Origin of the sequence: Bacillus sp. FSL K6-1284 (assembly GCF_038002625.1) — a bacterium.
In the GTDB taxonomy this organism is placed as follows: Bacteria; Bacillota; Bacilli; order Bacillales; family Bacillaceae; genus Bacillus; species Bacillus paralicheniformis.
On the sequence record NZ_JBBOCW010000001.1, the window covers coordinates 3,788,276 to 3,903,618 of the forward strand.

General features: G+C 43.8%; 108 protein-coding genes and 1 pseudogene (2 of these 109 running past the window's edge). 37 read left to right on the forward strand and 72 right to left on the reverse strand.

What is annotated here, in order from left to right; translation table 11 throughout:
- The 14 genes and pseudogenes from MHB72_RS19455 to MHB72_RS19515 all read right to left on the reverse strand — a co-directional run.
- On the reverse strand, positions 1 to 600 hold the 5' portion of the coding sequence (locus tag MHB72_RS19455) for a glycosyltransferase family 4 protein (RefSeq protein WP_025810697.1). Its footprint begins 465 nt before the window's first position; the window shows 600 of its 1,065 coding nt (coding positions 1–600); its start codon is at positions 598 to 600; the stop codon falls past the left edge of the window.
- A 130-nt stretch (positions 601 to 730) separates the two neighbouring features.
- A complete protein-coding gene (gene tuaH / locus MHB72_RS19460; RefSeq protein WP_224066736.1) occupies positions 731 to 1,918 on the reverse strand; it encodes a teichuronic acid biosynthesis protein TuaH in 1,188 nt (395 codons plus the stop codon).
- A gap of 21 nt (positions 1,919 to 1,939) precedes the next feature.
- On the reverse strand, positions 1,940 to 2,698 hold the full coding sequence (gene tuaG / locus MHB72_RS19465) for a teichuronic acid biosynthesis protein TuaG (protein WP_106071066.1): 759 nt from the start codon (positions 2,696 to 2,698) through the stop codon (positions 1,940 to 1,942).
- A gap of 29 nt (positions 2,699 to 2,727) precedes the next feature.
- Complete coding sequence (tuaF, locus tag MHB72_RS19470) at positions 2,728 to 3,402, reverse strand: teichuronic acid biosynthesis protein TuaF (RefSeq protein ID WP_128822153.1); 675 nt, start codon at positions 3,400 to 3,402, stop codon at positions 2,728 to 2,730.
- A gap of 41 nt (positions 3,403 to 3,443) precedes the next feature.
- A complete protein-coding gene (tuaE, locus tag MHB72_RS19475) occupies positions 3,444 to 4,898 on the reverse strand; it encodes a teichuronic acid biosynthesis protein TuaE (protein ID WP_216919422.1) in 1,455 nt (484 codons plus the stop codon).
- A gap of 63 nt (positions 4,899 to 4,961) precedes the next feature.
- Complete coding sequence (locus tag MHB72_RS19480) at positions 4,962 to 5,891, reverse strand: NAD-dependent epimerase/dehydratase family protein (protein WP_023856402.1); 930 nt, start codon at positions 5,889 to 5,891, stop codon at positions 4,962 to 4,964.
- Between the two features lie 17 nt (positions 5,892 to 5,908).
- Entirely contained in the window at positions 5,909 to 7,240 is a 1,332-nt protein-coding gene (gene tuaD, locus MHB72_RS19485; RefSeq protein ID WP_023856403.1) for a UDP-glucose 6-dehydrogenase TuaD, read from the reverse strand.
- Between the two features lie 182 nt (positions 7,241 to 7,422).
- Positions 7,423 to 8,604, reverse strand: a complete 1,182-nt coding sequence (gene tuaC / locus MHB72_RS19490; RefSeq protein ID WP_023856404.1) for a teichuronic acid biosynthesis protein TuaC — start codon at positions 8,602 to 8,604, stop codon at positions 7,423 to 7,425.
- A gap of 22 nt (positions 8,605 to 8,626) precedes the next feature.
- A complete protein-coding gene (gene tuaB, locus MHB72_RS19495) occupies positions 8,627 to 10,066 on the reverse strand; it encodes a teichuronic acid biosynthesis protein TuaB (protein WP_216919420.1) in 1,440 nt (479 codons plus the stop codon).
- A 23-nt stretch (positions 10,067 to 10,089) separates the two neighbouring features.
- The gene (locus MHB72_RS19500; protein ID WP_206761246.1) at positions 10,090 to 10,725 is read right to left on the reverse strand and encodes a sugar transferase; all 636 of its coding nucleotides are present in this window, start codon (positions 10,723 to 10,725) and stop codon (positions 10,090 to 10,092) included.
- A gap of 289 nt (positions 10,726 to 11,014) precedes the next feature.
- Positions 11,015 to 12,502, reverse strand: a complete 1,488-nt coding sequence (locus MHB72_RS19505) for a cell wall-binding repeat-containing protein (RefSeq protein WP_216919417.1) — start codon at positions 12,500 to 12,502, stop codon at positions 11,015 to 11,017.
- 90 nt (positions 12,503 to 12,592) lie between these two features.
- Positions 12,593 to 12,673: pseudogene (locus MHB72_RS22930) on the reverse strand (hypothetical protein); the annotation flags it as partial.
- 101 nt (positions 12,674 to 12,774) lie between these two features.
- The gene (locus tag MHB72_RS19510; RefSeq protein WP_216919415.1) at positions 12,775 to 12,933 is read right to left on the reverse strand and encodes a hypothetical protein; all 159 of its coding nucleotides are present in this window, start codon (positions 12,931 to 12,933) and stop codon (positions 12,775 to 12,777) included.
- Positions 12,934 to 13,129: 196 nt separating this feature from the next.
- Positions 13,130 to 13,444 carry a hypothetical protein gene (locus MHB72_RS19515; RefSeq protein ID WP_214485290.1) on the reverse strand — a complete coding sequence of 105 codons (315 nt, stop codon included), beginning with the start codon at positions 13,442 to 13,444 and terminating at the stop codon, positions 13,130 to 13,132.
- 195 nt (positions 13,445 to 13,639) lie between these two features.
- Here MHB72_RS19515 and tagU point away from each other — a divergent pair, with 195 nt between their 5' ends.
- A complete protein-coding gene (tagU, locus tag MHB72_RS19520; protein ID WP_023857188.1) occupies positions 13,640 to 14,566 on the forward strand; it encodes a polyisoprenyl-teichoic acid--peptidoglycan teichoic acid transferase TagU in 927 nt (308 codons plus the stop codon).
- 42 nt (positions 14,567 to 14,608) lie between these two features.
- Here tagU and MHB72_RS19525 read toward each other — a convergent pair whose 3' ends face one another.
- On the reverse strand, positions 14,609 to 14,854 hold the full coding sequence (locus MHB72_RS19525) for a hypothetical protein (protein WP_126430466.1): 246 nt from the start codon (positions 14,852 to 14,854) through the stop codon (positions 14,609 to 14,611).
- Between the two features lie 209 nt (positions 14,855 to 15,063).
- Here MHB72_RS19525 and galU point away from each other — a divergent pair, with 209 nt between their 5' ends.
- Positions 15,064 to 15,942: a UTP--glucose-1-phosphate uridylyltransferase GalU gene (gene galU, locus MHB72_RS19530; protein ID WP_023857186.1), complete on the forward strand. Its 879-nt coding sequence runs from the start codon at positions 15,064 to 15,066 to the stop codon at positions 15,940 to 15,942.
- 69 nt (positions 15,943 to 16,011) lie between these two features.
- Here galU and MHB72_RS19535 read toward each other — a convergent pair whose 3' ends face one another.
- Together MHB72_RS19535 and MHB72_RS19540 are read right to left on the reverse strand one after the other, a co-directional pair.
- A complete protein-coding gene (locus MHB72_RS19535) occupies positions 16,012 to 17,148 on the reverse strand; it encodes a CDP-glycerol--glycerophosphate glycerophosphotransferase (RefSeq protein ID WP_023857185.1) in 1,137 nt (378 codons plus the stop codon).
- Between the two features lie 19 nt (positions 17,149 to 17,167).
- On the reverse strand, positions 17,168 to 17,947 hold the full coding sequence (locus MHB72_RS19540) for a WecB/TagA/CpsF family glycosyltransferase (RefSeq protein WP_025810693.1): 780 nt from the start codon (positions 17,945 to 17,947) through the stop codon (positions 17,168 to 17,170).
- A 399-nt stretch (positions 17,948 to 18,346) separates the two neighbouring features.
- Here MHB72_RS19540 and tagD point away from each other — a divergent pair, with 399 nt between their 5' ends.
- The 6 genes from tagD (at position 18,347) to tagH (ending at position 29,928) form a co-directional block, all read left to right on the forward strand.
- On the forward strand, positions 18,347 to 18,736 hold the full coding sequence (gene tagD, locus MHB72_RS19545; protein ID WP_023857183.1) for a glycerol-3-phosphate cytidylyltransferase: 390 nt from the start codon (positions 18,347 to 18,349) through the stop codon (positions 18,734 to 18,736).
- A 133-nt stretch (positions 18,737 to 18,869) separates the two neighbouring features.
- A complete protein-coding gene (locus MHB72_RS19550) occupies positions 18,870 to 20,912 on the forward strand; it encodes an alpha-glucosyltransferase N-terminal domain-containing protein (protein WP_302052706.1) in 2,043 nt (680 codons plus the stop codon).
- Positions 20,913 to 21,023: 111 nt separating this feature from the next.
- Positions 21,024 to 23,144: a CDP-glycerol--glycerophosphate glycerophosphotransferase gene (locus tag MHB72_RS19555; protein ID WP_023857181.1), complete on the forward strand. Its 2,121-nt coding sequence runs from the start codon at positions 21,024 to 21,026 to the stop codon at positions 23,142 to 23,144.
- A gap of 465 nt (positions 23,145 to 23,609) precedes the next feature.
- Positions 23,610 to 27,236, forward strand: coding sequence for a CDP-glycerol glycerophosphotransferase family protein (locus tag MHB72_RS19560; RefSeq protein ID WP_023857180.1), 3,627 nt, complete (start codon positions 23,610 to 23,612; stop codon positions 27,234 to 27,236).
- Between the two features lie 257 nt (positions 27,237 to 27,493).
- A complete protein-coding gene (locus MHB72_RS19565) occupies positions 27,494 to 28,309 on the forward strand; it encodes an ABC transporter permease (protein WP_023857179.1) in 816 nt (271 codons plus the stop codon).
- Positions 28,310 to 28,329: 20 nt separating this feature from the next.
- On the forward strand, positions 28,330 to 29,928 hold the full coding sequence (gene tagH / locus MHB72_RS19570) for a teichoic acids export ABC transporter ATP-binding subunit TagH (protein ID WP_023857178.1): 1,599 nt from the start codon (positions 28,330 to 28,332) through the stop codon (positions 29,926 to 29,928).
- An 89-nt stretch (positions 29,929 to 30,017) separates the two neighbouring features.
- Here tagH and MHB72_RS19575 read toward each other — a convergent pair whose 3' ends face one another.
- Positions 30,018 to 32,651: an N-acetylglucosaminidase gene (locus MHB72_RS19575; RefSeq protein ID WP_216919411.1), complete on the reverse strand. Its 2,634-nt coding sequence runs from the start codon at positions 32,649 to 32,651 to the stop codon at positions 30,018 to 30,020.
- A gap of 269 nt (positions 32,652 to 32,920) precedes the next feature.
- Here MHB72_RS19575 and MHB72_RS19580 point away from each other — a divergent pair, with 269 nt between their 5' ends.
- On the forward strand, positions 32,921 to 33,745 hold the full coding sequence (locus tag MHB72_RS19580) for a glycosyl transferase family 2 (protein ID WP_216919409.1): 825 nt from the start codon (positions 32,921 to 32,923) through the stop codon (positions 33,743 to 33,745).
- A 28-nt stretch (positions 33,746 to 33,773) separates the two neighbouring features.
- Here MHB72_RS19580 and MHB72_RS19585 read toward each other — a convergent pair whose 3' ends face one another.
- The 14 genes from MHB72_RS19585 to MHB72_RS19650 form a co-directional block, all read right to left on the reverse strand.
- A complete protein-coding gene (locus MHB72_RS19585) occupies positions 33,774 to 36,473 on the reverse strand; it encodes a glycosyltransferase (protein ID WP_216919407.1) in 2,700 nt (899 codons plus the stop codon).
- Positions 36,473 to 37,243 (reverse strand): hypothetical protein, encoded by a 771-nt coding sequence (locus MHB72_RS19590; RefSeq protein ID WP_254121899.1) that lies wholly within the window; start codon positions 37,241 to 37,243, stop codon positions 36,473 to 36,475. The genes MHB72_RS19585 and MHB72_RS19590 overlap by 1 nt, the downstream gene beginning before the upstream one ends.
- 95 nt (positions 37,244 to 37,338) lie before the next feature.
- On the reverse strand, positions 37,339 to 38,448 hold the full coding sequence (gene wecB / locus MHB72_RS19595; protein ID WP_023857173.1) for a non-hydrolyzing UDP-N-acetylglucosamine 2-epimerase: 1,110 nt from the start codon (positions 38,446 to 38,448) through the stop codon (positions 37,339 to 37,341).
- A 65-nt stretch (positions 38,449 to 38,513) separates the two neighbouring features.
- Entirely contained in the window at positions 38,514 to 39,791 is a 1,278-nt protein-coding gene (locus tag MHB72_RS19600) for a nucleotide sugar dehydrogenase (protein WP_216919679.1), read from the reverse strand.
- A gap of 54 nt (positions 39,792 to 39,845) precedes the next feature.
- Complete coding sequence (locus MHB72_RS19605; protein ID WP_023857171.1) at positions 39,846 to 41,153, reverse strand: glycosyltransferase; 1,308 nt, start codon at positions 41,151 to 41,153, stop codon at positions 39,846 to 39,848.
- 2 nt (positions 41,154 to 41,155) lie between these two features.
- Positions 41,156 to 42,361 (reverse strand): glycosyltransferase family 4 protein, encoded by a 1,206-nt coding sequence (locus tag MHB72_RS19610; RefSeq protein ID WP_025810688.1) that lies wholly within the window; start codon positions 42,359 to 42,361, stop codon positions 41,156 to 41,158.
- 255 nt (positions 42,362 to 42,616) lie between these two features.
- Positions 42,617 to 45,247 (reverse strand): N-acetylglucosaminidase, encoded by a 2,631-nt coding sequence (locus tag MHB72_RS19615; protein WP_216919405.1) that lies wholly within the window; start codon positions 45,245 to 45,247, stop codon positions 42,617 to 42,619.
- A 128-nt stretch (positions 45,248 to 45,375) separates the two neighbouring features.
- Positions 45,376 to 46,326: a mannose-6-phosphate isomerase, class I gene (manA, locus tag MHB72_RS19620; protein ID WP_023857168.1), complete on the reverse strand. Its 951-nt coding sequence runs from the start codon at positions 46,324 to 46,326 to the stop codon at positions 45,376 to 45,378.
- Positions 46,327 to 46,497: 171 nt separating this feature from the next.
- Positions 46,498 to 46,944: an anaerobic ribonucleoside-triphosphate reductase activating protein gene (gene nrdG / locus MHB72_RS19625; RefSeq protein ID WP_216919403.1), complete on the reverse strand. Its 447-nt coding sequence runs from the start codon at positions 46,942 to 46,944 to the stop codon at positions 46,498 to 46,500.
- A complete protein-coding gene (locus MHB72_RS19630) occupies positions 46,941 to 48,809 on the reverse strand; it encodes an anaerobic ribonucleoside triphosphate reductase (protein ID WP_103749400.1) in 1,869 nt (622 codons plus the stop codon). The genes nrdG and MHB72_RS19630 overlap by 4 nt, the downstream gene beginning before the upstream one ends.
- Positions 48,810 to 48,967: 158 nt before the next feature.
- The gene (kdgT, locus tag MHB72_RS19635) at positions 48,968 to 49,963 is read right to left on the reverse strand and encodes a 2-keto-3-deoxygluconate transporter (RefSeq protein WP_095291504.1); all 996 of its coding nucleotides are present in this window, start codon (positions 49,961 to 49,963) and stop codon (positions 48,968 to 48,970) included.
- A gap of 85 nt (positions 49,964 to 50,048) precedes the next feature.
- Positions 50,049 to 50,663 (reverse strand): bifunctional 4-hydroxy-2-oxoglutarate aldolase/2-dehydro-3-deoxy-phosphogluconate aldolase, encoded by a 615-nt coding sequence (locus tag MHB72_RS19640; protein WP_020453160.1) that lies wholly within the window; start codon positions 50,661 to 50,663, stop codon positions 50,049 to 50,051.
- 5 nt (positions 50,664 to 50,668) lie between these two features.
- A complete protein-coding gene (locus MHB72_RS19645; RefSeq protein ID WP_216919401.1) occupies positions 50,669 to 51,634 on the reverse strand; it encodes a sugar kinase in 966 nt (321 codons plus the stop codon).
- A gap of 102 nt (positions 51,635 to 51,736) precedes the next feature.
- Positions 51,737 to 52,753 (reverse strand): LacI family DNA-binding transcriptional regulator, encoded by a 1,017-nt coding sequence (locus MHB72_RS19650; RefSeq protein WP_023857164.1) that lies wholly within the window; start codon positions 52,751 to 52,753, stop codon positions 51,737 to 51,739.
- A 255-nt stretch (positions 52,754 to 53,008) separates the two neighbouring features.
- Here MHB72_RS19650 and kduI point away from each other — a divergent pair, with 255 nt between their 5' ends.
- Both kduI and kduD read left to right on the forward strand, forming a co-directional pair.
- Positions 53,009 to 53,836, forward strand: a complete 828-nt coding sequence (kduI, locus tag MHB72_RS19655; RefSeq protein WP_020453163.1) for a 5-dehydro-4-deoxy-D-glucuronate isomerase — start codon at positions 53,009 to 53,011, stop codon at positions 53,834 to 53,836.
- Between the two features lie 15 nt (positions 53,837 to 53,851).
- Complete coding sequence (kduD, locus tag MHB72_RS19660) at positions 53,852 to 54,616, forward strand: 2-dehydro-3-deoxy-D-gluconate 5-dehydrogenase KduD (protein WP_216919398.1); 765 nt, start codon at positions 53,852 to 53,854, stop codon at positions 54,614 to 54,616.
- A 42-nt stretch (positions 54,617 to 54,658) separates the two neighbouring features.
- Here kduD and MHB72_RS19665 read toward each other — a convergent pair whose 3' ends face one another.
- Positions 54,659 to 55,792: a zinc-dependent alcohol dehydrogenase gene (locus MHB72_RS19665; protein ID WP_023857162.1), complete on the reverse strand. Its 1,134-nt coding sequence runs from the start codon at positions 55,790 to 55,792 to the stop codon at positions 54,659 to 54,661.
- A 141-nt stretch (positions 55,793 to 55,933) separates the two neighbouring features.
- On the opposite strand from MHB72_RS19665, the gene MHB72_RS19670 reads away from it, so the two are divergent.
- Positions 55,934 to 56,071, forward strand: a complete 138-nt coding sequence (locus MHB72_RS19670; RefSeq protein WP_023857161.1) for a hypothetical protein — start codon at positions 55,934 to 55,936, stop codon at positions 56,069 to 56,071.
- A gap of 56 nt (positions 56,072 to 56,127) precedes the next feature.
- Here the strand turns inward: MHB72_RS19670 and MHB72_RS19675 are convergent, their stop codons facing one another.
- Complete coding sequence (locus MHB72_RS19675) at positions 56,128 to 57,501, reverse strand: sugar porter family MFS transporter (protein WP_035337833.1); 1,374 nt, start codon at positions 57,499 to 57,501, stop codon at positions 56,128 to 56,130.
- Positions 57,502 to 57,799: 298 nt separating this feature from the next.
- Between MHB72_RS19675 and MHB72_RS19680 the strand changes: the two genes are divergently transcribed.
- Positions 57,800 to 58,756 (forward strand): LCP family protein, encoded by a 957-nt coding sequence (locus MHB72_RS19680; protein WP_020453167.1) that lies wholly within the window; start codon positions 57,800 to 57,802, stop codon positions 58,754 to 58,756.
- Positions 58,757 to 58,944: 188 nt separating this feature from the next.
- Positions 58,945 to 59,805 (forward strand): Cof-type HAD-IIB family hydrolase, encoded by an 861-nt coding sequence (locus tag MHB72_RS19685; RefSeq protein ID WP_065644241.1) that lies wholly within the window; start codon positions 58,945 to 58,947, stop codon positions 59,803 to 59,805.
- Between the two features lie 38 nt (positions 59,806 to 59,843).
- On the opposite strand, the gene MHB72_RS19690 is transcribed toward MHB72_RS19685, so the two are convergent.
- The 5 genes from MHB72_RS19690 to pgsB form a co-directional block, all read right to left on the reverse strand.
- Complete coding sequence (locus MHB72_RS19690; RefSeq protein ID WP_075212727.1) at positions 59,844 to 61,088, reverse strand: C40 family peptidase; 1,245 nt, start codon at positions 61,086 to 61,088, stop codon at positions 59,844 to 59,846.
- Between the two features lie 444 nt (positions 61,089 to 61,532).
- Positions 61,533 to 61,700, reverse strand: a complete 168-nt coding sequence (locus MHB72_RS19695; RefSeq protein ID WP_096748356.1) for a hypothetical protein — start codon at positions 61,698 to 61,700, stop codon at positions 61,533 to 61,535.
- Positions 61,697 to 62,866: a CapA family protein gene (locus tag MHB72_RS19700; RefSeq protein WP_216919396.1), complete on the reverse strand. Its 1,170-nt coding sequence runs from the start codon at positions 62,864 to 62,866 to the stop codon at positions 61,697 to 61,699. The genes MHB72_RS19695 and MHB72_RS19700 overlap by 4 nt, the downstream gene beginning before the upstream one ends.
- Positions 62,867 to 62,885: 19 nt before the next feature.
- A complete protein-coding gene (pgsC, locus tag MHB72_RS19705) occupies positions 62,886 to 63,335 on the reverse strand; it encodes a poly-gamma-glutamate biosynthesis protein PgsC (protein WP_003185831.1) in 450 nt (149 codons plus the stop codon).
- Positions 63,336 to 63,350: 15 nt separating this feature from the next.
- Positions 63,351 to 64,532 (reverse strand): poly-gamma-glutamate synthase PgsB, encoded by a 1,182-nt coding sequence (gene pgsB, locus MHB72_RS19710; RefSeq protein WP_023857157.1) that lies wholly within the window; start codon positions 64,530 to 64,532, stop codon positions 63,351 to 63,353.
- An 819-nt stretch (positions 64,533 to 65,351) separates the two neighbouring features.
- Between pgsB and MHB72_RS19715 the strand changes: the two genes are divergently transcribed.
- The 6 genes from MHB72_RS19715 to rbsB are packed head-to-tail and all read left to right on the forward strand — an operon-like array spanning position 65,352 to position 71,020.
- On the forward strand, positions 65,352 to 66,332 hold the full coding sequence (locus tag MHB72_RS19715) for a LacI family DNA-binding transcriptional regulator (RefSeq protein ID WP_095291496.1): 981 nt from the start codon (positions 65,352 to 65,354) through the stop codon (positions 66,330 to 66,332).
- A gap of 2 nt (positions 66,333 to 66,334) precedes the next feature.
- Positions 66,335 to 67,216, forward strand: a complete 882-nt coding sequence (gene rbsK, locus MHB72_RS19720) for a ribokinase (protein WP_216919394.1) — start codon at positions 66,335 to 66,337, stop codon at positions 67,214 to 67,216.
- The gene (gene rbsD / locus MHB72_RS19725; RefSeq protein ID WP_023857154.1) at positions 67,213 to 67,608 is read left to right on the forward strand and encodes a D-ribose pyranase; all 396 of its coding nucleotides are present in this window, start codon (positions 67,213 to 67,215) and stop codon (positions 67,606 to 67,608) included. The genes rbsK and rbsD overlap by 4 nt, the downstream gene beginning before the upstream one ends.
- Before the next feature lie 37 nt (positions 67,609 to 67,645).
- Positions 67,646 to 69,127, forward strand: a complete 1,482-nt coding sequence (locus MHB72_RS19730; RefSeq protein ID WP_216919392.1) for a sugar ABC transporter ATP-binding protein — start codon at positions 67,646 to 67,648, stop codon at positions 69,125 to 69,127.
- Position 69,128: 1 nt separating this feature from the next.
- Positions 69,129 to 70,091 (forward strand): ribose ABC transporter permease RbsC, encoded by a 963-nt coding sequence (gene rbsC / locus MHB72_RS19735; protein ID WP_020453175.1) that lies wholly within the window; start codon positions 69,129 to 69,131, stop codon positions 70,089 to 70,091.
- Positions 70,092 to 70,105: 14 nt separating this feature from the next.
- Positions 70,106 to 71,020, forward strand: coding sequence for a ribose ABC transporter substrate-binding protein RbsB (rbsB, locus tag MHB72_RS19740; RefSeq protein WP_216919390.1), 915 nt, complete (start codon positions 70,106 to 70,108; stop codon positions 71,018 to 71,020).
- Between the two features lie 8 nt (positions 71,021 to 71,028).
- Here the strand turns inward: rbsB and MHB72_RS19745 are convergent, their stop codons facing one another.
- Positions 71,029 to 71,970: a LysR family transcriptional regulator gene (locus MHB72_RS19745; protein ID WP_195536939.1), complete on the reverse strand. Its 942-nt coding sequence runs from the start codon at positions 71,968 to 71,970 to the stop codon at positions 71,029 to 71,031.
- 110 nt (positions 71,971 to 72,080) lie between these two features.
- On the opposite strand from MHB72_RS19745, the gene MHB72_RS19750 reads away from it, so the two are divergent.
- Entirely contained in the window at positions 72,081 to 72,848 is a 768-nt protein-coding gene (locus tag MHB72_RS19750; protein ID WP_033155066.1) for a class I SAM-dependent methyltransferase, read from the forward strand.
- 88 nt (positions 72,849 to 72,936) lie between these two features.
- On the opposite strand, the gene budA is transcribed toward MHB72_RS19750, so the two are convergent.
- The gene (gene budA / locus MHB72_RS19755) at positions 72,937 to 73,698 is read right to left on the reverse strand and encodes an acetolactate decarboxylase (protein ID WP_023857150.1); all 762 of its coding nucleotides are present in this window, start codon (positions 73,696 to 73,698) and stop codon (positions 72,937 to 72,939) included.
- A 52-nt stretch (positions 73,699 to 73,750) separates the two neighbouring features.
- A complete protein-coding gene (gene alsS, locus MHB72_RS19760; protein ID WP_020453180.1) occupies positions 73,751 to 75,469 on the reverse strand; it encodes an acetolactate synthase AlsS in 1,719 nt (572 codons plus the stop codon).
- A gap of 160 nt (positions 75,470 to 75,629) precedes the next feature.
- On the opposite strand from alsS, the gene alsR reads away from it, so the two are divergent.
- A complete protein-coding gene (gene alsR / locus MHB72_RS19765; RefSeq protein WP_023857148.1) occupies positions 75,630 to 76,508 on the forward strand; it encodes an acetoin biosynthesis transcriptional regulator AlsR in 879 nt (292 codons plus the stop codon).
- An 85-nt stretch (positions 76,509 to 76,593) separates the two neighbouring features.
- Here alsR and ggt read toward each other — a convergent pair whose 3' ends face one another.
- Positions 76,594 to 78,171 (reverse strand): gamma-glutamyltransferase, encoded by a 1,578-nt coding sequence (gene ggt / locus MHB72_RS19770; protein WP_075212731.1) that lies wholly within the window; start codon positions 78,169 to 78,171, stop codon positions 76,594 to 76,596.
- A gap of 254 nt (positions 78,172 to 78,425) precedes the next feature.
- Here ggt and MHB72_RS19775 point away from each other — a divergent pair, with 254 nt between their 5' ends.
- From MHB72_RS19775 to MHB72_RS19785, 3 genes are read left to right on the forward strand one after another with little or no spacing between them, the layout of a single operon-like run.
- Positions 78,426 to 78,884, forward strand: a complete 459-nt coding sequence (locus tag MHB72_RS19775; RefSeq protein WP_206761243.1) for an Lrp/AsnC family transcriptional regulator — start codon at positions 78,426 to 78,428, stop codon at positions 78,882 to 78,884.
- Positions 78,885 to 78,905: 21 nt separating this feature from the next.
- Entirely contained in the window at positions 78,906 to 79,490 is a 585-nt protein-coding gene (locus tag MHB72_RS19780; protein WP_023857146.1) for a chromate transporter, read from the forward strand.
- Positions 79,487 to 80,023 (forward strand): chromate transporter, encoded by a 537-nt coding sequence (locus tag MHB72_RS19785; RefSeq protein ID WP_020453185.1) that lies wholly within the window; start codon positions 79,487 to 79,489, stop codon positions 80,021 to 80,023. The genes MHB72_RS19780 and MHB72_RS19785 overlap by 4 nt, the downstream gene beginning before the upstream one ends.
- A 98-nt stretch (positions 80,024 to 80,121) precedes the next feature.
- Here MHB72_RS19785 and MHB72_RS19790 read toward each other — a convergent pair whose 3' ends face one another.
- From MHB72_RS19790 to MHB72_RS19800, 3 genes are all read right to left on the reverse strand, one after another.
- Positions 80,122 to 80,874 carry a tyrosine-protein phosphatase gene (locus MHB72_RS19790; protein WP_216919388.1) on the reverse strand — a complete coding sequence of 251 codons (753 nt, stop codon included), beginning with the start codon at positions 80,872 to 80,874 and terminating at the stop codon, positions 80,122 to 80,124.
- A 26-nt stretch (positions 80,875 to 80,900) separates the two neighbouring features.
- Positions 80,901 to 81,623 carry a YveK family protein gene (locus MHB72_RS19795; protein ID WP_025810672.1) on the reverse strand — a complete coding sequence of 241 codons (723 nt, stop codon included), beginning with the start codon at positions 81,621 to 81,623 and terminating at the stop codon, positions 80,901 to 80,903.
- A gap of 225 nt (positions 81,624 to 81,848) precedes the next feature.
- Positions 81,849 to 81,992, reverse strand: coding sequence for a hypothetical protein (locus tag MHB72_RS19800; RefSeq protein WP_020453188.1), 144 nt, complete (start codon positions 81,990 to 81,992; stop codon positions 81,849 to 81,851).
- Positions 81,993 to 82,207: 215 nt separating this feature from the next.
- Here MHB72_RS19800 and MHB72_RS19805 point away from each other — a divergent pair, with 215 nt between their 5' ends.
- Together MHB72_RS19805 and MHB72_RS19810 are read left to right on the forward strand one after the other, a co-directional pair.
- Positions 82,208 to 83,806 carry an SWIM zinc finger family protein gene (locus MHB72_RS19805; protein ID WP_145645350.1) on the forward strand — a complete coding sequence of 533 codons (1,599 nt, stop codon included), beginning with the start codon at positions 82,208 to 82,210 and terminating at the stop codon, positions 83,804 to 83,806.
- Positions 83,793 to 86,558 (forward strand): DEAD/DEAH box helicase, encoded by a 2,766-nt coding sequence (locus MHB72_RS19810; RefSeq protein ID WP_023857143.1) that lies wholly within the window; start codon positions 83,793 to 83,795, stop codon positions 86,556 to 86,558. Before MHB72_RS19805 ends, MHB72_RS19810 begins: the two co-directional genes overlap by 14 nt.
- Positions 86,559 to 86,596: 38 nt before the next feature.
- On the opposite strand, the gene MHB72_RS19815 is transcribed toward MHB72_RS19810, so the two are convergent.
- From MHB72_RS19815 to MHB72_RS19885, 15 genes are all read right to left on the reverse strand, one after another.
- Entirely contained in the window at positions 86,597 to 87,400 is an 804-nt protein-coding gene (locus tag MHB72_RS19815; protein ID WP_096748362.1) for a YwqG family protein, read from the reverse strand.
- A 50-nt stretch (positions 87,401 to 87,450) separates the two neighbouring features.
- Complete coding sequence (locus MHB72_RS19820; protein WP_025810669.1) at positions 87,451 to 88,398, reverse strand: ATP-binding protein; 948 nt, start codon at positions 88,396 to 88,398, stop codon at positions 87,451 to 87,453.
- 11 nt (positions 88,399 to 88,409) lie between these two features.
- Positions 88,410 to 89,075 (reverse strand): hypothetical protein, encoded by a 666-nt coding sequence (locus MHB72_RS19825; RefSeq protein ID WP_023857140.1) that lies wholly within the window; start codon positions 89,073 to 89,075, stop codon positions 88,410 to 88,412.
- A 21-nt stretch (positions 89,076 to 89,096) separates the two neighbouring features.
- Complete coding sequence (locus tag MHB72_RS19830; RefSeq protein ID WP_126430470.1) at positions 89,097 to 90,086, reverse strand: tetratricopeptide repeat protein; 990 nt, start codon at positions 90,084 to 90,086, stop codon at positions 89,097 to 89,099.
- 320 nt (positions 90,087 to 90,406) lie between these two features.
- Entirely contained in the window at positions 90,407 to 91,285 is an 879-nt protein-coding gene (locus MHB72_RS19835) for a Cof-type HAD-IIB family hydrolase (protein ID WP_216919387.1), read from the reverse strand.
- A gap of 15 nt (positions 91,286 to 91,300) precedes the next feature.
- Positions 91,301 to 92,071 (reverse strand): DeoR/GlpR family DNA-binding transcription regulator, encoded by a 771-nt coding sequence (locus MHB72_RS19840; RefSeq protein WP_023857137.1) that lies wholly within the window; start codon positions 92,069 to 92,071, stop codon positions 91,301 to 91,303.
- A gap of 142 nt (positions 92,072 to 92,213) precedes the next feature.
- Positions 92,214 to 92,879, reverse strand: coding sequence for a transaldolase family protein (locus MHB72_RS19845; RefSeq protein WP_216919384.1), 666 nt, complete (start codon positions 92,877 to 92,879; stop codon positions 92,214 to 92,216).
- 20 nt (positions 92,880 to 92,899) lie between these two features.
- Positions 92,900 to 93,685, reverse strand: coding sequence for a sorbitol-6-phosphate dehydrogenase (gene srlD, locus MHB72_RS19850; protein WP_020453198.1), 786 nt, complete (start codon positions 93,683 to 93,685; stop codon positions 92,900 to 92,902).
- Positions 93,686 to 93,699: 14 nt separating this feature from the next.
- Complete coding sequence (locus tag MHB72_RS19855) at positions 93,700 to 94,071, reverse strand: PTS glucitol/sorbitol transporter subunit IIA (RefSeq protein WP_020453199.1); 372 nt, start codon at positions 94,069 to 94,071, stop codon at positions 93,700 to 93,702.
- Positions 94,072 to 94,094: 23 nt separating this feature from the next.
- A complete protein-coding gene (gene srlE / locus MHB72_RS19860) occupies positions 94,095 to 95,102 on the reverse strand; it encodes a PTS glucitol/sorbitol transporter subunit IIB (protein WP_020453200.1) in 1,008 nt (335 codons plus the stop codon).
- Between the two features lie 16 nt (positions 95,103 to 95,118).
- On the reverse strand, positions 95,119 to 95,667 hold the full coding sequence (gene srlA / locus MHB72_RS19865; RefSeq protein WP_020453201.1) for a PTS glucitol/sorbitol transporter subunit IIC: 549 nt from the start codon (positions 95,665 to 95,667) through the stop codon (positions 95,119 to 95,121).
- Positions 95,664 to 96,107: a transcriptional regulator GutM gene (locus MHB72_RS19870; RefSeq protein ID WP_020453202.1), complete on the reverse strand. Its 444-nt coding sequence runs from the start codon at positions 96,105 to 96,107 to the stop codon at positions 95,664 to 95,666. Before MHB72_RS19870 ends, srlA begins: the two co-directional genes overlap by 4 nt.
- Positions 96,104 to 97,066: a sugar-binding transcriptional regulator gene (locus tag MHB72_RS19875; protein WP_020453203.1), complete on the reverse strand. Its 963-nt coding sequence runs from the start codon at positions 97,064 to 97,066 to the stop codon at positions 96,104 to 96,106. The genes MHB72_RS19870 and MHB72_RS19875 overlap by 4 nt, the downstream gene beginning before the upstream one ends.
- 219 nt (positions 97,067 to 97,285) lie before the next feature.
- Positions 97,286 to 97,633 (reverse strand): single-stranded DNA-binding protein, encoded by a 348-nt coding sequence (gene ssb / locus MHB72_RS19880; protein WP_216919382.1) that lies wholly within the window; start codon positions 97,631 to 97,633, stop codon positions 97,286 to 97,288.
- A 104-nt stretch (positions 97,634 to 97,737) separates the two neighbouring features.
- A complete protein-coding gene (locus MHB72_RS19885; RefSeq protein WP_023857133.1) occupies positions 97,738 to 98,109 on the reverse strand; it encodes a hypothetical protein in 372 nt (123 codons plus the stop codon).
- Positions 98,110 to 98,290: 181 nt separating this feature from the next.
- Between MHB72_RS19885 and MHB72_RS19890 the strand changes: the two genes are divergently transcribed.
- Positions 98,291 to 98,704 (forward strand): YwpF-like family protein, encoded by a 414-nt coding sequence (locus tag MHB72_RS19890; RefSeq protein ID WP_020453206.1) that lies wholly within the window; start codon positions 98,291 to 98,293, stop codon positions 98,702 to 98,704.
- Positions 98,705 to 98,743: 39 nt separating this feature from the next.
- Here MHB72_RS19890 and mscL read toward each other — a convergent pair whose 3' ends face one another.
- From mscL to spoIIID, 6 genes are all read right to left on the reverse strand, one after another.
- Complete coding sequence (mscL, locus tag MHB72_RS19895) at positions 98,744 to 99,124, reverse strand: large conductance mechanosensitive channel protein MscL (protein WP_023857132.1); 381 nt, start codon at positions 99,122 to 99,124, stop codon at positions 98,744 to 98,746.
- 70 nt (positions 99,125 to 99,194) lie between these two features.
- Positions 99,195 to 99,629, reverse strand: coding sequence for a 3-hydroxyacyl-ACP dehydratase FabZ (gene fabZ / locus MHB72_RS19900; RefSeq protein WP_003185902.1), 435 nt, complete (start codon positions 99,627 to 99,629; stop codon positions 99,195 to 99,197).
- A 181-nt stretch (positions 99,630 to 99,810) separates the two neighbouring features.
- The gene (locus tag MHB72_RS19905; RefSeq protein ID WP_216919379.1) at positions 99,811 to 100,638 is read right to left on the reverse strand and encodes a flagellar hook-basal body protein; all 828 of its coding nucleotides are present in this window, start codon (positions 100,636 to 100,638) and stop codon (positions 99,811 to 99,813) included.
- A 43-nt stretch (positions 100,639 to 100,681) separates the two neighbouring features.
- Positions 100,682 to 101,521 carry a flagellar hook-basal body protein gene (locus tag MHB72_RS19910; protein ID WP_095291470.1) on the reverse strand — a complete coding sequence of 280 codons (840 nt, stop codon included), beginning with the start codon at positions 101,519 to 101,521 and terminating at the stop codon, positions 100,682 to 100,684.
- Between the two features lie 206 nt (positions 101,522 to 101,727).
- Entirely contained in the window at positions 101,728 to 102,729 is a 1,002-nt protein-coding gene (gene mbl, locus MHB72_RS19915; RefSeq protein WP_003185909.1) for a cell shape-determining protein Mbl, read from the reverse strand.
- Positions 102,730 to 102,914: 185 nt separating this feature from the next.
- Positions 102,915 to 103,190: a sporulation transcriptional regulator SpoIIID gene (spoIIID, locus tag MHB72_RS19920; protein WP_003185911.1), complete on the reverse strand. Its 276-nt coding sequence runs from the start codon at positions 103,188 to 103,190 to the stop codon at positions 102,915 to 102,917.
- A 336-nt stretch (positions 103,191 to 103,526) separates the two neighbouring features.
- On the opposite strand from spoIIID, the gene MHB72_RS19925 reads away from it, so the two are divergent.
- From MHB72_RS19925 to MHB72_RS19935, 3 genes are all read left to right on the forward strand, one after another.
- Positions 103,527 to 103,955: a MarR family winged helix-turn-helix transcriptional regulator gene (locus tag MHB72_RS19925; RefSeq protein WP_216919377.1), complete on the forward strand. Its 429-nt coding sequence runs from the start codon at positions 103,527 to 103,529 to the stop codon at positions 103,953 to 103,955.
- A gap of 3 nt (positions 103,956 to 103,958) precedes the next feature.
- Positions 103,959 to 105,152, forward strand: a complete 1,194-nt coding sequence (locus MHB72_RS19930; protein ID WP_216919375.1) for an MFS transporter — start codon at positions 103,959 to 103,961, stop codon at positions 105,150 to 105,152.
- Positions 105,153 to 105,301: 149 nt separating this feature from the next.
- A complete protein-coding gene (locus tag MHB72_RS19935) occupies positions 105,302 to 105,880 on the forward strand; it encodes an undecaprenyl-diphosphatase (RefSeq protein WP_216919373.1) in 579 nt (192 codons plus the stop codon).
- Positions 105,881 to 105,926: 46 nt separating this feature from the next.
- Here MHB72_RS19935 and MHB72_RS19940 read toward each other — a convergent pair whose 3' ends face one another.
- Positions 105,927 to 106,856, reverse strand: a complete 930-nt coding sequence (locus MHB72_RS19940) for a manganese-dependent inorganic pyrophosphatase (RefSeq protein ID WP_216919371.1) — start codon at positions 106,854 to 106,856, stop codon at positions 105,927 to 105,929.
- A 130-nt stretch (positions 106,857 to 106,986) separates the two neighbouring features.
- Entirely contained in the window at positions 106,987 to 107,808 is an 822-nt protein-coding gene (locus MHB72_RS19945; RefSeq protein WP_216919369.1) for a manganese catalase family protein, read from the reverse strand.
- 129 nt (positions 107,809 to 107,937) lie between these two features.
- On the opposite strand from MHB72_RS19945, the gene MHB72_RS19950 reads away from it, so the two are divergent.
- The 3 genes from MHB72_RS19950 (at position 107,938) to MHB72_RS19960 (ending at position 110,326) form a co-directional block, all read left to right on the forward strand.
- Positions 107,938 to 108,666, forward strand: a complete 729-nt coding sequence (locus MHB72_RS19950; protein WP_216919367.1) for a YqjF family protein — start codon at positions 107,938 to 107,940, stop codon at positions 108,664 to 108,666.
- Between the two features lie 118 nt (positions 108,667 to 108,784).
- Entirely contained in the window at positions 108,785 to 109,300 is a 516-nt protein-coding gene (locus MHB72_RS19955; RefSeq protein WP_035400336.1) for a TetR/AcrR family transcriptional regulator, read from the forward strand.
- A gap of 78 nt (positions 109,301 to 109,378) precedes the next feature.
- The gene (locus tag MHB72_RS19960) at positions 109,379 to 110,326 is read left to right on the forward strand and encodes an NAD(P)H-binding protein (protein WP_075212906.1); all 948 of its coding nucleotides are present in this window, start codon (positions 109,379 to 109,381) and stop codon (positions 110,324 to 110,326) included.
- Between the two features lie 81 nt (positions 110,327 to 110,407).
- Here MHB72_RS19960 and MHB72_RS19965 read toward each other — a convergent pair whose 3' ends face one another.
- A complete protein-coding gene (locus MHB72_RS19965; RefSeq protein ID WP_216919365.1) occupies positions 110,408 to 110,815 on the reverse strand; it encodes a CBS domain-containing protein in 408 nt (135 codons plus the stop codon).
- Positions 110,816 to 110,877: 62 nt separating this feature from the next.
- On the reverse strand, positions 110,878 to 111,834 hold the full coding sequence (locus tag MHB72_RS19970; RefSeq protein ID WP_145645363.1) for a magnesium transporter CorA family protein: 957 nt from the start codon (positions 111,832 to 111,834) through the stop codon (positions 110,878 to 110,880).
- Positions 111,835 to 111,994: 160 nt separating this feature from the next.
- Here MHB72_RS19970 and MHB72_RS19975 point away from each other — a divergent pair, with 160 nt between their 5' ends.
- The 3 genes from MHB72_RS19975 (at position 111,995) to MHB72_RS19985 (ending at position 115,022) form a co-directional block, all read left to right on the forward strand.
- A complete protein-coding gene (locus MHB72_RS19975) occupies positions 111,995 to 113,293 on the forward strand; it encodes a hemolysin family protein (RefSeq protein ID WP_023857118.1) in 1,299 nt (432 codons plus the stop codon).
- A 148-nt stretch (positions 113,294 to 113,441) separates the two neighbouring features.
- The gene (locus MHB72_RS19980; RefSeq protein WP_023857117.1) at positions 113,442 to 114,653 is read left to right on the forward strand and encodes an ammonium transporter; all 1,212 of its coding nucleotides are present in this window, start codon (positions 113,442 to 113,444) and stop codon (positions 114,651 to 114,653) included.
- Positions 114,654 to 114,671: 18 nt separating this feature from the next.
- Positions 114,672 to 115,022, forward strand: a complete 351-nt coding sequence (locus MHB72_RS19985) for a P-II family nitrogen regulator (RefSeq protein WP_003185936.1) — start codon at positions 114,672 to 114,674, stop codon at positions 115,020 to 115,022.
- A gap of 47 nt (positions 115,023 to 115,069) precedes the next feature.
- Here MHB72_RS19985 and MHB72_RS19990 read toward each other — a convergent pair whose 3' ends face one another.
- Positions 115,070 to 115,343 carry the 3' end of an ATP-dependent Clp protease proteolytic subunit gene (locus tag MHB72_RS19990; RefSeq protein ID WP_216919363.1) on the reverse strand. It continues 299 nt past the right edge of the window, so 274 of the gene's 573 nt are visible here — the last part of the coding sequence; its start codon lies beyond the right edge, outside the window; the stop codon is at positions 115,070 to 115,072.

Sequence of the window (115,343 nt, forward strand, 5' to 3'; positions counted from 1 at the left end):
GAACAGAAAGCCGATCGTGCTTCCGATGACAACCAGCGACAGAGAGAAGATCAAGATTTTATCGGCAGAAAAAGCCATGACGGCAATCGTCGAAAGGCCGATGACGGATATACCCGCAGCCAGTCCGTCCAATCCGTCGATTAAGTTGATAGCATTGGTGATCCCGACGATCCATAAAATCGTCAGAGGGTATGCGAGCCACCCCAAATCAAAGCGAAGATCCCAAAATGGAATCGATAAAAATTCCATTTTTAAGCCTGTACTGACGATGATGCAGGCTACTAATATTTGAACGATAAATTTAATTCTCGCGCTTAAATTGTGTTTGTCATCTACAATGCCCAAAATGACAATCATAAAAGCACCGAGTGTAATTGCTGTTATTCTGTTTTCATAAAGGCCTCCGGCAAGCGAACCGGTCAATACTCCTATAAAAATGGCTAAACCGCCCATTCTCGGCATTACTTTATCATGTATCTTTCGTTTATCCGGCTGATCCACGACCCCGGATTTGATTGCTAGACGTTTGACAAGCGGAGTAATAATTAAAACAGTAATGAGAGAGACAAAAAACGCAAGTATAGTGCGTTCATAAGACATAAGGAAGTCTCCTTTTTAAATGAAGTCTGGTCGTATTAAAGATCATACCTTTTCATTATACAATTTCATTATTTATTATAACAAGCTCCAGCCAAAAGAAACATCACGAATTAATATCCCCCGCCGCAAATTATGCATCTTTATTCAAGTTCAATTTATCAAGCATCGATAAAAATAAATGATGCCAGTCTCTTTCATGTGCGATCTTTCTGCGCAGTTCCACATGGGAGACATCTTCATGCGCAAGCTCCAGCTCTTCACACAGCGCTGTAAATTCAACGGGGTCGTTTCCTGTTAGATGACGGTAAACGTGTTCCTGTTCAACCTTTTTTGTTGAAGGAAGGTTCATACCGGCGACAGGCTTTCCGGCAGCTAAAAATTCAAACAGCTTTAAAGGGAATACCGCATTATTATATGGCGACGGTTTATACGGCATGATCCCGATATCCACTACATTCATATAAGCCGGTACTTCCGACGGCGCAGCGGGCCCCGTCCAAATGACATTTTCTTCTTCAAGAAGCGCTTTAAAATCTTCGTCTCCGTTTGTCCCGTCAGGACCGACAAATAAAAACGTCCACTCTTTTTTGGTTTTGGCAGCTTCTTTGATGAGCTTAAAATCGAGCTTTGGCTTAATTCCGCCGATAAAGCCGAGGACGGTGCCTTCCCTTCCGTTCAATACATCGGCTTTTTGCTTATTTTCCGCAAACAAGCTGTATTCGACACCATTTTCGATTGTAAAAACCGGCTTTGTTTCTCCTTGAAGCCGGTCAGCTATGTTTTGGTTCAAATATTCGGAAGTGCAAAAAATCATATCGGCTGCATTGATGATTCTGCCTTCGGCTTCAGAAATGACCTTTTGCCTGAATCCTGAGACAAGGCTTTTTTTTCCGCTGATCGGTGCCGCCCACAGGTCACTGCAGTCATAGAAGACCTGATCCCATTGATAAAGTGAGGACAGCATCGGAAAACCGGGGAATGTGTACCATAAGCACACCTTTTCCCCCTGAACGTCTTCTTTCAGCCGGTCAAGCAGCGGCTCCAGCTTGCTTTGATAGAAAACATCCTTGTAGCGGGCAAACCTGAATATTTTCTTTTTCAAGAAATCTTTGACTGCAAATTGCTTGATTCCGTTGTCAAGCAATGTAAATGTCTCTCGGGAAGGATTTTCAGACGGACAGACCCAAATGACTTCCTTCGTCTCCTTGCGGCCGGCCAAAAACTCAGCAAGGCGGTGCCTTCTGTATCTTAGCTGATCCTGCCCCCATTCACCTGTTGCTACTATGACGTGTATGATTTGATCTGCTTTCACTTTCAATCACCTTTTCTGTCAATGCCGTTATAATCTTTTCTTTACTGCGTTCTTAGCGTAATGGAAAAAGCACCATGTCGCTTTCATCAAGTGAAGGCGTTCGATTTCCCTGTACACATACCAGGTTTTTCGCGCTGCCTTCCATTTATTACTGGAGATCGATGTTTCAACGATGCGGTATTCGGCGAGTGGTTCGTTCAGTCCGTATGCCTTGAACCCCCGCTTTAATACGGACAGCCATGTCGCCAAATCCTGACGGGTTCTGATATTCGGCATCCGGATATCACCCGTTTGCTCTCTGTCAATCATTACCGTCAAACAGCCGATAATCGTATTTTTTAATACATCATCATATGTAAGGCTGACGGGTGCATGAATGGTTTTATGAAGCGGTTCGCCGTCTTGGCTGATCAGCTCGTATGCCGTAAATGTGAAAGCGTGCTGATGCTTCCTCATAAAGGCAAGCTGCTTATCCAGCTTTTCTGCTTTCCACACATCATCGCTGTCCAAAAAGGCGACATAGCGCCCTTCGGCTTTGCTGAGCGCTGCATTTCGAGCCGCTGCAGCGCCTTGATTTTCTTTCAGAAAAATGGCATGGATCCGTTCATCATCTTCTTCATAGCGCTTCAAAATGTCTCTTGTCCCATCTGTTGAGCAATCATCGGCAATGATCATTTCCCAGTCGGAAAACGTCTGATTTAAGACGGACTGAATGGTTTTTTCGATAAATTCCTCCGCGTTATAGGAAGGCGTAATGACAGAGATTAAAGGTTTTTGCCTCGTCATGGTCCTGATCCACATCCCCAATTAAAAATTTAACGTTCTCTGAATACTTCCGGAACGACAATGATAAAAAACGACAGCGCTAAACCGATCAGTACGCCTAATACCGCTCTTTTTTTAGGCGACATGCCGGCAGCCTGGTTATCCAGCACGATCAAGGGCTCAATTTCTTCAGCAGCCTTCATATCAAGCTTGCTTGTTTCAAGTTCATACAAAAACCGCTGTTTATCAACTTTGGAATCAGCGCTGACTGTTTCGCCTTCAAGCGCCTTTATATTCTTTTCGATGACTTCTTCCCTTTTTGAAAACAGCGCCTTATCGCCTTTCATATAGGCATCTTTAACTTTTCCTAAAGTATCCAATGTTTTCTGTTTGTCAGGCCCTGTATAACTTAAGTTAAAAAGTGAATCCGTTCTGATTTCAATCGCCAGATCGTCTTTCAACTGCGCCAGATCCTCTTCCGGCATATCCGGGAAAATGTCCTTTAAAAAGGCTTCGTTTTTCAACAGCAGCGGCACCTGCTTTGCATTGTTGTACTTCGCTTCTCCATAGTTCCCGGTTGATATCGTTACAGTAGCCGTGTAATCGGACGGAGCAACGCTCCCCTTCGGCATAAAATAGCCGACAAGACCAAGAATAAGAGGAAGCGCAATAATCGCCACAATAAACTTTTTCACTCTACCAGCAATACGTTTGATTAAATTCATCACATGAATTTCTCCCTGTTTTTAAATTCGATTTTCAAAAATCACCTATACTGTTCGGTTTCATCCGTTCCGCTGACTCTAAAGGTATTAACCGTCGCAATCACAAGGGCGAGAAACACCCAATGGAAATATAGATTCGAGACGGAACTCGGACTGATGCTTGATACAAGGAAGGCGACGAGCGCGGCTGTCAAACCTTCAATGAGAAGCTTGTACCGCTTTCCAAGCGATCTTTTATAATACCGGTAAAGCACGGTTATTAAATAAATGTACATCGTTAAATAACCGAGCATCATCACAACTCCAAAATTCGTCATGATCTCTACGAGCCAGTTATGAACCTCCACGACCCGGTCTGTATCGAACAATGCGTGATGTTCCAAATAATAAGGTACATTGCCGGCGCCAACGCCGAATCCGTAGGTATCCAGCACATAATGCCCGGCGTTTTTCAACAAGTTTGCCCTGGCGACATTGGATGGCAGCGGCTCGCTGAAATCGTGTGTAGTTTGCGGAGCCAAAAAGTATGTATAAAAAGCTCCGGTGATCTTTCCTGCAAACAGTGTGACAAAAGCGATACATCCTGCAGCTGCGGCGATGAGCGCCCATTTTTTAAGCACCTTCGGCAGCAAAATAAACGCATAAACGGCAAGTCCGGCTATAATTCCCAGGATGCTGGCTCTTGATCCTGTCAGGAAAATCAAGTAGGCCGAACAGAACGCAAGGAGCAGCCCCGCTATTTTTAAGTAGCTGTTTTTAATGTTTTTGAAAAAAGATAAATAAAAGAAAAAGCTGATGGATAGAAATGTCGCAAAGTCATTCTGATTGAAAAAGACGGATGTCGGATAGTGCTGTTTATAGTGCGGCCCGTTATAAAGGGTCGAGCTCGGCAGGTGGTTTAATGTAAAGTGGTTGTAAAACCCGATGACCATTAAAAATACGGTCATGACCAACCATATGTAATAAAACGCGAGAATTCGATCCATTTTTTGAAAAAACATAACAATCAGAAAAACAAAAAACATTCCCATTGCCAATAGGAACAGATATTTTACGCCCTCAGTAGCAGACTTGACCCAAAGCAGCGAAATCATTCCATAGCAGAACCAAAACGTGAAAAACATCAGAATGCCTTTAACATGCACCTGCTTCCACTTTTCAAGGTGCTGGCTGCCTTTCAACATTTCCGCTATGAATAAGAATCCTGCCAGAATCAGAAGAATTCGATATGGAAACAGGCTGAAAAAGCCTAATTTAATCGTAAAAAAAGCATTGTTGGCAAAAGTTGCAGCGATGAGCAGATATAATACGGGCATCAGCAATTGCTCGGAAGACAAATACTTCCGGAGCACAATGATCAAAGTCAGCGCAATCAAAATCAGACATGCTAACAAGACTTTTTTTGCATTGGACTGGGCCAATACAACGAATGCTAACCCTGCGGTCAATGCGGCGAGCCAAACCAAAACATTGACCGCGAAACGTTTGAGACTCATTTTGCCCCCTCCTTCCGCTTCTTTCTGGAAAAGGGCTGCCGACATCAGCCAGCAGCCAGTGATTTACGTATTCATTTCTTTTTTATAATATGAAATGGTCTTTTCCAGTCCTTCAGCGAGCGGCATTTTTGGTTCCCAGTTTAAAATTTTCTTTGTTTCTTCATTACTCAGTGTGCTGTGGCGGATATCCCCCGGCCTTTCATCTTGATAAATCGGAGACAGCGCCGAGTTCGTCGCTTTTTTCATCTCTGCAAACAGCTCATTGACCGTGATCGAAAAGCCGTTCGAAACGTTTAAACAAACGTTTGATTGAGCTCTGAGCGCCTTGACGTTGGCGGAAGCCACATCACCGACATATATAAAATCGCGCGATTGTTCTCCGTCTCCAAAAATCACCGGAGCCTTGCCGCTTGTCAGCAAATCGGAGAAAATCGATACGACGCCGCCCTCTCCTTTTGCGTCCTGGCGCGGCCCGTATACATTGCTGTACCGCAAAATGCAATACTCGGTTCCATACAAATCATAGGCCAGCTTTAAATAGTTCTCTACCGTAAGCTTCGTCAGCCCGTAGGGTGAGCCTGGATTTGTTTTATGACGGGTGTCGACAGGCAGATATTCAGGATCTCCATAAACAGCTGCTGATGATGCAAAGACGATCTTTTTCACGCTGCATTCACCCGCTGCCTTAATGATATGGAGCGATCCCCTGATATTGATGTTTTCATCATTTAAAAAATCGCTGACAGACTCCGCCACGCTTACTTGTGCAGCTAAATGAATAATATAATCGGGATCAATGCTTTTGATGACGTCGATGACTTCCGGCTTTGTTATATCCTGCTCATAAAAGTCAACCGCGAGACCTTCGATGTTGGAGCGGTGTCCCGTAGTTAAATTGTCAAGAATTGAAACCCGGTAATTTTCTTTCAGAAGCTGTTCAGCGATATGCGAGCCGATGAATCCGCATCCACCTGTCACTAGTACTTTTTCCATTGATAACACCCCGCGTTTTATACTTTTGTTAAGCTTTTCTCTCCCTGTACTCCAGGGCGGCCAATTGAATGATAAATAAATCCTTCTCTTCTCATATCTTCAAGTTTAAACAAGTTACGTCCATCAATTAGAACAGGACGATTTAAATATGTTTTCAATTTCTTAAAATCCATTTCTTTAACCTGAGGCCAATCTGTCAAAATGAGGCAAGCATCAGTATCTTTTACAGTATCATACAAATCGTTGCTGTATATGGCCTGATCTCCCAGTAAGCGTTCTGCCTCCGGAATTGCAATGGGATCGTATGCTTTAATATGAGCACCAAGGCTTCTCAGCATCGGAATGACATCCAGAGACGGCGCCGAGCGCATATCGTTTGTATTCGGCTTGAATGCCAGCCCAAGAACCGAAATGGTCATGCCGTTTAAATCGCCAAACACATCAAGGAGCTTTTGCACAATGTGGGCGCGCTGCTTTTGATTCGTCTCAATAACGGCTTCAATCATTTTAAAAGGATAGCCGACTGACTTCGCAATGTGCAATAAAGCCATTGTATCTTTAGGGAAGCAAGAGCCGCCAAAGCCGATTCCGGCTTTCAAAAATTTATTGCCGATTCTGCTGTCCAATCCGACACCTTCAGACACCTTTGATACATCAGCTCCGACCCTTTCGCAAATATTCGCGATATCATTAATGAACGAGATCTTTGTAGCCAAAAATGCATTTGCAGCGTATTTAATCATTTCTGCACTTTCAAGGTTAGACTTGACGATTTTCGTTTGAAAAGGCTTATGGAGCTCTTCAATAATCGCAGCAGCCTTTTCGCTTGTCGCACCGATGACGGCTCTTTCCATATTCATCGTATCGTAAATAGCTGTTCCTTCACGAAGAAACTCAGGGTTTGAAACGACATCAAACGGATGTTTGCCATTGGTATGCTGCTCGATAATGGATTGGACAAGCTTTCCTGTCCCAACAGGAACTGTACTTTTGTTAACAATGACTTTATATCCGTTTAAATATTTTCCAATCGTTTCAGCAACTTCTTTTACGTATTTCAGGTCTGCCTCTCCATTTTCTGACATCGGTGTCCCGACTGCTATATAGATAATTTCCGAATCTTTTATCGCCTTGGGAATGTCAGTTGAAAAGAACAAACGGTTATCATTCACATTTTTATCCACAAGCTCTTGCAGGCCGCGCTCATAAATTGGCATAATACCTGCAGAGAGACTCCTAATTTTTTCGGCATCTATATCACAACAGACAACCGAATTTCCAATCTCAGCAAAGCAAGTTCCAGATACCAGCCCAACATATCCTGTTCCAATAACAGCGATTCTTTTCAATATCATCATTCCCCTTCCTTAAGCTAACCCTTCAATCCAATAGCTTTATTAGGCGATGATTTTTATTTCTATCTTAATAAAAACCAGGCGTCTCTCTTCTCTTATATTTTTCATCATGGACGCAATGTTGCTGCTTTAAACAAAGCCTTTATTAGATTTTATTCTAGATTTCTCGTACAGATTTAATTTTTTTCCCGACGCCATAAATCTTCATACTTCTCTTTTAATGCTTTAGCATTTTTACTTGCATCATAATCCTTGCACACAGTTTGATACAGCTCCTCAGCAATGTTTTTCCTCCATTCTCCCTCCTCCATATATACCTTAACCGCTTTTATTATATTGGAGACAGAGCGCGGCTTGATCAACAGATGTTCGTGTTTTCCGAATAAAGACGGAACCCCTCCGACCGCCGTACAAAGCACCGGAACCTTGAGGGCGAGCGCTTCAATGACGACAGTCGGCATCCCCTCAGAATACGAAGGAAGCACAAACAGATCTGATGCAGCCAGATATTCTGATATCTCATGGTTTGCGACCTGCCCCGTCAATATCGCTTTTTCACCGGCGGTTTGACGAATGTGCTGCTTCTCCGGTCCGTCGCCGATAAACACAGCTCTGTAGCTGTCATCAAGCTGCCTGACCGCTTCCGCCAGCTCGGCTACTCCTTTTCCTTTCACCAAGCGGCCGACGAACGTCAGCAATTTTTTGTCTTTCGGCAGGCCGAATTTCTCCCTCAATTCAAATGTTGAAGCGGAGGGTTTTTGAAACCGGTCCAGGTTGACGCCGATAGGAAGAACCGAGCATTCAGCACCGGTCATTTCTTTTGTTTTGGCTTTCAGCTCATCGCTGACAGCCAGAACTTTTGCCGCGGAATGCACAGCTGTTTCAAATGCTCGAAATGCACCTTTGCTGTATTGGGGATAAATATTGACATCGCTTCCGTGCAAAGTCAGAACATAAGGAACTTTCAGCCTCTGTGAAACAACGGCAGCGGCACCCCCGGATGGCATCGCGAAATGGGCATGGATAAGATCCGGCGCAAGCCCGTGCTTCTCGATCGTCCTCAATACGGACTTTGCAATCCGGCGATGCGGCTGAGCCCATTTTAGCTGTCCAGGCAGAGCCGTATACGGCGGTCTGTAGACCGGGATGCCTTTTCTTTCTTCATATTCCGGGACTGTTCGTGCTTGACGGTATTTTTTTTTCAGCAGCCTGAGGGGAGCAGGGTTCACAGGTGATGGACATATGACCGCCACATCAACGCCCTGCATCTGCAGCGCCTGAACCTGTGTTTCATGAAAAACGCCTTCTCCCGGTTTTTGACTGCTTGGATAAACACTGGTAATCCAAAGAACCTTCAATGATGAAACGCCCTTTCTGCTGTCATCTTCTTAATTGGATCTTCATAGCCCGCCGATAAAATTTACTGACCAGAAAACCGTAAAAAATTCCGCTGATTCCGACGGAAACTGCCAGCTGAAGCATGGCGCCGTGAAGCAGATGTCTGCTGCCGACGCTCAAGACAAGAGCCAGCAATGCCATGAGCAGTGTCAAGGCCAGCGGTTTTCCAACGGTTCTAAAATATTCGCCCATCTTCAGCTGGATGACATATTTGAGCAGCCATCTGCCGATAAAGAAATTGATCAAGCTGATCGCTGCATAGGTCCAGGCGGTGATCGTCAAATCCTTCGTTAATACCGCCGCATAAAGAGACAGCCCGTAAAGGAGCATGATCCCGCTGTCCCAATAAAATGCCAGGTCTGCTCTCCCCTTCGCCAGCAAAACCGATCCGTTCGGATTCATCAAAACCCTGAGCAGCCCGACAATCGCGAGGATATTCAGAACCGGTACGGCCTGCAGCCATTTTTCTCCGAAGACGACTTCAATAAATAAATCTGAAACAGTCATCAGTCCGATCAGAAGCGGGAATGAAATCAGCGAGAGAAGCTTTGTCATATTTAAAAAGCCTTCGCGCAGCGTTTGATTGTTCCCTTGATTCTTTGAGAAGACGGGAAACGCTACCCGTGTCACGATCGGATTGATTTTTAATACGGGAATCGTAATAATTTGATACGCCAGGTTATAGATTCCCAATGCTTCCGCACCGAGAAACCGTCCGATCAAAATCATGTCGATATTGGCGCCAAGCCTGTTTACAAGCCTTGAAGCGAGCTGAAACGCGCCGAACGAGAAAAATTCTTTCACTTCCCCCAACGCAAAGACGAGAGATGGACGCCATTTTTTTAAATATACAGCAAAAAACATGATGCCTTTAACCGAATTAAGAAAAACTTGTGACAATGCATAGGCCACAATCGGATCCATCAGAAAAACCAAAACGAGCAGGAGCACAAATGACAAAACGGTGACACCCGCTTCTATTTTGCTCAGCACATTAAACTTCAGATCTTTTTGCAGCATATATTGATACTGCTGGCCGACCGGGGCGATCAAAAACATGACGGCCAAAATCCGCACAAGAAAAACCAGTTCGTCCCGCTGATAAAAGTCTGCGATGAACGGACTCAGGAAAAAGAGGCCGATAAACAAAAGGATGCCCGTTAGGATATTCAGCCAATATAAGGTCGATAATTGGCGTTCACTGATGTTCTCCTTTTGAATTAAAGCGGCCCCGAATCCCATATCGAGTACAATTTGTGTAAAAATCGTTACGGTGGTCAGCATTCCGACCAAACCGAATTCGGCAATTGTCATGATATTGCCGAGCAGTGCAAACTGTATAATTTGAATGACCGTGACGATCAAAGTTGAAACACTTGTCCATTTTGCACCGCTTAATATTTGTTTCGTAATGGTAGACATAGCATATTCCTAACTTCCTCGTATTATCTGGCTCCTTCGCCGGTTAATACTACTTTAATCGTTTTCAGCATAACCTTCAAATCGAGAAGAAACGTTAAATTCCGAATGTAATACAGATCGTGCACCAATTTTTCTCTCGGACCGATATCATAGCCTCCGTTTACCTGTGCAAGTCCCGTTAACCCAGGCTTAACAATTAAGCGGTTTTTAAATCCCGGAATTTCATGGTGAAACTGAGCGGTAAACATCGGTCTTTCAGGCCTTGGTCCCACAAGGCTCATATCTCCGGCCAGAACATTGATCAGCTGCGGAAGTTCATCGATTCTTGTTCTTCTTATAAAAGACCCGACTGCAGTGATGCGCGGATCATCCTTCTGCGCCCATTTCGCACCGGATTTTTCGGCATCGATTCTCATAGAGCGCAATTTAATCAGCTTAAAGTGCTTCCCGTCTTTTCCAACGCGTTCCTGGCGGTAAAAAGGCGATCCAGGAGTCTCTATAGAAATCAAAATACAGAATAACAGAATCACCGGCAGTGTAATGGCGAGACCGATGAGTGATAGGACGATATCCATTGCCCGTTTGATATTCAAATATCGCACTGCTTTTTCAGATAGAGCACAAGAATAGATATGCTGGCTTGAGTATTCATTATACATTCTTAAGCTTTTGTCCATACTCACTGACATACACCTCACGATTGGTTTGGTTCTTCTTTGTGATCTCTGCGTCAGTGTAGCATATGAACGTAAACCCATTGTAAAGGGCTTGTTAAAGAGTATTAATTGTGTGATTTTTCGGTAAGTTTGTTTATTTTTCTTTAAACATTAATCACTGTCCGCTCCTTTTTGTTGAATTAATGGAATAATCATACTATATTTCAATATATAAAAAAAGAAGCCGAAGTTCGGCTCCTTTTTTCACATAAAGGACTCACAAGCCCTCCTTTTATCTATAGTATGCTGAAACAGCATCATTGATTCCTTTTGCTGCTTTATCCTTTAGCGTAGCGCTTTTTAATTTGCTTGCGTCAGACGAATTCGTGATAAAAGCGGTTTCTATTAAAACGCTCGGCATTTTCGAATACTTAATCACATAGAACCCTGCTGTTTTCACGCCTCTGTCTCTTGTTCCAAACGCGCTGACGACCCTCGGTTGAACTAATTCAGCAAGCCGCTGGCTGTTGGCGCTTTGATATGTTTTGTCATAATACGTCTCAGTGCCTTGTGATGAAGATGTATATGAATTGGCATGAATGCTGATGAACAGATCGACATTCGCATTGGCGCCTTTTTTCACCCGTTCTTCAAGCGAATAGAACGTATCGTTTGACCGTGACATTACCGGAATAGCTCCTGCGCTGTTCAGTTTGCTGTTTAGCCGTTTAGCAATATCCAGGTTGACGTCCTTTTCCTGCAGACCGTTGCCGATTGCACCAGGATCCTGATCCCCGTGCCCCGGATCGATGAAAATCGTTTTACCGACTGCCGGATTTTTAAGCTGGGTCATAACCTTTGAGGTGACAGAAGAAGTTCCCCCAACAACAGAGAAGTTTTTGATATTTTTATTGCCGATAAAAGCTCTCGGCTCTTTCGATAAATTTTCCCCGTTTGTCAGGATGATCGCTTTATTTTGTTTCGCAGCAAGAGCTGCTCCGGCGATAGAGTCAGCATAAGAATACCCATTGCTGACGTAAGTATTACTTGTATTTAGAGTAAGCTTTTTTGCAATATTCACAGAAATGTCGTAGCGGTTTACTCCTCCGATTCTGATCGGCGATGGGAGTCTTTTATATAATGTGCTGTTTATACTGCCATTTCCTCCGATAACATATGTCTGTTTAATCCCTTTGCTTTTGAGCGCATCAGCTGTATAACTATTGAGTGTACTGTTATTTGTAAACAAGATTGGATAGCCATTTTTAGCCGCATAAGGTATGATGGCTATCGGTTCGGCATACAAAAAGCCATTTGCGACAATCGCTTTTGAAGTGCTCGGCATGGATTTTGCCACTTTTGCTGCCGTATCATACCGGTTTTTCCCGACAATTCTTTTGACAGTGATTCCAAGACTTTTAATTTGATTTTCTACTGTATAGGATACGGTTGATGTCCCGCCAATGATATAAACGGTTTTTGTCTTTAATTCTTTTAAACGAGATTTTGTCTCGCTTGACAGATTATTTGCATTTGTTAATAAAAGCGGCGCATTTTTTTGATAGGCAAACGGCGCCGCAGAAATAGCATCCGCATAAGCTCCTCCGCCTACAATGACTGCGGTGCTGGCGGTTGACCAGCCTTTTTTTGATGCTTGCACCGCTGTATCATATCGATTTTTTCCTGCAATTCTGTTTGCTGTGTTGTCTGCAAGAGCAGAAGGTATAAAAAGGATGAGTCCTAAAAAACTAAATGTTAGGACTTTTAATAAAGATCGCAATATCTTCCCCTCCAAATATTTCAAATCATTCGGCAATAAAAAGGAAAACAAGAGACGAGGCTGCCTCCTGTTTCCGATTTGAGTTTTAATTTAATAGTTCGTTAAAGTCGTTCTCGGATAATAGAATTTTAAAATAGAACTATATGAAGTACCCGATCCGGCTCTCGTTTTGCAGGTCCACTTTTTTGTAATGAGATAACGGATTTAAAGCCCCATTACCTCATTGCTCGCCTCAGTGTACCCCCCATAACTTGAAGAATATACCGCTATGATCAGGATTCCAGTACTTTCATTTCGTTTAATTCACGACCTTGCAAGAGTTTGAATACAACTGTATCTGCCGTAAACTTGATATACGTTGTATTCGCCCCTTTTTCCAATTTTCTTGACCGAATATGTACAAGCCGATACAGCCGTTTGGTATCCTCCACATTGCTGCCTCTCACTTTGTGATTTCCGGCAGTTGTAATATCCCGGCTTGACATAGTTGGTCAGCTTAACGGATATGAATTCGTAGCGAAAGAAACGGGAGACGTGATCAACAAGATCATGAAAAAGTGTAAACAGCATCGCTTGCTTCGTTTTCTTCAAGGCCCCAAAAAGTCTCTCTTCATTGACAAACTTAATTTATTTCTCGCTTTCGATTTTCTTTAATTCAAGCTGTCCATTTTCGGTCTTTTTGTAAGTCACTCTTACTTTTTGTCCGTCTGTAAATTTGTCAATATCCCCTACATAGTCACCGGCAATATTTAAGCTGACAGGCTCGTTGTTTATTTTCACCTCAATCGTATGAGTGTCTGCCTGTCCCACGAACGTACCGTCCTCCGTTTGAACCTGATCCGTTTGAACCTGGTCGGTTTGCTCGCCTTGTTTCGCCTGTTCGGCAGTACCGCATCCGGCCAGAAGAAGCATAAAGAACATAAATGCCGCAAATTTCTTCATTTTTCATCACCTCTTGTTTTTTATCGACAAACATTTATAATTTTATAGAAGGAAGCGCCTCTTTGTAACATTCTTAAGTGCTATTTAATCTACTTGTAATATTAAAACTAGAGATATGAAAAAAATTAGTTGTTTCTATTATTTTTAAAATTTATAATCAAATCAGATGATAAAAACTTTAAAGCGAGGAAAATGATGAGAGCTGAAAAAAGAAAAAAGAAAAGAAAAATCCTTTTCATTATTTTAACGATTATTGGCTTATTCGTTTTATGTACCGGCGGCTATGCCTACTACCTATGGAACAAAGCAGCTTCAACCATCGCCAGCATTCATGAGGATATCGGAAAATCTGATAAACGGGACAAGCAGGTGGATGTTAACAGCAAAGATCCAATCGCAGTCTTAATCATGGGAGTTGATGAAAGGGAAGGCGATAAAGGACGGGCTGATTCCCTCATCTACATGACGGTGAATCCAAAAACGAATACAACAGAAATGGTAAGCATACCGCGTGATACGTACACCGAAATCATCGGCAAAGGAAAGATGGACAAAATTAACCACTCCTACGCCTTCGGTGGAACCCAAATGACCGTCGATACGGTTGAAAACTTTTTGGACGTGCCTGTAGATTACTTTGTGAAAGTGAATATGGAAAGCTTCAGGAATATTGTTGATACGCTCGGTGGAATTACGGTGAACAGCACATTTGCTTTCAATTATGACGGGCATTCATTCAGCAAAGGCGAAATCACGTTGAACGGGGAAGAAGCGCTTGCTTACACCCGGATGAGAAAAAAGGATCCAAGAGGAGACTTCGGAAGGCAGGAACGTCAGCGTCAGGTCATTGAAGGCATCATCAAAAAAGGGGCCAATATCTCTTCCGTAACGAAATTCAGCGATATGTTCCAGGTCATCGAAGACAACGTGAAAACAAACCTTACGTTTGACAATATGTGGGATATTCAGTCAAACTACAAATCGGCTCGAAACAAGGTCGTGCAACATCAACTTAAAGGCCAGGGAACCAAAATTGACGGAATCTATTACTATAAGGTCGACGAAAGCGACCGTGAATCGATTTCAAAAAAATTAAAAGAAAGCCTTGCGCTTAAGAATTAACAAAACGAGCTCCGCTCATAACATGCGGAGCTCGTTTTATGTTCATGAAATGGAAGAAGCTTGTCCGGCCGATAGCCCAAAACGATAAAGAATCTCGCCAACGATGAGTTTCAGCGCGTTTCCATCACTGTATGGAGTTGAAGCTTTTGACATTCTTTGATACTCGTCATAATTATTCAGCAGCTTTGTCAGTTCGCAAACATCTTCTTCATTCGTTCCGACCAGCTTTAACGTTCCGGGTTTTACCCCTTTTCGGCCAATATCACCTGTTCTTTCAATGATATTCAAAACAAAATCAGGTCCAGTTTGAAACTCATCAAGCACCTTATCAAGCAATTACCTGTGCCGGGACCTTATAACAACATAAACCATTTAATCAACGTTTTTTTCCTAAACAAACATAATAACTGCTTTGTTCTATGATACGTGTGAAAATGCTCGAATTGTGGTAAAGTTTATTGTATGATCACATCCACTTTAAGGAAGGTGCTTTATTAATGAAAAAAGTAAGAAAAGCCATTATACCTGCGGCAGGTCTTGGAACCCGCTTTTTACCAGCGACAAAAGCAATGCCAAAAGAGATACTCCCCATTGTCGACAAACCGACGATCCAGTACATAGTTGAGGAAGCAATCGACTCCGGTATTGAAGATATCATTATCGTAACCGGTAAAGGAAAGCGCGCCATCGAAGACCATTTTGATCACGCGCCTGAACTGGAACGTAATCTTGAGGAAAAAGGAAAAAAAGAGCTACTTGAAAAGGTTCAAAAAGCCTCCAATATGGCGGACATTCATTACATTAGACAAAAAGAACCAAAAGGACTCGGACATGCCGTATGGTGTGCTCGCAACTTCATCGGCAATGAGCCTTTCGCCGTTTTGCTCGGAGACGACATCGTTCAGGCCGAAACGCCGGGGCTTCGCCAGCTCATGGATGAATATGAGAAAACCCTTTCTTCCATCATCGGTGTTCAGCAGGTACCTGAAGACGAAACACACCGATACGGAATCATCGATCCTCTCACAAAAGAAGGACGCCGGTACCAAGTGAAGAACTTTGTTGAAAAACCAACATCGGGAACTGCCCCTTCCAACTTGGCAATCCTGGGCCGCTATATCTTCACTCCTGAAATCTTCATGTATCTAGAAAAGCAGGAAGTTGGAGCAGGTGGAGAAATCCAATTGACGGACGCGATTCAAAAATTAAATGAAATTCAGCGCGTTTTTGCATATGACTTTGAGGGCAGGCGGTATGACGTCGGTGAAAAGCTTGGTTTTATTCAAACGACCCTTGAATTCGCCATGCAGGATCCTGAACTTAAAACTAAACTTGTTCCTTTTATAGAAAATCTTTTAAATAAAGAAGAAATATAATAAACGCAAAAAAACTGGCACACTCTTATGCCAGTTTTTTAATGCATTCTAAACACTTCGGTTTAATTCTTATCTGCACAATTCATTAATAAAATTCAACAACTTCCTGCTGGAATCACCACTTGAATACTCATTCCACTCATTTGAAAACCGTTTAACCTCTTCATACGTATGGTGAATGTTCTTTAATTCGTTAAGAAGCATGTCGCGGTTGCGGCAGGCCTTTCCCGGAATTACCGCTTCATAGTCGTCGATCAAACCGCGTTTTTTATCGTACTCTTCAAGATCATAGGTGTAAAACAGCATCGGTTTATCGAGCAGGGCGTACTCGAAAGGGATCGAGGAATAGTCCGATATCAGCACGTCGCTTACATGTAGCAGATCCTTTAACGGAAGGTCTGAAACGTCTTTTATCATACCTTCATATTCTTCAAGTCTGATATTCTCACGGACAGCAGGATGCAGCTTAACCAAAAGCAAAAATTCTCCCTTTAAATCTTCAGAGAGCTGCTCTTTTGAAAAAGGGAGTTTCACTCTTGTCATATTATAGTCTCTATATGTCGGGGCATAAAGGATGGCTTTTTGGTCCAAAGATTCATAAGGACGTGCCTCATCTTTAAAATATTGATCTGTCAAGGGAACTCCCGTCCGCAATATGTGCTCATCCTTAACGCCGAATGAACGCTTGAAAATGTCCGCCATCTTTTCCGATCCGACAGTGATATAGTCAAATGAGGCGTATACTTTTTTAAACCTCTTGATATCTGCGGATGTTCTGCGGTAATTTCCGATATCCTCCAGCCCGAACTTCTTCAGCGCGCCGTTCGCATGCCAAACCTGGATGCACTTTGTCTGCGGCCGTTTACGAAGCACACTTGTCAGCAAAAAATAATTATCCGTAATTACACATTTGCTTTTGAACATGCTATAAACGGCCCGCATCAAATGAAAAGGATTTTTTTCATTGATGAAACATGATGACACAGACGGATATTCATTTGCAAGGGAAACCGCATGCCGTGTATAAAGCATTTCCAGTTCAAACGGACAGGCCGTTTCCTCATATTCATTTAGGAGCGCTCTTGCGTTATCAGGGAAGGAAACGAGAAGAACAACTCTGTTTTGGGGCCTTACCCATGTCAGCATAAAGCTGACCATCGAAAGAACACCCGAATAAAACATGACAAACAAAGAACGTATCTTCATGATTCAACCTAATCTCTTTCTATGCATCGATTTGTTTTGACTGCTCTTTTACCTGTTCAGGATAGTAGCTCTGTTTTTGAACCCTTTCTTCTTTCAGAACCGTAAAAGCATATTTCGGTATATTCAGCATCCGCTTCCATCTTGAGGGATTTGTCACGAGTCGGTACAGCCATTCAAGGTTCAGACGGATCAGCAAGTTCGGCGCACGTTTTACCGTGCCGCTGAAAACATCGAAGCTTCCGCCAAGCCCGATTGCAATGGCCTTTGGAAACAGATGCTTATATTTACAAATAAACCTTTCCTGATGCGGGTAACCAAGGGCTACGAACACCATATCAGGTTTAGCTTTCGCAATGCGTTTAGCTATCGCTTCTTTGTCCTTTGCATAGCCGTCTGAACAACCGGCAATAGTGATGTCCGGGTATTCAGATGAAATACGGTCCACGACGGCTTGATTGACCTCTTTCTTCGCGCCGTACAAAAAGATACTTTTCTTTTTGTCGTTGGCGATCTTCAGCAGGTTGATAAACACATCATAGCCTGCAATTCTTGATTTTAATCGCTTATTCGTCAGCTTTGACATCATCACGACGCCAATTCCGTCGGGCAGAATAAAATCCGCTGCTGACAACACGTCGCAGTAGCTGCTGTCTTTTGCTGCTGCATATCCGATTTCAGGATTGACGGTGGCGATATAAGCTCCAACCCGTCGATTAATGTATGACTTCTCAAGATGATGCAAAAAGCCGGATAAATCGGCGTTTACATATGACAGGTTATAAATACGTTCCGTTTGCAACATCAACTCCTCCTCCCGATTTAAAAGTTCAAATTTATGTTTAAACGAAATGAAAATGTCTTAGGAAAGTGGTTCAGCCCAAAAATCCCATCGGTCTAACGTATATTTTAACATAGATGATTCATAAAAGCTTAACAATAACTTTACAACAGATTAAGATTTTTTACGCTGTCTTCAGAAATCAGATGAAAAGAGATAAATTTTAAAACAAAATTTGGAATTTCATTTGCTTTTTACAATGCTTAACGTTTAATAGGCAATGTGCTATAATAAGTGATCAGTGAAGACATGAGGAAAAATTTTTTAGTGAAGAGTATACGTGTTTTTCGGATAGAGCAATTTTGAAAGTTAATCATAGTGGTTTGTGGAGTTATAGATTAGGAAGGAGAGTAATTTAACATGAAGAAAGTCATCACATACGGAACGTTTGATTTATTGCATTGGGGACATATCAAATTATTGGAGCGCGCCAAACAGTTAGGCGATTATCTTGTCGTAGCGATTTCAACGGACGAATTCAACCTTCAAAAACAGAAAAAAGCTTACCATAGCTATGAGCACCGCAAACTTATCCTGGAAACCATCCGTTACGTCGATGAAGTCATCCCGGAAAAAAGCTGGGATCAGAAAGTCCAGGATGTCATCGACCATGATATTGACGTTTTTGTCATGGGGGATGACTGGGAAGGAAAATTTGATTTCTTAAAAGAACACTGTGAAGTCGTCTACCTGCCAAGAACTGAAGGAATTTCGACAACGAAAATCAAAGAGGAAATCGCCGGCCTATAAATTCTGGCATTTTGCCACTGTAAGTTATATAATTCTTTCGAAAAGTACTTCTTATCTTTTTTTAAGAAGTACTTTTTGTTGAATTAAAATGAGAAGTTCGAATTGCCAGCTTACAGTGAAAGGGAGAAAAAAATTGGGCGAAAAACAAAGTGATCCCTTGAAGAATGAGGGAATAGCTATTCCTAATATGACCTATTATTTTATTTCAGGAAACCTTCCTCACGATTATGGAGGATTGACAAAGTCGCTACTGCTACGTTCCAAGTTGTTCGGAAAATTATCTCAGACGCCTACAACCTTTTTAACATTTGGATTTGACAAAGATTTTTCAACTAAAAAAAAACAGCTTTATGAAAATGAGAAAGTCCACCCGAAATTCACTCGAATTTTAAATATGTATAATGACTTTCTTAGCAAAAATACTAATGGCCGCTTATTTTCTGAAAAAACCAGTTTAAACGAAATAAAAAATCACAATAAAAATCGTTTTTTTGCTAAATTCAACAAAATTTTCCGAAGACAAAAAAGCAACCTTAACTATAACTTTTACGAAGATGGAAAATCAATTTGTAGTATAGATTACTTGAATAATGAAAAAAAACGATTTAAAAGAGAAGAGTATACGAGACAAGGGTTATTGTGCCGTGTATCTTATTTTAATACAGAGACCGGCCGATTGTACTGCCAGGAATTTATTAATGATAATCATAATGTTTATCTGGATAAACATTATGATTTTATCGAAGGTCAAAACGAGCTTCAACTGAAAAGTATTAACTGGTATTCAGAAAATGGAGTATTGAAGTTTTCCGATGAATCAGAATTGCGGCGGCATTGGATTGAAGTTCTTGAATTAGAGACAGATCACCCAAAGCTTTTCCTGGTTGATAGCAGACGGCAAGATAAACATGTATTTAGAGTCAAGAAAGCAGATTCCTCTTATTACGCTGCAATTATACACAGCAAACATTATGGAGATAATCCACTTCATGTAAAGCCGCGTTACCGAGAATTATTTAGTCATTTATATAATCTTGATGCCGTGTTTTTTATCACTGAAGAGCAGAAAGAAGATTTCCAGAGGATAGTCGGAGAGCATAAAACATTCTTCTATACTCCACATACAATGGACAAATCGCTTGATAAAAAGGTTTTAAAAACCCAAAGTGAAAAGAATAAAGCGGTTATCATTTCAAGATTAGTTGAATCGAAAAATCTGACTCATGCTATTAAAGCTTTTAAGCTTGTTGTAGATGAAATTCCTGAAGCCAGATTGGAAATTTTCGGTTCAGGCGGAGCGGAAAATAAAATAAAAGCGGAAATTGAAAGTTGCAATTTGCAGAAAAACGTCTTTTTGAAAGGTTATACCAATAACCCAGATAACGAGTTTCAAAAGGCGTGGCTTACAATTTCAACATCTCATTTTGAAGGGTTCGGCCTTTCTAATATGGAAGCTCTAGGTAACGGTTGCCCTGTTATTACTTACGACTATGACTACGGTGCAAGAAGCCTTGTTAAGGATAATGAAAACGGCTTCGTCGTCGAGAAATATAATATTGAACAGCTTGCGGAAAAAATAGTTTTGCTTATGAAAAACGAAAAACTTCATGAAAAATTTTCGAAGTGTGCATTTGAGACAGCAGATAAGTATACGACAAAACATTATATGAAGCGTTGGTCTGACGCGCTTCAAAAAATGATTGAGGTCAAAAAAGAAAAACAAGAATTAAAAGGGATTTTTCCAGGCAAACAAGCGTTCTCTGTGAGAGAGCATAAAATAGATGAATCAAATTTGATCATTGAATTCAAGGCTCAGGTTCAGGTTGATGAAGGCTACAATTTAAAGCTTGTCGGGCTTGACAGAAGAAACAATGCGGTTGTTATATGCGCTTCTTCTCCTGAGAAACCCGTTTCAAGGTCAGATGTCTACCGATTTAATATTGATCTTGATCAACATTTTCATGTTAAAACAGTCAGAGCAAATAACACTAAAACAATTGATTTTTATTTGGCTATCAGCAACCGTGAACAAGTTACAATATTAAAACGGCTGTCTGTTGACCAAACAGAGATGCCCTCTCCTTTCTTAGTGGCAAAATATAAAGTTGAACCTTATATTACCGTAAAAGGCAACTATTCATGGACTTTGCAAACAGATCCGGAGATGCCCTCCTAAGGTAATCCCTGACAACTGTTTGCTACGGGATGAATATTCAGTTCATCTTATGTATAATAATCAGAAGATTATCTGTCGATGATTTTGAAAAAAGAGGAGTAGACTTATTTTATGGTTAAGGAAGTTCCAATAGAATTCAAATTAGTAAACCTGAAAATTGAGGGTTGGCAGCTTCTCCTCGATTTCTCTTTAGATTATTCAGTATCCGCCGATAATATCAGTCTGTTGGCAGTGAACCGCAAAACAAAAGCGGAGCTGCCGGCTTTTTGTGAAAGGATAGACAAAGAAAAAGCAATATATCGTGCGGAACTTCGTTTAGATGCTCTTTCTAAACACGTCGAAGACAAAGGATGCATCGACTTCTACGTAGGAATCCGTGAAGCGGAAGCTGACCTTTTAAAGAAAAGAATACAGACGAAGTTTCAGCCAATTGAACTATCTTGGAAATGGGATGAGCAAAAGCAGGTATTTTTTCTTCCTTATACAACCAAGAAAGGAAATCTCTCGTTAAAAGTTCTGCCCAAAAAAACAGTTGCTGAAATAACTGATATCGATTTAAACACTGATGGAGAACTCACCCTTGAAGGATACGCTTTTTTGCTAAATGAGGATGGAAAGGCAACTGCCAAGCAAAGATGCCTTATTCTAAAAGAGGTCGGTGACGCCGAAGAGAAAAAGGTTTTCGAATACCCATTAGAGGATAATGAAACAGCAAACTTTAAGGTGCACATTAATCTCAAAAAGCTTTATGAAGAAAACGCTATGCCTGTCATGTTCCAGTTTCACATCGAATTTATCGGTGAAGACCCTGAAACGGGCGAAAAAGCTATCAAGAGAACAAAACCGCTAATGCTGAAAAACAAAGCGAACCCGCAAAATAGCCAGTTTACAGTCATTGAAACGGAAAAAGGTCCGGCGCGTTTTCATGTCTACCCGCAAAAGAAAAAGAGATGTATGCGCTTAAGAATGAATGATTATACATTTAAAACAAGGGCTGTTTATTTCGTTGTTGGGAAAAAGAACCGGACTGTTTCCTTTTTCCGCAGAAGAAAAAACAAGCTAAAGAAAAAGATAGGCAACGGCTTGAAAAAAGCGTATTATTTCACCTTTGGACTGGCTGGAAAATTGCCAGTGAAAAAGAAGACCGTTATCTTTGAAAGTTTCGCCGGAAAGCAGTACAGCTGTAATCCGCGCGCAATTTACGAATATATGACAGAGAACAAACCGGATTACGAAATGTATTGGAGCGTAAATCGGGATTACACGGATATCTTTGAGGAAAAAGGCATTCCTTACATCAAAAGGTTTACCCTGAAGTGGCTGTTTGCCATGGCAAGAGCCGAATATTGGGTTGTAAACAGCCGAATGCCTTTATGGATTCCAAAGCCGAAGCACACCACATATCTTCAAACATGGCACGGCACACCGCTGAAACGTCTTGCTGTCGATATGGATGAAGTGCATATGCCTGGCACCAACACGGAAAATTACAAAAAGAATTTCACTATGGAAGCAGCAAAATGGGATTATTTGATCTCACCGAACGCATATTCTACAGAAATCTTTGCCCGTGCATTCCAATTCAATAAAACGATGATTGAATCAGGCTATCCGAGAAACGATTTTCTCCACACGGACAACAATGCCGAAACGGTTCGTTCATTAAAAGAGAAAATGAAGCTGCCGGCTGACAAAAAAGTGATCATTTATGCGCCGACATGGCGTGATGATCAGTTTTATAAAAAAGGAAAATACAAATTTGACCTTGATTTGGATTTGGCGAAAATGAGACAGGAAATTGGCGATGACTATGTAATCGTCCTCAGGATGCACTACTTAGTTGCCGAAAACTTCGACCTTGAGCCATACCAAGGTTTTGCATACGATTTCTCATCCTATGAGGACATCCGCGAGCTTTACATGGTGTCTGATTTGCTGATCACGGACTATTCTTCCGTCTTCTTTGATTTTGCGAATTTGAAGCGTCCGATGATTTTCTTTGTTCCCGACATTGAAACGTATCGCGACAAGCTGCGCGGCTTTTACTTTGACTTTGAAAAAGAAGCTCCAGGCCCGCTCGTCAAAACGACGGATGCCGTCCTTGAAAAGATCAAGGAAACGGAAGCGCCCGGCTATCACCTGCCTGATGTATTTGAGCCTTTTTATCAGAAGTTTTGCTACTTGGAAGAGGGCAGATCGTCTGAAAAAGTAGTAGAGAAGATTTTTAAGTAGTAAAAAAAGCCACTGTATAATACAGTGGCTTTCAACCTGAATGTTAATAAAAAAATAATGGAACATTCATAAACTGATCAGTTAGCCTTTGAATAACTGTCGGGAAAATAAATAGTCTTAACTTTTAAACAATCTTATGCTATTATAAGTTCTACCATAAAGATCTTCAATAGTCAAAAAATCCGGCTTCAAAATAGCGAAATACTAACTATGTGCTTTACATTGAATTTAAAAGTTGCAGTTTTTTATTAGAAGTGATGTTTGTTACTTCTTTTTTTCTTGCCAATCATCATCATATGCAAATTTCACTCTATACTGAGATGTTTTTATAGATCAATATAAGGGTTGGAGGGCACATAAATGCTTAAGGTGTGAAAAATTACAGCAAATGCTTAATTTAATGACATGAAGATTATATAAAGAATACCTCTGTAATTTTGAAGAAGCAAGGAGATACGAGAACGAATGAATAAAAAAATTTTGAAAAGAAAAGTCAAATTTATTAAAGATCCTCTCGAAAACTATATGAAGAAAACAAATCATAGAAGAAATAATCAGTATGCTAAATTTTACGAAAAGCTGAATGTTATTGATAACACAATATTATACGAAAGCCGTGATGGAAAGAGCATTACTGACAGCCCTTTTGCAATTTTTAAATACTTAACAAAAAATCCGGAATTTAAGCATTACAAGCATATTTGGTCAGTAGAAGACTTTCATGCACTTGAACCTGTTATTTCGAAGTATAAAGATATGCCGAATGTTGAATTTGTTAAAAGAAATTCAACACAATATTTAAAGTACTTAGCCTCAGTAAAATATTTGATTAACAACTCAACTTTTCAGTCATTTTTCACATGTAAAAAAGAACAAGTATATATCAATACATGGCATGGAACACCGCTCAAAAGCATGGGTTTTGATATTCCGGGGAATCCCGCGCATTCGCAAAATGTTGTAAGGAATTTTATCAGTACAGATTATTTATTAAGTCCCAATAAACATACTACAAATATGTTTGTCAACAGTTATAAACTAAAAGGGTTGTACACAGGCGAGATTATTGAAGAAGGCTATCCAAGAATTGATTTGACACTTAATACAGTTCCTGAAAACTTCAAAAAGTTTCTGAAGGAATTGGATTTACAGATTGAGACTGAAAAGAAAACAATTTTATACGCACCTACCTGGAAAGGGACAAGTGTTTCAAAAGTAAAAAATGATGTATTTCAAATCGTAGCAGACATGAATTATCTGGAAGACAAAATTGGTGCTGAATACAATATTCTTATAAAAGTTCATCCTTTCTTATATAGTACGGCTGTCAAATCAGAAGAACTTAAAGGAAAACTTGTTCCAGATTTTGTGGATACAAATCAGCTGTTAAGTACTATTGATATACTGATAACAGATTATTCCAGCATATTTTTTGATTTTCTCGTTACCAACCGACCAATTTTGTTTTACATGTGGGATGCAGATGATTACAACGAACAAAGAGGAAAGTATATAAAAAATGAAGACCTTCCGGGTCCGGTTTTATATAACGTTAGGGAACTAACAGAGGCAATCGAAGATATAAATAAAGTGAGTTCGGAATTTGAAAAAAAATATCAGGAAAGTAAAGCCAAATTTACAAATTATGACGACGGAAATGTTACAAAAAGAGTTGTTGATAAGATTTTCAAAAATAGCGGGCAAGTAAATGTGATAAAAGATCTGAATAAAGGAAAAGAAAAGATTCTCATATACCCCGGCGGAATGAAGAATAACGGTATTACGACTTCTTTCATTAACTTAATGAGTAACATCGATTTTGAAAAATATGATGTGAGCTGTTTTATGGCAACACCCCATCAGAAAGAAGTGCTCAATAATATCGACAAGGTGAATAAAAATGTCAGATTCATATTTAAACCTGGTTTGCCTGTCTATACATTATCAGAGGTATACAAAGACAAACTGATTCATAATAGGGGTGCAAAGGGAAGACTTAAAGAGCTGTATCCAAATGATGCTTATGTAAGAGAGCACCAAAGACTGTTTGGAAAATCTAAATTTGATTATGTCATCGATTTTAGTGGTTACAGTTTATATTGGGCCAAATTCTTAGTTTGCGCAGATGCAAAAAAGAAAATTTGCTATATGCACAATGATCTTCTATCGGATAGTGAGAGATTAGTTAACGGGCGTCGACCGCATAGAATCAATTTAAGAGGGCTATTCTCGATCTATAACAAATTTGACAAATTGGTAAGTGTTTCAAAAGGAACAATGGAACTAAATAAAAAAAATCTGTCCATTTATGCTGATGAGGATCATTTTGATTATATTATGAACTCTATTAATCCCGAAAGAATTCTAGGGATTGAGCATACTGAATCAGATTCTGTGACGTCGGTGAACCCCCATGAGAATGGATCTAAGAATCATGTTGACATCGTGGATAATAAAAGGTTTAAAGCAAGAGCAAAGATTGTAAACGCCGATGGCTTCTTTGTTGTAAATACCTTAATTGATAAGGCAAATACCAGACTTACTCCAGCTAAGGAATTTGAAAATGAGGAAGTCTTGATATTAAGAGAAGCCCATACAAATGACGGAAGAATACTATATAAATTGAGTATCAACGGCAGTACCATCGGGTGGCTGGAAGAAGGTGCTCTTGAAATATTGCCGGACAGTATATTGACTGAAAAAGAAGTGAATAGACTGGCGATTATTCAGCACCCCAAAGGAAACGACATCTGGAATAAGCCATACAAAGTTTTGGATGTTGAAAAAGTAAGTTCGAGCAAAGAATATAAAGGAATTATTGTTGAGGTAGACAAAGAGGTTAGAACACAGCACTCTTTCTATAGCAGAATATACATTAATGATGTTTTGATAGGATGGATTGACAGTTCAGCATTGAAAATTGTAAAAGAGTATGAATTGGATAGTGAATGTGCGGATGAACAGCAGTCCATTATAAATAAGGAAAAGAATAAGATTAAACAAAAAAACTACAAAAAACATTCTGATATCATCCAAGGGCTGGACAACAGAACATTAGAGGAAAAAGCGTTGAACTTGTTAGCAAAGATAACAAGTGGAGAAGACTACATGATTTGGTCTAAGGCGTATCCCAATAATGGCTGCCAAAAAATATCGACTGCTGAAGAGTTCAACGGTTTAATTGCAAAAGTCATCAAGAGTCATAAAACAAAAGAAGGCACGTACTATCTTTTCTCAATAGATGAAAAAGTCATCGGGTGGCTGGACTGTAATGCCTTTAAAACTATAGACGAGACAGTCATTATAGAGGAGAAGCCAGTAGAATATGAGGCACAAATCAATTTAGGTGACACGGAATATATTTTTAACAAGCCATATGATGTAAAAGGTTGCAGTATAATAGATGATTATAAAAAATTCAATCATGAAGAAGTAAAAGTCGTTGAAGAGGCAACAACGCAGCACGGTACCTATTGCAAAGTTATTTACCATGATAGAGAGCTAGGGTGGATAGAGCGCAATGCTTTAGAGAAAATTGAACCTCTCGGCTTAAAGGTTGGAAAAACTTTAATTCCTTATCCATCAGAAAGCGACTTTAATTTTGTCAATATGGGGAGACTCTCTCCAGAAAAGGCTCAGGATAACCTTATCAAGGCTTTCCATACACATGTTCAAACTTATCCAAACAGTAAGTTATATATTTTAGGCGAAGGCCCTTTAAAAAAAGATCTTCAACAATTAATAACCGATTTGGATCTGGAAGAGCATGCATATCTAGTTGGCCAGCTAGACAACCCATTCGGCTTTTTGAAGATGTGCGATTGCTTTGTTCTGTCTTCCCATTATGAAGGACAGCCGATGGTATTACTAGAAGCGATGACGCTAGGAATGAAAATTTTGGCGACTGATATTGTTGCAAATAGAACGGTATTAGAAAACGGAAAATACGGAACTTTAGTTGAAGACAGCGTTACCGGACTTGAACAAGGGTTAGTTAAAGTACGAACCGAACCTGTTGATAGCTCGCAGTCTTTTGATTACATTGAATATAATAAAACAGCTATGAATTCCTTCTATAAAGTTTTGAGTTAATGAATGTTGAGGCGAACGCCTCAACATTTTAATTATTATAGTAGATATTGTGAAACAGCAATTGCTAAAAAGAATTAGCAAATTGTATAGAAAGATGATAATGGTTGACAAAAAATTTTTTCGAATCGGTTTAATCTGGATATACTGGAAAATGCGATTTTGAGTCGATGTCAAAAGTGAAAAAAGGCGCGTGATCTGTTACAATAATGAGCGGTGCTATAAAAAAAGACAAAACTTTAACTCTAAGGAAGATTAGAATGAATGCTATGGTAAAAGTTCTTAAAGAAGTATTTTCTTCGCTTCCGCTGATTATGCGGCTGGCGGTTTATGAAACAAAGTCAAAGTATCAAATGAATTATTTAGGGGTTGTTTGGCAGTTTTTAAATCCGTTAATACAGATTTTAGCTTATTGGTTTGTTTTTGGAACTGGAATAAAAGGCACCAGGGCAGATATCGACCACTATCCATTTATTATTTGGATGCTTGCCGGCATCATCCCATGGTTTTTTATCAGCCCGACAATTCTTGATGGATCAAACAGTGTTTTTAGAAGAATCAATCTTGTGTCTAAGATGAATTTCCCAGTCAGCTCACTACCAGCGGTTGTGATTACTTCCAATTTATTCAGCTATTTTGGAATGACGTTAATCTATGTTTTGATTCTTATTGGAACTGGACATTTTCCGACACTTCATTGGTTGCAATATTTTTATTATTTGTTCTGTATGATTGCGTTTATGTTTTCATTCAGTTTGTTCAATTCTACAATCAGTGTGTTAGTAAGAGATTATCAATTTCTGCTTCAAGCTGGTACAAGGCTGCTGTTTTTCTTGATGCCAATCTTTTGGGATGTGGCGCACAGCTTGGCCAACAGGCCGCATATTTTGGCCGTTTTGAAATTAAATCCGCTTTTTTATATTATAGACGGCTTCAGAAACAGCTTTTTAAACGGCAATTGGTTTTTTAGCGATATAAAATACACCTTGTATTTCTGGATATTCACACTGCTGTTATTGTTAGTGGGGTCAATCCTCCATATGAAATTCAGGGACAAGTTTGTTGACTTTCTTTAATAAAGTAAGGAGATAATACGATGAAACTAAAAGTTTCGTTTCGAAATGTTTCAAAACAGTATCAACTGTACGAGAGACAGTCTGAAAAGATAAAAGCATTGTTCTTGCCGAACAAAACTGATAAAGGCTTCTATGCCGTTCGAAACGTCTCCTTTGATGTTTATGAAGGAGAGACTATCGGTTTTGTAGGAATCAATGGTTCCGGAAAATCGACGATGTCGAATCTGCTGGCAAAGGTGATTCCTCCGACAACCGGGGAAATTGAAATGAATGGTCAGCCTTCTCTGATTGCGATTTCCGCGGGATTGAACAACCAGCTGAGCGGGAAGGATAACATCAGGCTTAAATGCTTGATGATGGGGCTGACCAACAAGGAGATTGATGAGCTTTACGATAAAATCGTCGAGTTTGCCGATATTGGGGATTTCATCAATCAGCCAGTCAAAAGCTATTCAAGTGGAATGAAATCGCGCCTTGGTTTTGCGATATCAGCTCATATTGATCCCGATATTTTAATTATTGATGAAGCCTTGTCTGTAGGTGACCAAACCTTCTACAAAAAATGTATTGATCGAATTACTGAGTTTAAAAAGCGTGGGAAAACGATTTTCTTTGTCAGTCATTCCATCACCCAAATAGAAAAGCTCTGCGACCGCGTTGCTTGGATGCATTACGGCGAAATGCGGATGTTTGGTGAAACCGAGCAGGTTGTTGAGGAATATAAAGAGTTTGTTGACTGGTTTAATAAGTTGTCCAAAAAAGAAAAGAAAAAATATCAACAGGAACAAATTGAGCTTCGTAAAAAAGATCAGGCAGAAGAGCGAACAAGCCGTTATTTACAACATAATAAAAACCCGCAAACGATAGCGAATGCGGTGCAAATCACTTTTCTGTCAATTTTGCTGATTGCGTTAGCAGCAACAATGTTTGTGAGTACACCACTGCGAACAATCGCTTCCTTTGGGGCTATTCCGGGAAACGATGTTAAAAAATCGGAGGATCGCCAAACTGTATCAGAAACAGAACATTTAACAAAGGTGAATCAACCGGCATATGTCAAATCAACGCAGCTTTCAACATACAGTGATCAAGCATTAAAACAAAAAACAGCCACTTCTTTGCCATTTGGAACTGAAGTTACGCTTTCATCACAAAATGCCAAAGTGGCGCAAATTCATTTTAGCGGAAAAAGCTATTTTGTGAAAAAAAGCAGTCTTTCCTTAGCTAAAGACCAGAAAAATGTTTCATTGAGTGCCAATGCTTTTTCGCCTTACTTTCCCGAGAAAGCAAAGTCTTCTTACCAATACTTTCTTTCTTTTTTAGGGGAGAGTGAACAAACGCTAGAACAGACTTTGCAGGGAATCAAACAAGTAAAACACGATGACGGGAGTACAGGCCTTCGTCTCGATTATGAAAAAGTCGACTATGTAATTGAAAAACAAAAAGCATCAGCAATCGTTTTCCATGACATTCAAGTCGTCGAACCGGCTACAATATCTCTGCCTGAGGAGAAAGCTGTATTTGACAAAGATCATAAACGATACTTTTTCAAAACAAAAAAGCAGTTGTTTGTAGTGGATAACGAGAAGCATACTTTAATGATAAGAAATGAAAATTAAAGAAAAAAGCCATTGTGTATGATGAAACATCACAATGGCTTTTCCAATTTAAAAAAGATCTGACGCAACAATGCGTCAGATCTTTTAGCCTATTTATATTTTGGAACGTCATAATACAACGTATAATTGTCCAGCAGTGTGTATAAGCTGTACATCCGATTTACTTGTTTATAAGCCCAGCCGATATCTGTTGCATATTGGTGACTGGCCGTTGGGGCCCACCTCATTTTAAACAGTGTATCTTGCTGAAAGCCGCTTCTGTGAATATAGTTTTTGCCGATCAGTTCGGCTCCGCCGATGATGGCCTTTTCAGGAGTATCCCACCCCTGCTCATAGGCAGTTCTTGATCCGCATTCCAACGGACAAGAATCATATGCACCATATCCGTACACATTGTAAACCGTTTTTCCGTTATATTTGACACCTTTGGCTAATTGGGAAGTTCCATTTCCGGTTTCCAAAAGAGCATGAGAGATCAAATACAATTCATTAATGCTGTATTTTTTGGATGCCTCAACAAAAGCTGCTCCTTTTCCTTCAAGAATTCCCTTACCTTTTAATATTTTGCTGTTAATTTCACTGGCTGATAGACCTGCATATTGAGACAGTTTCAAAAACTGGAAGTAATACTTGCTGTCCATTGAAAAGTTATTCGGATTAATATAATACGCGGTCTCAACTTCACTTGCATTTCTCCAGCCCATGTTAATTTTTGCCCAATTCCCTTCAGTGCCGACAATACTGACTCTATCACCTTTATTTAGCATACCTATAATGTTGTTGCTAGCCACTTGCGGAGAAGATCTAACATTTAGGTAGTCTGCCGTTACGGTACTGTTGCCCGTATTGATATAAGAAAGCGATACATAGCCCGGAGAGTCTGTCTGCGGGTTAACACTCATTTGCTTTTTCAACATTTCACCAAGGGTGAGGCCGTAATCTGTATACATGATTTGGGGACCGTCTTTTGTTTTGACAATGTTGACAGTCCACCCATAATTACTTTTTATTTGGTTGGCTGTTGCAGATGCATTGTTGTATCCCTGGATATTATCAATGACAATTTTATAAAGGTATTGTCGCTCGCTTGTATAACTATTCCACCAGCCTTTTTCCTTAAAGAAGGCTTGAGCTTTCAGCAAGTCATCATACAGCAAAGTCATTCCGGTTTCAATTCTATAGCTGGAATATCCGGTTTCTCCAGTGTTAACAATTGTAGCCCACCAATTATTAGCCTTGAAGAATTCCAGTCCTTTTTGGGCTTGCTCCTTGCCGAAAACCTGATCAGATACTACCCGATATGATGAATACCCGGTTTCACCGGTCTTCTGGTAGCCCGCATACCATGAGTTCTTTTTGAAAAAGTCCAATCCTTTATTAACCTGACCCGTTCCCAACACCGGATTGGAATATATTTTAAAGCGAGTATATCCTGTTTTCCCGGTATCCTGATAGCCCGCATACCAATTGTTTGATTTAAAGAAATCTAATCCTTTGGCAAGCAGAGTATCACCAAGAATCGGTTCAGAATAGATTTTGAATTTTGTATATGCCTGTTCTCCTGTTTCTTTATAAGACACATACCATGAATTCTTTTGAAAGAACTCCACACCCTTATTTACTGCACCCTTTCCGAGCACGGGATCGGAAACGATTTTATAGCGGTCATACGTTTGTTTATCACTTTTCTGTGTTGAAAACCACCAGTTTTTCTTCGTCAAATACTGTTCTGCTTTTTCCCGATCTGAAGAATTGAGATCATGAAATAAAATTCTAAATGATGTTGAATTTGGCAGCTGCTCATATTCAGCAGTTAAGTTGATAGCCTCTTTGATCTCTTGAATATGTTTTTTAACAAGAGACTCACTTCCAAATCCGCCGGTTCTGATGTTGAAGTACTCGACAGGATCTCCCACTGGCTGTACGCGGCCTTTAATACCTGTCTCAGTTTCAAATTTTTCAAGATTGGCTGTTGCAGCAGACTCACTGTTAAATCCGCCACTGGTCAGAATATAATACTTTTCGGGATCACCAACAGGCTTATATGTCCCCTTGATTCCGGTTTTCTGTTCAAAATCACTCAAAATATTCTTCACTTTTGATTCGCCGCTAAATCCGCCGCTTATCAAAGTGTAATACTTTTCAGGATCGCCGATCGGTTTATATGTACCATCGATGCCTGTTTCCTTCTTGAAAGCACTTAAAATATCTTTCACTTTAGATTCCCCGACAAACCCGCCGCTGACTATCTGATAATAATAATCCTTGGTCGTACTTATCGGTTCAACTGATGCGGAAATCCCGGTTTTCTTTGTAAAAGACTGAGCGACTGATTCCGTTTTAGATTTCCCTGAAAAGCCGCCGCTTGATACATAGTAATAATAATCTTTCGATCCGATCCCCACGTAATTGGCATTTATACCAGTGCTTTCTTCAAACTCTTGCAGGTTTAATTTGACTCGCGACTCTGTAGGAAATCCACCGGAATATAGATTATAAACATTTTTATAATCATTTGTTTTTTGATACACTGCATTCCAGCCAGTATTTGCTTTCAGTTTTTGCAAATTCTTTTCAGCGTCTTCCTGTCCGAGAAACGCAGCAGACGTCTCTACTTTATATGTAGAAGTATCCGTATATCCTGAAGATTTATTGACGAGGATTGAACTCAACATTCCGATAAAAAGTACAGAAACTGCAAATTTTAAAGATATTTTTCTCATTAGACTCCCCCCTTCTATTGTTCTATTTATCTCTCAGTTTTCTGTATCGGCTTACAAAGAGATATGTTTAACCGACATTTATGAGTATATCAAAATTTCAAGCAAAGACTATTATTTTTTTGGAACAATACAAAAAATGTGAAAAAAACCATGACTCTTGTCATAAAAAACACTTTTCATCATGTCATTTCATATATAAATTAGACTATCTTGACAAAAATAAAGAAATACGGATATCTTTAATTAAAAACTAATCACAAGGGGACTTTATGGACATTAAAAAAACAATTACTTCATTGGAAAATTTATCACAGGAGTCTCTTGCCTTTGGTGAGAAATTCATATTAATTGTAGAACATAAACAAATTAATTTTGAATTTTTTCTGAATTTAAAATCGACCTCTGACGCTTTGTTGGTCCTTGGATCCGGAGCGATCGATCCGAAAAAACACTCACTTCCTGTTTTCCACAGACATTCGTGGGCAGATGAAATCGCTTGCTCCAGCATATTTTATAATGACCCGACCCTTTATTTAGGAAATATAAATATTGGATGGGGACAGGGGGATGAAGAACATTTTTATTTAGAAACCATTTCAAACATCGTTATCAAAATCGCTGACATATTGAAAATAAAGCCGGAGAAAACAACTTTCTATGGAAGCTCAGCCGGGGGATACACCTCTCTATTCCTCAGCGGACTGTTCAAAGGCTCGACCGCCCTGGTCAACAATCCACAAACTATCGTGTACAACTATTATCAAAGCCATGTCTTGAAAATGTTTGAGGTATCATATAAAAAAAAGGGATTAGAAGATTTTCCACAACATTTAAGGTACAGGATGAATATTCCGGAATTATATAAAAAAATAAATTATATTCCCAATATCATTTATTACCAAAATCTAGCCTGCGAACATGATATTAACCGTCATTTTAATCCTTTTATTAAAGATATTTTTGAACTCACAAAACAAAAACCGTATGTAAAAAAAGTTGAATGTCACTTCTATTATGATGAGGAAAAAGGGCATAATCCTATGAGTAAAGAAGAGACTTTGGCTATTCTAAATGAAAGAACCGGAAAATATTAAGGGGAAGGGGGATGTCCCCCCTCCTTACCTAAACTTCTGATTTTAATAAATTTAAAATATCTTGATCTTTCCACTTCATTCCTTCATATAACCTCAATATTTGCACTAAAAGATTTCTTGCTTCATCTTTCTCCTCTTCATTTACCATGGTCAATTTAACCATATACCAATTCTTCACATAGTTCTCAAGGCGAATATCCTGATAATCTTCCAACAGTCCTTCTTTTTTCAACCAAGCAATTCGCCCTTTTTCAAGCATCACATATCGCTCAAAAAATCTTTTGTTTATATTGTTGACTGAAGAGTTTTCAACCATTGCATAGTAAATATGAATAGGTAAATCAATGACTTTAAAAGCCCTTGATGAGAGGATCATTTCATGAAAGACGAGAGTATCCTCCCCTATTGCACCTTCAACCATCTTAATGCCGGAATTCATTAGCCATTTTCTGTTAGCAACAAGAGCCTGGATACTCATTGCCTTAAAATAAGTTTTCTTAAGAAATTCCCCATGTGGTCCCTTCCGAGATGCTCTGCCATTATTGAACCCCATCATGGTTTTATAATAGGAAAACAGCTGCACTTGATCCGATAATCTAACCATATCGCCGATTACCATATCATATGAAGATCCTTTAGCCTCCTCTAAAAGAGCGGCATAACCATCATTAATCGCTTCATTATCCGGGTCAAGATATGTTACCCATTCTGAAGTTGACAGATCCAATCCTTTATTTCTCGGCCTTGACGCACTTCCGCTCCCCCCTTGAGGATAGAAATGCGTTTTTACATTGGGGTATTTTTCCTGCAGCCTTTTAACGATATAAGGTGTATACCCATCTGTAGATCCGTCGTCAACGATTATAATCTCCATATCCTCAAAAATACTGCTTCTGGAAAGACTCTGAAAACATTTATACCTTAAATGCTCGCCATTGTTATATGTCGGTATAATCACCGAGAGTTTATAAGTTTTGATTTCATTCTCCTGTTTATTCTCCAGGGCAGTCAAAATCTCTAAAGGATCAATACTATATCCTTTCAAAAGCTCGCCAGGCTGTATATCTTTCAACGATTTCCAATCAAATGACTCTCTCCAGAACAATGTCCGGTATCGATCCTTCATTTCATTTACATACTGATGTTCGACCCCAGGCACATATTCTTGCGGCGACCGGTAGTAAGCATCTTTTGTAATATAGTCTGAATCTGTATATTTAAAACCGTTGATCATATCCTCGAGATAATATTCTCCATAACAGTAGTCCTCACCGAAAAATGCAACCATATCATGCTCGGCATAAACTTGTTCAGTCACATCTTTTTCTTCCATAAATGTTTTGTATGGATAAGATTGACGGTTAAATTGTTCTCTCATTTCAGGTGTATCTTTTTTGGTGACTACAAGCACTTTTTTATTGAATTTATGCTTTTTAAGCCCTGTGATTTCCGCAATTTTATTGACTCTGTCAAATGCGGTTTCACCATTCAATACCTTTCTGACACCTTGCATCTGCAGCTCGTATATTTCTTTTGCAGATAATGAGTTTAAGTAATCAGTCAATTCTCCTTTAGAGGGAGCCAAAAATACGTTTGGATATTTGCTATTTATTCCGATGCTGTAGTTGGACAACACCACCGTACCCATTGCCTGTAATTCATACACCCTGTTGGCAAACATTGTGTTGCTGTCTTTTACAGAGTTTAAATTCAATGTAAAATCATACATTTTATGAATTTTTTGCAAAGTTTCATGATCTGTTGACGGCACCACATAAGGAACATATTCCTTTGGATAAAAATGAGCAGGAAGCTGTAATGAAAAATTGCGGTCAATGATGGTTAATTCACGGCCTGCATTTAATACTCCATCAAAGAGAATTCGGCTGTCATGCTGTCTGTTTGGATATTTATGATACCATGAGCCTGCAAATAGTATATCCTGCCTTCTGAACATTCTCGTCCCAATCGGGTTATGATAAATTGGGTTAACGCCAAACTCCAATACGTCAAACGTTTTTGCTGAAGGACAGTCCCTTCGATAATCGTCAAGAACTTCTTGGCACGTCGTAAAAATATGGTCCGCTTGCTGAGCTAAGTCGATATAAAACTCATAATTAACCGGATCTTCTTTTGAATAAAAGACAATAGGAATATCCTTGCTTCTGTAAAATTCAATAATGCTGCTGATTCGATCCCTTATTTTCTTTATTTTCGGATTACCAAGGCCTTTCCATGATCCATCAAGCCCTCTCCAAGCAGTAGCAAGAACAAAAACATCAATTTTGTCACCAAAATTTCTATAGTTTTCATAATTAATATAATGAAAACCCGCAGCGTCTTCCAAGCTTTTAAATAAGAATTCATCTGCAATAATTCCAACTTCTAAATCAAGTTTCTTATAATACTTTGAACCATTGCTGTCGGGAAGTTGTTTGATTTGCTCCTGAATTTCCTCATAGTATCCTTTTTTGTGATTTTTCTTTAAAAACTGCAAGTATGCTTCTTTTTCAGCCGGTGTCATAATATTGTTTTGACGAGATGCTGGTGAACTTTTAGCGGTTTGACTATTTCTTAAGTCCGCAAGCTTCTTTTTCCTGTTATTTAAAACCGATAGACTCTTATTTTGATTAAACTCACTTATAGTGGCTTTATCAACGGCAATTTCCTTTGTCAACCTAGCTATTTTTTGTTTAATAGTCGTTAGACGCTGATCAATATTCGACATCAACGATTACCTCTTCTTTTTCTAAATTTCCAATAAAAAAGGGTCAAACGTCCTAATTTTGATGAAGAGAGTGCTTGATAACGCCTCTCCAGATACTTCATTTGCTTGTCCATTTTCTTTTGTTGCTGTAATAATTTTTCTTCTTTCTTATATGCATCAACCAGATCTTTTTTTAGCACAGTCACTTCATTCAGCAACGAAGATATCTGCTTCTCATACGGCTGAACTTCTTTCCTGTCATGAAGATTAAGGGTATCGATCATACTGCAGATTATCTCTGATAAGCTGTTAACAGCTGTGTCATTAGTTCGTTGCAATTTTAACCCGATCCATTTGTTGCCGCTGTAAACTTTAACATTAAATCCGAGTTGAAAAGATGCTATGACTAAATTCAGGAGATTATTGAGATTCAGATCTTTTATAAATGTCCAAAGAACAAAGCTTCCTTTCGATGATAGATATGGAGCTAACCGTTCAATATACCTTTCAGAATCAAATACGGTCTTTAGAATATCTCCCAAAAGGATGGTGTCAAACGTCTCAATATTCATGTCTGCCTCTTCTTCAAGGTCATGCCTTAAATACACAACTTTTTTTCCGACAGCAGTCAAATATGCGTCACCAAGATTACTTGATTTAACAGCGACTAAAATATGATCCCCCACAGCCGAGGTATATTCCCATTTTATTGGATTATTATCGTCTAAACCCAAAAATTCGTTGTTTTTTTCGTTTACGTTTGGAGCTGTTTCTGAGAAAACAGGTTTCAAATGTATCTTCCTCCTTCTCTGAATAAGTGAGGGAATAAAAACTAAGTCTAATCAATGAGGATAGTCTGCCAAATGGCAGACTATCCGTGTGTTGGTCATGAAAAATAGCTGAGAAGAGCTTCCACAATACGTTTGGATGCATGTCCATCTCCATATGGATTGGAAGCCCTTGACATTTTTTTGTATTCTTCCTCATCTGTTAGTAACTGTTTCGTCAGCGTGTAAATCACATTTTCTTTTATACCAGCTAGCTTTAATGTCCCTGCTTCGATTCCTTCAGGTCTTTCCGTTGTATCCCGCAAAACAAGAACAGGCTTCCCTAGTGAAGGAGCCTCTTCCTGTACACCCCCTGAATCGGTTAAAATCAAATATGATTTTGACGCGAAATTGTGGAAGTCAATCACTTCTAAAGGCTCAATTAAATGAACACGGTCCAAGCTTCCCAATATTTTTTCAGCTGTTTCCCTTACAACGGGATTTAAGTGGACAGGATAAACAACTTGAACATCATTGTGCTCCTCAACGATTCTTTTGATCGCGCGAAACATGTTTTCCATAGGTTCGCCTATGTTCTCTCTTCGATGAGCAGTCAAAAGAATCATCCGGTCATTCCCTAATTGATCAAGAACTTCATGATGATAATCATCCCGGACAGTCGTTTTTAGAGCATCTATTGCCGTGTTTCCTGTAACATAGATTTGTGCAGGATCTTTGTTTTCCTCTAATAGGTTTTGTTTAGATTTTTCTGTAGGGGCAAAGTGCAAATCAGCAATTACACCCGTAATCTGACGGTTAATTTCCTCTGGAAAGGGAGAATATTTGTTTCTCGTTCTCAATCCTGCTTCTACATGCCCGACAGAAATTTGATTATAAAATGCAGCTAGGCTGCCGACAAAAGTCGTTGTTGTATCACCATGTACAAGCACAATATCGGGTTTTTGTTCTATTAACAATTCATTTAATTTCGACAATGCGCGTGTGGTAATATCAGCAAGTGTCTGCCGGTCTTTCATGATATTCAAATCAAAATCAGGTTGAATGTCAAAAGCACTTAGAACTTGGTCAAGCATCTGCCTATGCTGAGCAGTAACAGTTACCAAAGATTCGATGTGATCAGGATATTTTTTAAGTTCAAGGACAAGCGGAGCCATTTTGATTGCCTCCGGCCGGGTCCCGAATATGGTCATGACTTTTATTTTTTTCAACGCTTTGCCTCCTAGTTGTTGCAATTCACTTTATTTCTATCGATTCGGAACAATGCTTTGATGACCTATACCAGTATCTTCTCTTTATTTGTTGACTCATGAAGGTTCCCAAAATTGATATATTTAAAATCAATTGAACGATTTTTTACGATGTTTTTCGTATCAAAAATCTGCTTAGTTGACATTTTAGTCAAGTGAGACCAATCCAATTCTTTAAATTCATCGTGATCGGATAAAATTAATATTAAATCTGAATGATCTACAGCTTCCTCGATGTCAGCGAAAACAAAGTCCTTTTTAACATGCGGATCATAAGCTCTGACTTCATATTCCCCTTGTTCCTTTAAGATTTCTAAAATTTCCATAGCCGGGCTTTCCCTGATATCATCTACATTTCCTTTATAAGTGAGGCCAAAAACGGTAATTATTTTCCCTTTCGCCTTTTCCATCAATGTATTAACGCTTTCTACTACATAGTAAGGCATTGAAGTATTAATGGAACGTGAAAGGTCAATTAATCTAGCAGTTTCCGGAGCCTTGGCGACAATAAAGTAAGGATCAACAGCCAGACAATGGCCTCCCACACCCGGTCCCGGTGTGTGTAAATTGACTCTTGGATGTTTATTTGCCATTTCAATAACATCAAGCGTGTCTATCTCAAGTTCGTTACATACTTTTGTAAGTTCATTTGCTAAAGCGATATTTACATCCCTGAACGTATTCTCCATTAGCTTGGACATTTCTGCTGTTTTAGCATTTGTTTTGATAATCTCGCCTTTTACGAAAGTGCTGTATACTTTTGCTCCGGCTTCTGTACAAGCTCGTGTAATTCCGCCTACAATACGATTATTATATACTAATTCGTGAAGAATCTGCCCAGGAAGCACCCTTTCAGGACAGTGAACCAAATATACATCTTCACCAATGACAAAACCGGCTTCCTCCACAAGAGGTTTTACATAATCATCCATGCTTCTTGGTCCAATCGTTGATTCAACAATAATAACGTTGCCCTTTTTGACGAATGGAAGGACCGTCTTAACTGCATCCAGAACATAAGTTAAATCGCAGGACCTATGTTCATCATTACGGTTAGGGGTTGGAACTGAAATAATAAACGCATCAGATTCCTCCGGCATCAGTGAAGCTTTAAAGGTTCCATTTCGAATGACCTCATTTAAGGCTTCTTGCAGCCCCGGCTCCTCGATATGAATGAGCCCCGCATTTAAAGAGTTTATAACTTCCTGTTTAATATCAACCCCTACGACTTCAACGTTGTGTTTAGCAAACATAATAGATGTCGGTAGACCAATATAACCAAGTCCCATTGTGCAAATTTTCATCATTTTTACGCCCCTTTTCAAAAATAAATCATTAATAATAGTAAATAGTACCTATTAAAGAGCCAAATCATTGACCTCTAGGTTTTTATAAACTCTTAAAAAAGCAACCTTTTCATGTTCCCAGTTGTATAAATCCCTGGCTCTGAGACTATTTCGACTTAAAACCTCTCTGAAATCCGGAGCGCTCAACAGTTTATTAACGCCCTCAGCAATAGAATCTGGGTCATGAGAATCAACGATTATTCCTGTCTTCTCTCCTTCTATCACTCTCCTGATTTCCGGAAAATCGCAAGCAACCACCGGAACCCCGGCCATCATATATTCGAACAATTTGTTTGAAGAAGCTGAATAGTGATTGAAGCACACATTATTTAATACTTGAAAACCTAAATATGCATTTCTTGTATATTTAGGGAGTTCAGCTAACGGAACCTTCGGCAAAAATCTAACCTTGTCTTCGATTCCCATTTCATCAACCATTTTTTCCAAATCGGGTTTTATACGGCCATCTCCAATAAACACTATTGTTCCTTCGATAAATTTCGGAGCCGCTTTAACGAGATTTTCAAGTCCCCTTCCCGTTTGTATACCCCCTTGATACAAAAGAATTTTTTCCTTTTCCGGAAGGTTCAACAGGCTGTGGAGATCGATTTTTTCACTGTTTTCTTCTATTTGCTTAAATGGATAGTTGTGTACTACATGCGGATAAAAACCGTAAAGATCCTCATTATACTTCGCTCTCGTATGGTTTTCGACAATCATTGCATCAATTTTTTCAATCAAAAAAGCTTCCATTTTTCCGTAAAAGCTGCTGTCGTAGCCCGTTCTGCTTGTTTGTACTTCATGAGAATCATAGATTAGCTTTTTTTTCTTCAAGCGGAACTTTGAACATATATAACCTTGCGGAAGGGTGTTTAAATCATTTGAATGATAGATGTCATACTTCCGCTTCGCCCCTTTTAAAATCATTCTTAAAATGATGCTTCCTCTAACAATCGCTGTCTTCAGTTTCGTTTTGAGAACAATTAAAGCAAAAAGAGTACAGATGATGACAGGAATTGGCATCATATATACGAAAAACAGCCATAAGAGAGCAGCCAGCAGCAACAAAAATTTATTCTGCCTTAACTTCTTCATGATCATTTGGAAAAACTGAAGACTTACCGGATATCTCTTTACACGATGCACCCTAAAATGTTCATTGTATTCTTCAAAAGTTTTAAGATTAGGATCTTTTGGATCGTGGATACAAATTAAATCAACATCATAGGTATCTTCAGACAGTGCTGTACATTCCCTCATAACCCTTGCGTCATTTGTAAAATGGTTCCAAACAAACATACAAACTTTTGTTCTCATCATAATCAACCTTTAGCCATTTGATCTAACAAATTCGTTAATTTGTTAATATTGTTTTCCCACAAGAATTTTTTTTCGATAAATTCTCTGCAATTTGACTGCATCTCCTCTAATAGTTCTGGATCATTGTAAAGCTTTAAAATATAACTTACCATTTCATCAACTGATTGCCGGCTTGTCACAAAGCCGATTTTTTCACTTTCAATCAGCTGTTTGGAATATCCAGACAATGAAGCGACAACGGGAAGTCTGCATGTTAAATAGTCAATAATTTTACCGGGAAGTACTGTTTCAAAAACCCTAGAATTATTCAGTGTTGCTATTCCCACATCACAGCGTGACATCCGGTTTAAACAATCTTGTCTTCCCATCGGCTTTATAAGCTTTACATTTTTAAGGTTATGACGCCGGACAAAATCTGTAAAAGTCTGTTTCTGCACTCCATAGCCAATCACGTTTAATGAAATATGATGTTCATTCAGCTTTTTTGCGAGCTGCATTAAAATTGTGACATCTTGAGCCAGTCCAATATTACCTGCATAAACAACATTAAACATTGAGCCCCCCTCTCGTTTTTCCAGCATCGTTTCTTTTTTTCTTGCAGCATTCGGCAGGAATATCAACTTTTTTGTTAAACCATCACATTTATTTTTAAAATGGTCTATAAATCCCTCGCTGTTGATGATGATATGGTCGGCTTTTTTGTATAATGTAGATTCCATTTTTTCAAACATCCAAATAATATAAGAACGATTAAATACACCAACGCCTTTTAGTGATTCCGGCCATAAATCCCTGACATCCAACAGCAACTTCGCATTGTAACGATATTTAGCGACTAAGCCGACAAAGGCTACAAAAATAGGCGGAGAAGTTACAAACACAATATCATATTGATTTTTATCCTTCTGAACGTAAAAAAACATTTTCAACATTATCTCAAGATAATAGAAAAGTCGGCTAAAAAAGTTGGAGGAATATTTTTTATTCTGAATTGACAATCGAGTAACTTGGTTTCGGTCTACATCGATATCTTGTTCGTTCCAAAAATCTTCTTGAGAATAAATGTCTCTGGAAGGATACGTCGGCTCCGTGGTCAAAACGTCTACATGATAACCTTTTTGCTTCAACATGAGGAAAATGGTTTTCATCCGGTTACCTGCACTGCCGATTTCAGGATAAAAATTTTGTGTGATCATTAAAATTTTCAAATAAACTCCCCGCACTTCCACAAATATTTAAAAAGAATCACTACGTATGAATCAGTTTCCTTAAAATGTAAAAAATGAAAACGAATCACCAAATGAAACAGATTCATATAATTCTGTCAGTCTATTTACGATTATAATATTTACAAAACACCAATTGCAACAGCAGTTCGTGAATTTCGACACAATTCTCCTTCCTTTATTAGGTATTTCGTTGCATAATGCCCCCCAAACAAATAGGAAGCAGGTCCCTGCTTCCTAATGATAAACTGGTATATCATAATACACTGTGTAATCATCGAGCAATGTATAAAGACTGTACATTCTCCCCACCTGCTTATAAGCCCAGCCGACATCTGTCGCATATTGGTGAAGGGCGTTCGGAGACCATCTCATTTTATAGAGGGTATCCTGTTTGTAAGTCGGGTGGTGAATGTATTTTTCACCGATGAATTTGGCTCCGCCCATAATGGCTGCCTCAGGTGTGAACCACCCTTGTTCATAGGCGTATTTTGCACCGTAGTAAAGCGGATTGCTGTCGTAAGCCCCGACGCCGTACATATTGTAAACCTTTTTGCCGTTGAACATCGTTCCTTTTGCCAACTCGGAAGTTCCGTTGCCCGTCTCAAGGAGCGAGTGCGAAATGAGGTACAGTTCATTGATGCTGTATGCTCTTGCCGCGTCGATGAACGCTTGGCCTTTGCCTGTCAAAATCCCTTTATTATAAAGGATTTTCGCATTGACTTCGGCGGCATTCAAGCCAGCCGTTTGCGAGAGTTTTAAAAATTGGAAGTATGCCGAGCTGTCTTGTGTAAAGTTTTGCGGGTTGACATATTTTTCGACTTCTTCTCTGCTGGCATTACGCCAATTCATTCTGATTTTTGCCCAGCCGTTTTCCTGGGAGATGATATTGACTTTATCCCCTTTTTGCAGCTGTCCAATGATGTTCCCGCTTGTCACAAGGGGGCTTGACCTGATATTCAGCAGATCAGCCGTAACGGTTTGGTTCGCCGTATTGATGTAGCTTAATGAAACATAAGCCGGCGCATCCGTTTGCGGGCTGACTTTCATCTGTTTGTCGACCATCTGGCTGAGCGTGATTCCGTAGTCAGTCGTTGTGATTTGCGGGCCGTTTTTCACTTTGATGACATTCACCGGCCAGCCGTAATTCGTTTTAATCCGATTGGCGGCAGCATCCGCACGGTCTTTCCCTGTAAATAGTTCATTGATTGAGATATGAAACAGGCTGACCGTCTTTGTTTGGTAAGTTGCGCTGACTTTGTTCTTTTTAAAGACATTCAGTCCCTTGTCGAGATCTGCTTTGCTTGTGACCTGACCTGCCGTCACCCGGTACTGCCTGTAGCCGTACTCACCCGTTTGTTCAATCTTGCCCGGTATACTCCGCTTGCTGAAAAATTCAAGCGCATGCTGTAATTTCTCCGAGCCGATCAGAGCTTCCGAACTCAGTTTGTACCGGCTGTAATACTGGCCGGTCTTGACGGCCTCTGCGTGAATGCCTGTTTCTTTAAAGAAATTGAGCGCCTTCGTCACTTTGTCCTGTTCGTATACGGACTCCGTTGTCAGCTGATAATGGCTGTACACTTTTTTTCCCGTCGGTCCGGACGTTCCCGCTGCACCGTTTTTCTTGAAGAATTCCAGCCCTTTATTGATTCGCGCTTTGACGGCTGTTTCGCCGGACGCGATCCGGAAGCGGCTGACGGTCGCACCGCCGGCGCTTTGGGCGGAAGCCTGAATGTTTTTGTTTTTAAAAAACCGGATGCCGTCGTTTGCTTTCTTTTGATCTGAAACCGGGACGGAAACGATTCTGAAAGATGTCTGCTTTCTCCCTGCCTTTGCAGCAGTATAACGCCACGTTTTCTTTTTAAAAAAGGCGTCGACTTTTTTAAGGTTTTGGCTGTCTACGCTTTTCATGCTGACGATCCAGAAACGCGTGCCTTTTACCTTTTCCGTGCTTGAGGTGAGACCGGTATTCTTTTTAATTTGGCCGGCGGCATTTTTCGCGGTCTTTTCGTCATTAAAATATCCCGATTTCACATTGTAAAGCTGCGCCGGCTGACCGGTGGCTTCATATGCACCTTTGACCTTGAGCTCTTTTTCAAACTGCTTCAGCAGATTTTTTGCGTTTGTTTCGCCTTGTATCGCACCTGTCACAATTTTATATCTGAGCTGTTGTTTCTTTACTGTTTCTATCGTTCCTTTAAGAGCGGTTTCTTTTTCAAATTGGACAAGCAGGCTTTTCGCTTTGCTCTCATCTGCGATTTCTCCTGAATAAAGCTTGACGATCGCTTGTCCCGCTCCGTATGGTGCGTACGACGCTTTGAGGCCGGTCGCTTTTTGAAAACGATCGAGGATGGCTTTCGTGTTGTCTTCGCCTTCGATTCCTCCGGTGGCAACCTTCACGTATGCTTCCCTGTTCCCTGCAAGTGTATAGGTTGCTTTCAGCCCCGTTTCTTTTTCAAATTGGAGCGCCCATTCCTTGGCTTTTGCTTCACCGGCAAATTCCTTTGATACCGCTTTGGAAAACGGTTCTTTCTGTCCAAGCGGACCATAGGACGCCTTCAAACCGGTTTCTTTTTCAAACTGCAAAAGCAGATTTTTTGCTCTGCTCTCCCCTTCTATCCCCCCTGTTGTCAAAACGTAAGTTGTGCCGTTTTTCCCTGAAGGTTTGACCTCGGCTTTCCATCCCGTGTCCTTTTTCAGTTGTTCGGCTGCTTTGAGCGCCTCGCTTTCGCTATTAAACTCTTTTGTTGTTTCGATTTTGTAGACGGAAGTATCGGTATATGCTGCTAAAGCTGGGATTGCCGGGACTGCCGTATGTATGAGCAAAATGATTGCAGCAAAAATAACGGTTTTTCTAATGTTTTTCACATTCTCTACTCCCCTCGACTATAAGCCTCCTAATTTCAAAAACTTGCTTTCTCTTTTTATCGGCGAGCCGGACTATTTTTTCACAATAAAAAAGCTTAACGGCCTTCTTTTGAAGACCGTTAAGCTTTTTATATGTGAGACACGATTAATTCGCATGTTCCTTCTATCGTAAAGTCATTCGTTTCCGCCGGCAGGATAAAATTTGCTCCTTTGCTGATCGGAAATAATTCTCCGCCCTGAGTGAGCTTTCCTTCTCCTTCAATCACACTGCATAACAGGAAAGGGGCATCCTGGGTCAGCTCAGCGGCACCGTCGATCTCCCATTTATATACGGAGAAGTATTCGGCTTCTACAAAAGTCTTAATGGTAATCCCTTTTTGAGTTTCTGTCGATTCGTCAACATAGCTGTCAACGTGCGGTACTGTTGTGACATTGATCGCCTGTGTCAGGTGAAGCTCGCGCTTTTCTCCATTTTGATCGGTCCGGTCATAATCATATACCCTGTACGTCGTATCAGAGCTCTGCTGTGTCTCCAAAACGACCGTTCCTTCGCAAAGAGCGTGAATCGTGCCGCTTGGCACATAATAAAAATCGCCCGGCTTGATTTTGATCCGCCTTAACAGGTTGTCCCAATCACCGCTGTTGATCATGGTGACCAGCTCTGTCCGCGTTCTCGCCGTATGGCCGTAAACGATCTCGGCACCTTCTTTGCAATCGATGATATACCAGCATTCCGTCTTACCGAGTTCCCCGTTTTCGTGTTCGCCCGCATAATAGTCATCGGGGTGGACTTGAACGGAAAGGTCTTGATTGGCATCAAGTATTTTCGTTAACAGCGGGAAACGGTCTCCCTCTGCACCGCCGAACAATTCGCGGTGCTCGTCCCAAAGCTCGGCAAGCGTTTTTCCTTTGTAAGGACCCGAAGCAACGAGGTTCGGCCCGTTTGGATGGGCGGAAATGGCCCAGCATTCACCTGTCAAATCAGAGGGAATGTCATAGCCGAATGTCTCGCGCAAAGCCGCTCCCCCCCAGATCCTCTCTTTAAACTCAGGCTGCAGAAATATCGGTGATTGAGTCATGAAGCCATCTCCTCCCTTAATTCACGATTGTCTTATGTAAATAAAACGCTTTCTTTTATTGATAGACATGTATGATAAAATATAAACCTTTTCATATTTATTATGACGTTATCTCGATAGAAGTCAATGCCGGAAAGGAAAAACAGAAGCCCCAGAGGCTTCTGTTTCTGATTATACCAGCTCGATAATGCGCTGGTTTGAGCTTCCTCTGTAAAGGAGCGTCAAGTCCCTTTTTTTGATTTCGAACGGGCCGTCTACCAGGACATCGCAATAGGCCAGCAAAGCGCTGTGCTTTTCATTTTTCAAGATTTGTTCGTACGTATAGCCGCTGTAAAGCCAGATGTCTTTTTCGGATTGCTGCTTAATTCTCTCAGACAGTTCGATCAGTTCGCCCGCGTGCAAAAGCGGCTCTCCTCCTGAATAGGTGACGTTTGTAAGCGGGTTTTTCATAATTTCCTCAAATACTTCGTCTACACTCATATCAAATCCGTTATTGATATTCCAGCTTTGTTTATTATGGCAGCCTTCACACATATGCGGGCAGCCCGCTAAAAACACGACTGTTCTCAGTCCTTCTCCGTCTACGATGCTGTCATGGATAATATTCATCACTTTCATAGGTGCTTCACTCTGTCCTTTTCTTCTTGTCTTTTCGCCGAATTCCACTTTGACATATCTCCGACTAAATATCCCGTAATCCGTCTGATCCGTTCAATCAAAGCCTCATCTCGATTTTTGCACTGCGGGCACTCGTTATCGATGATTCCGGTAAATCCGCACGCCTTGCAGTGGTCGACAGGATGGTTGATCGAGGCGTAGCCCATGCCTGACCGGCGCATGGCGGTTACAATCATGTCCATCGCTTTAATGTTTTTTTTCGGGTCTCCGTCCAGCTCAATGTAGCTGATATGCCCGCCATTGCACATCAAATGGAACGGCGCTTCTTTTCTGATCTTTTCAACCGCAGTCAGCTTATAGTGAACAGGGATGTGAAACGAGTTCGTATAGTAGATCCGGTCTGTGACATTGTGGATCGAACCGAACTCCAATTTATCTTTTTTGACAAATTTCCCTGAAAGTCCTTCTGCCGGTGTGGCGATCAAAGAAAAGTTCAGCTTGTGTTTTTCTGTGGCTTCATCGGCCTTATCTCTCATCGACTGAACGATTTTTTTGCCGAGTTCAAACGACTCTTCGCTTTCTCCGTGATGTTTTCCTGTCAATGCAGTCAAAGCTTCAGCCAGTCCGATAAATCCGATGCTCAATGTTCCGTGCTTTAGCACATCCTCGAGCGTGTCCTCAGGATCAAGCTTCTCGCTTTCATGCCAGATGCCTTGCGAATACAGGAACTTAAAGTCTTTTGCTCTTTTTTTGCATTGAAAGGCGTACCGTTCAAGCAGCTGTTGAATCGTTAATTCCATGTAGCGGTTCAGCAAAGCAAAAAACTGTTCAACGTTTTCGCTGAGCAGCGCTATTTTGACAATGTTGATCGAGGTGAATGACAAATTCCCTCTGCCGATGCTGTTTTCTTTCCCATGAATATTGGACATGACGCGCGTTCTGCATCCCATATAAGCGATTTCGCTTTCCGGTGTTCCGTCATAAAAAGGTTTATTCACGGGCGAATCGATAAAGCTGAAGTTCGGAAACAGCCTTTCAGCGCTCGTTTCCAATGCAAGCCGGTACAAGTCATAGTTAGGGTCTGTTTGATCGACGTTGACGCCTTCTTTCATTTTGAAGATCTGAATCGGAAAAATCGGCGTCTCCCCCTTGCCGAGACCTGCTTTTGTCGCCTTCAGAATATTTTTGATCAAAAGGCGGCCTTCCCTTGACGTATCCGTGCCGTAATTAATTGAAACAAACGGAACCTGTCCGCCGCCCCGCGAATGCATGCTGTTGGCATTATGTATAAAGGCTTCGCACGCTTGGTAAGTTGTGTTGTCCGTTTCTTCCCATGCTCTTTCCCTTATCTCTTCTTCTGTCAAAGTTGTCGGGTATTGTTTGATTTTCACCAGATGCTTTTCGTACGTTTTGCGGACGTAAGGCGCCAGGTCGTAATCGAACATCGGAAATGACTGGCCGCCGTGCTGCATATTTTGATTCGATTGAAAAATGATGGATGCGAGTGACAATGCGCTCATAATGTCCTTCGGTTCCCTGAGGGAGCCGTGGCCTGTATGGAATCCGCCTTTTAACAGCCGGCCCAAAGGGATCTGGCAGCAAGTCGTTGTCCCGCTCGGCATATAGTCTAAATCGTGCGGATATATCAAGTTGTCATCGACTGCTTTCTTGATTTCCGGCGACATTAAGTACTGGAGCGCATAATGTCTGGAACTCTCGGATGCAAACCGGCTCATTTGCCCCATCGGAGAGCGGCCGTCTACGTTGGCATTTTCCTGCATAATATCGTGATCTCCATACCCGACGATATCATGAAATGTTTCTGTCAATTGCAATAATCCCTGTTCTTTAAAGCCTGTTGTCATCCTAATCTCTCCTAAAAAGTAGCATATATAGTGTCCGAACTTCCACAAGACACTATATATTGATATTAGCACAAATGATACCCGTTAAATTTAGCAATTTGGTGACGTTATTTCAAAACGGTCATAAAAAAACGCCCCGGACAAAATGTCCCGGTGCGTCAGCGGCGAAATGACTTGTAATCGATCGTCATTTGTTTCGGAGGTTTTCTTTGTTTTGTCCGTTTTTCGATCCAGACGGTTGCAAGCGGCGTCAGAAGCGAGGTGACAATGACGCTTGTCGCGATGATCGCGGTCGCTGAATCAGCCACCGGCGCAAACACGGGGTTTGCATCGGCAAGCGCATACGGCACGGCTACCGCAGCCCCGGCCGTTGACGATGCCGCGACGCCCGCAACGCCGTCTCCTCTTGCGACAAAGCGGTCCAGCAGGTATAGAGAAGCACCCGAGAGAACGACGACTGATACGCCGACAACAATACCTAAAAAGCCGGATTGGATTAACATTTTAAAATCGAGCGTGTTTCCCAGTGAAAATGCGAAGAACGGAATGATCGCCGGTACGACTTTTCCGAACAACTCGCGCAATTCAGGGTCAAGGTTTCCGAGAATGCAGCCGAGTAAAAACGGGATGACGGTTGCAGCCAGCGTCTCCCAGGGAAATGCCGCGAGCCCTGTCACACCGAAAGTGACCATCGTCATAAACGGGCCCGATTCTGTGCTGATAAAGGCGAAAGCACCGGCGTCTTCCTTTCTTCCCATATGGTTCATTAACGCCAAATACAGACCGCCGTTCGTTTCATTCATAACGGCTACAATAGCAAGCACTGACAGTCCGGCAAAAAACCCGCTTTGAATGCCTTCATCTGGAATGAACTGCGCTGCGATCAAACCCAATAATGCGGCAATGCCGACTTTGCCGATCAGAAGTGTCAGTCCCTTCCTCGCAATATATCCTGAAGAACGAAAATCTATTGTTGCACCAACGCAAAAGATAAATACTCCTAAAATCGGCAGCGTTCCGGTAATCAGGGCGCCTGTAAATCCGCCGAAAAACTCCGCGGTTCCCGGAGCAAACGTATTCAGCGTTGCGCCCAGAAAGAGCGGAATGATCATCATGCCGCCCGGCACACGTTCAATCGTTGCTTTAATTTTCATCATTTTTTCTCCCATTCTAGAAATTAATGAAAAAGCAAAGCTGTCGATCTTGCAAAATCTGAAGTCTTTTCACGCTGCGCACGCTTTAATTCTGCCGAATCCGACGCTGAAAGATACGCTGGATATCCGCTTCTGACACTTTGTTCAGCTGGCTTCCCACTCCAACTGCCAATGCTCCGGCATCGAGCCATTTCTCCACATCGCCCGGATGGATCCCCCCGGTTGGTATGAAACGAACCTTCGGAAAGGGGCCCGCGAGGTTTTTCATGTAAGGAATCCCGGAAGTCCCCCCTGGAAACAGCTTAAGAACCCGAAAGCCCTTTGAGACCGCTTCCATAATTTCGCTCGGTGTTAATACGCCGGGAATAAAAAATGTATGCAATGAGGCGGCTTCCTCAGCCAATTTTTCCGAAAAACCCGGACTGACGATGAATTTTGCCCCCGCTGCCGCGGCTTCCCTCGCCTGTTCGCTTTCAACCACCGTTCCGGCTCCGACAAGGAGGCCGTCTTTTCCTGCAAATTTTTCAATCAGCTCAGACGCTCCCGGCGTCGTATATGTGATTTCAATCGCAGTAATTCCTTTGTCGATCAATCTGTGAATGCTTTCCTCAGCAGCTTCCTTATCGCCTGCGCGGACGACCGCGATCAGCCCGGCCTCGGCCAGCTGCTCCTGCACTTTTCCGATCATAGACATTTCCATTACGGTCAACCTCCTGTTTTTTGGTTGTTTGCCTCTGCGGCCATAAAAGCTTTCAATTGATCCCTTGACGGCAGGCCGTCCATATCACCCGGAGCCATGACGGCCAGAGCTCCGATCGCATTTGCCCTCTGAACTGCTTCTTCAAGCGGCAATCCGTCTAATAGACCGCTGATCATGCCGACGGCAAAACCGTCACCAGCGCCAACGGTATCAACAACCTTTTCCACCTGATAACCCGGCACATAACCCTCTTTGTCCGGTGTCCGGTAATAAGCCCCCTCTTTTCCAAGCTTGATGACAATGACCTTGACCCCCTGCATCACATAATATTTAGCGATATCCTCGGGAGAATTGCAGCCTGTCAGGAGTTTTCCTTCATTGATCCCAGGCAGAAACCAGTCTGCTTGCGCGGCGATCTCATGAATCGTGTGAACCATTGTCTGCTGGTCCGGCCAAAGCTGGAAGCGGAGATTCGGGTCAAACGAAATCGTCTTTCCATCTTTTTTCATCTGGTGAACGGCGTGGCGGGCGAAGCCCCGCATTTCCCTTGAAAGGGCAGGAGGTATGCCTGTCACATGCATATGTTTGGCTTCTTTGAAATACTCTGCCGGGTAGTCATCAATGCTCATCGTGCTTGCGGCTGATCCTCTGCGGTAATACGTGACATCAGGGTCCCCGCTTTCAACCTTTGACTTGAGCAGGATGCCTGTCTGCTGGTCTGCACTGCGTTTGACTTCAGAGATGTCGACGCCTTCTTTTTTCAATTCATTTAAAATAAAAGTTCCAAGCGAATCGGTGCCGACCTTGCTCATCCAGCCGACTCGAAAGCCCAGGCGCGACAGTCCGACGGCAACGTTTGTTTCCGCTCCGGCAAGAGCCTTGGAAAACGAAGAAGCCTCATGCAGTCCGCCTGTTTCATTTGCGTAAAACATAGCCATCGATTCTCCGAATGTCATCACATCAAGCGACATGATTTCACTCTCCTTTCGAAATGGTACCGGTTTCAAAAAAAGTTGCAGAAAAACACTCTCCCCTAAATTGTCGGGTGTATGAGTGTCTCCATTTGACGAGTTCTACAGCGACTGTCTGAGAACAAGCTCTGCCTCAAGCTGAATCGTCTGCGGTGCACTTTCATCTCCTTCAATCCGTTTGATGATCCGCTCCATGGCGGCTCTGCCCATTTCATGCGACGGCTGGGCGATGGTGGTAATGCCCGGACCGATCAATTTATACCATTCCGTATCATCAAATCCGGCAATTCCGACGTCTTCCGGAATCGAAATGCCAAGCTCATAAAGGCAGCTGATGATTTTCAGCATCAGAAGCCCGTTGTTTCCAAGAATGGCTTTTTTCCCTTCTTTCATTTCTAAAAAGCTTTTGACGGAATGTAAAAGAGATTCTTTGTCTTTGACATCTGCCTCATATACAAGGGGATTGCCGCCGGCATTGCGTTTAAGCGCGATTTCTGTATAGGCGGAAACCCTTTCCTCCCTTGGACTGATCCCTTTAATCGGCTCGGTAAACAGACCGACCTGGGCATAGCCTTTGTCATACATGAGATTGACGATTTGACTTGTCACTTCGCGGTTGTTCGTTGTAACTGCATCGATTTTGAGCCCGGGCACTTTCCGGTCAACGAGCACAATCGACACATCCTGGCTGATTAAATCCATGAGCACATCGTTATTTCTTCCCGTCGTATTAATAATCAGCCCTTCAATATAATGCGCGTTCAGCTTGTGCAGCATCTCCCGTTCTTTTTCAGGACTGTTGTCCGTGTTGCAGACCATGATGCTGTACCCGTACTGATCGCAAACCTCTTCCACCCCTCTCAAGGTGGCGACTGAAAACGGGTTTGTAATATCGGCGACCAAAAATCCGATAACCTTGCTTTTTTTCACCTTCAGCCCCTGTGCCATCTGACTGGGGCGGTAATTAAGCTCCTCGATCGCTTTTTTGATGCTTTTCACCTTTTTCGGTGAGATGGCATCAATCTTCCCGTTGATATAACGGGAAACCGTTGATTTTGATACACCTGCATGTGCGGCTACTTCGTTGATGGTTACTTTCGCTGTTTGCTTATCCCTCATTCAAGTACTCCTATGACCTTATGATTTGAAACCGATTTCAAAAACTTTATACCATCAGCATATCACATCATTTAAAATTTGGAAGAGTCTTTTTTAATATTTCAAGATTGACCTTGACAATATTCAGAAAAAAGTGAAAAGACTGTTGACGATTTCCATTATTTACTTTACAATTCATGTTTGAAACCGTTACCAAAAACTTTGGCCCCTTCATTCAAGTCAGTCTAAAAACGTCCAATTCAAGGAGGAGAAGGTATGGAAAATCGTTATTCTGTTCATCCTGAACAAGCGAAACGATTCACAACCGCAGAGCTTCGCGAGCATTTTTTAATAGAGTCATTGTTTGTTGAAAACAAACTGAACATGGTTTATTCGCATGAAGACAGAGTCGTGATCGGCGGGGCCGTTCCAGTGAAGGAATCCATTGCGCTCGATGCCGGCGATTTTTTAAAAACGGACTATTTTCTGGAACGGCGCGAAATCGGAATTGTAAATGTCGGAAAACCCGGTGCGGTCAAAGTCGGTGATGAAGAATACGTACTGGAGCACAAAGATTTTCTGTATATCGGCCTGGGAAATAAAGACGTTTCTTTCTCAAGCTTGAATGAAGGCGGAGCCAAATTTTATTTCATCTCAGCGACCGCACACCAAAAGTATCCGGTGCAAAAAGCTTCGCTTTCAGAGCTTCCATACGATCATTTAGGAGAAGAAGCCTCTTCAAATGTCCGCAATCTATACAAAGTGATTCATGCAGACGGCATTCAAAGCTGCCAGCTGATGATGGGCATTACATTTCTTGAACCCAATAACACATGGAACACGATGCCGGCGCATGTTCATGACCGGCGGATGGAAGCTTATCTGTATCTTGACCTTGCTGAAGATGCAAAGGTGTTTCATTTCATGGGCGAACCGACGGAGACAAGGCACCTCGTCGTCGGCAACGAACAGGCAGTCATTTCACCCGCGTGGTCTGTCCACTCGGGCTCCGGCACATCCAACTACTGCTTTATATGGGCGATGGCCGGAGAAAACTACACATTTAAGGACATGGATGCTGTCCCGATGAATGTCATACGGTAAGGGCGTGAACGTGAGATGGGATATCTTGAATCGTATTTTTCACTTGAAGGCAAAACCGCGCTTGTCACAGGCCCGGGAACTGGAATCGGCAAAGGAATTGCCGAAGCGCTGGCAAAAGCGGGAGCGGATATCATCGGCACTTCACATACGAGCGGGCTTGATGAAACAAAGCGGCTGATCGAAGAAACCGGTAGAACGTTTACGTCTTATCAGCTTGATATGGGCAGCCTTGACGAGGTTGAAATTTTTGCAAAAGAGGTGCTTGACCGTCATCAGATTGATATTCTCGTCAATAATGCCGGGACGATCCGCAGAGAAAAAGCGGCTGATTTTTCCCGGGAGAACTGGGAAGCGGTGATCAATGTCAATTTGAACAGCTTATTTTTGCTGACGCAGGCTGTCGGCCGGCAGATGATTGAGCGAAAGCAGGGGAAAATCATCAATATTGCCTCGCTTCTCTCATTTCAAGGAGGCATTCTCGTCCCTGCATATACGGCAAGCAAGCATGCAGTAGCCGGATTGACGAAGTCTTTTGCCAATGAATGGGCGGCGCACAATGTCCAGGTCAATGCAATTGCGCCGGGCTATATCGCAACGAACAATACAAAGCAGATCCGCGAGGACCAAAACCGCAATGCCGAAATCTTAAAACGGATTCCGGCCGAGCGCTGGGGTCAGCCGGATGACATTGCCGGAGCCGCCGTATTCCTTTCGGCGCCGGCATCCGATTATGTGAATGGACATGTGCTGGCGGTCGATGGCGGATGGCTGGCAAGATAATGCACGCAAAGGCTGCCGGTAGCTCGGCAGCCTTTATCATCGCTATGGCTTCAAAATCACTTTAATGCAATCATCTTCATGGCCGTTGAACAATTGGTAAGCGCGGCCGGCTTCTTCAAGCGGAAGCTGATGCGTAATGATTTCCTTCGGATCAAATTGATTCTCTTCGATCTTCTTGTAAATCTCAGGCATCAAATGGATAACCGGGGCCTGCCCCATTTTCAGTGTAACATTTCTGGAAAAGAACGCGCCGAGCGGAAACATATTATAATTGCTTCCATATACCCCCGTAATCTGTACGGTCCCACACTTTCTGACCGCCTTTGTAGAAATTTGAATCGGTCCGAGCGTGCCGCCCTGAAGCTTCAGTTTTTGCTCCAGGTACTCAAGCGGAGATTTTTTGCCGTCCATCCCCACGCAGTCGATCACGACATCCGCCCCGCCTTTTGTAATCTCCTTTAAATGCTCGCCCATGTCAGGATATTTTGTAAAGTCAAATACTTCGACGCGGTTTAACGCTTCAGCCTGCCTTAGGCGGTAGTCCAAGTAGTCTACTGCAATGACCCGCTTCGCCCCTTCCATCCAGGCAAACTTCTGCGCCATTAATCCGACCGGTCCGCAGCCGAGAACAATGACGGTGTCTCCCTTTTTAACGCCAGCGTGAAGCACGCTCCAATACGCGGTTGGCAGGACATCTGATAAAAACAGGAGCGACTCGTCCTCCATCTCGCATGATTCAGGGATGACAAACGGCGTGAAGTTGCCAAACGGCACTTTTAAATATTCGGCCTGTCCGCCAGGGTGGTTTCCGAACTTTTCCGAGTAGCCGAAATATCCGCCTGAATCATAATGGGGATTGGCATTATCACACTGGCTTTCCAGCTTGTTTTCGCAATAAAAGCAATGTCCGCATGCAACGGTAAACGGGATGACGACCCGGTCCCCTTTTTTCACTTTTGTTACATCAGGTCCTGTTTCTTCTACAATTCCCATCGGTTCATGGCCGAGCTGGAAGCCTTTCGGAAGAGGAAAATTCCCTTGATAAAGATGGAGGTCTGATCCGCAAATCGCCGTAGAAGTAATTCTGACAACGATATCATCGCTTCTTTCTATTTTGGCGTCCTCCACCTGGCTGACTTTAACATGCTGAGGCCCTTGAAACGTTACAGCTTTCAAATCGTCACACTCCCATTATCGTTCAGTTGACTTTAGTGTGAGATAAACCCGGGTTCTTATTCAGTTTTTTAAACAAACGTTTCATTAACCGTCATGCAGAGCGGTCATGATTCATACATAGAAGAAAACGGAGGTGTTGGGATGCTGCTGCAAATACTAGTCGGAGGGCTGGTTGTTTTCGTTATTTTCTTTCTCGTGTTTCGGGCGATCAGAACGGGTAATCTGCCGCGCCATGACGATTCGCAGCCAGAAGACGGAGAAAACAGAGATCAGCCATGATTGGCTTGGCTGGCCTCCTCACACAAAAAAGGATGGGGCCATGCCCATCCTTTTGCCTATCGTTCAACCGGCTGCGTGTCAGTTCCCGTGATTCCGCCGTGCCTGTCCCGTAAATCCTGCTCGATTTCTTCAAGGCTTTTGCCTTTTGTTTCTGTTACTTTAAAGAAAACGAACAGGAAGGCCGCGATTCCGATGGCCGCATAGCACAGGAACAGGTAACTGATGCCCATCGCTTCCATGAGGACCGGAAAACTTAATGTCACAATTAAGTTCCCTGCATGAAGCATTAAAGTCGATACTCCGGTTCCCACCCCTCTGACATGAAGGGGGAACAGCTCAGGCAGCACCACCCAGACGATCGGTCCCCAGCTGACGGCAAATACGACAATGAATACACCTAAACAGATGACAGTCGTCCATGCCGCACCAGTCGTATTGCCAAAAAAGATATTGGTGAAAGAAAGCACGATTAAACTGATGACCATGCCGGCATTTCCAAATAATAAAAGCGGCTTCCGGCCAATCCTGTCAATAAAGCGGATCGCCACAAGCGTCATCAGAACATTGATCATACCGATGCCGACTGTCCCCAAAATGGCCGCCGAATCTTCAAATCCGACATTCGTAAACGTTTTTGGGGCATAGTAAATAATCGTGTTGGTTCCGATAAATTGCTGGAGAAACGCCAGTCCGACCCCTGCGATTAACGCCGGGCGCACCCACGGTTCCAGCAGCTCTTTCAAGCCCCCCTGCTCCTGCTTTTCCGCTTCCTTAATTTCTTTGATTTCCTGATCGACCTGCTTTCCTCCCCTCATCTTGGACAAAACCCGTCGCGCTTTCTCTTCTTTTCCTTTTGTTAAGAGCCAGCGTGGGCTTTCCGGCATGAAAAAGATACCGATTAAAAGGCCGATTGACGGAATAAGAGCCAAGCCCAGCATCCAGCGCCATGCACCTGCATCACTAAATGCATAATTGATCAAATAAGAGACCAGAATCCCGATCGTAATCATCAGCTGATTTAATGAAGAAAGCGCGCCCCTAGATTCCTTCGGCGCAAGCTCTGAAAGGTACAAAGGAACAATGGTCGTTGAACAGCCAACCGCAAGGCCGAGCACGATCCTGAAAACCACCATATATTCCGTGCTTGGCGCCAGGGCCGTTCCGATCCCCCCAATGCAATACAGCACAGCCGCTGACATAATCGCCCTTCTTCTCCCGAAGCGGTCTGTCAGCCTGCCGGACAAACCCGATCCGAAAATCGCCCCGATTAAAATTGCGCTGACAACCAGCCCTTCTGTAAAGGCATTGAGCCCAAGCTCATCTTTCATAAATAAAATCGCCCCGGAAATGACGCCCGTATCATAACCGTAGAGCACACCGCCCAAGGCTCCAAAAAAATAAAGCCAGGCATTCGATCTTTTTCCCTTCATCAGTATATCCTCCTAACAAGGCTTGTCTTTTATAATCTTTAACCTTGTCTTGCTTTCTTCAAACCTAAGAAACTCGGAGTACCATTAAAAGGAATTTAAAAATATGAAACATTTTATCTGTTTCATCGTCTTATTTAAGGCGGCAAAATGATCAGATCCCGCGGAATTTCCAGAGAATCCCCATATGCAAAACAGCAAATATCTTGTAAAATCCAAGATTGGGAAACCATTTTTTTATCAAAATTTAGACTTATTCAACAATTTTACGTTTTAATATAAATAAAAGAGGAGCTTATACATGCTACGATCGCAACGAACGAAGAAAAAGAGACTAAGAAAATGGGTGAAATACTCATTGTTTTTCATTGCTTTAATCCTGACGGCGACAGCAGCCGCAGGCGGCTATGCGTACTACAAAGTGGCGAACGCCTCCAAAGATGCGCAAGTCACCCTTTCCAGAGGAGAACAGTCCGTCAAGCGGATTAAAGAGTTCAATCCTAAAAAAGATAACTTCTCCATCCTGTTGATGGGGATTGACGCCCGTCCCGGACAAAGCATGGACAAAGAACGAAGCGATGCGATGGTTCTCGCCACGTTCAACAGAAAAAATAAATCAGTGAAACTATTAAGCATCCCGCGGGATTCCTATGTTAACATCCCTGGACGCGGCTTTGATAAAATCACGCATGCCCACTCATTAGGCGGGCGCGACCTCAGTACAGAAACCGTCGAAAACCTGCTCGACATTCCGGTTGATTACGTCATGGAAGCCAATTTTTCAGCTTTCAAAGAAGTAGTTGACGAGCTCGGCGGTGTACCGATCACAATCAAAGAGGACTATATTGTCCGGCAGATTAAAAAGGATACGAAAGGCAAAGTCAATCTCCAAACAGGTGAGCAAACGCTAAACGGAGAAGAGGCCCTTGCTTATGTAAGAACGAGAAAAGCCGATACGGATTTGAAGCGCGGCGATCGCCAGATGGAAGTCATCAAATCGATTATCAACAAATCCAAATCGCTTACTGCCATTCCGGCTTACGACGATATCCTTGATACAGTCGGAAAGAACGTATCAATGAACTTGTCGCTGAATGATGCAATCGGGCTGATCCCGTTTATGACGTCCATTCAAACGATCGATACCCTTCAATTGAAAGGGAGCGATTATCAACCGGGCAAAGTCTACTATTTCCAGCTTGACCAGGAAAATCTCAACGAAATCAAGCAGGAATTAAAACAGCAGCTGGATGTATAATTAGAAAAAGGATGAAGATGATTCATCCTTTTTCTCTTTAATGAAACTCAAGATTTACTATTGAAAAAATCTAAATTTAGGTTTAGCCTTTTACATAACATGTCCTTTTAGGGAATACTGCCGAAGAGAGCTGTTTTTCGCCTCCCGAAAAACGGCAAACTGCTCTTACAGGAGGTTATCTTTACATAATGAGGTTAATTGCGATCGATTTAGACGGGACTCTTTTAAATACCGAAAGCCAAATATCCGCAGAAAACCGGGCCGCTATCAAAAAGGCGCTCATCTCAGACTGCATCGTAACCATTTGCACGGGACGGGCCACCTTTGACGTCAAAGCGCTTCTGAACGATTTGGATATTCCGATTATCGCCGCAAACGGGGGAACAGTTCACGATTTCAACTATAAACTCCTAAGCAGAACGTTAATGGACAAGGAAGCCGGAAAAAAGGCCGCCCAATACTTAACAGATCATCAAATCTATTTTGAGGTTTATACGGACGATGCGCTGCTTTCTCCTTATGACGGAGAGCAGAAGCTTGAAGCAGAGCTCGATATCGTCACAAGCGCCAACCCTGATGAAGACAGGGATACGCTTTGGCAGGGCGCACTGACTCAGTTTAAACAATTCGGCATCAAACCCGTCCCCGACATTCGCGAGGTTTTTAACGGAGACGAACATATTTATAAGCTGTTGTGCTTCTCATTTGATATGGAAAAACTGAAAAAAGCAAAAGAAGACCTTTCAGCCTTTCCAAAATTGGGACTCACATCTTCCGGAAGACATATCATCGAGATTCTGCCTGATGAATCCGGCAAAGGCCGCGCTTTAAAAGAGCTGGCCCGTCACTATGGAATCGAGAAAAAAGACATCTACGCGATCGGCGACAGCCCGAACGACCTGTCAATGTTTGAGGAAGCCGGCCATCGGATCGCGATGGGCAATGCAATCGATGAGCTGAAGCATATCAGCACGTTTATCACGAAAAGCAATGACGAAAACGGCGTCGCTTATTTCATTAATAAACTGCTGGAAAATGAATATCAATAATTAGAAAACCGCTCGAAGATGACTCGAGCGGTTTTCTGCTACTTAATTCTGACGCTTCCGGCGTATTTCTCTTTCCAATAGGCGCTCGTCTCCATATCTGCTGTTGTCACACCGGCAGACAAAGTGACAAGAACGACCTGGCCATTTCCGATATAGATGGCGGGATTCAGAACAGTGGTTCCTTTAAAGAACACGATGTCTCCAGGCTCCAGCTCCTTTTTTGTGATTTTCTTACCTGTACTGTATTGTTTATCAGCGTACCGCGGAAGTTCCACTCCTGCCGCCGTTTTATAGACATATTGGATAAAACCCGCCGTATCAAAGCCTTCTTTAGGCGATGTGCCGCCTTTTTGATAACCGACTTCGCCGATATGCCTGATCGCTTCAGATACAATCGGATTTTTCGGCAGGGACATGTTGTCAAAACGTCTGACTCCTGTGAACTTCTTCTGCCAGTAGGAAGCCGACAAGTAAGAGATCGTCACTTTATTTGAACGGCTCGCATGGATAAACCGGCCGCCCCCGGCATAGATGGCGTTATGGGATATTCCCGGTTTGTACGTATTGCTGAAAAACAAAACATCACCCGGCCGGATATCTTCAAGCTTCACCTTTTGACCGACCGCCCATTGCTGTTCCGCCGATCTTGGCAAATAAACACCGAGCACCTCTCTGAAAACGTATTGGGTCAGTCCTGAACAGTCAAACCCGAGATCCGGAGAGTTTCCTCCAAATACATATGGAACACCGACATAGCTCTTCGCTTTTTGAACGACCGGGTCCATAGAAATCTTAGGCTCTTTTGTGATCCTTTTCGCTTTAAGATACCCCGAGCTCCAGTAAGAACTGCCTTCGAGCTTTGTCACGACAACTCCGTTTGATTTTGTGCTGTGGATGATTTGATCATTTCCCATGTAGATGGCGACATGAGTCGGTCCGTCCGATTCCAGCTCGGCATTCTTGAAAAAGACAAGATCCCCCTTTTCGAGCTGCTGACGGCTGACGCTGCTTCCAAGGGTCGATTGCTCCTTTACCGTTCTCGGGAGCGTAATATCGAGCGATTGAAACACATATTGTACAAAGCCTGACGAGTCAAACCCCGTTTTCGGCTTCTCTCCGCCGTAGCTGTATTTCGCACCCTCAAGATGTCTGGCGGTTTCTGCTATTTTCTCGCCGATCGTATCGGCGTATACGTCATTGTGATTCGTTAAAAATAAAGACATCAAAAACACCGCAATTCCACAAAACAAAACCAACTTTTTGTTTGCCGCTTTTTTTATCAATTGTTCTGTTCCTCCTCTTCTTTCCTCTTTCATCGTCATTCAATTGAGATATTTGAAGGACTTTTTTTGCGTGTACAGCAGCATCATACGAGAAGAAACGCGCAGCACAGCATGATCAGCTTTTTCACCTAAGCGCGGATTAAATGGATGAAGGGAAATATTCTAAAGAGGTCATGAACATGAGTTGCAGTTCCCATTCCGAATTGGTCAGGTGATGCATGTTTGAAGCTTAGTCGAAATTTGTCAGTTTTTATTCCCTTCAAAAGAATACAATAAACACGAACCCCAAAACCATGTATATATACTCCTGATTTTCTATAAAACTTTATACACTGACCGATTAAGAAAATTGTCGTGTTTCCCAGCCGCTTTTCACAGGTCTTTTATAACCGGAATCAGCACACGCAAAAAGAGAGTGCCGGCGGCACTCTCTTTTCTGCACTGTTATTGTTGGTTTTCTGTTGTTTGATCCTGCTGATTCACTTTTTGGATTTCCGTTGAGATTTTAGCTTTTTCATCGTTTGACAATTCATCAGAATACTTGAAAGCAGACATGAATGCAATGATCAACACTAAACCTACGAACGGCCAAATGGCTCTGGCAAATTTCATTTGTTCACCACTCCGTTTTTGTTATTCTTCAGTTTGTCCGCATGATCGACTTCAAACGTCAATTTTCCGTTCTCTTCTTTCCAGTCAAGGTTTGTTCCTTTTGTCAATTGACGGAAGATCGCTTTTCGTTTTAAGAAATCGCTTTTGCCTAAAGACGTCGGCGTTGCTTCACGAATGTTGAGAGGTGTTACCTCAAAGCGCCCTTTGCCGTCATTCATTAAATGGTATTGTACAAGCGCGCTGTCCCGTGTTCTTGACCAGCCCTGATCAAACACAAAGTTACCGAGGCTGTAGAAAATCACAGTACCGTTATACACTTCAATCGGTTCGAGAACATGGGGGTGAGCGCCGATGATGACATCTGCTCCGGCATCCGCAATCGCTTTGGCCAGATCCTTCTGTCTGTCGTTCGGTTCATTGTCATATTCTTGTCCCCAGTGCACATGAACAAGGACAAGATCCGCCTTTTTGGATGCTTCCGCGATCATTGGAATAAAGATTTTCGGGCTGAGCGGCAGCACTCCGCCTCTGTTCTTTTTGGCTGTAAAGTTCTTCGTGTAGACGTCTGTAAAACCGAGCGTTGCGATTTTAACACCGTTCACATCCTGATAGGATACGTGCTGTTTCGCGTCTTTGAGATTATTCCCTGCTCCGACAAGCTCCAAGTCCTCATTTGAGAATTTATTCAGTGTATCCTTCAAACCGTCTTCCCCGTAGTCCATCGCATGGTTGTTGGCAAAGTTCAGTACGCTGAAGTTCAGCTTTTTCAATGTTTCGACTGATTCTTGATTCGTTTGCAGATGGATGTTCTTTTCTGCCTCTTGATAGTCCTTTGCATTGGTTACAGGGTTTTCAAAGTTTCCTGTGATAAAATCTGACACATTAAAGTATGGCTTCACATTTTTGAAGACACTTTCCGAACCGTGCAAGTTTGTCACTTTTTCTACGTTTCTTCCCATCATGATATCGCCCACAAAAGTAGCTGTAAGCTTGGCATCTTCTTTTTTGTCCATTTGCGAAGGAGTTTTGGCGCTTCCGACCCAAGTAAAGACAAACATTAAACAGAAAATAACGGGCAATACGATAAAGACGTGCTTGTTTGTTTTCTTTTTCTCCTGCTTCGTCAGCTTCAGCAGTTTTTCCTGAAAGTTCAGTTGTTTTTTCATCGATTTGACACACCTAACTTTAGATTAGATAGTAAGCATACATAATGACGAATGTTGCTCCGCTCAATAAAAGCGTACTTCCAAGCGTAATCGTTAATCCCTGTCTTTGAATGGTATTCGCGATCAGCCCCGGCACAATAATTCCGATTCCCCTGAATTCGGCAATCTCAAACGGCATCACCGGATATATAAAATCAAAACCGATTTTCAAAAGAATTCCCGTTATCAACATCGCTGCGAATTTTCTGCGTCCGTATAGAATCATAATTTTGGAAAGTCCGAATTTCACGATGACATACGTCAGCAAACTGACAAAAAGAACGAGTAACATGAAAATCGGCTGATTGAACACAAGTCCCAAATAACCCGGTACGACGAGGCCGGCTGGTACAATTCCCGTTTTCTCTGCAAAAATCAAACTGAGTAAGACTCCTAAAATGAGGGCGATATATAAATCTGATCCAAACATTGTGTTTTCTTCCTCCTAGCTAACGAGCTGCTTAATCTTGTAATCTTGTATTTTTTCAATGAGAGGCTCCGCTGCTCCGTGGATATTTCCGACTCCGTAAATGACGCGGCCCTCAAGCTTGTTTTTCAGCATGAACATGATTTCTTCCGTTGATTTGTGCTCAAAATCAAACAGCTTGTCCGCAGGAATTTTGCCTGCTTCATATGCTTTGACGATCGGCTCTGTTGTTTCTCCAATCAGCACAAGTTCACTTGCTTCAATATAAGGAAGGACATCATCCGCAAACTGCTGTGTTCTGTCTACCCTGTCGGCGCGGCAGTTCATAATGACGATCGGCTGATCCGTAGGATAGCCTATTTCTTTTACACGCTTCCATATGTTTAAAGTGGAAGCTGCGTCATTGGCCGCAAAACCGTTGACGAAATGTCCGGGATTTTTGGCGTTCATCAGCGGCAGAATTCTCATGGCTCCCGGATCAGGCGGCGCATTCAGCATGCCTTTAAAAGCGGTTTCTTCGTCAATGCCCAACGCTTGAGCCACACCGAGCGCAAGAGACGCATTATCAGGGAATACCATGTACTCAAACTGTCTGAGGTATTCATCTGTTATTTTAGAATTGTCTGCGACGATGACTTTTGTATTCCTTTCTTTTGCAATCTGCTTAAAGAAATCGGTATACTCACTATCAGTGATAACTAAATGTCCATTATAAGGAATGGTTGCTGTAAAAGCTTCTGCAATTTCATCCAAAGTCGGTCCCATCACATCCATGTGATCTTCCAGCACGTTCACGATCACGCCGATATTAGCCTGAAGCAATTCTTCCTGAAAGATGATTTGGTAATCAGGGTTAACGGCCATACACTCACTGACAATCGCATTGGCCCCTCTTTCCACCGTTTCTTTCATAACCTCTTTCTGTTCTCCGATATTCGGACCTTGAGGTTTCCTTTTGATCGGTTTCTCTTCCGGTGTGTCCCAATAAATCATCCTTGCGTCTGTCCCGGTTGTTTTTCCTACTGTTTTGTAGCCTGCCTCGATTAATATCCCTGTTGTTAATCTTGTCACCGTGGACTTTCCGCGTATCCCGTTGATGTTCACTCGGACAGGCAGCGCATCGATGTTTTGCTGGTGGCGCCTTTTTTCATAAATGCCGATCCCAACAACGATTACACAGGCTAATAGCATTACCCACATTGTTTGTCTACATCTCCTTCTTGGAATCTGATATGTAAATTCATTCATCAGTATATAGGTTCACTATGAAATCACAATCGGCATTATGTAACAGAAGACGACGAAATTTTCCGTGACAAAGATCACCTCGTCCGAGTCAATAATGCCTATCTTTTTATTGATATTTTTGGCAATCGAAAGTTCTTAATTCCTATCAGTTTTTTGTCAGCGTTTTAAGTATGCGCTTTCAAAATTCGACATTATGATTTTTGTACTTTTCTCCCTATTTCTGATGAAAGATTGAAGGATGAATTCAGGGTCTCTTTTTCCCCCGGATGAAATCCCCTAGAAATGGGCTGTCAACCGGGATATCCCTTTTATTTTTGTATTTTCGCTCTTTTCCAACAGGTTAAAAAGTCACCAATGTGCCCTCTTCAAAACAAATACGTCCTATGACAATCAGATTACCTATTAAAAAATGAAAATCTTTATTAGCATAAAGCGGGATTCATTAACAAATCCAAATTTTTTGTGAGCCGTTCGATTCACCTTGTTTCTTCAGATTTTAGGTTAAAATCCTAAGATTTAAAAAGCCATTAATTTTTTTCAACGATAATTCATCAAACTTTAACATTTTTAATTTTTCTTACTATTCTCATTGTTACTGTATTCGCCAATTTATGCCGAATGAAGGTTATTTTCTATTCAACACAACTGTATATGTCTCTATATCCCAACCCGGCTAAAAATTTCAGTGCCGGGCCTTTTTTTATTGAGATTTTAAAAGGATCATGATAATCTTTATGTAAACGGTTACACAAATGGAAAGGAGAAGTCTTTTTGGCTACGATTAAAGACGTCGCACTTGCTGCAAAAGTATCTGTCGCTACGGTTTCCCGGGTATTAAATGAGACGGGATACGTCCATGAAGACACGAGGACACGCGTGTTAAAAGCGATGGAAGAATTGAATTACCACCCGAATGAAGTAGCCAGGTCTCTCTATAAAAGGGAGTCCAGACTGATCGGACTGCTCCTGCCGGATATCACAAACCCGTTCTTTCCTCAGCTTGCGCGCGGCGTTGAAGATGAAATCCACCGCCTCGGCTTTCGGCTCATCTTCGGAAACAGCGATGAAAATTTGGAAAAAGAGCTTGATTATTTGCAGACGTTTAAACAAAATCATGTGGTCGGAGTCATTTCAGCGACCAATTATCCGGATGCGCCAAATTATCAAGACTTGTCCATGCCGATCGTCTTCCTTGACCGGACGGGCGAGAATGCGCCGGCTGTATTCGCGGACAGCCGCGAAGGCGGCAGAATCGCAGCGGCTGAAATGATCAGGAGAAACGCGAAACGAATTACGCTGATTAAAGGACCGGCCCACCTTCAGACTGCAAGAGACCGTTTCAACGGAGCGCTGGAGATGCTGAGCGGGGCCGATATCGATTTTCATGTTATGAAAACCGAGACGTTTTCATTTCCGGAAGCTCAAAAACGGGCAGCAGAGCTGTTTGCCACTTATCCGGAAACAGACGGCGTAATCGCAAGCAATGATATTGTGGCGACAGCCGTTTTGCATGAAGCCTTAAAACGGAAGATCAAAGTTCCCGACGAACTGCAGATTATCGGCTTTGATGACATTCCGCAAAGCGAATTGCTTTTCCCCTCTTTATCAACGATCAGGCAGCCCGCCTATGAAATGGGAAAAGAAGCGGCAAAACTGCTGCTGAAATTAATGAAAAATGAATATATTGAACAATCGGCAGTGCAGATGCCGGTTGCCTTTATTGAAAGACAAACGACAAGAAAGGCGGAATGACAATGAGTAAAATATGCGTGATTGGCAGCTCTTCGATGGATTTAGTCGTGACATCTCCCAAGCGGCCGGCTGCCGGAGAAACGGTGCTTGGCGAATCTTTTAAAACGGTTCCGGGCGGAAAGGGCGCCAACCAGGCAGTCGCTGCGGCCCGGCTTGGTGCAGAGGTCCATATGATCGGCTGCGTCGGCGATGATCATTACGGAAAAGCCATCCTCGACAATTTTCAAGCGAACGGTGTTTTGACAGACTATGTGGAACCGGTTACAGGTCAGGAAAGCGGCACCGCACATATCGTTCTCGCAGACGGCGACAACAGTATTATCGTCGTCAAGGGGGCAAATGACCATGTCACACCTGAATACGTTCAAAAAGCGCTGCCTGCGATTAAACAGGCAGACATCGTTCTGATTCAGCAGGAGATTCCGGAAGAAACCATCGATTATGTCAGCGGACTGTGCAGCTCACTCGGCATTCCTCTCCTGCTGAATCCGGCACCAGCCCGTCCGCTTTGCCCGGAAACGGTCGAACATGCGGCCTACATCACACCAAACGAGCATGAAGCTTCGGTACTGTTTCAGGGCATGTCCCGGGAGGAAGCGTTAAAGCGCTATCCGGAGAAGCTGTTCATCACAGAAGGAAAAAACGGGGTCCGCTATCACAATGGTCTGGAAGAAAGGGTCGTTCCTTCATTCCCTGTCAATGCGATTGATACGACGGGAGCCGGAGACACCTTCAATGCGGGGTTGGCCGTTGCGCTTTCCGAAGGACAAAGCATCGAATCTGCCTTGCGCTTTGCGAACCGGGCGGCTTCCCTCTCGGTTTTGAAATTCGGCGCGCAAGGCGGCATGCCGAAACGCGATGAAGTGGAGCGTGAATTGTCATGAAAAAACACGGGATTTTAAACAGCCATATCGCAAAATTACTGGCCGATCTCGGGCATACCGACACCGTCGTCATCGCGGATGCCGGCCTGCCCGTTCCTCCCGGCGTCCCCAAAATCGATCTTGCACTGACATTGGGTACGCCCGGATTTCAAGAGGTCACAAAGCTCATCGCTGATGAAATGGCCGTCGAAAAAGTGACGGCAGCCGAAGAAATAGAAAGCGTCAATCCTGATCAAGCCGCGTTTTTAAAAGCGGAATTTTCAAACCAAAAAATTGACTATATTCCCCACGAAGCATTCAAAAAAGCGACGAGCCATGCAAAAGCGGTCATTCGCACAGGGGAAGCAACACCTTATGCAAATTGCATCTTGCACGCGGGAGTGATCTTTTAGATGTTTACATTCTACATCTGGAAAGAAGGGATAGCCCATGCATATTAAAATGAAGGACATTTATAAAGCTTTTGGCCAAAACCAGGTGCTGTCCGGCGTTACTTTCGAACTTCAGGAAGGTGAAGTCCACGCTTTAATGGGAGAAAACGGCGCCGGAAAGTCGACACTCATGAATCTGTTGACTGGACTTCACAGGCTGGACAGCGGAACGATCGAGATCGACGGAAAAGAAATGTATTTTTCAGATCCAAAAAAAGCCGAACAGAACGGCATCGCCTTTATCCATCAGGAGCTGAACATTTGGCCTGAAATGACCGTTTTGGAAAATTTGTTTATCGGCAGAGAGCTTTCTTCCAAACTTGGATTTTTAAATAACAAGAAAATGAAAGCGCTAGCAAAAGAGCAGCTTGAAAGACTTGGAGTCTCGATTTCTCTTGAAAAAGAAGCCGGAGACTGTTCTGTCGGACAGCAGCAAATGATCGAAATCGCAAAAGCCCTTATGACAGACGCGAAAGTGATCATCATGGATGAACCGACGGCAGCGTTGACAGAAAGAGAAATTGAAAAACTGTTCGGCGTCATTAGAGCATTAAAGAAAAACGGCGTCTCCATCGTCTATATATCCCACCGCATGGAAGAAATCTTCACGATTTGCGACCGGATCACGGTGATGCGCGACGGAAAAACAGTCGACACGAAACGGATTCCCGACACCGACTTTCATGAAGTGGTGAAAAAGATGGTCGGACGGGAGCTGACCGAACGCTATCCTGAAAGACAGCCAAATCCGGGACGCGTCGTTCTCGAAGTCAAGCAGGCATCCAAAAAAGGCGTCTTCCAAAATATCAGCTTTACCGTCCGCTCCGGTGAAATCGTCGGGATTTCAGGACTGATGGGTGCCGGGCGCACCGAGCTGATGAGGGCGGTTTTCGGGCTCGATCCGCTTGATTCGGGAGACATTTTCATCGAAGGCAAAAAAGCGACGCTCAAAAAACCGAGCGACGCCGTTGAAAAAGGAATCGGTTTTATTACTGAGAACCGCAAGGATGAAGGACTTGTGCTCGACACGTCCATCAGGGAAAATATCGCCCTTCCGAATCTCGCCAGCTTTTCACCGAAAGGATGGATCGACAAAAAAAGCGAGCAGGAATTTGTCGACCTTCTGATCAAGCGGCTGACGATCAAAACGGAATCGCCGGAAACCCACGCGCGAAACCTTTCAGGAGGGAACCAGCAAAAAGTGGTCATCGCCAAATGGATCGGAATCGGTCCTAAAGTGCTGATTTTGGATGAGCCGACGCGAGGCGTCGATGTCGGCGCGAAAAGGGAGATTTATCAGCTGATGAACGAGCTGACAGACCGCGGCGTCGCGATCGTCATGGTCTCTTCAGAGCTGCCCGAGATTCTCGGGATGAGCGACCGCGTCCTTGTGATCCATGAAGGAACGCTAAGCGGTGAGCTATCAAGAAATGATGCCACGCAAGAACGAATTATGACACTCGCTACAGGAGGGCGGTAACATGAAAACTCAACCGGCTGTGAAAAAAAGCCTTAATGTCGATTCTGTAATGCAAAAGCTCGGTCCGTTTCTCGGCCTGATTATTCTCGTCGTCATCGTATCAGTATTAAACCCGAGCTTTTTAGAACCGTTAAATATTTTAAACTTGTTAAGACAAGTCGCTATTAATGCGCTGATCGCGTTCGGCATGACCTTTGTCATTTTGACCGGCGGCATCGACCTTTCCGTCGGAGCGATTTTGGCGCTGTCGAGCGCATTGATCGCCGGCATGATCGCCGGCGGCATCGATCCTGTTTTTGCCGTCATCATCGGCTGCCTAATCGGAGCCCTGCTCGGCTTGGTCAACGGGCTGTTAATCACGAAGGGCAAAATGGCCCCGTTCATCGCAACACTTGCGACAATGACGATTTTCCGCGGATTGACGATGGTTTACACAGACGGCAATCCGATTACAGGGCTCGGCAATCACTACGGCTTCCAGCTTTTCGGACGCGGCTACTTTTTAGGCATCCCCGTCCCTGCGATAACTATGGCGGCCGCCTTTATCATCCTCTGGGTGATCCTTCACAAAACACCTTTCGGCCGCCGCACGTATGCAATCGGCGGAAATGAAAAAGCGGCCCTGATCTCGGGCATTAAAGTTCCGCGCGTCAAAATGATGATTTATTCTCTTGCCGGCCTATTATCCGCGTTGGCTGGAGCCATCTTGACGTCACGGCTAAACTCAGCCCAGCCGACGGCAGGCACTTCCTATGAACTCGACGCCATTGCCGCGGTTGTATTAGGCGGTACAAGCCTTGCCGGAGGAAGAGGACGAATTGCCGGCACACTCATCGGCGTTCTGATCATCGGAACGTTGAACAACGGCTTGAACCTACTTGGCGTCTCTTCCTTTTTCCAAATGGTCGTCAAAGGTGTCGTCATTTTGATCGCAGTCCTGCTGGACCGCAAGAAATCCGCTTAAGGAGGGCTATACTGATGAAAAAAACATTAACGGTTTTCACCGCATTGGCGCTTCTGTTTCTGTCCGCCTGCTCGCTGGAGCCGCCGGAATGGGCAAAGCCAAATAAAGAAAAAGGAACGGATATCAAAATCGGTTTATCTGTCTCGACTTTGAAAAACCCGTTTTTCGTTTCATTAAAAAACGGAGTTGTCAAAGAAGCCAAAAAACAAGGGATTGAAGTGATTGTCGTCGATGCACAGGATGATTCAGCAAAGCAGACGAATGATGTCGAAGATCTTCTGCAGCAAGGCGTTGACGCTTTATTGATCAATCCGGCCGACTCCTCCGCCATCTCAACGGCAGTCCAATCGGCCAATTCGCTTGGCATCCCGGTCGTCACCCTTGACCGCTCCGCCGAAAACGGAAAAGTAGAAACGCTCGTCGCTTCAGATAACGTAAAAGGCGGGCAAATGGCAGCAGACTTTATCGTACAGCAGCTCGGCAAAGGCGCAAAAGTGGCTGAACTTGAAGGCGTCCCCGGCGCATCGGCAACAAGGGAACGGGGCTCAGGGTTTCATAAGACCGCTGACGACCAGCTGAATGTGATCGCCAAGCAAACAGCCGACTTTGACCGGACAAAAGGGTTGAACGTCATGGAGAACCTTCTTCAAGGAAATCCTGATATTCAAGCGGTTTTCGCCCATAATGACGAAATGGCGCTCGGCGCGATTGAAGCGATCAGAAGCTCAGGGAAAGAGATTCTTGTCGTCGGCTTCGACGGCAATGAAGATGCGGTTAAAGCGGTTAAGGCCGGAGACATGTCGGCCACGATCGCCCAGCAGCCTGAATTGATCGGCAAGCTCGCCGTACAAGCGGCCCGCGATATTTTGAACGGTAAAAAAGTTGAAAAAACGATACCCGCACCGCTCAAACTGGAAACGAAAAAGTAACGACAAAATCAGACCTCTTCATACATGGAGGTCTGATTTTTTTTGGCCATCTCCATAAACGCTTTTGCCGCCCGGCTCAAATAGCATGTTTCCGAATAAGCAAACACAAGCGTCCGGGACGGATCGGATTGTAAAGGAACATAGACGATTCTGTCAGACTCTTTTCGCATGACCATCCGGGGCACGACCGTGACCCCCATTCCGTGTTCAACGAGAGATTGGGCGGTTTCAATGCTGCTTGTTTTGAAGGTCACTTTCGGTTGAAACCCTTCCTCCGCACATAAATCGAGTACCATTCTACGGAAGCCGTAGCCTTCTTTTAATAAAATAAACGGCACATCCTCGACAGTTTTCAAAGCAAGAGGGGAATTTTCGGGATTCGACCGGACCGAATCAATGAGCTTCCGCAATTGGCCGGTCATCCAGCTCTCCCTTTCATTTGGAATCGCCAAAAAAAGCGGCTCGGTCAGTATCGGCCGGATCGCGAGCCTGTCATTTTCAATCGGCAAAGGGAGAATCGACAGATCCACCGCTCCGTTTTCCGTCATGTTTTCCAATGCCGCCGGCGAATCTTCTATCAGCTGAACCTGTACGTTCAGATGCTTTTTCAGAAAGGCTTTCAGGAGCGGCGGAAGAAGATATCCTCCCGTGACAGCGGGAACGCCGATCGATAATTCCGTCCCTATTTCCTCGAGCTGATCGCGCATTTCACACAGCAGTTCATCTCTTGACCGCAAAATATCCTGTGCTTTTCGGATGAAGCGCATCCCTTGAGGAGTCGGCGAGACCCCCTCTCTGTTTCTGTAAAACAGCGGAAAGCCAAGCTCGCTTTCCAGCTTTTTTATTTGCTGGCTCAGTGAAGGCTGAGCGATATGCAGGCTGGCAGCCGCCTTTGTAAAACTGCCTTTTTTGAAAATCTCTGCCGCGTATTCAAAAAGCCTCATATCCAATTCCCGCACCCCCATAGTTTCCGCCTATCATTTTCATACATTTTATATCTTAGACTGATGGCTGTCGACTCCCCTAATATAAATACATAACCGATAGGAGGATGATACAAATGAAAACTAGCGCGCAACGGCAATTTTCAAAAAACCCGGAGCAATATCGCGATGAGCCGCTGTTCTCATCGGGAAAAGATCTTGATGCCATGGTCAGCTGCCGAAATCTGACCGGCGGTGAAACCCTGCTTGATATCGGAACCGGAGCGGGACATACGGCCATTGCCTTTTCGCCTTTTGTCAAACATTGCACAGGAATCGATATTACAGAAAAAATGGTTCAAACCGCCGCTCAATTTGCCGAACAGAAAAATGCTGAAAATGTGGTTTTTCTTCAAGGCGATGCAGCACAATTGGATTTTGCAAGCGAGTCTTTTGATATTGTCACATGCCGGTATGCAGCCCACCATTTTCCGGAGATCAGCCGGTCCATCCAGGAAATAGCGCGCGTCTTGAAAAAAGGCGGCTCCTTTCTCCTCATCGATCATTGTGCGCCGGAGGACGAAGCTTTAGACCGATTTATAAATCGGCTCAATCAATTGAGAGACCCGTCACACGTAAGGGAATATTCAGAGAACGAATGGCAGAAGCTGTTTGAAGAGAACGGACTCGATTTTGCCGTCCTGGAGAGATGGAATCTTCCGATCGATTACGAGAGCTGGCTTCGAAGAGGCGCCGTGCCCGAACAAAGAAAGGCAGCCATCCATGCCCATTTGTCAGAACCGTCCCAGTCTTGCCGTGACATGTTTAACATCGTCCACGATGAAAACGGGCATCCGGTGTCTTTTTGTCTGAAAGCGGTTTTGATTGCCGGAATGAAAGCATAAGCTAAACGGCCCGCCGGATTCCGGACTTTTTCGCAACCGAATTTTTAAAGAAGAAAAAGCCCCCTTTTTAAAGAGGGGGCTTTTTCATTTACTCGGGATTGCCTTCGGCCGCTTCAATTCCGGCTGCAAGATCATGTTTATTGAGATCCGCTTTAAAGAAATCTTGCGTATTCGGCAATCTGAGATTCATATTAAGTTTTTGAGAAATTTGTACCGTGCATTCTTCGATTTCATAATCGAAAACGTGTCCGCCGACATTGCGGTCTTCATCAATAAAGTGAAGATGGAAGCCGGAAACTGCGATTCCGTTGGCATATTGCGGCGTCCAAAAGCCGACGATCGTCCCTTTAATATCATTAAAATCAAAGATTGGCTGCGATTTTACCGCATCGACCATCGGCACGTACGGTTTTTCCTGCAGTTCAACCGTTCTCGTTTTGACTTTCTTAAAGATTCCGTCCATGCGGATCGCGTAAAACAGGTTTTCACTCGGCATGATCCGTTTCATTTCTTCCTCGAACGCCTTAAGCGGCATCCGCTGCTTGATTTCGTGATAAATATCTGGCCGGAAGAAAGCGAGCGAGCAAAACGGAGAACAATCGCTTCCTTGAACAGGATAGGCTTTGCCATCGGAACGAAGACGGTAAAACTCACCGTCAAAACCGATCAGCTCACCGTCGAGCCGATTGAACGTTCCGATTCCGAAGTCTCCGTGATCCTTTGCTTCAGACATGTAAAAATCCCCGTCATAAATTCCGTCCAATAACGATATCATCGTTGAGACCTGAAAGACCTGGTCAAGGTTCTTGTCAACGGGCTGAACCACTTTTTGTTTGCTTGCACTTTTCATTTTCCTCGTTTCACTCCCTTGATTTTGTTTGTTATGACTGGACTTGCTGTGATCAAGATTGCTTAGAGGCTTGTTTACTAAAATGTTCCTCAAAGTTTTTTGGAAAACGCTGATCAGCCAAATGAACGTTGTCGCTGTAATCAACCGGAATATCAATGACAACCGGACCCTCTGCATCAAGACCAGCTTTAAGCACCTCTGCCAATTCGTCAGGCGAATTGACCCTTAAACCTTTTGCTCCAAAGCTTTCAGCATATTTTACAATATCGATTCCGCCGAAGTCGACTCCGGACGTCCGCTTGTATTTCATCTCCTGCTGGAACGCAACCATATCGTATGTGCTGTCATTCCAGACAATGTGAACGATCGGCGCTTTCAATCTGACCGCTGTCTCAAGCTCCATCGCGGAGAACAGGAAGCCTCCGTCCCCGGAAACAGACACGACTTTCTGTCCCGGATTGACCAGTGTTGCTGCGATCGCCCACGGCAAAGCAACGCCCAGCGTCTGCATGCCGTTTGAAGTCAGCAGTCCATACGGACGGTATGTGCGGAAATATCTCGACATCCAAATCGCATGGGAGCCGATGTCGCAAGTCACTGTTATGTCATCACTCAGCAAATCACGCAAATCGCGAACGATTTGCAACGGATGAACAAGATCCGTTTTTGTTTCTTTAGGGGGCTCGCTTTGCTCCTCCAGCGCTTTCTTCAAATAATCAAGCACAGGTGCAAATGATTCATCGATGGAAACCGGCAAAGAATCATGTTCAATATGGTTTAATGTCTCTGCGATATCACCGATCAGCTCAATTTCAGGCTGATAGTCATGATCGATATCGGCTTGTATTTCATCAAGATGAATCACACTGCGCTCGCCTTTTCCGTTCCAAAAGACGGGGTCGTATTCAATCGGATCATAGCCGACTGTCAAAACGAGATCCGCTTTTTCCAACAAAATATCTCCGGGCTGATTGCGGAATAATCCGATCCGGCCGAAGTACTGGTCTTCCAAATCGTGAGACAGCGTACCCGCTGCTTGGTATGTTTCAACGAACGGCAGTTTCACTTTTCTCAGCAGACGGCGGACCGCTTCAATCGCTTCAGGTCTTCCGCCTTTCATCCCTACAAGCACGACGGGAAGGTTCGCATTGTGTATTTTGGCGATAGCCGCGCTGATTAGTTCATCCGGAGCCGCGCCGAGCTTCGGCGCCGGCATGGTTTTCACCGGCTTGGCAGTTGCCGGACCGGCCGTAACGTCCTGCGGAAAGCTGAGAAACGCTGCCCCGGCCTGTCCGGAAGCTGCCGCTCTGAATGCATTGGTTACCGCCTCAGGGATGTTGTTCGCATCTTCCACTTCTGCGCTATATTTTGTAATCGGCTGAAACAACGCCGCATTATCCATCGATTGATGAGTTCTTTTGAGACGATCCGCTCTTTTTACAGCACCCGCCAGGGCAACAACCGGATCTCCTTCTGTATTGGCTGTTACAAGACCGGTCGCTAAATTAGACGCTCCCGGACCCGAAGTCACCAGGCAAACACCGGGCTTTCCAGTCAATCGTCCGACTGCCGCCGCCATAAATGCTGCATTCTGCTCGTGACGACAAACAATCAGTTCAGGCCCCTTGTCTTTCAATACGTCATACACCGCATCGATTTTCGCTCCCGGAATACCGAAAACATGAGTGACACCTTGCTGAATGAGACTATCCACCACAAGCTCTGCTCCTCTTACAGTAAGAGTTTCATTTTTAGCGGCTACATTTTTCAAAGCCCTCACTCCTCCATTTTCATTCGTTTACAATGAATTTTTAATAAAATTATTGTATTATTAAATATACATCTTGTGGAAATTGTTTTCCAATACTTCTTTGTCTTACAATTAATATGTAAAACGACTGAAATCGCATTCAGAAAGGAATGAGTGAATAATGGAGCTGCGCCATCTTCGTTATTTTATGGTTGTTGCCGAAGAACTGCATTTCGGAAAAGCAGCTCTTCGGCTGAACATGACTCAGCCTCCGCTCAGCCAGCAGATTAAACAGCTAGAAAGTGAAATAGGCGTCACCTTGCTGAAGAGGTCAAAAAGAGCCGTCAGGCTGACGGCGGCAGGCGGGGTCTTTTTAAAACAAATCAAGGAAGGACTTTCCCAGATTGATCAAGCCGTCGACATGGCTCAGCGGACGGCCCGCGGGGAGCTGGGCAGACTCGTGATCGGCTTTGTCGGCTCCGCCACATACGAGATCATGCCTCCCATCATCAGAGAATACCGAAACCGGTACCCGTCCGTCCAGATTGATCTTCGGGAGCTTTCAACCCCCAATCAGGTCAATGCACTGCTAAACGGACACATTGACATCGGAGTGCTGCATCCCCCGTTGGGAAACGACGAGCTAAAGTCATACACAGTGAAGAAAAGCCACTGTGTCCTTGCACTTCCGAAACACCACCCGCTGTCAGAAAAACCCCGGGTACATTTGAAAGATCTTGAAGACGAATCGCTGATCGTCATTGCCAAAGAAGCGTGGCCCTCTTTATACACGGAATTTAATTTCTTGTGTGAAAAAGCCGGGTTTATCCCCAACATCGCCCAGGAAGCTACAGAATACCAAATGGTGATCGGCCTCGTGACAGCCGGAATGGGAATCGCCGTTGTGCCTACAGCGGCTAAACGATTATTTAACCTCGATGTTGTATACAAAGAAATCGAAGACTTTCCCCTTCGCGCAGAATGGATTACCGCACATCGAAAAGACAACCGCAATCCGGCGCTTAAGCATTTCATCGAAATCTCGGATCAATACTCATAGCCGGATAGAAAAAAACCCGCGGACAAATCCTCCTTGTTCACGGGTTTTTTTCTCATATTGACGTTTGCGCGTTTTGAAAACGGAGTTAACTGCCGATTGCCGCTCCATCGCTTCTCGGATCGCTTCCTCCTCTCAGGAAACCTCGATCATCAATCTCGATGATGCCGGCATGACCCATCACACCGTCAAAGTCGCCGACAACGGTTACATGATGCCCATGCTTACGCAGTTTTTCAATCACTTCGGGCGCCACCCTGCTTTCTATTCTTACACCTTCCACCCGTTCTCCCCATGTTCTGCCCCACAGCCATCTCGGTTCATGAACGGCTGTTTGCGGATCCATCCCGTAATCTATCATTCTCGTGATAAGAGCCGTCTGTGTCTGCGGCTGTCCTTCTCCCCCCTGCGTTCCGTAAAGAAATTTCGGCTTGCCGCCTTTGAACGCCATGGCGGGCATCAGCGTATGAAAAGTTCTTTTTCCCGGCTCCAGTGTATTGACATGGTCAGGATCAAGCGAGAAAAACGACCCTCTGTTCTGCAAAATGACGCCGGTATCTCCAGCTGTCACACCTGAGCCGAATTCGAAATACAAACTTTGGATAAACGAAACAGCATTCCCGTCTTCATCTACTGCTGCAGCATAAGCCGTATCACTGCCGAGCGGCCGGCTCTCCGCCTGAAGAGCCGACAGTCCGATTTTTGCGGCCAGCTCCCGCGCATACCCTTTGTCAAGCAGGCGCTCCAGCGGTATTTGGGAAAATGCCGGGTCAGTCAATACTTTATTGCTGTCGGAAATACTTAATTTCAATGCTTCGATGAGCAGGTGATAATATTCAAAAGAACCGTGCTCGATCATGCCAAAGTCGTAGTTTTCCAAAATATTCAATGCCATAAGACCGGTAAATCCTTGTGAATTCGGAGGCATTTGATAGATCGCATATCCTCTGTATGTAGAGGAAAGCGGAGATACCCATTCCCCTTGATGCCGCTCGAAATCTTCCAGGGTCAAGATGCCTCCGTTGTTTTGCAGATAGGCTGCTGAAGCTTGGGCAATTTCCCCTTTATAAAAGGCGTCTCTTCCTTTCTCAGCGATCATCTCCAAAGTGCGCGCGAGCTCTTTTTGCACAAAGCGCTCACCTGGAGTGGGCGGGTTTCCTCCCGGAAGATAAATATCTGCAGTGATCGGCATACCGGAAAGCCACTCAGCGTTTTTCACCGTGTTTTGACATTGATCGGGCGAGACCGGGAAACCCTTTTCTGCATACATGATCGCCGGCTTCAGCACCTCCCGAAGCGATAAACGGCCGTATGCCGCCAGTATTTCGGCCCAGCTGTCCGCCATCCCCGGCACGGTAATCGCACTGCTCATGCCCCTGACCGGAATGGCACGCTCTCCTTTATACTGATTCCGGTCCGCTTTCCGCCCCGACCGCCCGCTGCCATTGTATCCTTTGATCTCACCACTTCCTTTGTGATACATCAGCCAAAAAGCATCCCCTCCGAGTCCTGTCATATGCGGATAGACAACAGCAAGGCACGCGCTTACTGCCACAGCCGCGTCAAACGCGTTTCCTCCCTTCTCCATGATGCTGTTCCCTGCAAGCGAAGCGAGATAATGAGGACTGACAACCATTTGTTTCGAACCGATCTTCAGTTTCTCCATAGCTCTCTTCCTTTCTTTCAAGCATCCATTTGTCTTTGAAGTATAGTGGCCCGTTTAAGGAGGCGCTACTTTCAGGGAAGAAAAACTAACAACCCTTTTTCAATAAGTATTAAAAAAACGTTAAAATGATTCATATCGAAATCCGTATTATGATACAATTTACAAAATGTTCATTTATAACGCGATTGACAAGCAATTTCGTATGATCATGACCAAACAGAAAGGAAGGGACATTTGTGAGCCTCGACTACCATATGCCAAATTTAATTCTTGATGAAACGGATAAAAAAATCCTTTCGATCTTGCATGAGGAAGGAAGAATCTCTTATACGGATTTAGGAAAGCGCGTGGGACTTTCAAGAGTTGCCGTACAAACGCGGATCAACAACTTGATTGAAGAAGGCATCATTGAAAAATTCACAGCCGTCATCAATCCAGTCAAAGTTGGAATTCATGTATCGGTGTTTTTCAATGTTGAAGTCGAACCCCAATATTTAGAGGCTGTTGCCGTTGCTTTAGAAAGAGAGCCCGCCGTGACAAGCCTCTATCATATGACAGGGCCGAGCAAACTGCATATGCACGGCATTTTCGCAAATGATCAGGAGATGGAGGAATTTTTGACGAAGCGCCTGTACCCTCTGAAAGGCGTCGTGAGTGTCGACTGCCAGATGCTGATTAAACGATATAAGAGCCGAATGGGAATGAAGCTTTAACTGAATAGGAGGAAACGCGAAATGAAGCACCCTTACCGGGAACTGATCATCGCAATGACAAGAACGGGGATATTGGGATTTGGCGGCGGACCGTCCGTTATCCCGCTGATCCGTCATGAAGCCGTTTCAAAGTTCAAATGGATCGATGATGATGAATTCGGGGAAATTTTGGCGATTGCCAATGCGCTGCCCGGACCGATCGCTACAAAAATGTCGGCATATTTAGGTCATAAAGTCAAAGGCGTTCCGGGCGCTGTCGTGGCTACAGCGGCCCATATCTTGCCGACGTGCGTTGCGATGGCCGCCTTGTTCGCAGCCGTTAATGTGCTCAGCCACTCCAAAATCGTAAGCGGCATGATCGGCGCTGTTACCCCTGTCATCGCCGTCATGCTCGGCATCATGGCTTACGAATTTGGGCAAAAAGCATTGAAAGGCTTCGGCTTGCTTGCCGGCGTGCTTTTCTTTATTCTTGCATTTTTGGGTCTTCAGGTGTTTTCCATCCATCCCGGCATCATTGTCATCCTGTTTTTAACGTATGGCGCATTCCACTTTAAATTAAAAAGAAAAGCGGCCCGGGAAAAGGATAAGGGAGTGTCCGCTTCATGATCATCTTTTATTTATTTTGGGCTTTCTTTATTGCAAATTTATTGGGCTACGGGGGCGGTCCGGCTTCAATTCCGCTTAATTTTGAAGAAGTTGTTCAGCATTTTCACTGGCTGTCAAAAGAAGAATTTTCAAACATGCTTGCGCTCGCAAACGCACTGCCGGGTCCAATCGCGACAAAAATCGCCGCTTATGTCGGCTACAGCGTGCTCGGATGGCCCGGTGTCTTCATTGCTCTTATCGCAACTGTGCTGCCTTCGGCCATCGCGCTCGTTTTGCTGCTCAAGCTGATCGGCCGCTACCGCCAGTCGCCGGTCGTCAAAGGAATGACTTTGGCGGTTCAGCCGGTTATCGCCGTGATGATGCTTATTTTGACATGGGAAATCGGCGGAGACGCGATCCGGTCGATCGGCATGGTTCAATCACTTGTCATCGCGCTGATCTCTTTGGCGGCCTTGACGAAGTTCCGCGTCCATCCGGCTTTCCTGATCGTGGCCGCCTTCGCTTACGGCGGGCTTGTCATTCCGCTGTTGTAGAGAGGGATGTCCGGTCGCTTTCTAACGGATGATATAAAAAATCAGCACCGCATAACCGGCGCTGATATTCTGGCTGACGGGCTTTTGTGAACAACCTTTCACAGCAGGCCCATCAGCTTTTTCTTTTTGACGGGACGGGGTGTTTCTTTATGAATCTCCCGGTTTTCCAGGAGAAGGCCCGCGTTTTTTGTAAACACGTATAAGAAATCGCTGCCGTAATCGCTTTCCACTGCATCAAAAAAGAAAGATCGGCTCGTGAGGTTGTGGGCGTCTGATGCGATAAAGTGGACGAGGTTCGCTTCAAGAAAGCGGCGGGCGAGCCGTTTCACGCTTCTGCCAAAGCGGCCTGTAAGACTTGAACATGTCAGCTGGGCGCACGCGCCGTTTTTGACGAGGCGGTACAGCAGATCAGGATTCTCCATCAATTCAAGGTTCCGCTCGGGGTGTGCGATAATCGGAATGTAACCATTTAACTGTAGATCGAACAACAGCTTTTCGGCATATCGCGGAACATGGTGGAAAGGAAGTTCAATCAGCAAATACTTTGTGCCGGCGAGGCTGAGCAGTCTGCCGCGCTCAAGATCACGCTTCAATTCGCCGTACAGGCGGATTTCCTGTCCGGGAGCAATAAGCACCGGGATGTTTTCCTTTTGCACCCGCGTCTTTAAACTCGAGACAGCTGCCAGAATGGCCTCTTTTTGGTGTTCGTATACACCGTTTCGGTGGTGAGGTGTGGCGATAATCGTATGAATCCCTTGACGGGCGGCTTGTTTAGCCATTTCTATACTGTCATACATACATGCTGCCCCATCATCAATGTCCGCTAGAATATGGCAATGAATATCGATCATAGGCGGCCTCCCCGTGTTTTCCCGTTTTAGATCGTATGGTCTTTACCGATAAAGCTTTCCAGCTTCCGGGCTTGTCCTTTTTTCGGTTTTACATACAGAATATTTCCCAACACATGAACGTTCAGCTCTTTTTCGATGTCTTCTTCATTTCGAACGGTATTTTTCAAAAGCTCGAGTAAAAATGCAAGCCCTGCGCCAAACAGCAGGCCGAATCCCGTAGAAACAGCGATGTTGAACTTCTTGTTCGGGCTGACGGGAGCAGGCGAATGTTCGGGGTTTGCTTTCGCAACAAGGCTGACTTCGGTATTTTCACCCATAATGCCGTCAATGTCCCTTTGGAATACGGCGACGACTGTGTTCGCGATGTCCGCCGCCTTGGAATAATCCTTGTCAGTCGCGGAGATACTGACAATCTGTGATTCATTTTCGCTGATAACTATGATTTTTTGCTTCAAGTCTTCAGCCGTTTCCGGAAGGTTTAGTTCGTCTTTAACCTTATTTAAGATGAGCGGGCTTTTCATAATCACGTTATAAGTGTTGATTAGCTCAAGGTTGGTCTGAATATCGGTGAAGTTCGACGTTTGACGGCCGTTGATGAGGATTTGGGCGGATGCCTGGTAGACGGGTGTGAGCCAATAAAAGTTGACGGCAGCGCTGGACAGAGCGGCCGCAATGGTGATCAGTGCGATCAGAACGAATCTTTTTTTCAAAATGATGAACACATCTTTAAAGCCGATATGATCTCTCATAAAAGCCTCCCTCTAGGATTCGCGTATTTATTTAAATTTTCAGCAAATTAAACACCTCCCTTTGATTATACATGGTTCTTTCGTTTCCGAAAGAAATGAATCCTGACAAATAACGGGAGATACCGGGGAAATCGCGTCTTTATATGGTATTAAATATCGACTTTTGCAGGACCTGCGCGCTTTTTGCTGAACGAAAAAGTGTGCAAACCGAAGTTTGCACACCTTTTACGTCGTATATCCATTTTTGATATGAAGAATGAGATCTTCAAGAAGTTCTTTCGTCGTTATGTCTTTTGATTTTTCACCAATGTCATACGCATGCATAAGAATTCTCAAAAATTCTTCCTGATTCAATTCCTTGTCATCCATATCCTTTTCCTTTCAGATTCCATAAATTAAAACATTTCTGATTATATTTCAAATTATATGATGTAAAGAATCAATTTGCCATAGTCTATTACATTATTCGACAGCCATCCGTTTTTATGTCCTTTTCCTGAGAAAATCTTTTTTGGACGGATTGATTAAGCTATAATAGAGAGATTGGAAACTTTTTAAAAGCCATTCGGTTAGGAGCGATAGACATGCTTCAAGACATGATTTCAAAAACGGTTGTGATGGATGCAGCTGAACAGTTTAAGCATGTACTGCCGTGCACAGAAGCTAACATTCAGCTCATGAAAAAAGCCCTTATTTTATACAGACAGGATTCCGTCTATCGGGTCAAGCCGATGAGCGGGCATACGGTCAGTGCTTACGTTCAGGATGTGGTCCCGGTGAAGGTCTTCATCGACCTCGCCGACGTTAAAAAAAGCAGCTGTTCCTGCCCTGCTCAAAACATCTGCCGGCATGTGCTTGCCGTTTATTTATATCTGTATGCACAATATGATCGATTGGGAACGTTTACGGAGTTTTGGAAAGAAGCGCAAAAACGCCGCGAAAACAGGGATATTCTCGGACAGCTTCAGCGTGGAATGAAACCCCACAGCCACACGCTCGATCAATGGACATCGTTTTTCAAAACGGAGTTCAGACGATGGGAAGAGCATACGCCTAAAAACCAGCAAACGATGCAATACCTTTACTACGGGTATTTTTCAGCTTTAAAAAAGCGGACGCCTGCGGAGCCGGAGCTGAAAAAAATGTACCAAATCCACGCGGCTCTTGCGACATGGCTTGCCATGCATTCGCTCGTCGAGAAAGGGCGCATTGATCCTGAAAAAGATTTTTACTCGCTGAATCCTTATATCGAACAGCTGATGGACACGATCTACAGCTCAATCGATGAACTGAAAACATATGCGCTATCGTTCTCCCTTGATCCGTTTTTAGAAAAAACCCCCGGCGCGATTCGGGAACTGCTGCTCAAGAAAGACATTTTTCAGTATGAAAGGCTGCGGATTTTCGGGGAAATCTGGAGTGCGCTTCTGTCCCGGCCAAACTGGCTGAAGCGGGAGCTCGATGTGCTGAACGATCTGGAGCCGTCGCCTGAAATACAATTCGGCAGGCTGCATCTTGAATTTCTGCTGAAAAACGACGATGTGATTCTTGATCAAGCCGGATCGTTTTCACCTGAGATTCTTCCTTATACATTTCAATGGCTCAGCGTCATGACCGCCAAAAAAGACTGGAAGCGCCTTAAAAAATGGTACGAACACCTTGAACAGCTTGCATCCGGCTTCTGCAGACTGGATAAACCGTACCGGGAAATACGCGATGTTTTAAGCGAATTCTTCCTGTTTCTGAGCGATTACAGCAAAAACGCAAAAGAAGAGCATGTATATGAACGGTACTGCAAAAAGTGCCTTCCTTATACGTTTACTGAATACAGCCATTTTTTATATAACAAAAACCGCTTTACGGAGTGGATGGAGATCCACAGCCTTGTCGGTTTTTCTATCTCTGAGATCGGACAGAACGCCTTGAAAGATATCGCAGCAGCAGCCCCTGAAGCTTTGATTCCTTCCTATCACAGAGAAATTTCCGGGCTGGTTGAACAAAAAAACCGCTCAAGCTACAAAGAAGCCGTCAAACAATTAAAAAAGCTGCGCACCCTCTATAAGAAATCGAAAAAACAGGATGTCTGGAACCGGTTTATGGAGCAGTTTTCAGCTCGCTATAAACGGCTGAGAGCCTTCCAGGAGGAACTTAAGAAAGGAAAGTTGATCGATGGCGAGTCTTAAGGAAATCGTGATACATGTCGAACAATCAGAAGACTATACATTCATTTTATCTTGTCATGACGAGGATCATCAGTTTCTTACGCGGAATGAAATGGAAAGGTATTTGTTTCAGTGGCACGAATCGTCTTTTTACGGAACGTTTCTCGAAGATGCCGGTTTAGAGACTCCAGCGGTTCTGCTGTCTCCGTGGATGGCGGTCGAATTTCTCGGCAAAAACTCATTTAATTCGTACAGCGACATCAATCTCACCGAGGAAACCGAACCTTTGATGAAAACGGCTTCCACCATTTATGAGTTTATCGCAGATGAAGATTTTCTTCCCGACTATGAAGCATGGAAGCAAGAGGTGCTGCGTTGGAAAGATAAAGAAGGGATTTTGGAAGGCTATACAGCTGAATGGTTTTCACACGCTGTCGAAGACTACATCAACTACAATGACGAGTTAAAAGCAAAATGGGAATCGATTGTCGCACATTCTCCCGCCGTCACCACATTTCAGGGCCACTTTCTTGATGAAGACGATTTTCTTGAAACGATCGGCTGGCATGAAAACCCTGTGCCGTTTACTGTCGGACTCCGCTTAAATGAACCTGACTTTGACGGAGACGATTGGAAAATCGAACTGTTTTTGCGCGACAAAAAAAGCGGAGCCATTCAGTTCTTTGAAGGCTTGAACAGGCTGAAAAAATCGTGGCAGGCATACGCTGATAAAATCGCCCGGGAACAAGACAGATTCCGCCAAATCGTGCCGTGGCTAACGATCGACTCGGGAACGACGCTTTTAACGGAAGAGGAAGCATGGATCTTCCTATCCGAAGCAAGTGAAACTCTTGTCAGCATGGGGATTGAAATTTTGCTGCCGTCATGGTGGCAAATCGTCAGAGACAGCAACATGCTGCTGAAAGCGAAAGTGTCATCGGCTCCCCGCGGCGAGTCCTTTGTCGGAATGAATGCATTGATGGACTTCAACTGGCGTTTTGCTACGAACGGAATCGAACTCACAGAAGAAGAATTCGAGCAGCTTGTCGCCAATAAAAGACGGCTTGTCAACATACGCGGGCAGTGGATTAAAATCGATCCGAATTTTATCAAACAAATGAAAAAGCTGATGGAGCGAGCAGAAACAGAGGGTCTTCATATGTCTGACATCCTGGCGCGCGAGCTGACGGAGCGGAGCGAAACCCGCGAGGATGATGATCTGTTCGATGCTTCCGCATTCAGCGAGGTGCGGTTTGAACTGTCCTATCAGCTGAAAAACATGATCAAAAAGCTGAGCCAGCGCGATGATCTCCCGTCATACCCGGTCAGCAAATTTTTTGACGGAACGCTCAGGGCTTATCAGGAAGACGGTTTGAACTGGCTGATCTTTCTCAGAAACTGCGGCTTCGGTGCATGCCTGGCAGACGATATGGGTCTTGGAAAAACCATCCAGATGATCGCCTATTTCGCCTATTTAAAAGAACAGGGACAACAAACGCCATCTCTCATCATTGCGCCGACTTCCGTCCTCGGGAACTGGCAGCGCGAACTTGAGACCTTCGCGCCCGACCTGACGGCGGCGCTCCATTACGGGCCAAAACGCCCTAAAGGTGAAGCGTTTCAGGAATGTTACAAAGATGCAGATATCGTCTTGACGTCATACGGCCTCGCCCAATCCGACTTTGACGATCTCAGCAGCGTCGCCTGGAACTGCATCTGCCTTGACGAAGCCCAGAATATTAAAAATGCGCACACGAAACAATCCCGCTCAATCAGAAAGCTGAAAGGCATGCATCATATCGCGCTCAGCGGGACTCCGATGGAAAATCGCCTGACGGAGCTGTGGTCGATCTACGATTTCATGAACAAAGGCTATCTCGGAAGCCTTGGCAGCTTCCATAAGCGATTTGTCCTGCCGATTGAAAAAGACCGCGACGAAAAACGTATCGAACAGCTCCAGCAGCTGATCAAACCGTTTTTATTAAGGCGGACAAAGCAGGACAAGGAAGTCGCGCTTAACCTGCCTGAAAAACAGGAAGAAAAAGAGTTCATCCCGCTCTCGGCAGAACAGGCCTCACTATATGAACAGCTTGTCAAAGATACGTTTGAACATATGTCAAGCCTCGCCGGAATGCAGCGTAAAGCTCTCATCTTAAGCATGCTCGGCAAGCTCAAACAAATCTGCGGCCATCCTGCCCTTTACTTAAAAGAGACCGGGAGCGAGCTCCTTAACGGAAGGTCAGTCAAGCTCGAAAAACTGTTGGAACTGACGAAGACGATTCGCGAAAGCGATGAAAGCTGCCTGATTTTCACCCAATATCTCGGGATGGGAGATATGATGAAACGCCTGCTCGAGAAATCATTCGGCGAACCGGTCAAGTTTCTGAACGGCAGTTTATCCAAGCTAGAACGGGACAAAATGGTGGAGCAGTTTCAGAACAAGGAATTTCCGATTCTGATCTTATCATTAAAAGCCGGCGGCACAGGCCTCAATTTGACGGCCGCCAATCACGTCATCCACTATGACAGATGGTGGAATCCCGCGGTTGAAAATCAGGCGACAGACCGCGCCTACAGAATCGGACAGAAACGGTTCGTCCACGTTCATAAACTGATCACCACTGGCACAATTGAAGAAAAAATCGACCACATGCTCGAATCAAAGCAATCGCTGAACGATCAAATCATCCAAAGCGAAAATTGGATCACCGAGCTTTCCGAACATGAACTAGAAGAGTTATTTACCCTGAACGCTTCGGCTATTACAGGTTAAACAAAACAGCTGTCTGAAATAGACAGCTGTTTTTTGTGTTAATGACAGTCCCAATTATATAATACGTTTGAAAAGTCCTTATTCTTTAAATCATCAGGCCTTATAAAAAAATTGGCAATCCCGACATCTCCCCACATCGCGTCAATGTTCTCATCAGAATCAATTTGCAATAGCAGAACGGTATGATCCGGATAATCGCCTTCCCGCGGATCATCTTGCGTAAAGGCTGCGTAGCCCCCGATCTTATGGGAGAAGCCGCCGTACATTTCACTGTATTCTTCGAACACCGTTTCCTCTTGATCGCCGAATTGCTCAAAGAACGTCCAAGCACCCTTTCCCGCGTATCGCTCAAATTGAAAGTCGGACGCAGAGACAAGTTCAGACCCTGTGTCAGGTGTGAGTGAGGATTCGCATTCAATCGGAAAGGCCAGCTCATCCTCAAGCTTCACAAACGAAAAATCGTCGACAAGCTCGTCTTCATTTTCGATGACATTCTCAAAATACTTGATGCAAAAACTCGACTGTTCACACGGATCATCAAAATTCAATCCGTAAACATCATCACTGACAGAGATAAAAAAAAGCAGAATACCGGATTCCGGGAAATTCTCAAGGCGGGGCATGTCTGAAAAATTAATTTGCGCAAGCAGTTTCATCGGCTTTCCCTGTGAATCGACAGGATACTGTTCAGACTTTGGAAAATAAGGATCTCCGGCCAGTTTGCTTTCATATCGGCCTGTTTTTCCTTTTCTCGTGTCCAGCTTCAAAAAATCCCGCGCTGATTGTTCAAATTGCCCGCGGTATCGGGCCATTTTTTCGGGCAATTGAAACGGCTTTTTCATACTTATCATTCTCCTTTTGACCGAGTGACACTTTAAAATGCGGAGGTCACCTATTTGAGCTTATTTCTCTTCATATAATCAAGAACGGATTGATATGCTTTATTCGCATCACTAAACATGGCATAGTTTTTCGCTGTTGAAAACCATTCAAGCGTTGAAGGCACTCTCCCTTGAAGGCTGCTTTCAAGATCTGTCTGATGGACAGGCGACAGCTTTCCTTGCTGAAGCGACCGTTCGATCGCCTGATCTAAAGCATCGCTGACCAATTGTTCTAAATCAGCACCCGAAAAATGGCAAGTCTTTTTGGCAATTTTCAGTACATCAATCTGATCATGCGGCTTACCGGACAGCTTTAAATTTAAAATGTCGACACGTTCTTCTTCAGATGGAGGCGGCATAAATACCATCTTATTAAATCTGCCGGGACGGCGTAAGGCAGGATCTAAATACCACGGTGTATTCGTTGCACCGATCACATACACACCGTCATTAAACGTCCCTAAACCATCTAATTCTATCAGCAACTGATTGACCAGCACCCTGTCATGATGCTGGCTCATTCCCTGCCGATTCCCCCCGATCGAATCAAGCTCATCAATAAAAAGAACGCAAGGACTGTTATCACGCGCTTTTTCAAAAATATCATGCAGATTATGTTCACTCTGCCCAACATACATGGACAATATCGCTTGAAGCTCCAAGTGTATAAAGTTTGCTTTGATCTCGCCGGCAATCGCTTTCGCGATAAATGTTTTGCCGCATCCCGGCGGGCCAAACAGAAGAAGACTTCCCCCCGTCGCTTTTCCAAACGCTTTAAAATACTCAGGATTTTGCAAAGGCAAAATAAAGTCCATGTTGATTTTCTTTTTAATATCTTCTAATCCGCCGACATCAGCAAAAGTTTCACAGTGTTGTTCTAATTCGGTTAAAGCATGTTGATGTTGATCAAACTGAATGACTTTCACCTTTGCGCGTTTTTCCGTATCATCCCTCTTCATATTTATCCTTCCTATCTATGATTTGTACCGGTTAAGATCCTTTTCACCACTTTATAGTTCGCCTTGGAACCCGCATGTTTTTCTAGCTGGGCCTGATCTTTCTTTTTGATTCCGCTTCTTTCAATATGTATTCCTTGCCGCTGCAGGAGCTTATCAAGTTCATCAGCTTTATTGTAAAACTCGTCGGACAAGGCGGCATCGATTTTTTTTCCGTCATTTAACGTCAGATCATACTTCAGGTAAAGTGCCCCTTTTAACCCTTTTTGATAATAGGCATGGACAGAAGTGACATCTTCCATATCGTAATGTTTGGTGCTGGAAATTAGCCCTTCTCTCATGACAATGCTGTTTTTCCCGATATTTTGATATTGAAAAAAAGCATTGCATAGCAGCGTCAGCCCTACCACTAGAAGAATCAAGGATAAAGGCAGCTGCAAGCGCCCCTGATAGCCTTTGGAAGTTATCACTTTTCTAACGGTGTAAGGTATACAAATGAAGGTCAGCAACAGGCTGTAAAATATGCTTACATCAGAGCAAAAAAGCAAGTTGTCGGAAGCCGCCAGCATTTTCATTTGAAGATTCCCAAATCGGTCATACAAAGACATCGTGCCGACAAAACTGAGCAGTCCGAAAAAAACAAAAAATAGAGTTCCCGGTTTATCTTTATGTATTTCCATTATTTCCACTCTTTCATTCATTTAAAATATCAATCTGTATAAGAATGATATGATCCCTATCACAATGATCAGCAATACAAAAAGGATCCAAATCGGTGTGTACCTCAAAAATGTGAGGACCGAACTACCTCGCATCTGTTCGGGCAATTTTCGCTGCATGAGGGCTCCCGCCAGCCCGTTCATCATATAAGGTGTACTGTAGACGAGAAACACGTATGGAATCATAAGCCACTTGAAGACCAATGTCACAATGACTAGAAGCGGCCAAAACAACACCGGTTTTTTAACACGCAGCTTCTCATGGAAGCGCCTGACTTTCAACGGGTATTTCATAAACCAAAAATTACACATGTTGTATAACGCTAAATTGGGTACAATCCCTGGATTGTTCGGATTGATTTGTAGAGCTGTTTTGTTTAAAGTCAAGGCTTGTGCATAATCTCCTCTTCTATACGCCGCAGAAGCGGCCATTCCCGTGATCATGGCATCATCGGCATTTTGGGCAAGCGCTCTGTCTGAACACGCCCTTGATAATCCATCCTCAAAAAACACCGCCAAAATTTCACTGTATACGACAAGAGAAAATGGATCGTCAGGTTCTAATTCCACTGCCTTTTCTATATAAAAACGCGATTTTTCATACTCATTTTTATCATGGAAAAGAAATTGAGCGTGCATTGCATAAGTGTAGTGATAATCAGGGTACTCTGAAATCATTAATTCATTTATTTCCTCATGCTCTTCGTACATTCCCAATTCATAGTATGCAAGAGTTAAGACAGCCAAAATTTCAAAGTTCATCGGATCTAAATTTAAAGCCTCTTTTGCAAACTGTACGGCTTTTTCATATTCTTTCGCATTAAAATATATATTTGAAAGCAATTGATAGCCTTCGTGTGAGTCGGGGTAGTTGGATAAAAACTGCTCTGCTTCCTTCAAGGCTTCCTTTGTTTTCCCCCACTTTGAAAGCCGCTCTGCTTTCTCATACATTATGCTCATTTGATTATCCAAATCGATCACCTGTTATTTACTCTTTTTCAATGAGTTCTAGTATCTTTTTCTAAATTCGAGGATTTAAACTAATGATAAAGTCACCTTCCATTCTTGGAATTTGAATAATAGTTAAATAGTAACAAACATCACCATATCAAACAATGAATAAAAAGTAACGAAAATAATACTTCATAGTTCACGAGTCAGCGTTAAAATAAATAAAGGCCGCCGACATTGTCGGCGGCCCGCGGATCAATAACATCCGCTGCTTAACCGCACTCCTTCAATCGTTACGCTGCCATGTACCGGCATCACGCCGAATTGAAAGGATGTACGAATTAAACCGGTTTGACTTGTTGTTCAATCAGCTGATTCAGGATGTGAGCGACGCCATTTTCATCATTAGTGAGCGTCACCTCATCAGCCATCTCTTTAATGTCTTCGCGCGCATTGCCCATGGCAAAGCTTTTCCCCGCGATCTTCAGCATCGAAAAATCATTGAGACTGTCTCCGACAGCAGCTGTTTCCTGAAGGGAAATGCCGAGCTTGCGTGAAAGCTTTTCCAACGCCAGCCCTTTTGACGCCTGAAGATGCTCAATTTCAAAGTTATGCTCGGCTGAAGTGACAAGCGTAATATCTTGCGCATCTTTAAATCGCTGCCATCCCGTTTCCAGTTTTTCTTTATGAAAAGAAAAAGCTAATATGTTATATACATTGACATCTTTTCCCGCTAAAAACAGGTCGGTATAGGAGCTGATGTACGCGTATCCGTTTTGACTGAGCTGCTGTTCAGCAGCGAGTTCCAGTCTTGAAAGATCGGCCCCGGGATTTGCGCTTTTCAAGCGGTCCAGCTCAATGTCAAGCAGCTCGCGGCCGTTTTGCGGCGTGAAGATCGCTTCATCGCTGAATACCTCATAATAGTAATTCTGTTCTTCAAGCCATTGAAGAATTCCTTCCGCCCGTTTCCTGTCAAGCGGCACCGAGTGGTAAAGGCGGCCTTCAGGATCATGAATCACCGCTCCGTTGGCACTAATAATCCATGTTTTAATACCTGTCGGCTCAAAAATCGTTTGAACATCGAAGGATGCTCTCCCTGTGGCAACTACTACTTCAATCCCGTGTTCCCGCGCTTTTTTAATCGCATCGATGTTTTCTTGTGAGATCTTGCTTTCACTGTTTAACAACGTCCCGTCTAAATCGACCGCAATCATTTTCATCTGCTGTTTTCCCCCTTAAATATCGTGATGTTCAGCCACGAGCAGCTCCACATCATGTTCATCAAGCAGTTTCTGAAACGGTTTTGGCGGCAGCCGGTCTGTAATGAGAAGGTCGATGTCACTGAGTTCAGCATACCGGTAAAAATCCGTTCTCCCGATTTTCGAATGGTCGGCAAGCGCTATGACTTGTTTCGCTTGGGAAATAATTTTCCGCTTCACCATTCCATCCTCCTCATGGGCAATTGTAAGCCCGTGTTCGGAAACCCCCACCACGCCGATCAGCGCTTTATCAACATGATAGCATGACAGCTTTTCAATGACGGAGGCGCCGTACAAAAAGCGGTGCTCTTTTTGAAGCTTCCCTCCAAGCAGGTGGATATCAGCACCTTTTCTTGAGGAAAGAACCTCCGCAAGGTTAATCGAATTGGTGATGATCGTGCAATTGACATCCGGCAAATGCTCGGCGCACGATTGGACTGTCGTGGAAGCATCCAAAATCATACGGTCGCCTTCTCTGATTAAAGAAGCGGCTGCTTTTCCAATCATGCTTTTCTCTTCGGAAACCATGCCCAGCCTGCCCGAATAGTCTTTGACCTCATCATGAACGGTAGGCAGAATCGCCCCTCCCCTTGTTCTGATAATAGCGCCTTGCTCCTGCAGTTTGACCAGATCCCGCCTTGCCGTATCTCTTGAAACTCCGAATAAAGAACAAATTTGTTCAACGGAAATCCGTTTACGCTCTTTTAAATAGTCGATGATGGAAATTAACCTTTCCTCTTGATACACTCGATCATTCCTTCTTTACACAAGTAAAATTCATTATTTATAAGTGATTATAAGTTATTACACAGAATAAATCAAGAACACATAAGTAATTATAAGTAAAAATAAAGCCTGAGTCCGGTTTCCCGATCCTCAGGCTCGCATGCTAAAATGAAAATGATCCATATTGAGAGTGCCAAATTTCACGAAACGCATGGATATCACGGTCTACAGCCGGATGATCAGCCAAATGGCTTAAAAGCTCAGGGCTGATTGTCGCCTCGTGGCTCCCCGCTTCCATGACGGCAAGAATTTGACGGTTATGTTTAAAGCTTGCCGCAAGCACTTTGCAATTTAAACGGTATGTGTTAAATAAGTCGACAATTGTTTTGACAACGCCCGCCCCATGACCATACTCTTGATCAATACGATTGACATACGGCGCGACATAGGAGGCGCCGGCTTTTGCGGCCAGAACAGCCTGTGCAGCGGTATAAACCGTTGTCCCGGTGGTCTGGATGTTTTCAGCCGCGAGCTCTCTGATCGCGTAAAGTCCTTGAGCCGTCACCGGAATCTTCACCGACACGTTTTCATTCAGCCAGTTATAGAGCGCCTTCGCCTGATCGGCTATATCCCGCCAATGGTCGGCGATCACTTGGGCATGGAGAGGCAGATGCTCGGGAAGGAGCCGCCGAATATCTTGAATCTGCTGTTTAAAGGGCTGCTTTTCCCTTGCGATCAGCGCCGGGTTTGTCGTGACGCCGCCAGCGGGAAATGAATCCAGCAATCTTTCAATCTCCGGTATATGCGCTGAATCAATCAGCATGTTCATCATCGCTTCCCCCTCGTGTTTTAATGCATGACCTGCCCTCCGGTTACATTAATCGACTGACCCGTCATATAGGATGCTTGATCAGAAGCGTAAAATAAGATGGCATTGGCGATGTCATCATACGTACAGCCCCGTCCGAGCGGCACTTTTTCGGTGTACACGCGCTCTACTTCGCTCTCTGGAATGCCGAGCTTTTTCGCGTATTGCGGAATCAAGCTTTGGAACATCGGCGATTTCAACAAATTTCCCGGCATAATGCTGTTCACGCGAATGTTGTGTTCGGCAAGATCGAGCGCGAGGCTTTGAGTGAGACCGACACCTCCAAATTTGGAAGCTGAATAAGCTGTATTATGTTTGCTGCCGACCTTTCCCGATTTGGAGTTAATTTGAATGATTGACCCGCTTCCTTGCTCAATCATGACCTTCGACGTTTCCCTCGCGCAAAGAAAATACCCGGTCAAATTGACTTCGATGGTCCGTTCCCAGTCTTCAAGCTCAAAATCTGTGATCTTATTGCTTTTGGCGATTCCCGCACTGTACACCATCACATCGATTTTATTGAATTCCTCCGTGATCCTGCCGATCATTTTTTCCACATCGGCTTCTTTTGTAAAATCTGCTTGAATCCACAGCGATTTGACCCCGTATTGACCGGCTGCATGTTCAGCCGTCCTTTCGGCGTTCTCGCCGTTGATGTCTGCGACCGCGATGTTATATCCCGCCTCTGCCATGCGGTAGGACAGCGCTTCTCCGAGACTTTGGCCGCCGCCGCATATCAATGCCACTTTTCCTTTATTCATCTCCATATTGCACCCGCTCCTTATGAGAATCTTTTAACTTGAATACAGTCTCCTGCTGAAACCTCCGGCAGTTGTTCCTTTCGTTCAAGGTACAGCGTTCCCGGCAGCTCGGCTGAAGCCGATCCGTCAAATTTCAGCGTAATATGCCCGAGATTCGCCAGGTTCTGGCGAACGGCTCCCCCAACGGCTGTGATTTTGTAGGACTCGCCGCCCAGTATTAGCTTATCGCCTTCATTGAAGTCGCCTTCTACAGGCTTTATATCAATTGATAAACAATAATCTTTCAATTCATCCGGAGCGCCTTCGCCGAATAATATAAGCATCTTTTCATCTGAAAATGCCGTTGCTTGATCTCCGATTCTGTTTATTTTTGTTTCATACAGCATGACCATAATTCTCCCTCCTTAAGAAAACCTCAGCTGTCATACATGCCAAAGCTGGCCAGCCAAGCAATGAAAACGGTTGGCGCCCCAGTCAAAAAACGCGAATACAGCACCGACGGCACCCCGACTTCAACCGTTTCGACTTCCGCTTCCGCAAGACCCAGGCCGACCGGAACAAAGTCGGCAGCTGCTTGCGAATTGATCGCAAATAACGCCGGCAGCGCCAAATTCGGCGGAATGTTTCCTTTGCCGATCTCAACGCCGATCAGCGAACCGACAACTTGTGCAATCACCGCCCCGGGTCCAAGAAACGGGGAAAGCAGCGGAAATGAACAAACAAGCGAGATTAATAGCAATCCGGGCAGTGACCCTGCAAATGGTGATAAATATTTGGCAAAAATGTCTCCGATGCCTGACTCTTTAATGATGCCGATCAATAGAGCCACAAAAGCCATGAACGGAAGAATTGTTTTGATAACGGTTTCAATCGCTTCCCGTCCAGCTTGATAAAACGTGCTGACGACCGATCCCATGGCCATCCCGATTGTCGCCATCATCCCTTTCGGCGACTGCTGTTCACTAATTTTTTTCTCTGTGCTATAATGGTTTTGTTTATTTTGCATTTGTTTTTCTTCTGGAATATTAGACTGTTCAGGCTCCTCCACAGCTCCCAGCAGTTTAATATTCTCTTTTTTTACTCCGGAAACATATATATCTTCTGTAATATGGGCGGCAAGCGGCCCGCTTTTTCCGGTCGCCATCACATTGATCGTCGGAATTCGCTTTTGCGGGTAAAGTCCGCAGCGCAGCGTCCCTCCGCAGTCGATGATCACAGCGGCCATTTCGTTTTCGGGTACTGTCGTTTTAAAGCCGTCGACCAGGGTGCACCCCGTCAGCTCAGCTAAATGATCCGCAAAATCGGGTTTGTTTCCGCCGGTGACGTACACGATTTTATTTCTCTCTTCATCAGGCGTGATCACCAGAGGCCCGCCAAACCCTCCCGGCCCTTTTGAAACTTCAACCGAACGATAGGAACTCATCTGTAAACCGCCTTTCTTATTTTAGATCAATCGAATCTTTCAAGGCAATGCCCTGCTGTTTCGCGACATAAGCCGTTGTCATATCCGTTACCCAGCCCCTGAGAAAGTTTGTTACAATCCCGACCAGAAGATAGCGGAGAGCGAGCTCGGTCGTTTCATGCCCCAGCGTCGTAATTCCTGCGGAAATCCCGAGGAAAACAAACAGCTCGCCCGGATTCACGTGCGGGAAAAGTCCGTTATGCGTGTGACAAGAATAGGATGCAGCCGCATAATAGCTCGGTTTGTATTTTTCAGGCAAGAACCTGCCAAGCGACAGCGTCATTGGATTTGCAAGCATGAACGTACCAATGACAGGCAAAACCATGTATCTCGTTAATGGATTTTTTCCCGACTTCCTCGCGAGCGCTTCGACGCGCTTTTCTCCTATCAGGCGTATCAGGGCATTCATGGCGACAAGAAGCATAATCAATAAAGGAACGATGTCTGTAAGCATACTGACAAACACTTCTCCGCCATGTCTGAATAAGTCCATAAACTTCTCCGCAAGCCATGTTACGTTTTTCATAATTCACCTCTTTTTTTGATTTGAAAGCTCATCAGTTTTTGAAGCCGCGTTTTCTTCTGCGGGACATCACCCCCTTTCGTGATGATGTCGAATGTTTTCAAGGCATCTTCAATTGCGAGCCGTGTGAGGCGGTCGTGCCGGACAAGCTCCGCTTGTCCGATCTTCAACAAATACTTTCCTTCAAACCCTTTTAAAGGCTTGATTCTTGAAAAGACAGTGACACCTTGCATTTTTGACGCCTTCAAAATTTTATTGCGCTTGTCAATGACAAACAGGACGACCGTTCCGGCTCTGAATAAGCCGGTCTTCCTTCCGACCGCGACTCTTCCCATACATCTGTATGCGGCGAATGTTCGGTTGAAATGCCTGATTTGCAAAAAACCAAAAATACTTTGGAGAAGCCATGCAGCTCCAAGGGCGATGATAAAGTAAATGATCATAATTGGTTTCTTACCTCCTCGGCAATTTCTCTGGCTGTTTCGGCAGTTGTCACCAAAATATTAATATAACGGCCTTTTGCAGCCCCGATAATAGAAGGGACTTTTTCATGGGATTCAGCAAGACCGATGGAATACTCCAAATTCTTTAACCTCTTGATGTCTATCGCGATCGTTCTGTCATGAATCTCTGTTTCTACCAACGCTCCCGACCGATCAAAGAAACGCGAGCATATATCTCCGACCGCCTGCTTTTCTTCAAGGCGCTCGATATCCTGATCGCCGTAAAATCCGGTCCAGATCATATTTGAAGAACTAAGCGGCGCTCCGATCCCGACGGCTGCCACGGTAAGGCCGTTCCACAGACTTTCTATTTTTTTAAAATAGTGGGACTTGACGATTTCCTCTTTCGTTTCTTTTTTTTCGACAACGGCTGCCGCGTCTATAAAGTAAGGCGTTCCTCCAAAGTCACCGGCAATGCTGTATACGATGCTGTTCACGTGATATTTCGTATCCATGGCGCCCGGACCGCCGACAAGCGGCACAAATGAAGCGCTCCGTTTTTTTACGCCGTGAAACTCCCCGATCATTCCCGCCATCGTCGTCCCCCATGCAAAGCCTACCGTATCTCCGTCTTTCACGACGCGTTTTAAGATTTCGGCACCGGCTTTGCCGACGAGTTTCTTCTTGTCTTCAGATGTTTGTTCCGGTTTTGCGTCGCATATGTACACTTCTTTAAGCCCAAGCAGCTGTTCGAGCTCCCGTTCCAAATCGTAGTGTGTCCCGACATGGTCATCGATCGTGATTTTAACGATTCCTTCCTCGCGCGCTTTTTTCAGCATACGTCCGACAGTTGTTCTGTATATCCCTGTTGCGTTTGCAATCTGGCTCTGTGTCATATCCTCTTCGTAGTACATTTTGCAGACTTTGATCAGAAGGCGTTTATCATCCTTTATTTCCATAAGATCACCCTTCTTTTGCACATTTGTGCAAGCATTTGTCATTTGTCGTTGTATTCGCTTACATTATACATACGGAATTTTTGGGCGTCAATTTAAATTTGTCTATTTTTTGTCTAAAATAAAAAAACCGGTCATTAAAAACCGGTCATAAGGGGGATAAAATTGGGGATAGTAATTGATTTTTTTTAAGAAAGGCGTTTGCAGAAGGAATTTTACGGTTTAAGCTTCCGACGGCTCATGGGCTTTTCGGCTTTCTCCCAAAAATCTGACTGATCGGGCGACAACTTCTGTAATAAAGACGCGTTCACCTTCTGAATTGACGTATTGGCGAGTCTGGATTCTTCCGCTCAGCCCGATGATGGAGCCTTTTTCACAATATTCGGCTGTATTCACGGCAGTTTTGCGCCACAGGGTGCAATTGACAAAGTCCGCTTCAATTTCGCCTGCTGCATTTTTGAAAGGCCTGCTGACAGCCAGCGTCACATTTGCAACAGGTACACCGTCAGATGTGTGCCGAAGTTCGGGATCTTTTGTCAAACGCCCGACCAGCATGATCTCATTAAACATTTCGTCCCTCCCTTCCTGTTCGGGTATCCCCAGTTTATAAGAGATCGGTATTTAAGGAAAATCATCATAAAAGAAAAATAACCCGGAAAAAACCCGGGTTCGCGTCATAATTTTTGTTTCTTTCTGCCATTAATTAAAAAAATCATCTCATTGTTATTTGAGAAATACGTATTTTTCAGAAACTGAAAAAAAACAGGAGATGCCAGCCACCGCTCTGAGTATACGCGGACATATGAGCCCCCGTCCCAAGCATACAAACGGAATGACAACTCTTTCTGTTTAATCGTTACTTGAAATTCGTATATTTCCATTCTGTCTTTTGTTTCATAGCGAAACACGATGCCTTCATTGGCATACGTGCTGATCTCGTGCTTTTTATTCCCGGCTGAAAAGCAAATCATAGGCATATATTGACGGCAGTCAGCAGCTGGATTGCTTGCGATCACAAATACTTCTTTTAAGAAAAAATGGTTCATAAGTCACCTCCTGCTCAATATCACCTAAAGTATAAATAAAAATAAAGCATTATAAAATACTTTTTGCAAAATTTAAAATACGAATATGCTCCTATTGCATAAACAAACCAGGGTCAAGAGTTCTTCCAAGCGAATGTGCTATAATGGTTATACAACTATGGAAGCTTGTGAGGTGATACTAGTGAAAACCTTTAGGCTTATTGATTTAAAAATTGTCCGCCAGGATGAAACTTCAAAGCGGCTCGAGGAGTTCCCGCTGATCGACGGCCTTATCATTAATAAAGAAGACGGAGAAAACCACTGGATGGTTGAGGGGCTGGTTTCGAAAGAATACCGGTATTTTTTCGAATACCTCCTTCAGGAAGGCAAAGAAGTGAAAACATATGTAACGATCACGAAAAAAAGCAACCGCCCCGCACAGCTGTTAGCGAAGGTCAAAAAGATCACGGTACTAGGCGAGCATGTTTCCGTCTTATTGGACGGCAAAATGGTCAGCTCAAAGCTGAGGAAAGGCTCCGACAAGATCTTGGAAGATTTAATGAAAGAAGGATATTCCGGAGACCGGCTTCTTGAAGCATTTAAACAAAATATATAGAAAAGGCTGTCTTCGCCGGACAGCCTTTTCGCTATAGCTCTAAGAGCGTTTCGTCTGCTCTTTTAACAAATCCCGTATTTCCTTAAGCAATTCTTCCTGCGGATCAGGAGCAGCTTTTTCTTCTTCGGCATCCTTCTTCTTCAGCTTAGAGATATAACGGATAAATAGAAAAATGGAAAACGAAATAATAAAGAAATTGACGATCGACTGAATGAACAGCCCGTATTTAATGTCGGCATCAACAAATGTGAACGACAGCGCTGAAAAATCCAGGCCTCCTAGCAGAAGACCGAGGAGCGGCATCATTAAATCATTGACAAGCGAAGTCACGATTTTTCCAAAGGCGCCTCCTATGATAACCCCGATTGCAAGATCGATTACATTTCCACGAATCGCAAAGCTTTTAAATTCTTTCCACATGAATGATCACCTTTTCTCTTTTATGATAAAAAAACAAAATGGGCTTTTACGGAAACCCATTCTGTTTGCGTTATTCCTGTTTTTCGCCAAGAGAAAACATCAATTCGGCTTCACACACCACTTCTCCATCCACTTTCGCGACTCCTTTTCCTTTGCCGATGGAACCGCGGAAACGAAGCACTTCAAGCTCAAGATGGAGCTGATCGCCCGGTTTGACCTGCTTTTTGAAGCGGCAGCTGTCGATTCCCGCAAAAAACGCGAGCCTTCCGCGGTTTTCTTCCTTCATCAAAAGCGCCACGGCACCCACTTGCGCAAGCGCTTCAACAATCAAAACGCCAGGCATCACCGGATAATCCGGAAAGTGTCCGTTAAAGAATTCTTCATTTACTGTCACATTTTTATAACCCGCTGCCCGTTTTCCTTCCTCTACTTCTGTCACACGGTCTACCAGCAGAAAGGGATAGCGGTGGGGAATGATTTCTTTAATTTGCTGAGCATCAAGCATTGCCTTGACATCTCCTTTTTCGAAAAATATGTATAGAATGATATGTCAGTGCCTTATTCTGTACATCTGGAAGTATATTATGAAACGGAATCTTTTTCAACAAAAGATGAAAGACAACGCTGAAAATGAAAATAAAAAGAGCCTGAACCAAACGTCGTTTGGCCGGCTCCTATTTGCTTTGCTAGCGAACTGAATTGATCAGCCCCATCATTTGATCGCCCATCGTGATGGCGCGGGAATTCATTTGATAAGACCGCTGCGAAGAGATCAGGTCGGTCATTTCCTTCGATACATCGACATTTGATGATTCGAGGAATCCCTGTTTTAGAGAAATGTCCTGCCGCCCGGCTCCGTTCAGATTGATGAGAGCCGTTGCTCTCAATTCATCGCTGACAGAAAAAAGATTGCTTCCTTCTTCCGTAAGAGCCTGAGGTTTGACAGCCCGAACGATTCCCAAGTTAAAACGCAATGGCGCTTCACCTTTATTGTCTGACGAAACGGTGACACTTCCCGAATCGTCAACTTTGATGTGTTTATAACGCTGGTTGAAACGGATGGGATTTCCGTTTTCGTCAAGAACAGCATGCCCTTCTTTCGTCACCAGCTGCATCTGGTTGGCGTTGCCAGCCGCAGGCGTCAGGTAAAATGCTCCGTCTCTTGTATATTGCACTTCCCCGTCGACATTGACCTGGAAGTACTGATAAGGAGAAGTCAGTGCGATATCAAGATCGCGGCCAGTTTCTTTAAGGCTTCCCTGTTTATGTGTCAGCCGGTCGGTCATCACGGCTCCGACGCCGAGCCGAAGTCCGGGCGGCGTCTTTCTGCTTGCCGCTACTTCATTATTTTTCTCGTTTACCTGTTCAATCTGCTGCCTGATCAGCTCCGAAAAGCTCGTGTTTTTCGCCTTATATCCCGTTGTATCGGTATTTGCAAGATTATGGCTGATATTATCAATTTGTTTTTGCAGTTCAAACATTGTGTTTGAAGCCGTGATCATGGATCTAAGCATCGTTTTTCCACATCCTCCATTTACGCTGATCGCGATCGGTCATTTATCCGATCCTTCCAATCTCATTGGCCGCCTTTTCCATGCTTTTATCATAAGCTTGAAGAACTTTTTGGTTGGCTTCAAACGAGCGGTAGGCAGCGGTCATTTCCGTATAAGCTCTCGTCACGTCGACATTCGACCGTTCCGTCATCCCCTGCTTGACAGAATAAGCGACTGCGGGATTGCCGACTGCGCTTGGCAGCGCCTCACCGTTTTCAGTACGATATAGATCATCGCCTTCTCTTGCTAAATTTCTCGTATCGAGCGCGATTCTGACATCGATCCTTCCAAGGTTTTGGCCGTTTTCAGTCACCGTTCCGTCCTCAGCGACTTGAAAATTCTCGCTTCCCACCGTAATCGGCTGGTTTTCCGTTGAAAGGACGAGTCGGCCGTTTATTGTCAATTGATTATTTTCATTTAAAGAAAAACGGCTGCTTCTTGAATAGCGTACATCCCCATTTTCAAGCCGAACCGCGTAGAAAAGCGCTGCTTTATCGTTTGTTTCCCCGTTGACCGGAACTTCGGTTTCGCTGATTGCAATATCCGTCGGCTCATTCGTGCTTTGCAGATCCCCTTGCGAGAATTGAGGCTTCAGTTCCTGCATGTAAACTCCTGTATTGATAGAACCGATCGGCGTCTGTGTTGAAAACGAACGCGAAGCGCTGCCGGCCTTGACAGAATCGGATTCAATCCGGCTCAAAAGCATTTCCGGGAAAGAACGGATTGACCCTTGGTCTTCTTTATATCCCGGCGTATTTGCGTTCGCGATATTATTCGTCAGCATCTCTGTACGGCGCTGCTGGGTGATCATTGCTGAAGTCGCTGTATAAAGTCCTTTTAACATCATTTCACCTCAAATAAGTGTCATGCTCCAGAGTTTCTCATCGAAAAACCTCTTTTGCGAAAGGCTTGCAATTTATATTTGCTAATACAGAACATTTGTTCTATAATGGTATTCAAACATACTACTCTTTTTATCGGCAGCCATTCACTTCCTTTAAAGCATTTCACATAAAAAACCTCATTCTAAAAAAAGAATGAGGTTTCTGATCAGCTCAGTTTGCGCTTAGGAAGCTTGTCCATGTTATCAAGCATGACACCCGTACCAACTGCCACACAATCCATCGGATTTTCGGCAACGAGAACCGGCACTTTCAGTTCTTCGGCAAGAAGCTGGTCAAGACCGTTTAACAACGCGCCGCCTCCTGTAATGATAACGCCTCTGTCGATAATATCGGCTGACAGCTCAGGCGGCGTTCTTTCGAGCACCTGCTTGGCAGCCTGTACAATGACAGATACAGATTCGCGCAGCGCTTCTTCCACCTCTTTGCTCGTTACCGTAATGGTTCTCGGCAATCCTGTGACCATATCGCGGCCGCGGATGGAAATTTCCTCGTGACGTGCGTCTGGGAAAACAGTTGCGACTTTAATCTTAATGTCTTCGGCTGTCCGTTCGCCTATGAGCAGCTTGTACTCACGTTTGATGTAGTTCAAGATTTCAAGATCAAACTTGTCCCCAGCCATTTTAATAGAAGAGGCGGTGACAATATCGCCCATTGAGATGACTGCGATATCTGTCGTTCCACCGCCGATATCAACTACCATGTTTCCGCTTGGCTGGAAAATATCCATTCCCGCTCCGATTGCGGCCACCTTAGGTTCTTCCTCCAAATACACATGCTTTCCGCCGCTTTTCTCGGCAGCTTCTCTGATAGCCTTCTGCTCCACAGAAGTAATATTTGTAGGGCAGCAAATCAGCATGCGCGGCTTTGAAAAAAGACCTTTCACATTCAGCTTGTTAATGAAATGCTTCAGCATGGCTTCCGTTACTTCAAAATCGGCAATGACGCCGTCTTTTAATGGACGTATCGCAACAATATTCCCAGGTGTACGTCCTACCATTCTCCTTGCTTCTTCACCGACAGCGAGCACTTTCCCATTGTTTTTGTCAAGAGCAACGACTGATGGTTCATTTAAGACAATACCTTTTCCTTTGACATGGATCAGCACATTCGCTGTACCAAGGTCAATACCAATATCCCTTGCAAACATCTATCTATATCCTCCTCGAAATCTGTTTCACAGCAATGTCCACATTCTGCCCTAATTATATATTTTATCATAAATATTAGAAAAAAAAGAGAGCTTATTAAAGTTCTTCATAAAATTTTTGTGGCTTTTTACGGAGGATACCGGGAAATTCTGATAAACGCTGCTCGTTTCTGAGCCATTATTCCTTATTGCACGGGTTCTCTTTCAAAGATTTCCTCTTTCTTATATTTTAGTTTTGTCGCTTCTCCGCCCCGCAAATGTCTGATTGATTTATGATAATCAAGAATTTCTTTTACTTCATTGGCCAGGTCAGGATTAATTTCAGGCAGCCTTTCTGTCAAATCCTTGTGAACGGTACTTTTGGAAACACCAAACTCCTTCGCTATCACACGAACTGTTTTTTTCGTCTCCACGATGTACTTCCCTATCTTGATTGTTCGCTCTTTGATGTAATCGTGCACACCACTCGACCTCCCTAAAATGGATGTGAGAAGTGTGAAATGAGATCCGTCTTGTGAAAAAATTCGCTATTTGCGCAGCTTCTTCGTTTTATGCTTTTCCAAGTAGAATTTTGAAATACTCCCACGATCCCTCACCTCAAACACTCTCTTTGTTAGGTTTGTATCAGTGTATTAGCATTCAAATGGGATTATGCTAAAAACTCAAGGAGGACAAGGGGTTTCTCTGATAATTTTATTTCGGGTTTCAAAAATTTTAACTTTACACTAATCTTGGCTTCCGGTAAAATGAATAAAGTTTATTATTTACCTAGGTAACTATTTTGAAGGAGTCCGGGAATGGAACATATCAATCGAAAGATTATTCACCAGCTCAATCAAAGCACGCGGATGGTTGCTAAAAAAACGAATGAACAGCTCGAAGCATACGGCCTTTACGGTTCACAGTGGTCGATCCTATACTGTCTTCACACCTGCGGACCGATGACGCAAAAAGACATTTGGACTTACTTGCACGTTGAGGCGCCGACTGTGACGAGAACCGTCAGCCGCCTCGAAAAAAACGGCTGGGTAAAACGGATACAGGGCGATGACAAACGGGAAAAAGTCGTCAAAATGACAGAAGAAGCCAAAATTAAATATGATGACATTCAATTAAAAATGCAAGAATTTGAAGAGGAAATGCTTTCCGTATTTGAAGAACGGGATAAAAAAACATTTCAAAGGCTGTTAAATCAATTATTAGAAGGACATCAGGAGGAGTTGTAGCCTATGAAGCAAGCTGAACCCATTTGGACCAGGGATTTTATCATGGTCGTTTTGATTAATTTATTTATATTCGTCTATTTTTACGCACTGTTGACCGTGCTTCCGGTTTATGCAATGCAGGAGCTCGGCGGTTCCGAGTCAGAGGGCGGCCTTTTGATCAGCGGCTTTATGCTGTCCGCGATTTTTGCGAGGCCGTTTTCGGGAGCCGTTATTGAACGTTTTGGCAAAAAAAGAATGGCGCTCATCAGTGTCGTGCTGTTTACTTTGGCATCATTTCTTTATATCTATATTCACGATATCTACCTGCTGCTTGGCATTCGCTTTTTCCAAGGCATTTGGTTCAGCATCATCACGACAGTGACGAGTGCAATTGCAGCCGATTTAATTCCGCCGGCCCGCCGCGGGGAAGGTTTGGGCTACTTTGCCATGTCGATGAATTTGGCGGTGGTCATCGGTCCGTTTATCGCGTTGAACCTGCTGGATAAAATGAGTTTTTCCGATCTGTTTATTTTATTTTCAGGAATCGTCACTGTGGCCATCCTTTGCACGGCACTGGTCCGGATTCCTATAGGAAGCGACATCCGTTCGGCTGTGTTCAGGTTGTCTTTTTCCAACATGTTTGAAAAGGGCGCGATTCGGATTGCCACGGTCGGATTGTTCGTGTCGTTTTGTTATTCAAGCGTCATTTCCTTCATCTCTGTTTATGCAAAATCTCTCGGCCTTATTGAAGCAAGCAGCTATTTCTTTATGGTGTTCGCAGTGACAATGATGATCACGCGGCCGTTTACGGGAAAACTGTATGATAAAGTCGGCCCCGGAGTCGTCATTTATCCGTCCATTATCATTTTTTGCGCCGGGCTTTTCCTGCTTGCTTTCACAAACAGCAGCGGGATGCTCTTGCTATCCGGAGCTGTCATCGGCATGGGCTACGGATCTATCACGCCGTGCCTTCAGACCTTGGCGATTCAAGCTTCGCCGCCTCACCGGAGCGGCTATGCAACGGCGACTTATTTTACGCTGTTTGATACCGGGATCGCAGTCGGATCCTATGTTTTCGGGTTGGTTGTGGCACAAGCCGGTTTTTCAAACATCTATTTATTCTCAGGCGTTTTTGTGCTCATCAATCTGTTTCTGTATACATGGAGCCAAAAACCCGCACTCGCAAAGGAAAAGCGGGATATATCAATGGCTGAATAAGCCGTTCAACCTCGCCGGGCCGGGATTACCCGGCTTTTTTCATGCCGGCTGATACAGTCTGATCTGTCATTTAATGAAACTTTTGCAAAATCAAATACGTCTCCTAACTGTCTGACCAAAAACTACTACTCTATTAAAAAGGTGATTTTTTGAACTATTGGCTTTTTACACGTATTCATCAATTATCAAACCACAACCACATCCTGGACAGCGCTATGATTTTGATTACAGAAAAAGCAATTTACATGTATGCGCTCATTTTGCTTTTGATCTGGATCTTCGGAAACCGTTCTTATAAAATAAGCGTTCTTCAGGCAGGTGTGACGGGTGTTCTCGGATTGGCGGCAAATTATTTGCTGTCATTGGTTTACTATGAGCCGAGACCGTTTGTCGCTCACCATGTGGACGTATTGATTCATCATGCGGCCGACGCCTCATTTCCCAGCGATCATACAACCGGGGCGTTAGCCATTTCGATCGCTTTTTGGCTTTATCATCGGAAAATTGGAACCTGCCTGATTGCTTTCGGGTTGTTGACGGGCTTTTCCCGTATTTGGGTCGGACACCACTACCCTGTTGACGTTTTAGGCAGCATTTTGGTCGCTTTATTTGTATCACTCGTTATGTTTAGATTCTCAGCGTATGTGCAGCCGCTTTTTGAACGGATCATCTCACTCTACGAATTGATCTTGCGGAAATTGCGGAAAGCCGTATCCAGAACGGCATAAGAAAACACCCGAATCTCATGATTCGGGTGTTTTTCATTTCCTTTCCTTAACCTTTTAAGGCTTCGGTTAACGGCGGAACAATTTGTTTTTTGCGGGATACAACGCCTTTCAGTGTTGCTGTGTTGTCTGACAATCTGACATTGAACGCTTTCTCCACTGCTTGTGCAGCTTGTCCTGAAGCGACGACAACCGAGTCGTTTGTTAAAATGTCGGTTACGACAAACACAAATAAATCCAATCCTTTTTCAGACACCACTTTTGCAAGTTCTGCTTCAACTTCTGCTTTGCGGGAGAGAACGTCGTTTGTATCAACAGTGTTAACTTGCGCGATCTCCACTTTATGGCTTCCCATCGTAAACTCTTTTGCGTCAAGAGAGAGAAGCTGAGGAATCGTTTTTGCGCTCAAATCTGCTCCAGCCTTCAGCATATCGAGTCCATAGCTGTCGGCATCAACACCGGCAATCGCAGCCAATTCTTTTGCAGCTTTGACATCTTCGTCCGTGCAAGTCGGAGATTTGAATAAGAGGGAATCTGAGATGATCGCCGACAGCATCAATCCTGCGATATCTTTTTTAATTTCGACGCCGTTTTCTTTATAGAGCTTGTTTAAGATCGTTGCCGTGCAGCCTACAGGCTCTGCGCGATAATACAGAGGGTCACTCGTTTCAAAATTGGCGATCCGGTGGTGATCGATGACTTCAAGCACGCGAACTTGATCAAGGTCATCGACGCTCTGCTGGCGCTCATTATGGTCAACCAGAATCACGCTGTCAGTTTCATTCGCAACAGTGTTCACAAGGCGGGGTACTTCTGCATTGAATTTCTCAAGCGCGAATTCGGTTTCGCCGTTGATTTCGCCGAGGCGGACGGGTTCTGCGTCCATGCCGAGCTCCTTTTTTAATTCGGCATATGCAATCGCTGAACAAATCGTATCCGTATCCGGATTTTTGTGGCCAAAAATAAGTACTTTACTCATGATATAACTCCTTACTGTTGTTTTTATAGTAAGCTTACCTGACAATAAAAAAATCTGCAAATCTGTCACTTATTTTAATATTTACGGAGTGTTTTGTCATTTTAAAAAATAAAAAAAGAGCCGTTCGGCTCTATTCTCCATAGTCAGGTGTATTGTGGCTTCGTTTTGGAGCGGGCTTCAAGACCGGTTTTTCTCCATATGCGACAGGGCCGCTCTCGTAGTGGAATTCCGCTCCGTCCGGCGCCTTCCCTTTCAGCCAATCAAACTGCGCGCTTTCTTCTCCATCCGAGAAATTGTATAAAGTATGCGCAATGTCTTCTTTTTCATTTTCATCCGAAACCGTGCCGGGCACGATGACGCCTTCTTTTTCTTCCAACTCTTTGATTGCGGCGATCCACTGGTTTTGGTGCATCGTGTCTCTCGCTAAAAGAAAACCGAGCATATCTTGTACACCATTGTCATCCGTCATTTCGCGCAGCCGCGCGACTTGCAGTCTGCCTTGCGATTCAGCGTTGACATTTGCGCGCAGATCGGCCAGAAGGTTACCGCTCGCTACAATATAGCCTGCATTCCACGGAACGCCGGTGCTGTTTTCAGGCATGGCTCCCAGTCCCGAAACGATCGCATGGTGAGGGTTCATTCCGCCCATAATTGCACCGATGACAGGATCGTCTGCGGCTTTTTCCTGCTCGTAAACCGGTGCGTCTTCAAGCAGGCGCGCGATCATCGTCGCAATCATTTCGACGTGTCCGATTTCTTCTGCCGCCGTATCCATGAGCAAATCTTTATACTTTTCATTTCCCCTTGTATTCCACCCTTGAAAAAGGTATTGCATGGCCACAGATATTTCTCCGTACTGACCGCCGAGTATTTCCTGCATTTTCTTGGCGAAGACAGGATCGGGTCTTTCAGGTTTTGCAGGGTACTGCAGCAATTTCGTATGCTTGAACAAATCACATCACTCCTCCGTTTTTTGTATCCTCGTTTTTGAATTAACCGTAAAGGGAAATGATAAAACCGTACAACAGGCTCGGGATGTGTTGCAGACGGGTCAACATTCGAATCGAAGGAGTGCTGTTCTATGATTAAAAATACTTCACACCGCCCTTTTCCGCCGCCTGAAGGACCGTGGGTGATGACGCAAACATGGAATCATGTATTATTTGCCCATTGGGCTGTTGATTCTGAAGCCATTCGCGGACGAATACCGGCGGCCTTGGAACTGGAGACATTCAATGGAAAAGCATGGATCGGCATTTTGCCTTTCCTGCTGACAAATATGCGCCCCCGTTTTTTGCCCCCCTTTCCTTTCGTCAGCAGATTTCCCGAGCTGAACGTCCGGACATATGTATCATATAAAGGCATACCGGGCATTTATTTTTTCAGTCTTGACGCCGCTTCGCGCTTAGCCGTCGCCGGCGCGCGCGCAATGTTCCACTTGCCTTATTTTCACGCCGGGATAAACTTTGTAAAAGAAAAAAACCATATTGAATTTTCCAGCAGAAGGTATGATTCAAAAGCGGCCTTCCGCGCCAGCTACCGCCCGCTGTCAGATTCCTTTACCGCCCAAAAAGGGTCCATCGAATACTGGCTGACTGAAAGATACCGCCTGTACACCACGTACAACAACCGGGTCTACTATGAAGACATCCATCATTCTCCATGGACGCTGCAGCGGGCCGAAGCCGAAATCCGACAAAACACGGTGCCCGGAGCAAGCGGTCTCATATTGCCTGATACCGCTCCGCTTCTCCATTACGCCAAACGGCAGCACGTCTTATTTTGGCCTTTGCAGCGGGACCGGGGATGAAAACTGTTGCACCAATAGATACATGTTTTAAAAATTACGTGCTTGAATCTTGAATCGAAATCTGTTACGATCTCAGTAAGTAATCAATCAATAACAAAATGAAGGGAGGCGGCATATCATAAGACAGAGTAAGGAAAACCGAAAGGAGCAAATACTTGAAGCTGGATTAGAAGTGTTTGCAGAAAAGGGATATTATAATACCACGACAGCACTCATTGCTGAAAAAGCCGGTATTTCCCAGCCCTATATATTTAGGTTTTATAAGACGAAGGAAGAGTTGTTCGTTGCCGCGCTCGATCGGGCCTTTGAAAGAATCCTCCAAACGTTTCAAAATGTCGAATCCAGCTCCGAACAGATCGTAGCAAACATGATCAAAGCATATGAAGAGTTGTCTGTATCACACCCTAATGAAATAGCCTTACAGGTCATCGGACTATCCGTTACGGAGGAATCGATCAGAAATTGTTCAAAAACGGGCTTATCACGTATTAGAAACTATACGCTGGAAAGGTTCCAGGAAGCGAATGTTCCGAATGCAGAGAGGGAAGTTACGACTTTCCTGGCAAGAGGGATACTTTGCAACATTTCCTATTTCTTGGATTTGCCGGAGATCATGCACGGCCAAACAGAATAAAATAACCGATTTGTTTCGGTTTTTTATTTAAGCATTAGTTATTGATTGATTAATAACTTACCCAAGGGGGAATTTTCAATGGAAAAAGCAATTGTTTTAGGCGCAACAGGTGGAACAGGTCAAGTCATAGTTTCAGAATTGCTGTCAAGAAATATTCCGGTTATCGCTTTCGGCCGTTCTGAAAATAAACTAAAGAATCTCATAAAAGAACATCATTCAACACCGCTATTAACATATCAGCTTGGCGATGTCTTTGATGCACAGACCATCAGTGAAGCAGCGAAGGATGCAGATGTGATATTTCAATGCGCCAATGTTCAATATCATGAAATGGCAGATAAACTCCTGCTTCTCGGTGAAAGTGTAATGAAGGCTGCAAATATTTCAGGCAAGAAAATCGTGATTGTGGATGGAATATATGTTTACGGCCGACAAATTGCCAAAGGAGACGAAAATCATCCGAAACTGCCCCATACAAAAAAAGGAAAGCTAAGAGTAGACTTTGAAAACTTAATATTCGATAAGAAATGGAAAAATGCCAAACCATTAATCGTCAGACTGCCCGACTATTATGGAAAAACTTCGCAAAATTCTTATTTACAGCCTACATTAACCGGAATGGCAGCAAATAAAATAGCTGTTTTTATCGGCAATCTAAAAACCCCCCGGGAGTACGTATATTTGCCTGATGCCGCAAAAATGATTGTGGAAATCGCAAGTAAAGACGATTCTTACGGTGAAAACTGGAACATTCCCGGCGCCGGACTGATTTCAGGTAAAGAAATCATAAAAATCGCACGCCAAATTACCGGAAATAATAAATTAGTAATACCATTAAATAAACTTGCCATTCGTATAAGCGGATTATTTGATCCAGTAATGAAAGAAGTAGTAGAAATCATGTACTTAACTGAAGAAACATTCATTCTCAACGGGGAAAAATATGAAAAGAGAATAGGAAAAATTCCCGCTACACCTTATCAAGAAGGGCTGAAAGAAACATTGAAATGCTTAATGAAAACTTAAGCTGAATTTTAGTTATTGATCAATCACTAAATATTGCACTATAAAAAAGGAAGAGCTGAAAACGCTCTTCCTTCAACCTGTTTAAGCCGGTTTTGAAATTTCGCTTAAAGCTTCTCCCGCTTTCTCATCCGCATGTGAGACGGAGAGATCCCCCAAAGCAACGATTCCGACAAGACGGCCATCTTCAACAATCGGCAGCCTGCGAATTTGGTGTTCCGCCATCAGATCACCAGCCTCTTCAGCAGACATATCCGGGTGCCCTGTCACCATCTGTGTGCTCATGATATCCCGAGCAGCCGCATCTGTTTCATTTTCAGCTACACATCTGATAACAATATCCCGGTCTGAAACGATCCCCGTCAATTTTCCGTTCTCGCAGACCGGAATTGAACCTACATTGTAATCACGCATCTTCCCGGCAATTTCCGCAATCGGAGCAGAAGGTTCGCAGCATTCAGCATTGGTTGTCATGATGTCCTTCAGTTTCATTCGGAATTCCTCCTTTATGATGGGGTTATTATGTGCTTTTCCGATATAACACGGGCTTAAACCTATTTAAAAGAGCCCTTCCTTTTCATATATCGTTTTTTATCCCTCAATAAATCGCCGGTCCAGCCTTTCTTTTTCAAATACCAATACACAAGGGCGGTCGAAACGGCGATTAAAATAAGCGAAAATAAATAGCCGTACTTTAAAGAGAGTTCAGGCATGACTTCGAAGTTCATTCCCCACAGGGCGCCGAAAGCCGTCATCGGCGTAAAGATCGTCGTGAAAATCGTCAGCGCTTTAAAAATTTCATTGCCTCTGTGGGATGTCACCACTTCCTCGGAATGAAGCAAATAATTGATTTCATTCGCGTACTCTTTGATCAATGACATGCCTCTGTCGATTTCATAAAACGTCCTGCGCTGTTCGATTTCATCAAACGATTTGCTTAAAAAAGTTTCTTTAAGGCCCATTGCTACCTTTTTCATCGATAAAATTAAACTTCTTATGACGAGCAGTTCGTGACGCCGTTTATGAATCAGTTCAATGATGCTTTTATTGTTGTCATGGTGAAATCCCCATCTTACTTTTCCAAGGTGAACTTCAAAGTGCTCAAGTTCCTTTAAATACATTCTCATTAGTTCGCCCAGCAGAATCAGAAACACTTCTGGGGCATCTTTGCATCGCTTTAAGTGTTGATCGATCGGCCTTCTGTTTGTCTCTTCAAATTGCGAGATATCTAAATTCATTGTGAAAAAATAGTCTTTTGTTAAGTAAAAATGAAATGCTGTCCGATTTTGTTGAACTTCCGCTTCCTGATCGTAAATATATGAACCGTAGATCGCTTCCTTGCCTTGAACGGCAGCATTGATATCAATGCAATTGATATTGGCCGATGGAACGCCTTGAAACCAGTTTCGGCATTCCGGCCAATGATCGGGCTGGATCAGCCCTTGTGCTGTCGCTTTTTCGTGAGGGCCGAGCTGATACCATGTCCAGCCCTCTCCCTGAAAAACTCTCATATTTCGTCTCCTCCTCTTCCGGCCCATTCGTTTTATATTTCTTTGCCCGCCCTCCGCGTAAATAAACATCATGTTTGCCGCGCTGCGGCACGTGGTATGAAGCCAGTATGAGTTTTTCATAGAAAAGGAGGTGGCGCCTTCTTTTTGAGAAGGCGGGGCATTGGAATTACTGAAGCTGATTGCAGTGGCAGGATTAATCGCATTAACGGGCTTTTTCGTCGCGGTCGAATTCGCCATCGTCAAAGTAAGGCGGACAAAGATCGACCAATTGATCATTCAGAAAAAAAAGGGCGCGCTTGCCGCAAAAGAAGTGACCTCACACCTTGACGAATACTTGTCAGCCTGCCAGCTTGGAATCACCGTGACGGCATTGGGCCTCGGCTGGCTTGGTGAACCGACGATGCAGACCTTGCTGCATCCCCTTTTTTCCAAAATCGGCTTGAACGAGTCGATGACACATATTCTTTCATTTTTGGCCGCTTTTTTATCGGTCACTTATCTCAATGTTGTGATCGGAGAGCTGGCGCCAAAAACGATCGCCATTCAAAAAGCGGAAACCGTTACTCTGCTTTTTGCACAGCCGATGATCTGGTTTTACAGAATCATGTTTCCTTTTATATGGCTGCTCAATCATTCAGCCCGCATGATCACAAGTCTGTTCGGCCTGAAGCCGACCGGTGAACACGAATTGGCGTATTCGGAGGAAGAGCTGCGAACACTTTTATCTGAAAGCTATCAAAGCGGGGAAATCAACCAGAATGAATTGAGATATGTAAACAACATTTTTAAATTCGACGAACGTACAGCAAAAGAAATTATGGTGCCCCGCAATGAAATGACCGTCCTGTCTCTTGACGACAGTGTAAAAAAAGTGAAGCAGCTCATCAAAGAAACAAAGCACACCCGCTTCCCCGTCATGGAGGAAGACAAGGATCACATCAGCGGAATGATCAATATAAAAGAACTGCTGCTGGCTGAGCTTGCAGGCGGGTTTTCTTTAGAAACAAAACCGTTAAAGCCATATATCCATCCGGTTATCCATGTGATTGAAACGATTCCCGTCTACCAGCTGTTCGTCAAAATGCAAAAAGAGCATACACATATGGCGATTCTCGTAGATGAGTATGGCGGAACATCCGGCCTTGTGACGGTTGAGGATATCGTCGAGGAAATCGTCGGCGATATTCGCGATGAATTCGATACTGAAGAAGTATCGGCTGTTCAGAAACTGGAAGATGACCATTACATCCTCAGCGGTAAAGTACTAGTCAGCGATGTAAACGACCTGCTCGGAATTCATTTATCAGATGAGGAGATTGATACAATCGGCGGCTGGATGCTGACGCAGAATATTGAGAGCAAGCCCGGAACGGCGATCGAAAGTGAAGGATTCCGTTTCAAAGTAAAAGATATGGACGGACATCGAATCGTTGCAGTTGAGGTTGAAAAAACCGATTAATCCCCCTTTCAGCCTCTCCCTGTCCGCTTTTCTTCCTAAAAACCATGTGAGGAAATCTGACATGTTCATCATGATATCTCCCTTTTGTCACTATAATGAAAGAAAAAGAGATCTGCTCTCAATCTAAATGACTACGGAGGAATGAAACATGCAGATGGGGGATACAGTATTTATGTTCTTTTGCGCTTTGCTCGTATGGCTGATGACGCCGGGCATCGCTTTATTTTACGGAGGACTTGTCAGGAGCAAAAATGTGCTCAGCACCGTTATGCACAGCTTATCTTCAATCGCCATCGTTTCCATCATATGGATTTTGTTCGGCTATTCGCTCGCTTTCGCTCCCGGAAACCCATTGATCGGGGGTTTGGATTGGATCGGACTGCAAGGTATCGGATTTGAACCCAATGCCGATTATTCGGAGACGATCCCGCATACGCTTTATATGATGTTCCAATTGACATTTGCCGTACTGACGACTGCGATTATTTCCGGAAGCTTTGCGGAGCGAATGCGCTTTCCGGCCTTTATTCTTTTTTCGGTGCTCTGGGCGGTTTTCGTTTACTCGCCGGTCGCCCACTGGGTATGGGGTGGAGGCTGGCTTGACGAGCTGGGAGCGATCGATTTTGCCGGCGGCAACGTCGTTCACATCTCTTCCGGTGTAGCCGGCCTGGTTGTTGCGATTGTTCTCGGCAAGCGGAAAAATATCAGCGATACCGCCCCTCACAACCTCCTTCTGACTTTGCTCGGGGCGACTTTGATCTGGTTCGGATGGTTCGGATTCAACGTCGGAAGCGCCCTGACGATCGATGAAGTCGCCATGACCGCTTTTATCAACACGAATACGGCTGCGGCTGCGGGGCTGATCGGCTGGATTTTGGCAGAATGGCTGATCAATAAAAAGCCGACGATGCTCGGCGCCGTCTCGGGAGCAATCGCGGGGCTTGTCGCGATTACACCGGGCGCAGGCTTTGTTACGCCTTTCTCATCCGTATGGATCGGGCTCATCGGTGGAATCGTCTGTTTCTGGGGTGTGTTTTCGCTGAAGAAAAAATTCGGCTACGATGATGCGCTCGATGCCTTCGGACTTCACGGGCTCGGCGGAACATGGGGCGGAATCGCGACGGGCTTGTTCGCGACGACATCAGTCAACGCAGACGGAGCAAACGGGCTTTTTTACGGAGACATCAGTCTCCTTTGGAAACAGTTGATTGCGATTGCCGCAACATATTTGTTTGTCGCAATCGTCACATACGCTATTATTAAGATAGTCAGTATTTTCTTTAAACTCCGTGCCTCAGAGGATGAAGAATCATTGGGCCTCGATCTGACGCTGCACGGCGAAAAAGCGTATCAAGATTAATTTGTCAGGAGTGATGGTATGAGCGGTCAAATGTATAAGGTGGAAATTGTAACTCGTCCTACAAACTTTGAAAAGCTGAAAACGGAGCTGGCCAAAATCGGGGTAACGTCCATTACGTTTTACAATGTACACGGATGCGGCCTGCAAAAAGGGCATACAGAGCTTTACCGCGGGGTCAAACGCGAAAGCAATGTATATGAAAGGTTAAAAGTCGAAATCGTCGTCAGCAAAGTGCCTGTCGAAAAGGTGGCCGAGACGGCGCAAAACGTCCTGAAAACCGGGGAACCCGGTGACGGCAAGATCTTCATATACGAAATTAAAAACACCATCAACATCCGCACAGGCGAGGAAGGTCCTGACGCTTTATAAAAAGATCGAAGCTCCCGGCTGAAGTTAAGCCGGGAGCTTTTCTGATGTTATAAAACGGCGTCAATCACACCGTATGCCTTCGCTTCGTCCGCATCCATAAAGTAATCGCGTTCCATGTCGGCTTTTAGTTTTTCAATGGGCTGGCCCGTTCGTTCGTGAAAGAAGCGCTCGATTTTTCCCCTCAGTTTGATGATTCGCTTCGCTGAAATCTCCATGTCTGTCGCCTGTCCTTTGACGCCGCCGAGTGGCTGATGGATCATGATTTCGCTGTTTTTGAGCGCATACCGTTTGCCTTTTGTTCCGCCGGCGAGAAGAATCGCT

Coding starts and splice junctions, on each gene's coding strand:
- tuaG (WP_106071066.1), bottom strand. CDS start 2,698: ATGACGAGGCAAAAACCTTTAATCTCTGTCATTACGCCTTCCTATAAC.
- tuaF (WP_128822153.1), bottom strand. CDS start 3,402: ATGAATTTAATCAAACGTATTGCTGGTAGAGTGAAAAAGTTTATTGTG.
- tuaE (WP_216919422.1), bottom strand. CDS start 4,898: ATGAGTCTCAAACGTTTCGCGGTCAATGTTTTGGTTTGGCTCGCCGCA.
- MHB72_RS19480 (WP_023856402.1), bottom strand. CDS start 5,891: ATGGAAAAAGTACTAGTGACAGGTGGATGCGGATTCATCGGCTCGCAT.
- tuaB (WP_216919420.1), bottom strand. CDS start 10,066: ATGTCTACCATTACGAAACAAATATTAAGCGGTGCAAAATGGACAAGT.
- MHB72_RS19500 (WP_206761246.1), bottom strand. CDS start 10,725: ATGTATAATGAATACTCAAGCCAGCATATCTATTCTTGTGCTCTATCT.
- MHB72_RS19515 (WP_214485290.1), bottom strand. CDS start 13,444: ATGAAGAAATTTGCGGCATTTATGTTCTTTATGCTTCTTCTGGCCGGA.
- tagU (WP_023857188.1), top strand. CDS start 13,640: ATGAGAGCTGAAAAAAGAAAAAAGAAAAGAAAAATCCTTTTCATTATT.
- galU (WP_023857186.1), top strand. CDS start 15,064: ATGAAAAAAGTAAGAAAAGCCATTATACCTGCGGCAGGTCTTGGAACC.
- MHB72_RS19535 (WP_023857185.1), bottom strand. CDS start 17,148: ATGAAGATACGTTCTTTGTTTGTCATGTTTTATTCGGGTGTTCTTTCG.
- tagD (WP_023857183.1), top strand. CDS start 18,347: ATGAAGAAAGTCATCACATACGGAACGTTTGATTTATTGCATTGGGGA.
- MHB72_RS19555 (WP_023857181.1), top strand. CDS start 21,024: ATGGTTAAGGAAGTTCCAATAGAATTCAAATTAGTAAACCTGAAAATT.
- MHB72_RS19560 (WP_023857180.1), top strand. CDS start 23,610: ATGAATAAAAAAATTTTGAAAAGAAAAGTCAAATTTATTAAAGATCCT.
- MHB72_RS19565 (WP_023857179.1), top strand. CDS start 27,494: ATGAATGCTATGGTAAAAGTTCTTAAAGAAGTATTTTCTTCGCTTCCG.
- tagH (WP_023857178.1), top strand. CDS start 28,330: ATGAAACTAAAAGTTTCGTTTCGAAATGTTTCAAAACAGTATCAACTG.
- MHB72_RS19575 (WP_216919411.1), bottom strand. CDS start 32,651: ATGAGAAAAATATCTTTAAAATTTGCAGTTTCTGTACTTTTTATCGGA.
- MHB72_RS19580 (WP_216919409.1), top strand. CDS start 32,921: ATGGACATTAAAAAAACAATTACTTCATTGGAAAATTTATCACAGGAG.
- MHB72_RS19585 (WP_216919407.1), bottom strand. CDS start 36,473: ATGTCGAATATTGATCAGCGTCTAACGACTATTAAACAAAAAATAGCT.
- MHB72_RS19600 (WP_216919679.1), bottom strand. CDS start 39,791: ATGAAAATTTGCACAATGGGACTTGGTTATATTGGTCTACCGACATCT.
- MHB72_RS19605 (WP_023857171.1), bottom strand. CDS start 41,153: ATGATGAGAACAAAAGTTTGTATGTTTGTTTGGAACCATTTTACAAAT.
- manA (WP_023857168.1), bottom strand. CDS start 46,326: ATGACTCAATCACCGATATTTCTGCAGCCTGAGTTTAAAGAGAGGATC.
- nrdG (WP_216919403.1), bottom strand. CDS start 46,944: ATGAAAGTGATGAATATTATCCATGACAGCATCGTAGACGGAGAAGGA.
- MHB72_RS19630 (WP_103749400.1), bottom strand. CDS start 48,809: ATGACAACAGGCTTTAAAGAACAGGGATTATTGCAATTGACAGAAACA.
- kdgT (WP_095291504.1), bottom strand. CDS start 49,963: ATGAAAATTAAAGCAACGATTGAACGTGTGCCGGGCGGCATGATGATC.
- MHB72_RS19640 (WP_020453160.1), bottom strand. CDS start 50,663: ATGGAAATGTCTATGATCGGAAAAGTGCAGGAGCAGCTGGCCGAGGCC.
- MHB72_RS19645 (WP_216919401.1), bottom strand. CDS start 51,634: ATGTCGCTTGATGTGATGACATTCGGAGAATCGATGGCTATGTTTTAC.
- MHB72_RS19650 (WP_023857164.1), bottom strand. CDS start 52,753: ATGAGGGATAAGCAAACAGCGAAAGTAACCATCAACGAAGTAGCCGCA.
- kduI (WP_020453163.1), top strand. CDS start 53,009: ATGGAAAATCGTTATTCTGTTCATCCTGAACAAGCGAAACGATTCACA.
- kduD (WP_216919398.1), top strand. CDS start 53,852: ATGGGATATCTTGAATCGTATTTTTCACTTGAAGGCAAAACCGCGCTT.
- MHB72_RS19670 (WP_023857161.1), top strand. CDS start 55,934: ATGCTGCTGCAAATACTAGTCGGAGGGCTGGTTGTTTTCGTTATTTTC.
- MHB72_RS19675 (WP_035337833.1), bottom strand. CDS start 57,501: ATGAAGGGAAAAAGATCGAATGCCTGGCTTTATTTTTTTGGAGCCTTG.
- MHB72_RS19680 (WP_020453167.1), top strand. CDS start 57,800: ATGCTACGATCGCAACGAACGAAGAAAAAGAGACTAAGAAAATGGGTG.
- MHB72_RS19685 (WP_065644241.1), top strand. CDS start 58,945: ATGAGGTTAATTGCGATCGATTTAGACGGGACTCTTTTAAATACCGAA.
- MHB72_RS19695 (WP_096748356.1), bottom strand. CDS start 61,700: ATGAAATTTGCCAGAGCCATTTGGCCGTTCGTAGGTTTAGTGTTGATC.
- MHB72_RS19700 (WP_216919396.1), bottom strand. CDS start 62,866: ATGAAAAAACAACTGAACTTTCAGGAAAAACTGCTGAAGCTGACGAAG.
- pgsC (WP_003185831.1), bottom strand. CDS start 63,335: ATGTTTGGATCAGATTTATATATCGCCCTCATTTTAGGAGTCTTACTC.
- pgsB (WP_023857157.1), bottom strand. CDS start 64,532: ATGTGGGTAATGCTATTAGCCTGTGTAATCGTTGTTGGGATCGGCATT.
- rbsK (WP_216919394.1), top strand. CDS start 66,335: ATGAGTAAAATATGCGTGATTGGCAGCTCTTCGATGGATTTAGTCGTG.
- rbsD (WP_023857154.1), top strand. CDS start 67,213: ATGAAAAAACACGGGATTTTAAACAGCCATATCGCAAAATTACTGGCC.
- MHB72_RS19730 (WP_216919392.1), top strand. CDS start 67,646: ATGCATATTAAAATGAAGGACATTTATAAAGCTTTTGGCCAAAACCAG.
- rbsC (WP_020453175.1), top strand. CDS start 69,129: ATGAAAACTCAACCGGCTGTGAAAAAAAGCCTTAATGTCGATTCTGTA.
- rbsB (WP_216919390.1), top strand. CDS start 70,106: ATGAAAAAAACATTAACGGTTTTCACCGCATTGGCGCTTCTGTTTCTG.
- MHB72_RS19750 (WP_033155066.1), top strand. CDS start 72,081: ATGAAAACTAGCGCGCAACGGCAATTTTCAAAAAACCCGGAGCAATAT.
- budA (WP_023857150.1), bottom strand. CDS start 73,698: ATGAAAAGTGCAAGCAAACAAAAAGTGGTTCAGCCCGTTGACAAGAAC.
- alsR (WP_023857148.1), top strand. CDS start 75,630: ATGGAGCTGCGCCATCTTCGTTATTTTATGGTTGTTGCCGAAGAACTG.
- ggt (WP_075212731.1), bottom strand. CDS start 78,171: ATGGAGAAACTGAAGATCGGTTCGAAACAAATGGTTGTCAGTCCTCAT.
- MHB72_RS19775 (WP_206761243.1), top strand. CDS start 78,426: ATGCCAAATTTAATTCTTGATGAAACGGATAAAAAAATCCTTTCGATC.
- MHB72_RS19780 (WP_023857146.1), top strand. CDS start 78,906: ATGAAGCACCCTTACCGGGAACTGATCATCGCAATGACAAGAACGGGG.
- MHB72_RS19785 (WP_020453185.1), top strand. CDS start 79,487: ATGATCATCTTTTATTTATTTTGGGCTTTCTTTATTGCAAATTTATTG.
- MHB72_RS19790 (WP_216919388.1), bottom strand. CDS start 80,874: ATGATCGATATTCATTGCCATATTCTAGCGGACATTGATGATGGGGCA.
- MHB72_RS19795 (WP_025810672.1), bottom strand. CDS start 81,623: ATGAGAGATCATATCGGCTTTAAAGATGTGTTCATCATTTTGAAAAAA.
- MHB72_RS19800 (WP_020453188.1), bottom strand. CDS start 81,992: ATGGATGACAAGGAATTGAATCAGGAAGAATTTTTGAGAATTCTTATG.
- MHB72_RS19805 (WP_145645350.1), top strand. CDS start 82,208: ATGCTTCAAGACATGATTTCAAAAACGGTTGTGATGGATGCAGCTGAA.
- MHB72_RS19810 (WP_023857143.1), top strand. CDS start 83,793: ATGGCGAGTCTTAAGGAAATCGTGATACATGTCGAACAATCAGAAGAC.
- MHB72_RS19815 (WP_096748362.1), bottom strand. CDS start 87,400: ATGAAAAAGCCGTTTCAATTGCCCGAAAAAATGGCCCGATACCGCGGG.
- MHB72_RS19820 (WP_025810669.1), bottom strand. CDS start 88,398: ATGAAGAGGGATGATACGGAAAAACGCGCAAAGGTGAAAGTCATTCAG.
- MHB72_RS19825 (WP_023857140.1), bottom strand. CDS start 89,075: ATGGAAATACATAAAGATAAACCGGGAACTCTATTTTTTGTTTTTTTC.
- MHB72_RS19835 (WP_216919387.1), bottom strand. CDS start 91,285: ATGAAAATGATTGCGGTCGATTTAGACGGGACGTTGTTAAACAGTGAA.
- MHB72_RS19845 (WP_216919384.1), bottom strand. CDS start 92,879: ATGAACATGCTGATTGATTCAGCGCATATACCGGAGATTGAAAGATTG.
- srlD (WP_020453198.1), bottom strand. CDS start 93,685: ATGGAGATGAATAAAGGAAAAGTGGCATTGATATGCGGCGGCGGCCAA.
- MHB72_RS19855 (WP_020453199.1), bottom strand. CDS start 94,071: ATGGTCATGCTGTATGAAACAAAAATAAACAGAATCGGAGATCAAGCA.
- srlE (WP_020453200.1), bottom strand. CDS start 95,102: ATGAGTTCCTATCGTTCGGTTGAAGTTTCAAAAGGGCCGGGAGGGTTT.
- srlA (WP_020453201.1), bottom strand. CDS start 95,667: ATGAAAAACGTAACATGGCTTGCGGAGAAGTTTATGGACTTATTCAGA.
- MHB72_RS19870 (WP_020453202.1), bottom strand. CDS start 96,107: ATGATCATTTACTTTATCATCGCCCTTGGAGCTGCATGGCTTCTCCAA.
- MHB72_RS19875 (WP_020453203.1), bottom strand. CDS start 97,066: ATGGAAATAAAGGATGATAAACGCCTTCTGATCAAAGTCTGCAAAATG.
- ssb (WP_216919382.1), bottom strand. CDS start 97,633: ATGTTTAATGAGATCATGCTGGTCGGGCGTTTGACAAAAGATCCCGAA.
- MHB72_RS19885 (WP_023857133.1), bottom strand. CDS start 98,109: ATGAACCATTTTTTCTTAAAAGAAGTATTTGTGATCGCAAGCAATCCA.
- mscL (WP_023857132.1), bottom strand. CDS start 99,124: ATGTGGAAAGAATTTAAAAGCTTTGCGATTCGTGGAAATGTAATCGAT.
- fabZ (WP_003185902.1), bottom strand. CDS start 99,629: ATGCTTGATGCTCAGCAAATTAAAGAAATCATTCCCCACCGCTATCCC.
- MHB72_RS19905 (WP_216919379.1), bottom strand. CDS start 100,638: ATGCTTAGATCCATGATCACGGCTTCAAACACAATGTTTGAACTGCAA.
- MHB72_RS19910 (WP_095291470.1), bottom strand. CDS start 101,521: ATGTTAAAAGGACTTTATACAGCGACTTCAGCAATGATCACCCAGCAG.
- mbl (WP_003185909.1), bottom strand. CDS start 102,729: ATGTTTGCAAGGGATATTGGTATTGACCTTGGTACAGCGAATGTGCTG.
- MHB72_RS19925 (WP_216919377.1), top strand. CDS start 103,527: ATGGAACATATCAATCGAAAGATTATTCACCAGCTCAATCAAAGCACG.
- MHB72_RS19930 (WP_216919375.1), top strand. CDS start 103,959: ATGAAGCAAGCTGAACCCATTTGGACCAGGGATTTTATCATGGTCGTT.
- MHB72_RS19940 (WP_216919371.1), bottom strand. CDS start 106,856: ATGAGTAAAGTACTTATTTTTGGCCACAAAAATCCGGATACGGATACG.
- MHB72_RS19950 (WP_216919367.1), top strand. CDS start 107,938: ATGATTAAAAATACTTCACACCGCCCTTTTCCGCCGCCTGAAGGACCG.
- MHB72_RS19960 (WP_075212906.1), top strand. CDS start 109,379: ATGGAAAAAGCAATTGTTTTAGGCGCAACAGGTGGAACAGGTCAAGTC.
- MHB72_RS19965 (WP_216919365.1), bottom strand. CDS start 110,815: ATGAAACTGAAGGACATCATGACAACCAATGCTGAATGCTGCGAACCT.
- MHB72_RS19970 (WP_145645363.1), bottom strand. CDS start 111,834: ATGAGAGTTTTTCAGGGAGAGGGCTGGACATGGTATCAGCTCGGCCCT.
- MHB72_RS19980 (WP_023857117.1), top strand. CDS start 113,442: ATGCAGATGGGGGATACAGTATTTATGTTCTTTTGCGCTTTGCTCGTA.
- MHB72_RS19985 (WP_003185936.1), top strand. CDS start 114,672: ATGAGCGGTCAAATGTATAAGGTGGAAATTGTAACTCGTCCTACAAAC.